Below are 115,343 nucleotides of genomic sequence, written 5' to 3'. Positions count from 1 at the left end.
CGACGTCCTCGACGAGGTGCCCGAAGAGGTGCCGCGCTTCGTGCAGATGTTCCTCGTGCTCGCCGGAACCGCGTTGGTCTCGTCGCTGTCGATGATGTTCGCGCTGCTGACGGGAGTGCGCGTGAGCCTGTGGCTCGCCGTGCCCCTCGCGATCGTGTGGGGCCTCATCATCTTCAACCTCGACCGCTTCCTCACCTCGACGATGCGTTCGACGAAGAACATCTTCCGCCTGCTCGGCCTGGCCATGCCCCGCGTGATCATGGCGGCACTGATCGGCATCGTCGTCGCCGAGCCGCTCGTGCTGCAGGTGTTCCAGAACGACATCGTGCGCGAAGTGAACTCCACCAACGTCACACAGGCCCTCACCGACCAGGATGCCGTGACCAGCGGCCCCGAGAAGCAGGCGCTCGACGCCGCGAGCGCGCAGGTGTCGGCGCTCGAGAACCAGGCGGCGACCGGCATCGTGACCGGAACTTCGTCGACCTCGGCCGAATCCGCCGCGGCTCAGCAGAGCGTCGATCAGCTGACGCAGCAGCTCGCCGCGCAGCAGACCGTCATCGACCAGGCGCGCGCGGTGTACCAGTGCGAGCTCACGGGCCAGGGCGCCGGGACGGTTCCGGGCTGTACGGGCGTCGCCGGCAACGGCGCGAGTTCCGACGCGGCGCAGGCGCAGCTCGCTCAGGCGCAGTCGGCCTACGACTCGCTGTCGACCCAGCTCGCGCAGGCGCAGTCGACCCTCGCCGCCGCGAACTCCGCCGGGGCCGAGGCCGCCGCCTCGTCGGCCGACCAGAACAAGCAGCAGGCCGAGGACCAGCTGCCCGCCGCGCGGGCGCAGTACGAGTCTGCTCTCGCCGCGTACAACGCGCGGGCGTCGTCCGTCGCCGACGGCAACGCAGGAGCGGTGGGTCTGCTCAGTCAGATCACGGCCCTCGAACGCCTGTCGGACCGCGAACCGACGCTGCGCTGGGCGCACTACCTGATCGCCGCGCTCTTCTTCATGATCGAGCTGCTGCCCGTGCTCGTGAAGGTGCTCACCGGGTTCGGTGGTCCCTCCCTGTACGAGAAGGCGGAGAAGATGCGCGGTCAGATCGCCCTCGACCGCGTCTCGGCGCGGACGTTCCGCAAGCGCGCCGACATCATCGCCGACGAGGCGAACCGCGTGCCGGCCACCGTCACCTGATGGTCGTGTGGAGCGCGGGACTGCTGCTGTACCGGCTGACGCCGGAGCCGCAGGTGTTCATCGCGCACATGGGCGGACCGTTCTGGGCGAAGAAGGACGCCGGCGCCTGGTCGATCCCGAAGGGCGAGTTCGACCCCGAGTCCGAGGGGGCTCTGGATGCCGCGCGCCGCGAGTTCCGCGAAGAGCTCGGCGTCGAGCCGCCCCAGGTCGAGTGGGCGGAGCTCGGCACCTTCGCGTCCTCGAGCGGCAAGAAGGTGGTCGTCTTCGTGGGCGACGGCGCCGGGTTCACGGCATCCGACTTCACGTTCGGCACATTCGAGATGGCGTGGCCGCCCCGCTCCGGGAAGACGGCGTCGTTCCCCGAGGTCGACCGCGCGGAGTGGATGGCTCCGGATGCCGCGCGCGAAGCGCTCGTGAAGGGCCAACGCCCCGCGATCGACGCGCTCGAAGCCGCGCTGTCGGAGCTGCCCGCGTCCTGACGCGCCCCGGGCAGAACGCAGGAGAAACGGCGACGGCCCCGACGCCGACCCGCGTGATTGCGGGGGCGCCGGGGCCGTCGGCGTGCGGATCTCCGGAGTTCTGCACGCGAAGCGCGGCGGACACCGGCCCGCGGCGCCGCGCAAGAGCGGCACCGCGGGCCCGGGACGTCACGGACGCAGCAGGATCTTGCCGACGCGGGGCGCGTCGCTCGCGGTGACGGCCTCGACGATGTCGTCGAGACCGAAGGTGGCCGCGACCGGGAGCGTCAGGGTGCCGTCGGCGAGGTAGCGCGACAGCTCGCCGAACAGGGCGCCGCGGGTCTCGGCATCCATCGTCTTGCTGACGACACTGCCCCAGAAGCCCTTCACGGTGGCCTGGCGGAAGATGAGGTCTCCGGCGCCGAGTTCGAGCTTGCCGGCGCCCATCGATCCGAAGATCACGAGCGTGCCGTTCTCGCTCAGCAGCGACAGCACCTGGCCGGCCGCGGGGCCGCCGACCGAGTCGACGCCCGCGACGACCGTGCCGTCGCCGACGAGGGCGAGAGCCTGCTCGCGCCAGTCGTCGGCGTCGGTCGACACGACGTTGTCGATGCCCTGGGCGGCGAGCTCCTCGACGGCGCTCTGGCGGCGCACGAGACCGACGACGTTGACGCCGCGGGCCTTGGCGATCTGCGCGACCATGCGGCCGACGGCACCGTTGGCGGTGTTCTGCACGATCCAGTCGCCGGCCTTCAGGTCGAGCGAGTGCAGCAGGCTGATGGCACTGAACGGCATCGAGACGAGCTGCGAGGCGACCTCGTCGCTCAGGCCCTCGGCGACGGGGATGAGGCCCGCGGCCTTGGTGACGACCTGCTCGGCCCAGACGCCGAAGGTGCCGCCGGTGGCGACGCGCTGGCCGACGGCCAGGTTCTCGACGCCCTCGCCGAGCTCTTCGATGACGCCGACGGCTTCCGTGCCGGCGCGGGCGGGCAGCTCGGGCTTGAAGCCGTAGGTGCCGCGGATGGTCCACAGGTCGTGGTTGTGGATGGGCGACAGCAGCACGCGCAGGCGCACCTCGCCGGGGCCGGGGGTCGGGGTCTCGACCTCTTCGACGCCGAGGACGTCGGCGGGCTCGCCGAACTCGTGGTGGATGACTGCGCGCATGGAATGCCTCCTGTGGTTATTTTGTAACGACTGGTCTAATATAGACCTCGGGCCTGCGAATGCAACCCGGACGACGCTGGTCAGCCGAAGGCGGAGGAAGAACATGGGCCGGATGCCGAGCTTCGATCGCTCCGCCGTCGTCGACGCCGCGCGCGACGTGTTCTGGCGGCGCGGGTACGCCGAGACGGGCATCGCCGAGCTCGAGGACGCCACGGGGCTGACCCGCTCGAGCCTGTACAACGCCTTCGGTAGCAAGCGCGGACTCTTCGACGCTGTCCTCTCGGCCTACCTCGACGATGTGGTCCGCACACGCCTGCGCCCACTGGGCGGGGGAGACCCCGGTGCCCTCGAGGCCTATGTCGACGACATGCGTTCGGCCATCGAGGCCGACGCCCCGCGCGCTCGCCTGGGGTGCCTGCTGCTCAACGCCGGCTCCTCGCCCCTCGCGAGCGAGGACGCCGAGGTGCGCACGCTCGTCTCGGACTACGCGGCCGAGATGCGCGCCGCGATCCGCTCGGCGGTCGCCGACCGTCGCCCCGACCTGACCCCGGATGCCGTGGACGCGCTCGCCGCGGTCTGCGCCTCGCTCGTGGTGGCCGGCCTCACCCTCGCCCGCGCGGATCGCGACGCGGCGCTGGGGACGTTGGCATCCATCCCCTCGACCCTGGAGTCGTGGGGGCGGAGCTGATCCCGCCGCGGCGTCCACTCGAAGGTCGGGTCAGCCCAGCTTGACGGCCGTGCCGTAGGCGACGACCTCTTGGAAGTTCTGCGCCACCTCGCTCGTGTCGAAGCGCATCGCGATCACCGCGTCGGCGCCGACGGCCTGGGCCGCCTCGACGAGACGCTGCTTCGCCTCGTCGCGGCTCTCCTGCAGCTGCTGGGTGAGACCCTGCAGCTCGCCGCCGAAGATCGATTTGAGGCCGGCGCCGAACTGCACCCCGATGTTGCGGGCGCGCACGGTGAGGCCGGTCACTTCGCCGTACACTTCGACGATCTGACGGCCGGGGACATCGTTCATGGTCGTGACGAGCATGCGCTCAGTGTGTCAGGTGATCTAGCGGTGCGCGAGGGGGTGCGCGGAACCACTTTGTGTATACCTAAGACGCGTCCATGGTAGCGTTTTCGCCTTTCGGGGCGCGGAATGCATACACTGGAGGGATGACGGCGAGGGGGCAGCATGCGAGCGAGTGAACGCGCATACGCGACGCTCCTCGACGAGATCCAGACGGGGGTGCTTTCGCCGGGCACCGTGTTGGGCGAGGTCGACCAGTCCACCCGGCTCGGCGTCAGTCGCACCCCGCTTCGCGAGGCGCTGCGCCGGTTGGCATCCGATGGTCTCGTCGCTCAAGCATCGGCCCGCGTGACCGTCGTCGCCGGCATCGACGTCGACGACATCCGCTCCCTCTTCGATCTGCGGCGCGCGCTCGAGACCGAGGCGGCACGCCTGGCGGCCCGGCGCGGTGACCGCGCCGCCTTCCTCGAACTCGCGACCGAGTTCGCCGGCGTCGACACCGCGGACGCCGACGCGTACTACGCCCTCATCGCCCGCTTCGACTCCGCGATCGACGACGCCGTCGACAACGCCTATCTCTCCGCCGCGCTGCGGAGCGTCCGTACTCATCTCGTACGGGTGCGACGCATGGCGCGAGACAACCCCCTTCGCCTCTCGGCATCGACCGGGGAGCATGAACTGATCGCGAGAGCGATCGGCGCCGGCGACCCCGAACTCGCCGCCCACGCCACCCACGTGCACCTGCACAATGCCCTCACCACCATCCTCGAAGCCCTCACGGAGGACCCCTCATGACGATCACCCACCACGTGCGCGTGCACCGCAGCGACGAGAACCTCGCCCGCGAGGGCCAGCTCGCCTGGGCGCTCGCGCGCGTCGCGGTCGACCCGGTGGCCGTCGACGACGACGTGACCGAGATGGTCGTCAACCGCCTCATCGACAACGCCGCGGTCGCCGCAGCCTCGCTCACGCGTCAGCCCGTGAGCGCGGCGCGCCAGCAGGCGCTGGATCACGCCGTGTCGATCGGCGGAGCGGGCGCGACGGTGTTCGGCTGCGCGCTCGAGCGGCACTCCAGCCCCGAGTGGGCGGCCTGGGCCAACGGCGTGGCCGTGCGCGAGCTCGACTATCACGACACCTTCCTCGCCGCGGACTACTCGCACCCCGGCGACAACATCCCGCCCGTGCTGGCCGTCGCCCAGCACACCGGTCGCGACGGCGCCGCCCTCGTGCGCGCCCTCGCCACGGCCTACGAGATCCAGATCGACCTCGTGCGCGCGATCTCGTTGCACAGGCACAAGATCGACCACGTCGCCCACCTCGGACCCGCCGCCGCAGCCGGCATCGGCACCCTGCTCGACCTGGACCAGGAGACGATCTACCAGGCGATCGGCCAGGCCCTTCACGTCACCACCGCCACGCGCCAGTCGCGCAAGGGCGAGATCTCGACGTGGAAGGCACATGCCCCCGCCTTCGCCGGCAAGATGGCGATCGAGGCCGTCGACCGCGCGATGCGCGGCGAGACGAGCCCCTCGCCCATCTACGAAGGCGAAGACGGCGTGATCGCCTGGATGCTCGACGGCCCCGACGCCTCGTACGACGTGCCCCTGCCCGCCGAGGGCGAGAGCAAGCGCGGCATCCTCGACTCGTACACGAAGGAGCACTCCGCCGAGTACCAGGCGCAGGCGTGGATCGACCTCGCCCGACGCCTCGGCACCGAGCGCCCGGAACTGCGGGACCCCGCCAACGTGGCATCCGTTGTCCTGCACACGAGCCACCACACGCACTACGTGATCGGTTCGGGGGCGAACGACCCGCAGAAGTACGATCCGACCGCCTCGCGCGAGACGCTCGACCATTCGATCCCGTACATCTTCGCCGTCGCCCTGCAGGACGGCGCGTGGCACCACGTCGACTCGTACACCCCTGAGCGCGCGGGCCGTGCCGACACCGTCGAGCTGTGGCACAAGGTCACCACGGCCGAGGACGCCGAGTGGACGCGCCGCTACCACTCCGAAGACCCCCACGAGAAGGCCTTCGGCGGCCGCGTCGTCATCACGCTGACCGACGGGTCGATCGTGGAGGACGAGATCGCCGTCGCCGACGCCCACCCGCTCGGCGCGCGGCCGTTCGCCCGCGAGGACTACGTGCGCAAGTTCCGCCTGCTCGCCGAGCCCGTGCTGCTGCCCGACGAGATCGAGCGCTTCCTCGAGCTCGTGCAGCGCCTGCCCGAGCTGACCCCGGCGGAGGTTATGCAGCTCACGATCGTCGCCAAGCCCGGCGTTCTGGCCCTGGCGCCCGCGCCGAAGGGGCTGTTCTGATGCGCGTCGGCGGGTGCGCGCCAGAGAAGCCTGAGCCGCCGGTGGAGGCGCGTTCCGCGTCGTGCGAAACTCCTGATTCTCGTGTAGTCAACGGGCCCCGACGCGCACGGTTCCGCGGAAGCCCGCCCGTTGCGGCACGGTTTTTCAGGAGTTTCGCACGGAGTACGGGAGAGAACTGATGCTGTACGCCCAGACCACCGCTCAGCAGAAGCGTCGCGCGCTGCGCGAGAAGCTGGCATCCGGAGAACTCGTCCGGATGCCGGGAGCCTTCAACCCGCTGTCGGCCCGACTCATCGAGCGCAAGGGCTTCGAGGGCGTCTACATCTCGGGCGCTGTCATCTCGGCCGACCTGGGCCTGCCCGACATCGGACTGACCACGCTCACCGAGGTCGCCGGTCGCGGACAGCAGATCGCCCGCATGACGGAGCTGCCCGCGATCATCGACGCCGACACCGGGTTCGGCGAGCCGATGAACGTCGCACGCACGATCCAGACCCTCGAAGACGCGGGACTCGCCGGCACCCACATCGAAGACCAGGTCAACCCGAAGCGCTGCGGTCACCTCGACGGCAAGAGCGTGGTCGACGCCGACACGGCGATCAAGCGCATCCGCGCGGCGGTCGATGCCCGGCGCGACCCCGACTTCCTCATCATGGCCCGCACCGACGTGCGCGCCGTCGAGGGGCTCGATGCCGCGATCGACCGCGCGAAGGCCCTGGTCGACGCCGGCGCCGACGCGATCTTCCCCGAGGCGATGCGCGACCTCGGCGAGTTCGAGGCGATGCGCTCGGCGCTCGAGGTGCCGATCCTCGCGAACATGACCGAGTTCGGCAAGAGCGAGCTGTTCTCGACGCAGCAGCTGCGCGACGCCGGCGTGAACCTCGTCATCTGGCCGGTCTCGCTGTTGCGCCTCGCGATGGGCGAAGCGGGTCGGGGCCTCGACGCCCTGGCATCCGAGGGTCATCTGCGGGAGCAGCTCGGACAGATGCAGCACCGCGCCGACCTCTACGACCTCATCGACTACGAGGGCTACACCCGCTTCGACGCCGACGTGTTCGACTTCACCGTCGAGCGCTGAGGCCCCGCAGGGCCAGTGAGGCGACAATGTCCCGAAATGCGCAAACCATGTCCCAAAAGTGGTCGTCTGGGCAGGGCTCAGACAACCGAAATCGGGACATGAGCCCCCGTACGAACACCGCACACGACTCAAGGGAGAGACGATGACCGACATCAAGAAGGGCCTCGCCGGGGTCACGGTCGACGAGACCGCCGTCAGCAAGGTGAACCCCGAAACGAACAGCCTGCTGTACCGGGGCTACCCCGTGCAGGAGCTCGCGGCCACGCAGTCGTTCGAGGCGGTGGCGTTTCTACTGTGGAACGGAGAGCTTCCGGATGCCGCGCAGCTCGCCGACCTGCGAAAGACCGAGCGAGCGCACCGGGCGTTGACCGACGACGTCCGCGCCGCGATCGACCTGCTGCCCACGAGCGCCCACCCGATGGACGAGGTGCGCACCGCCGTCAGCGTCATCGGTGCTCGCGAGACGGCCGGGATCTCGAACGTGATGGATGCCGTGGGCACCCCCGAAGAGAACCTCGAGCGCAGCATCCGCCTGTGGGCGCAGCTGCCGGCCGTGGTCGCGTACGGCCAGCGCCGCCGCCGCGGCGAAGAGCTCATCGAACCGCGGGGCGACCTGGACTACGCGGCGAACTTCCTCTGGATGACGTTCGGCGAGGAGGCCGACGAGGTCGTCGTCGACGCGTTCAACCGCTCGATGATCCTGTACGCCGAGCACTCCTTCAACGCCTCGACCTTCACGGCGCGCGTGATCGCGTCGACCCTCAGCGACCTCTACTCCGCCGTCGTCGGCGCGATCGGCGCCCTCAAGGGCTCGCTGCACGGCGGTGCGAACGAGGCCGTGCTGCACGTGTTCACCGAGATCGGCTCGGCCGAGAACGTCGGGCCGTGGCTCGACACCGCCCTCGCCGAGAAGCGCAAGATCATGGGCTTCGGCCACCGCGTCTACAAGCGGGGAGACTCGCGCGTCCCCACGATGAAGGCCGCGCTCGACACCCTGGTGGAGCACTACGACCGCCCCGACGTCGCCGCCCTCTACGACGCCCTCGAGTCGCAGTTCGTCGAGCGCAAGGGCATCTACCCGAACCTCGACTACCCCTCGGGGCCCGCCTACGACCTGATGGGCTTCGACACCCTGACCTTCACCCCGCTGTTCGTCGCGGCGCGCGTGACGGGCTGGACCGCGCACATCCGCGAGCAGCAGGCCTCGAACGCGCTGATCCGCCCGCTGTCGGAGTACGTCGGCGCCGACGAGCGGCACATCGAGGGCTACGTTCCGGATGCCGATGACCTTGAGGCCCAGGCACGCCCCGAGGAAGCCGCGGGCTGATGTCGGCGCCGAAGATCGTCCTCGTCTCGGGAGCGCGCACGCCCATCGGGTCGTTCGGCGGCGCCCTGTCGGGCGTCGACGCGTACGAGCTCGGTGCGGTCGCGGTCTCGGAGGCCCTGCGTCGCGCCGGCGTCGCGAAAGACGACGTCGACGAGGTCGTCATGGGTTGCATCGCCCAGAACGGCCCCGACGCCTACAACGCGCGTCGCGTCGCGCTCGCCGCGGGACTGCCCACGCGCGTGCCCGCTTTCACGGTGAACCGCCTCTGCGGCTCGGGCCTGCAAGCCATCTGGTCGGCGGCTCAAGAACTGCGGTGGGGCGGCATCGACGTCGCCGTGGCCGGGGGCGACGAGAGCATGTCGCGCACGCCCTTCCTCGAGTACGGCGCGCGGGGCAACTCCCGCCTCGGCGACCGGACGCTGCTCGACGGCACGCTCGCGATCCTCACCGACCCGTTCAGCGGTCGGCACATGGGAACGACGGCCGAGGTCGTGGCATCCCGATTCTCCGTCTCCCGAGAAGAACAGGACGCTTTCGCCGTCGAGAGTCAGCGGAGAGCTGCGACGGATGCCGCGCGCGCGGCCTTCTCGGAAGAGATCGTGCCCGTGACCACCGGTGGCCGGAAATCGGTCGAGGTCTCGGTCGACGAGCACCCGCGGCCGGGGACGACTCTCGAGGCGCTGGCCGGGCTGCGACCGGCGTTCGAGAAGGACGGCTCGGTCACCGCCGGCAACTCCTCGGGCATCAACGACGGTGCGGCAGCGACGGTGCTGATGCGCGAGGACGACGTGCGCGAGCGCGGATTGACCGGACTGGCGACCCTCGAGGCCGTGACCACCGCGGGCGTCGACCCCGAGATCATGGGCTACGCCCCGGTCATCGCCCTGCAGCGGCTGTGGGAGCAGACGGGGCTCACCCCCGCCGACGTCGACGTGATCGAACTGAACGAGGCCTTCGCTGCCCAGGCGGTCGCGGTCATCCGCGACGGCGGCCTCGACCCCGAGAAGGTGAACCCCTACGGCGGGGCGATCGCCCTCGGCCACCCGGTCGGAGCGACGGGCGCGATCCTCACCGTGCGCGCGGCCCTCGACCTGCAGCGCCGCGACCTCGAGTACGCGGTCGTGACGATGTGCATCGGCGGCGGTCAGGCCCTCGCGGCGCTGTTGCGGCGGTACTGACCCGGGGCGGGCGCTCGCGCGCTCGCGCGAGGGGTCAGAAAGTGTCGCCTGGCCGCGCTCCAGGCGACAGGAAACGACCCCTCACGCGGGGTGCGGGTTCGGTCCGTCCCCTCACGCGGGAGGCGTGAGGGACAGGAACACGTCGACCTCGTCTTCGGAGTCGAGGGTGAAGCCGGCGCGCTCGTAGAGGCGGCGGGCGGGGCTGCCCTGCAGCACGTTCAGGCGCGTCGGGCCGTCGTGCGGTTCGGCCAGCACCTGTGCCAGCACGGCGCCGCCGACGCCGCGACCCTGCAGCGCGGATGCCAGGTAGAAGTGCTCGATCCAGCGGCTCGCTCCGTCGGGCCGGACCGTGATGGAGCCGGCATCCGCCCCGTCGACGACGATGATGCGCGTCCGCTCCGGGTGGAAGCCGTCGCGCAGGCGCTGGCGCACGCGATGTTCGTCGAAGCGGCCGAGGCGTTCGAGGTCGGCGCGCAGCACCTCGGCGCGCAGCTCGACGAGCCACTCGATGTCACCGGCGACGGCCGGGCGCAGGCGAAACTCCACCCCTGAAGCCTAGAACCGCGTGAGTCGCCAGATTCTGTCGCCGGCGGGCCGGTTGAAGCGACACATTCTGGCGACTCACGCGCGGCGCGGCCCCGGGATACTGGTCGTATGAGCGTGTTCCTTCTGGGCGGCGGGCGCGATGTCGCGCGCTGCGGCGAGCTTCTGCGTCCTTTCGTCGCCGAGGCGCGACAGCGAGCCGCGGATCGCGCGCCCGAGATCGCGCTGCTGCTCGTGCTCGAAGCCGACGACGATTCGTCGGTCGCGCGCTTCACGGCGATGCTCGAGAGCGCGGGCGCGGCAGCGGCGGAGATCCGCGTCGAGTCGATCGTCGAGGGTGAGGTCTTCGCGGCCGCGGCGCTCGAGGCCGATGCTCTGATCGTGGGCGGCGGCCTGACTCCGGCGTACCTGGACGCATTCGAAAAGATCCGGGATGCCGTGACCGACCGCGTCCGCGAGGGAGTCCCGTACGCGGGGTTCTCGGCCGGATCGGCGATCGCCGCCGGGCCCGCGCTCGTCGGCGGATACCGCGTGCGCGGAGTCGAGGTCGGCTCGGAGGACGCGGCCGAAGAGCTCGAGGAGGTCGAGGTGCGCCCGGGCCTGGGGCTTCTGGACTTCGCCGTCGACGTGCACGCCGCCCAGTGGGGGACCGTGTCGCGCCTCGTGGCCGCGATCGACGCGGGGCTCGTCGCCGAGGGCGTGGCGATCGACGAGCACACGGCCCTGGTGATGTCGGCGCAGGCGGCCCCGGCCGTCCGGGGCAGTGGGCAGGTCTGGCGCGTCGAGTCCGCGGCATCCGGAGTGCACGTCCAGGTGCTCCGCACAGACGTCTCACCCGCGTGAGGGGTCGATAAGCGTCGCCTCCCGCGCGTCCGGGCGACACTATCTGACCCCTCACGCGAAGGGGAACGGCCCCCACCCCATCGGGTGAGGGCCGTTCCGCTGTCCAGCGTCAGACCGTGCGACGTCGGCGTAGTGCGAAGGCGAGACCGCCCGCGACCACGAGCATGCCGCCCGCGAGGGCGATGCCCCAGGGGCCCTGTGCCCCGGTCGCGGCGAGAGTGCCCGCGCGGGCGACCTGGATCGTGAGCGCGGGGAGCACGGTGCCGTCGGCGCGCGCGATGACGACCGTGTGCGCGCCGGGCTCGAGAGCCGCGGGTACGCCCACCCGGAAGGTCACCGTGCCCGAGGCATCGGCGGCCGGGATGCCGGTGATGACGATCGGCGTGCTGTTCAGCGTGGCCGTCAGCTGCTCGCCCGCGTTCAGCCCCGAGACGGTGACCGTGAACGATCCGCCCTGCTCGACGCGGGTCGCGCTCGCACTCACCGTGACCGAGGTCGACGGCGACGACGTCGGGGTGCCGCCGGGCTGACCCGTGGGGCTCGTCGTCGGGGTCGGGGTCGGGGTCGGCGTCGGCGTGGCAGTTCCCTCGTCGACGGGCTTCGTGCCGGTCAGGTAGGCCCGACCCAGCGGCGACGGGGCGATGCTCTTCTTCGCGGTGAAGAAGTCGACGGTGGCCTGCAGGTCGATCTGACCGGAGTCGGCCTTGCTCGTGCCCTGTGCGAAGGCGGTGAAGTTGTCGCCGCCGGCCGCCAGGAACGAGTTGGTCACGACGCGGTAGGACGCCTTTTCGTCGATCGCCTTTCCGTTCAGCTGGACCGACGTGATGTGTGAGCCGGCGGCGGCGTTCGGGTCGTATTCGAAGGTGAAGCCCTTCGAGACGCCGAGCGCGAGAACCGGTCGCGCGGCACCCGAGGGCTGCCACTGCTGCTCGAGCACCTGCTTCAGCTGGGCCCCCGTGAGCGAGAGCGTCACGAGGGTGTTGCCGAAGGGCTGCACGTTCGCCGCCTCGCGGTACGAGACCGAACCGTTGTCGGAACCGTAAAGCAGGTCGGCGCGCAGGCCGCCGGGGTTCATGAACGCGATCTGTGCGTCCTGTCCGTTGAATGAGGGGTTCTCGCTCGTGGCCCAGAGGTAGACGTCGGCCACGGTGTTGCCGAGGGTGGAGTACGCGCCGCGGTCTTCACCTCCGGAGCCGTTCTTCGCGCGGGTGATGTCGGCGGTGATGGTGCCGACCTCGACCTTGCCCTTCGTCTCGGCGGTGGCCTTGGCCTCGGCCACGATCTTCGCCGTCGCCGCCTGCGGATAGGCGATGTACTGCGTCACCGCGGGGTCGAGCAGCGAGCGCACACCGGGCGTGATCGAGGCGAGCGTGCCGTCGGCATTCAGATCGATGTCGAGCGTGCCGAGGTTCGTGCCGTACGAGCCGGTCTGGATGACCGAGCGACCGCCGATGGTGCACGAGTACTTCTGGTGCGTGTGCGCCGAGACGATCGCGTTCACATCGGCCGAGGCGCCGCGGACGACGGCGCCGAAGTCGGTCGTCTCGGTGGCGATCGTGGTGCAGTCCGTGCTCTCGGAGCCGTCGTGAACCAGGACGATGACGATGTCGGCACCCGCCGCGCGGGCGTTCTTCGCCTCGCGGTTGATGGCCTCGGTCTCGTCACCGAACTCGATCGTGGTGATCTTCGACGGGTCGACCATGCCCGCGGTCTGGGGCGTCACGGTGCCGACGAACGCGACCTTCGTGTTGCCGACCTGCTTGATCGTGTACGGCTTCAGAGCGGGGGTCTTCGTGCCCTTGTTGTAGACGTTGGCCCCGAGGGCGAAGTCGCTGAAGGCATCTGCGTTCGGATCGGCCTCGTACTTCTGGATGACTCGTCCGGTGAGGTCGGCGAAGCCGCGGTCGAACTCGTGGTTGCCCACCGCGCTGACATCGAGCGTCGCGGCCCGGAGGGCTTCGATCGTCGGGGTGTCCTGGTCGATGAACGACTCGAAGGCGCTCGCGCCGATGTTGTCACCCGCCGACACGAACAGCGTGTTCGGGTTCTGCTGGCGGTACTTCTCGACCGCCCCCGCGAGCACGCCTGCGCCCGCGACGCCCCCGGTCTCCTGGAGCAGGCGCCCGTGGAAGTCATTGATCGTGAGGATCTGCAGGTCGGGCGTCTTCGGCTGCGTCGGGCGGACCTCGAACACGGTGGTGGTGCCCGAGACCTCGTTGCCGGTGACCAGCAGCGGCACGCCGGTCGGCGAACGCAGGGCCGACACGAAGGCGATGCCCTCGGGGCCGAGGTCTCCGGCGGCGGCCGTCTTGACGTCGGCTGCGGCGTTGCGGTTGTTGACGTAGGTGACGTACGTCGCCGTGGTCGGGTCGGTGATGTCGTAGACCATCACGCCGCCCGCGCGCTCGAGGCCGATGAAGGCGTAGGTGCGACCGTCGACCACGCCGATCGTGACGTTCTCGGGCTCGGGGCCCTTGTCGTCGCTGCGGTCGTCGACGGTGTTGTTGTCGTTCGAGACGTTGAACAGCTGCGGGGCGACCTCTTTGAGCTTCTGCTCGAACTGGTCGCCCGAGTCGAAGACGAGCGCACCCTTGGTGTCCCAGATCGAGAACGAGCGGCCGCCGTAGGCGTAGAGCTCGCTGTAGCAGCCGTCGGCGGTCTTGCCGAGGTCGGTCACGACCTTCAGCCGACCGAGGTCGGTGTCGGCCGAGCGGCCGGCCAGCGGTGAGGTGGCGCAGACCGCGCCGAGGCCGTTCTTGCCGAGGTCCTTGATGCGGGCCTCGTCGGTGAACGTGCCCCACTCGCGGCCGTCGCCCTCGTTCGCGGTGACGAGGTACGTCGCCGCCTTGCCGTTGGTGGTCGCCGAGTACGACGCGATCCCGTCCGGCATGTACAGGCCCTTCAGGCCCGCGACGGTGCGAATGTTCGCGCCGTCCTTGTCGCTCGGGTCGAGTCCGACGGTGCCCCAGTCCTTGTAGCCGAGGGGCAGGATGCCGGTCACCTCGGCCTTCGTGAGATCCACCGTCGCGACGGCGTTGTTCTCCTGCAGGGTGACGTAGGCCACGGTGCCGTCGGTCGTGATGTACTCCGGCTCGAGGTTGCGCGAGACGCGGTTGGTCGACAGGGGCTCGGCACCCTGGTTCGGGGCGGCGACGTCGGGGCCGAACACGCGAACCTTGGAGTCGAGCGTCTTGCTCCCGCCGGGCTCGAAGGCGCGGAAGCCCGCCGTCTTGACGGCGCTCTGCGCGGGGGCAGAGAGCGCGGACGACAGCGCGATGACGCTGACCGAGCCCTCGGGGTCGACCGAGAAGTTCGCCGCCGGCTCGCCCTCGTTGGCGACGACGGCGTAGGAGCCGTCCTTCGAGAAGGTCACCATGTCGGGAAGAGCGCCGACGGTGACCTCGCCGAGCTTCGCGCTCGCGGCATCCGTCTTGTTGGCGTCGAAGAAGACGAGGTGACCGGGGTCGGTCTTCGTGGTCGCTTCGAAGGCGATGACGCCGAGGCCGTCGTCGCGGACCGCGACCGAGTTGGCGACACCGTTCGAGGAGATGTCGAACAGCTTGACCGGCTTCTTGGGGTCGCTGTTGTCGAGCACCGTCACGGTACCGGCTTGCGCGTTGACGACGAAGAGGCGGTCGCGGTAGGCCTGGACGATCTCGGCCGCGGATTCCTTGTAGACGCCGGTGTCGTAGGAGCCGACCGGAGTGACCGACAGGGCGGCACCGGCGGCGCTGTTCGAGACGGGCTGGGGGACGATCGCGGCGGAGGCCGCGGTGGCGCTCGACAGGGCGAGCGCGCACACCGCCGCGGTCGTCGCGGTGAACGCGGCGGCGCGGCGGAGGAAGGTCGAAGGCATGGCTGTGTCCTCGGGTTCGGGTGGGGGAACGACCCGCGCGGGCGGCGCGATCTTGTGGATTTTGCCTGCAGTTCGTGACGACCCGCTGAACGGGGGGGGAACGCGCCGGCGTGGGTCCCCGATGCCTCCGGGCGGTCTTACCCTCGTCGCATGAGTGAGAACGTCTCGGCGGCCGCCCCCGGCGCGCACCCCGATGAGCCCCACCGCCAGGGACTCTCCCAACGACTCAACTGGCTGCGCGCCGGCGTGCTCGGCGCCAACGACGGCATCGTCTCGACCGCCGCGGTCGTTGTCGGTGTCGCGGGCGCCACGAGCGACACCGGTCCGGTGCTCGTCGCGGGTCTCGCCGCCCTCGTCGGTGGCGCCATCTCGATGGCGCTCGGTGAGTACGTCTCCGTGTCGAGCCAGCGCGACAGCGAGCACGCCCTCATTCAGAAAGAGAAGCGCGAGCTCGCCGAAGATCCCGAGGCCGAGCTCGCCGAGCTCGTGGGCATGTACGAGGCGCAGGGTCTGTCTCGCGACACCGCGACGCGCGTGGCGAACGAGCTCACGGCATCCGACGCCCTCAAGGCCCACCTCTCGGTCGAGCTGAACATCGACGCCGAAGACGTCGTGAGCCCGTGGGCCGCGGCCTTCGCGTCGGCGGTCGCCTTCACCATCGGCGCCCTCTTGCCGCTCGCGACGATCCTGCTCGCGCCGGTCGAGATCCGCGTTCCGCTCACCTTCGTCGCCGTGCTCATCGCGCTCGCGATCACGGGCTACGTCGCCGCCGTGCTCGGTGGGGCGCGGCGCGGGCGGGCGGTGCTGCGCACGGTGATCGGCGGGGCGCTCGCGCTCGCCGCGACCTACGCGGTCGGTGCGTTGTTCGGGGTCTCCGCCTCGTAGTCGGTACCTCTATCAATTAGTAGGACGTCCAGCTAATCTGAGGGGAGCGACGACGCCGTCGCCTTCCGAAGGAGAGCCGCATGGACACCACCCCTGCTCCCGCGCTCGACGCCCCGTCGACCGGCACCCTGAGTTCCGACGAGCGCGACGCCATCCTCGACGCCGTGCGCGACTTCGCCGCGACCGAGTTCGCCCCGCACACCCTCGAATGGGATGCCGAGAAGCACTTCCCCCGCGACGTGCTGCGCCGCGCGGGGGAGCTGGGTCTCGGCGGCGTCTACGTCAACGACGACGTGGGCGGCGCCGGGCTGTCGCGTGCCGACGCGGTGGCGATCTTCGAGGAGCTCGCCTACGGCGACCCGACGGTCACGGCCTACATCACGATCCACAACATGGTGGCGTGGATGATCGACACGTACGGCACCGCCGAGCAGCGCGAGCGGTGGCTGCCGTCGCTGGTGGCCATGGAAGACCTCGGCGCCTACTGCCTCACCGAACCGGGTGCCGGGTCGGATGCCGCGGCCATCGCCACCTCGGCCATCCGGCACGGCGAGACCTACGTGCTGACGGGGGTCAAGCAGTTCATCTCGGGCGCCGGCGAGGCGTCGGTCTACGTCGTCATGGCGCGGACCGGGGAGCCCGGAGCACGCGGGATCAGCGCCTTCATCGTTCCCGCCGACGCCAAGGGGCTGTCGTTCGGACCGAACGAGAAGAAGATGGGGTGGAACGCTCAGCCCACCCGCCCCGTGATCCTCGACGAGGTGCGCGTTTCCGCCGAGAATCTGCTCGGCGGTGAGGGGCGCGGCTTCTCGATCGCGATGAACGCCCTCAACGGCGGCCGCCTCAACATCGCCACGTGCTCGATCGGCGGGGCGCGCTGGGCGCTCGACCGTGCGATCTCCTACGTGCACGAGCGCTTCACGTTCGGCGAAGCCCTCGCCGAGAAGCAATCGGTCGTGTTCGCGGTGGCCGACATGGCGACCGAGCTCGAAGCCGCGCGACTGCTCGTGCGCGATGCGGCGACCGCGCTCGATGCGAAGGCTCCGGATGCCGCGACCCGGTGCGCCATGGCGAAGAGGTTCGCGACCGACGTCGGCTTCCGCGTCGCCAACGAATCGCTGCAGCTGCACGGCGGCTACGGCTACCTGCAGGACTACGGCATCGAGAAGGTCGTGCGCGATCTGCGCGTGCACCAGATCCTCGAGGGGACCAACGAGATCATGCGGCTCATCGTCGGCCGCAGCGTCCTCGCCGCGTGAGGTGCGCCGTGTTCGGTTCGGGGCGGATTCCGTCACTCGGGGCGTGAATTCCCTGCCCCGAACGGCAGGATCCGCCCCGAACCCGGCCGACGCCACCGCGGACAGCGCCGACGCCGACGCGCCGCGGCAAGACCCTCGATCGATGTCGGTGGGGCGTGCGAGCATTCGAGGGCGGGCGAAACCGCTGCGACCATCACTCGAGACGACGGGAGTCACCATGACCGAGCCGGATGCCGGATACGAGACGATCCGCGTCGAGCAGCGGGGGCGCGTGGGGTGGATCTTCCTCGACCGGCCCGAGGCGCTGAACGCCCTCAACACGCAGTCGATGCGCGACGTGGTCGCCGCCGCCGAAGCCTTCGACGCCGATGACGGTGTCGGGGCGATCGTGGTGACCGGCAGCGAGAAGGCCTTCGCCGCGGGCGCCGACATCAAGGAGATGGAGCAGAAGTCGGGTCTCGACATGATGCTCACCGACCACTTCGGCGCGTGGTCACGGTTCGCCGCCGTGCGCACTCCGGTGATCGCCGCGGTGTCGGGGTATGCCCTCGGCGGCGGATGCGAGCTCGCCCTCATGTGCGACGTAATCCTGGCCTCGGATCGGGCGAGGTTCGGCCAGCCCGAGGTGCAGTTGGGCGTGATCCCGGGCATGGGCGGCACGCAACGACTCGTGCGCGCCCTGGGGTACTACAAGGCCGCCGAGCTCGTGCTGACCGGCCGCATGATCGACGCCGCCGAGGCCGAACGGGCGGGTCTCGTCTCGCGCATCGTGCCGTCCGCCGACCTGCTCGATGAGGCCGAGAAGGTTGCGCAGACGATCGCCGAGAAGCCGCTGCCCGCGCTGTACGCGGCGAAGGCGGCGCTCGACGTCGCCCTGGAGTCGACCCTCGCCGAGGGCGTGCGGTTCGAGCGCCAGGCCTTCGCGGCCCTGTTCGACACCGCCGATCAGAAAGAGGGGATGGCGGCGTTCCGCGAGAAGCGCGCGCCGTCGTTCACGCACCGATGAGCGGGCGCGGGTGGCGGGAGCGAGTCACGGGTGAGAACGCCCGCGGCGGTGCGCTGTCGTCCGCCCGCCCGCGCGCATCGCGGAGCGCGGCGCCAGGGATCGCGCCGGCTCAGAGCGGATCGGGCACGGGAGCCGGGTCGGCGAAGTCGCCCGCACCCTTGCGGAAGCGCGCGATGATCCGCACGAGCGCCGTCGCGTCGTCGTCGTCGAGGCCGAGGTCGGCGAACACGATGTTGAGCGCGTCCGTGGCCTCATCGACTCGCTTCCGCCCCTCGTCGGTCAGCGCGAGCAGCGCCGCGCGGCCGTCGGTCGGATGCGGCTCGCGCGTCACGTACCCGTCGCGAGCGAGCCGCTCGACCGTGTTCGTGACGCTCGTCGGATGCACCTGCAGGCGCGCGATGGCGCTGGCCATCGGCATCCGCCCCTCTCGCGTGAAGGCGAGCAGCCGCAGCATCTCGAAGCGCGAGAACGACAGGTCGAAGGGCTTGAGCGCGCGGTCGATCGCCGCCATCAACAGCTGGTGCGCGCGGATCACCGAGGTCACCACGGTCATGCCGTCGGCGGCGTCGTGCCAGCCGTGCGCGAGCCACTGGCGCTTCGCCTCGGCGATCGGGTCGACAGGCAGTCGTCGCGTCATCGGTCCTCCTCGCGATTCACGGTACCGCTCGCGCGGCTCGGGTACGCGGCATCCGGTCGCTTCGACGGGCTCGGGGACCTGGCGTTCGCGGCTGGAGCCACCGACCACCACGCGCCCTGAACTCTCCCGTTGCCGCGGGGTCGCGGCATCCGCCCCCTCACCGAAGGAGCCCCGTCGATGAAGATCGTGGTCCTGATCAAAGAAGTGCCCGACACCTGGGGTGAGCGCCGGCTCGACCTCGAGACCGGGCTGACCGACCGCGCGGGCGCTGCCGCCGTGCTTGACGAGATCGACGAGCGGGCCGTCGAGGCCGCCCTGGCCTACGCCGACGGACACACGGGCACCGAGGTCGTGGTGGTCACCATGGCGCCGGCCACCGCGACCGCGACCGTACGCAAGGCCCTCGCGATGGGGGCGACCTCGGCCGTGCACGTGGTCGACGACACTCTGCGCGGGGCGGACCTCATGCTCACCGCCGAGGTGCTCGCCGCGGCCATCCGGCGCACCGGCTTCGATCTGGTCATCGCGGGGAACCTGTCGACCGACGGCGGAGGGGGCGTGCTGCCGGCGATGGTCGCCGAGCTGCTGGGCGTTCCGCAGCTCACGGCCCTGTCGAGCCTCGACGTGTCCGACGACGCCGTCTCGGGCGACCGTGTCAGTGACGCGGGGACCATGCGGGTGTCCGCCGAGCTTCCGGCCGTCGTGTCGATCACCGAGGCGATGCCCGAGGGGCGGTTCACGACGTTCAAGGGAATCATGGCGGCCAAGAAGAAGCCGTACGAGACCCTGGATGCCGCCGAACTCGGCGTCGAGGTCGAGGATCCCGCGGTCGCGCGGTACATCATGCTCTCCGTCGCCGAGAGGCCGCCGCGCGCGTCCGGCACGAAGATCGTGGACGAGGGAGATGCGGGCGAGAGACTCGCGGCCTTCCTCGTGGCCGAGGGGGTGGCGTGATGGCCACCGCTCTCGTGCTGCTCGAGGTGCTGCCCGGCGGGGCGCTGGCCGCCTCCGCTCCGGGCCTGCTCGCCGCCGCCGCGACCGTCGGAGACCCCGTCGCTCTGGTCGCCTCGACCGCCGATTCCCTCGAGAAGGCGTCGTCCGAGGCGGCCGCGCTCGGCGCGACGCGCGTGCTCACCGCCGTCACCGACGCCGACGCCCTGACCGGTCCGGTCGTCGACGCGCTCGCCGCGGCGGTGGCGAGAGAGAATCCCGATCTGGTGCTCGCCTCGCACGCCGTCGAGTCGCGCGACGCGCTCGCGCGCCTGGTCGCGCGCCTGCGCATGCCCCTCGCCACCGACGTCGTCGGCGTCGGCCGCGATGACCTCGGTGTCGTCGCCCATCACGCGGCCTTCGGTGGGGCCTTCACCGTGGACGGGGCTCCCACCTTCGGCCCCCTCGTCGCCACGCTCCGCCCCGGCTCCGTCGAGGCACGTCTCGACGCGCGACCGCTCGTGGTCGAGAGCCTCGAGGTCGCGGCATCCGGAACTCCCCACGCCCGCATCGAAGGGTTCGCCGAGACCGCCGTCGCCTCGTCGCGTCCCGAACTGCGCGGGGCCGCGGCGGTCGTCGCCGGCGGTCGAGGCGTGGGTTCGCGCGAGGACTTCGCGCTCGTCGAGCAGCTCGCCGATGTTCTCGGTGCTGCGGTCGGCGCCTCGCGGGCCGCGGTCGACGCGGGCTACGTGCCCGCCGCCGCCCAGGTCGGGCAGACCGGGGTCACGGTGTCGCCGCGGCTGTACGTCGCGCTCGGCATCTCGGGGGCCATCCAGCACCGCGCGGGCATGCAGACAGCGCGCACGATCGTCGCGATCGACAAGAACCCGGAAGCCCCCATCTTCGAGATCGCCGACTTCGGTATCGTCGGAGATCTGTTCACCGTCGTCCCGCAGCTCATCAGCGCGCTCGACGCCCAGAAGAAGTCCTCCCGAGAGTAGATGGCGTCCACACCCCGCACCCCGCGACGCGGGCTGCCGCGCACCCCCGGCGGGGAGCCCTGGCCGCCCGCGGCCTCGGACGCGCCCGCAGTCGGCGACGGGGCGGAGGGCACGGATGCGGTCGCGAGCGCGACGGATGCGGGTCCGCGCGACGGATCCGCCCCCGAGGCGCCCGTGGGTGCACATCCGGTGCAGCCGTCCGAAGCCCCTGCCTCTGCGTCGGCCGCTCCTGCCTCGCCCGAGGTCGAGGCGTCGCCCGCTCCCGGGTCGCCGGCGGCCGGGGCGCCAACCGCGCCTGCGCCGGCCGCGGCGGATTCTCCGGCGGGGAGTGTGCGGCGCGGGCTGCCGCGCGAGCCCGGCGGGGAGCCGTGGCCCCCGGCATCCACCGTTCCGCCCATCGCGGAGCGTCCCGGTGCCGCATCAGCATCGGGGAATCGCGCCGGGACAGGATCGACCGACCCCGCGCGCCCGATCCCGGTGCGTGGATCGGATTCGAGAGCGGATGCCGGCACCCCGGCGCCCGTGAGGGCGAGCGGATCCGGCCCCGAGGCCCGGAATGCCCACGCGTCCGCTCCTGGATCGGATTCCGCGACCCCGGTGGGCGAGGAGTCGACCGGCGTGCGTCGGGGACTCCCGCGCGAGCCCGGCGGAGCGCCCTGGCCGCCGGCATCCGCCATTCCGCCCTCTGCCGCGCAGCCCGCCGCTGCCGAAGAGGAGAATCGCGCCGGAATCGGAGACGTCGAGCCCGCTCGTGCGATGTCGGTGAGCGCACCCGAGTCCGGAGCGGATGCCGAGACGCCGGCGCCCGCGACGGTGAGCGGAACCGACTCCGGCGCGGAAGCGGGGACGGCGGCGCGTTCCGGCGAGACGGTGGCGGCGTCCACCGCTTCGATCGACGACCACGAGGTGAGCCCCGCCGCGTCGGCGAACGACGCCGTGGCATCCCCGCGCCCGCCCCTCACCGTTCCGCGAACGGTCTGGCCGGGAGCCGCGGCCCGCAACCGCGTGACGCCGCCCGCCCTCGCGCAGAAGCGTCCGACCGCCCCGCCGCGTGCCGGGGCGAAGACACGGCTCGCCGACTTCTCACCCGTGCAGCTGCTCGGCTCGACCGCGGTGCTCGGTGTCTTCGCGCTGGCTCTCGTCGGCATCGCCGTGCTGATCGCGCGCTTCGTTCTCGCGATCGGGCCCGGGCGGGAGTTCCTCGCGGCGTTCCCCGGCGAGTACCACCTGCCCGCGTCGGCGCCCGTGAGTCTTCCGGCCTGGCTGAACTGGTCGCACTTCCTCAACAGCTTCTTCCTGCTGCTGATCATCCGCACCGGGTGGCAGGTGCGGCGCGAGAAGCGACCGGCGGCGTTCTGGTCGCCGCGGAACAACAAGAAGCGGCGGATCAGCCTGGCGCTATGGTTCCACCAGGCGCTCGACATCCTATGGATCGCCAACGGCGTGGTCTTCGTCGTGCTGCTGTTCGTGACGGGGCAGTGGATGCGGATCGTGCCGACGTCGTGGGAGGTCTTCCCCCACGCGCTGTCGGCCGCCCTGCAGTACGCCTCTCTCGACTGGCCGACCGAGAACGGGTGGGTGAACTACAACAGCCTGCAGCAGTTGTCGTACTTCGCGATCACCTTCGTCGCCGCGCCCCTCGCGATCATCAGCGGCGTGCGCCTGTCGGGGGTGTGGCCCAAGGACGCCGAGCGGCTCAACAAGCTGTACCCAGCCGAGTGGGCCCGCAAGGTGCACTTCCCCACGATGCTTTTCTTCGTCGCGTTCATCGTCGTGCACGTCGCGCTCGTGCTGGCCACCGGGGCGCTGCGCAACCTCAACCACATGTACGCCGCGCGCGGATCGGAAGACCCCGCCGCCTACACGAGCGACCCGACCGGATTGCTGATCTTCGCCGCCTCGCTCGTCGTGATGGCCGCGGCCTGGGTGGCGGCGCGGCCGGCGGTGCTCGTGCCGATCGCGCGCCTGTTCGGCGAGGTCAAGCAGCGCTGAGGCCGTCGCGGGTCGAGACCGCCCCGCCGGCGCGTCAGACGCGTCCGCGCGCCCGCAACCCCGCGGCGATGAGGTCCACCCCCGAGGCGAAATCGTCGTCGGCGAGTCCGCCCGCCGCGCCCGCGCGAGCCCCCGCGCTGTCGTACTGCAGGCGCTGCTGCTCGTGCCACACGAAGCCGAGCACGTAGTGCAGCACCGTGGTCGCGACGCGGCGGGCGGTCTCGTCGTCGAATCCCTCAGCGGTCACGGTCGCCGCGAGTCGATCGTGCGGCAGCGACGACCCCAGTCCCATGGCCAACGTGCTCGAGACCACTTCTGCGCCGTCGCGGTAGGCCAAGAGGGCCTCGCGCAGGGCGCGGGCCTCTGCCGCGAGGTCGACGGAGGGGCCGGATGCCATGCGCCCGACGATCCGGTCGGACAGTTCCGCGAGCAGGGACTGCTTGTTCGGAAAGTGCCAGTAGAGGGCGCTCGCCTGCACGTCGAGGGCGGTCGCGAGACGTCTCATCGTGAGGTCGGGCAGGCCGTGGTCGTCGAGGATCTGCAGAGCGGTGCGCGCGACGTCGTCAGCCGTATGCCCTCGGGGTGCCATGCGGATGAGTATAGTGAACGCCGTTCAGTGAACATCGTTCAGGAAGGCCCCCTCATGACTCGCACCCTCGACGCCACCGACCTCGCCCGCGTCGCCGTCTTCGCCGCGCTCATCGCCGTGCTGGGGCTCCCGGGCAGCTTCCCGGTGTTCGGCGGCGTGCCGATCACGGCTCAGACGCTGGGCGTGATGCTCGCGGGGGCCGTGCTCGGGCCGTGGCTCGGCGCGCTCTCGGTCACCGTGCTGCTCGCGCTCGTCGCGGTCGGGCTCCCGCTGCTCGCCGGCGGTCGTGGCGGCATCGCGGTGTTCCTCGGGCCGAGCGCGGGGTACGCACTCGGGTGGATCCTGGGCGCGGCGGTCATCGGCATGCTGGTGCACGCGGGCGGTCGGCGGCCCGTGCTGTGGCGGACGGCTCTCGCGATGGTCGCGGGCGGCGTTGTGGCGATCTACGCGGTCGGAATCCCGGTGCAGAGCCTCGTGACGCGGCTTCCCCTCGGCGAGACCGCCCTGACGAGCCTCGTATTCCTGCCCGGCGACCTGCTGAAGGCTGCGGTGGCGACCGCGATCGTCGTCGCGCTGGTCCGGGCCTATCCGCGGGGCTTCCGCCGCACGTGGAGGCTCGGCGCGCACGCACCGGAGGCCGTCTCCGCGTGATCACCGTCGTCGACGGTGACGCACCCGGGCTTCTCGATCGCATCGCCGAGGTCCGTGCGGCCGGGCGGGCCGTGCTGGTCGCCGATCCCCGATGGAGTGCCGCGCAGCGCCACGACGTCGAGGCGCTGATCCGAGAGGACGAGGTGCCCGCCGACGCGGCCTGGGCGACGCTCACCTCGGGAAGCCGCGGCGCCCCGCGCGTGGTGCTGCGCACGGCCGCATCGTGGAGCTCGTCGTTCGCGACCGTTGCGGCGCTTCTCGACGCGGGGTCGGACGATTCGATCGCGCTGCCCGCTCCGCCGGCGGCATCCCTGACGCTCTTCTCCCTCGCGCACGCGCTCGCCGGCGGTCCCCGCCCCGTTCTGGGGGCCGACGTCGACGCGACGTGCGTTCACGCGACCCCTCAGGGCCTGCGCGCGCTCCTGGATGCCGGTGGGGCTCCGCGACGCGCGCTGGTAGGCGGGTCGCACCTCGACCCGGCTCTGCGCGCGCGAGCCGCGGTCGCGGGTGTGGAGGTCGTGTCGTACTACGGTGCCGCGGAGCTGTCCTTCGTCGCGATCGACTCGGGCGAGGGGCTCCGGGCCTTTCCCGGCGTCGAGCTCGATGTGCGAGGCGGCGAGGTGTGGGTGCGTTCGCCTTTCGTGGCCCTCGGGTATCTGGGCGCGGGCGGCCCTCTCGAGCGCGCGGGCGGGTGGGCCACCGTGGGCGACCGCGCCGAGGTGAGGGACGGCGGCCTGCACCTGCGCGGGAGGCGAGACGGGGCGATCCTCAGCGCGTCGGCGACGGTCGTCCCCGACGAGGTCGAGGCGACGCTGCGCGGCATCCCCGGAGTACGGGATGCCGTCGTGTTCGGAATGCCGCGCCCCGGCGTCGGTGCGCTCATCGCCGCGTTCGTCGAGGTGGAGGGGGCCGGCCCCGACGATCTGCGGCGGGAGGCGGCCGCCCGGCTCGTCCCCGCCCACCGGCCGCGGCGGTGGTTCTTCGGCACGATCCCCCGCACGCTCTCGGGCAAGCCCGCGCGCGCCGACGTGGAGCGGATCGCGGCCGGGACGGGACGGGATCGTGGGTGACCCGGTGATCGTCGCTGCACGCCGCACGCCTCTCGCCCTGCGGGGACGTGGGCTCCGCCACCAAGACGTCACCGCACTGAGTGCCGCAGTGGTGTCGGCGGTCGCGGGCGATGCTCGGGACTTTCCGATCGCCGACGTGGTGATGGGCAATTGCGCCGGGCCAGGCGGGAACGTCGGGCGTCTCGCCGCTCTGGCGGCCGGGTTGGGTCCGCACGTGCCCGGCGGCACCGTCGACCGGCAGTGCGGTAGCGGGCTGGCGGCGATCGTGGATGCCGCGAACGCGGTGCGGGTGGACGGGATCGCGCGCCTCGCGGGTGGGGTGGAGAGCGCGTCGACCGCGCCGTTGCGCGCGCTCGCAGGCGTGCCGTACACGCGTGCTCCCTTCGCTCCGGCGGGCTTCGCCGACCCCGACATGGTGCGGGCCGCCGACGACCTGGCGCGGCACGACGGGCTCACTCGCGAGCGTCAGGACGTCTTCGCGGGCCGCAGCCACGCGCGCGCCGCGAACGCCGACAGGGAGGGGAGGTTCCGGGCCGAGATCGTCCCGGTGGGCGGACTGACCCGCGATGAGGGGGCCGGGGTGTCCCCTCGGGTGTTGCGAAGACTCGTCCCTCTCGTGGACGGAGGCACGGTGACGGCCGGATCCTCGACCCGGATCGGAGATGGGGCGGCGGCTGTGATGGTCGCCCCGGCGGGTGCCGGCCCCGGCCTCGCCCTTCGCGCTGCCGTGATGACGGGGAGCGATCCGGCTCTGCCGGGTCTCGGGGCGGCTCCCGCCATCGCCGCCGTGCTCACACGGACGGGCCACGCCGCGGGGGACCTCGCCGCGATCGAGCTCGTCGAGGCGTTCGCCGCGCAGAGCATCGCCGTGCTGTCGCGCGTCGGGCTCCGTGACGACGACCCGCGCGTCTGCGCTGACGGCGGAGCGCTTGCTCTCGGGCACCCGTGGGGCGCGAGCGGGGCCGTCGCGGTGGTGCGACTGTTCGCCCGGCTGGTGCGTGCGGGGGCCGCGGACGGGACGATCGGACTGGCCGCGGCGTCGGTCGGCGGGGGGCTCGGTGTCGCGGCGGTCTTCGAGGTCGTGCGATGACCCTTCGTTGCTCGAACCTGACCGTCAGCCTCGACGGCCGGGCCGTCCTGAACGATGTCACCCTCGATCTCGATGCGCGCACCATCGCCGTGGTGGGCGACAACGGCTCGGGAAAGTCGACCTTCGCCCGGGTCGTCGCGGGTCTCGTGCCGCGTGCCCGGGGCTCGCTCGAGGTGCTCGGCCAGGATCCGACTCGGGATGCCGCGGCCCACCGTCGTCGTGTGGCCCTCGTGCTGAGCAATCCCGACGCCCAGATCGTCATGCCGGTCGTCGCCGACGACGTCGCCTTCTCGCTCCGCCCCGAACGACTCGCGCGGGGCGAGCGAGCGGCGCGCGTGAGCGCCGCTCTGGAACGGTTCGGTCTGGCCGAGCTCGCCGACCGTCCGGCATTCGACCTGTCGGGCGGGCAGAAGCAGCTCCTCGCTCTCTGCGGTGCCTTCGTGCGAAACCCCGCACTGGTCGTCGCCGACGAGCCCACCGCCTTCCTCGACGACCGGAACGCCCGCCGGATCGCCGACCATCTGCTCGGTGACGGTTCGCACCGCGCCCTCGTGGTCACGCACGATCTCGTCCTCGCTCGACGGTGCGACGCGGCCGTGCTGTTCGCCGACGGTCGCGTGGTCGCCGCGGGCGCGGCATCCGGGGTCGTCGACCGGTACGAGGAGTCGCTGGCATGCTGAGCGGCTCCCGACCCGCGACGGGAATCGTGCATCGCCTGCCCGCGGGTCCGAAGATGCTCGCGGTGGCCGCGATCGCTCTCGCCATCGCGATGCTGCCGACCACCCTGTGGGCCGCGGGGGTCGCGGTGGCGGTCGCGCTGGCGTGCGTCGTGGCCTCGGGCGTCGGGGCGCGGGAGTTCTGGCGGCAGGCGTGGGCCCTGCGCTGGGTCGTCGTCGTCACGGCCGCGGGGCAGCTGATCTTCCTCGGCGTCGAACCCGCCGTCGCGAACACGGCGCGTGTGGCGGCGGCTCTCCTCGTTGCGGCATTGCTGCCGCTGACAACGCGGGCGGAGGCGATGCTCGACGCCCTCGAGCGTGGACTCGCTCCGCTGGGGAGGATCGGAGTGGATGCCGAGCGCACGGCGCTGCTGCTCGCGGTGACGATGACGACGATCCCCGTGCTGGCGCGACTGGCCGCAGAGGTGCGCGAGGCGCAGCGGGCGCGGGGTGTGCGACCGTCGCTCCGTGTCGCGGTCCTGCCGTTCCTCGTGCTCGCACTGCGGCATGCCGATCAGCTCGGTGAAGCCCTCGCGGCCCGCGGGGTACGCTGACGGCCCGCTCCGTCTCGCCGGGGCCGCAGGCGCCGCTCGACCGGTCGGTGCGGTGCACCCGAACCGGGGTGATCTCGCTGACGCGACCGCCCCGCGACCGCTGCCCGGCCCGCGCTCAGCCCGCGGCGGCCCGCCCCGCGGCGAAGCCCTCGGCGTACGCCTCGTCGGCGCCCTGGCGGAACATGTCGCGCGCGGGATCGCGCACGATCGAGCGGGCGCCGGGCAGGTCGAGGTCGCCCACGAGGTCGGCGCGTCCGCGCACGATCGCGACCGGTCGGCGCGCGGCCTTGCCTTTGACGAGGTCGGTGGCGGCGGCGATCTCGTCGGCGACGCAGGGCAGGGTCACCACGAGGGGGCGGCCCTCGGCATCCGTCGTCCCGCGGAGGTCTTCGAACACGTGGATGCCGCCGGCTCCGATCGCGTGATCGGTCTGGCCTTCGCGCCACGCGCGCCCGAGGGTGTCGGTGACGATCACGCCCACGTGCGCTCCGGTCGCGGCCCGTAGCCCCGTCGCGAGGGCGCGGGCCGAGGCGTCGGGGTCGACCGGCAGCAGCAGCACGGTGCCCTCGGGGGTGTTGCTCGCGTCGACCCCGGCGGCGGCCGAGACGATGCCGAGCGGGTTTTCGACGATCCGCGTGACGTGCCCGGTGGGGGAGGTGCGGGATGCCACGAGACGCACGGTCTCGCGCGTGATGGCGTCTTCGCGGTCGTCGGCGCGGATGACGCGTCCCTCGGCCTTCGAGACGACCTTGCTGGTGACCACGACGATGTCGCCGTCGCGCAGGGCGCCGTCGTCGTCCGCGCGCGCAGAGACGGCATCCACGATCACCTGGACGAGGTCATCGCCCGGAGTGATCTCGCGGATGCCGTCGAGGGCCCAGATCTGCAGCACGTCAGCGGACGAAGCGCACCTCGGTGAGCTCCTCACCGAGGAAGGGCTCGGTGTGCGAGTCACCATCGAGGGCGAAACCGTTGCGCTGGTAGAACCGGTGGGCGCGCGGGTTGTCGTCGGCGACCCACAGGTACGCGCCCTCGCCGCCGTCGATCGCGGCATCGAACAGCTGCTGGCCGATGCCGGTGCCGTGGTACGCATCGAGCAGGTAGATGAAGTACAGCTCGCGCTCGCGGGGAGCGTCGTCGTCGCGGGCCGGACCCGAGCCGACGAAGCCGACGATCTCGCCGTCGACGAGGGCCGCGTGCATGCGGTAGTCCTCGCCCTGGGCGGCCCAGTGGGTCCAGAGCTCGGCCATGCGGCGCGGCGAGACGGCCTCGAGGGCGGCCTTGCTGATCAGGTGGTCGTAGGTCTCGTGCCAGCAGGTGGCGTGCACGCGACCGAGGGCCTCGGCATCCACATCTCTTACCGGACGGACGACGATGTCGGTTCGGGCTTCCGCAGTCATGGCGCGACTCTACGCGGGGCGTCGGCGCGGGTGAAATCGGGGCGGATCGGCCATCGGATGCGCTATGCGCCGCCGCGCCGGAGTTGTCGATGACGCACAACGACATCGCCGTTCCGTGGTCGAATCGCTACGCTCGCCCCTCGTGAACGTCCTCTGGCGCACCCTGCTGGTGCTCGCTCGTGCCCGCCGTCGCCTTCGTCGTGAAGGCCCCCTCGACCCCAACACCGTCGCGCGGATGTCCATCCGGGTGCTGCCCACCGACATCGACCTGCTGCGGCACATGAACAATGGCCGCTACCTGTCGCTCTTCGACCTCGGGCGTTGGGACCTGCTGACCCGCACGGGACTCCTCGCGGCGATGACGAAGCAGGGCTGGTACGCGGTGGTCGCCGCCGAGACGATCACGTTCCGCCGCTCCCTCGAGCTGGGGCAGCGCTTCGAGCTCGAGACGCGACTGATCGGCCACGACGATCGGGCGGTGTACCTCGAGCACCGCGCGCTGGTGAAGGGCGAGATCTACGCCCGCGCGATGATCCGCGCGCGCATCCTCCGTCGCACGGGCGGCACGGTCCCGCACGACGAGCTGTTCGCCGCGGTCGGGCGTCCCGAGGGCCTGCCCGACATCGAGCCGTGGGTGCACGACTGGGCGGCGGGCTCGGCCCTCCCGTCGACGAAGCGCCCGGCGCCCAGCGTCTGGGAGTGACGCGGACTCGCCATCACATGCCGAAGCGGGCGTCGAGCCAGGCCACCTGCTTCATCCAGTGGCGGTGCCCGCCGCCCTCGTGGCCGTTGTAGGGATACTCCTCGATGGCCGCATCGTCCGACGCGAGGGCGTGGAACGCGGCGAAGACGCCCGACGGCAGCACGACGTCGTCCATGAACGCCACCGAGAAGAACGCGGGCTGGGTGATGCGTCGGGCGAGGATCGCGCCGTCGACGTACGACAGGGTGCGGAGCACGCTCGCCGTGTTGTCGCGATGCACCGCGAGATAGCGCGTGATCTCGGTGAACGGCGCCGAGGGCGTGCGCGTGATGGCGTTGGGGAAGTCGCACAGGAAGGGCACGTCGGGCAGGACCGCCGCGACCGCGTCGCCCGCGAGGGCCGCCGCGGCGATCGAGAGCCCGCCGCCCTGGCTGCCGCCGGTGACGGCGACCCGCGAGGGATCGACCCCGGGGAGCTCGCGCACCACGTCCACCAGGCGCACGGCGTCGGTGAACAGGCGGCGGTAGTAGTAGTCGTGCGGATCCCGGATGCCGCGCGTCATGACGCCGGGGAAAGCGGCCGCCGAGCCGTGGGGGTCGGGGGTGTCGCCGACGCTCCACGTCGACCCCTGGCCGCGGGTGTCCATGATGACGTGCACGTAGCCGGCGGTCGCCCAGTTCAGACGCTCTCCCGGCAGGCCGCGGCCGCCGCCGTAACCGATGTACTCGATGACGGCGGGCAGGAGCGCGTCGCCATGCGGGCGCACGACCCAGCCGCGGATCTCGTCGCCGTCGAAGCCGGTGAAGGTGAGGTCCGAGACGCTCAGGGCGCGCACGGGGGCGTCGATCGGGGTCAGGGTGGCGGGCCGAGCCGCAGCGCGCGCCTCGGCGATCGTGGTCTCCCAGAACGCCTCGAGATCGGCCGGTGCCTCGAGGGCGGGGCGATAGGCCCGCAGAAGCTCGATCGGCATGTCGGTGAAGGTGACGGCCATGGTTCCTCCTGGTGTCCGGGGCGAACCGACAGTAGCAACGGGTGGCGTCACCGGGGGCGGCGGCCCCCGCTCAGCGCGCGTGGATTCCGCGTCGTCGGCAACAAATGTGAGGCTTCACATTCTCGCCGCTTCTGCGGTCCAACGTTGCACGTCATTCTTGACAGCATTCCCAGCCGCCTCCAATATTGCGAATAGTGAGCGCTCACATTGAGATGCTCACGTCGCGCCGGCCCCCGCCGGACACCCATCGTCGAGGAGGACGAGCATGGTGCTGTCACGACCTGTTTCCGAGGACCGGAGTCGGAGGGGCATCGTGCGACGCGCGGGCTCGCTTGTCGCGGCTGCCGCCGTCGTCCTGAGCGGCCTGGTCCCCGCCGTCGCCGCCTCGGCGGCGCCGCTGCCCACGCCGCTGGCGTCGTACGACTTCGCCGCGACGACCGGAACCACGGTCCCCGACTCCTCGGGGCACGGACGCGACGCGGTCATCCGCGGCACCGGCTCGAGCGTCGACGGAGACGCCCTCTCGCTGCCGGGCGGAGCCTCGGGCTCCTCGGCCGCCTACGTCGAACTGCCCACGGGACTCTTCGACGGCAAGAGCACCGTCACCGTCTCGGCCTGGCTGCAGGACCGCACCGGAGCGGGCAACCAGGCGGCGATGTTCTTCGGCACCACCGAGAACCTCCCCCAGCAGTACTGGTTGCTGAACCCCGCCAACCCGGCCGGCCAGGTCAAGTCGGTGCTGACGGACGGACCACGGATCGCTCAGCCCTGGACCCTCGAGCGGGGGATCGCGCCGACGGACGGAGCCCGCGGCATCCCGGGTCCCTCCGCCACCTCCGAGTGGGCGCTGTACACCACCGTGATCACCCCCACCTCGATCACCGCCTACCTCGGCGGCACCAAGATCGGCACGGTCGCCACCTCGCGCTCGGTCGCCGAGTTCGGCTCGGGCCTGGTCGCCTACATCGGGCGCTCCTCGTACCCCGACCGCGTGTGGAAGGGCGGCGTCCGCGACGTCGCCGTCTTCGACAGCGCGCTCAGCGACGACGACGTCAAGGCGCTCGTCGCACAGGGCACCCCCACGAACCAGCAGGACGTGGACACCGCCGCGCAGGCCCTCTCGATCCGGGATGCCGATGACGTGCGCGGCAACGTGACGCTGCCCGCGACCGGGACCAACGGGACGACGGTGTCCTGGTCGTCGTCGAACGCGCAGGTCGTGACCGCCACGGGCGAGGTCACCCGGCCCGCCACGGGATCCGCCGCCGTGACCGTGAAACTGACCGCCACGATCGCGAAGGGCTCCAGCCAGACCACTCGCGAGATCGAGCTCATCGTGCAGCCGAAGCCGGCGGCCCAGAAGCTCGAGGGCTACTTCTTCCCCTTCTTCACGGGGGAGAGCACCACCACCGACGAGGAGATCTCGTTCGCCACGAGCCGCGGGGACGACCCGAAGAACTGGCTCACCCTCAACGACGGCACGCCCGTCCTGACCTCGGACCAGGGGGAGAAGGGCATCCGCGACCCGTTCGTCATGCGCTCGCCCGACGGGGACCGCTTCTACATGCTCTCCACCGACCTGAACATGTTCGACCTCTACAACGGCGACTTCGGCCGCGCGCAAGAGGTCGGCAGCCGCAAGCTCAACGTCTGGCAGTCCGACGACCTCACGACGTGGAGCCCCCTGCGCCAGATCACCGTCTCGAGCGAGTTCGCGGGCAACACCTGGGCGCCGGAGGCCACGTGGGACGCCGACCGCGGGGAGTACGTCGTCTACTGGGCCTCGAACCTCTACCCGAGCGCGTCCACCACGGGTCGCAAGGCGGCCGACACCTACAACCGCATGATGATGGTCACCACTCGCGACTTCGTCACCTTCAGCGAGCCGCAGCCCTGGGTCGACGTCAAGCGCGGCGCGGGCAAGGGCACTATCGACGCCACCGTCGTGCGCGACGGCGACACCTACTACCGCTTCATCAAGGACGAGGCGTCGATGACCGTGCGCCAGGAGCGCTCGACCTCGCTCACCGCCACGGTCACCGGATCGCTTCCGACCACGACGTCGAGCCCCGGCTGGCAGCTCGTGAAGGAGCAGATCGGCGTCGGACAGCCCAACCCCTGGGGCGGCACGTTCACCAATGGCGAGGGTCCCACGGTGTTCGCCGACAACGCCGAGCCCGGTCACTGGTACATGCTGATCGACCAGCCGAGCTACCACGGCGGTCAGGGCTACATGATGTTCGAGACCCGCGACATCGCGTCAGGCAACTGGACCTCTGTTCTGGATGCCACCCTCCCGGCGCGCCCGCGCCACGGAACCGTCCTGCCGATCAGCGCCGCCGAGCAGCAGCGACTGCTCGCGGCGTATCCGACCGATGAGACCTCGGACTTCTCGATCACGGCTGACCCGAGCGCGAAGGGCGCCGAGATCGACGACGCGATGTACGGCGTCTTCTTCGAGGACATCAACAACGCGGCCGACGGCGGCCTGTACGCCGAGCTCGTCCGCAACCGTTCGTTCGAATTCCTGCCCGTCGATAACCGGGGCTTCACGGGGATGACCGCGTGGACACCGGTGGCCCTCGGCGGCGGCGCGGGCTCGGCGCAGCCGGTCAACGACGACAAGCGCATGAACGAGCGCAACCGCACGTACCTGCAGCTCGACCTCCGCAACGGGGCCGGGACCTACGGCGTCGAGAACGCCGGCTTCGACACGGGTGTGGCCCTTACGAAAGACGAGACCTACGACGTGTCGTTCTGGGCGCGGACCACGGCGACCGGCGGAACCCCCGTCTCGCTCGTGCTGCGTTCGGCCGACGGCACCGCGCTGTCGAACCCGTTCACGGCGACCGTGGGCGGCGACGGCTGGGTGAAGTACCGCGGCTCCGTGACGGCGACGGCCACGACCGACGCCGCCCGCGTACTCGTCCAGGCCGCCGGCACCGGGACCCTGCGCCTCGACGAGGTCTCGGTCTTCCCGCGCGACACGTTCATGGGGCGGACCAACGGTCTGCGCAAGGACGTCGCTCAGAAGATCGCCGACCTGCACCCGAAGTTCGTCCGCTTCCCGGGCGGGTGCATCGTCAACGTCAACAGCCACGCCGACTACTCGGCCGGCTCCAACTACGAGCGTGCGCGCTCGTACCAGTGGAAGGACAGCGTCGGCCCGGTCGAGACCCGTGCCACCAACGCCAACTTCTGGGGGTACAACCAGTCCCTCGGCCTCGGGTACTACGAGTACTTCCAGTTCGCCGAGGACATCGGCGCCAAACCCGTCCCCGACGTCCCCGCGCTCCTGAACGGGTGCGGGCAGGCGCTGCAGGCGACCGATCCGGCGCAGCTGCAGCGACACATCCAGGACACGCTCGACCTCATCGAGTTCGCCAAGGGCGACGTGACCACGACCTGGGGGAAGCTTCGTGCCGACATGGGGCACCCCGCTCCCTTCGCCCTCGATCGCATCGAGATCGGCAACGAAGAGAACTACCCCGAGGCCTTCATGGCGAACTTCGTGACCTTCCGGGATGCCATCGCCGCCACGTACCCGGACATGATCCTGATCAGCAACTCGGGCCCGGACGACACCGGGGCGGTGTTCGATCAGCACTGGGCGCAGAACCGGGCCCAGAAGGTCGACATGGTCGACGAGCACTACTACAACGACCCGTCGTGGTTCCTCTCGAACAATCACCGCTACGACTCCTACGACCGTCAGGGTCCGAAGGTCTGGATCGGTGAGTACGCCTCGCTCGACAACCGCTTCGCCAACGCGCTGTCGGAGGCGGCGTACATGACCGGCCTGGAGCGCAACGCCGACGTCGTCAAGATGGCCTCGTACGCGCCACTGCTCGCCGACACCAGCAGCACGCAGTGGCGGCCCGACCTGATCTGGTTCGATCGCGACCAGGTGTGGGGCTCGGCGAACTACGAGGTGCAGAAGCTCTTCATGAGCAACGTCGGCGACCGGGTCGTTCCGACCACGGCGGGCGGGGATCTGGCATCCACCGATCTCGCCGGCGCCGTCGGCCTGTCGACGTGGAGCACTTCGGCCCGGTACGACGACGTGAAGGTGACGACGCCCGACGGGAAGACGCTCTTCTCCGACGACTTCGCCGACAAGAACGACGACGGGTGGTCGAAGCTCGCGGGCGCCGGATCGTGGTCGGCCGCCGACGGCAGCTACGTGCAGTCCTCGACGACGGCGAACAACACGCTCGTCGCCGGTCCCGCACTGACCGCCACCGACTACGACGTCTCGCTCAAGGCCACGAAGCTCGCCGGTGCCGAGGGCTTCCTCGTCGGCTTCGGCGTGAAGGGGTCGGCCGACTACCTGTGGTGGAACCTCGGCGGGTGGGGCAACACCCGCAGCGTCGTCGAGAAGGCCGTGGGTGGGGCGAAGTCGATCGTGGCGGACACGGGCACCCCCCGCGTCGAGACCGGTCGGACCTACGACCTGCGCATCCAGGTGCGCGGCGCCCGGGTGACCCTCTTCGCCGACGGCGTGCAGCAGGGGCAGTTCACCAACACGGCGGTCGAACCGTTCGCGCAGGTCATGACGACGGACGACACGAACGGAGACGTGATCCTCAAGGTCGTCAACGCCCAGGCCAAGGCCGCGGTGACCAAGGTGGATCTCGGTGGGCTCACCGTGCTCCCGACCGCGGACGTGACGACCCTGCAGGCGGCCCCGACGGCGCTGAACACGGCGACCTCGACGCCCGTGGCTCCGAAGACCTCGCAGATGCCGGTCTCGAGCACCTTCACGCACTCGTTCGAGCCGTACTCGGTGACGTTCGTGCGGATGCACACCCGTCCGGCCGACAAGACGGCGCCGACGGTGGCTGTGAAAACGGATCCGGTCTCGCCCGATGGCGCCGAGGGGTGGTACGTGTCGCAGCCGTCGATCACGGCCACGGCGACCGACGACATCGACCAGGCACCGCGCCTCGAGGTCAGCGCCGACGGGGGGAACACCTGGGCGACGTACACCGGCGCGGTGACCCCGGCGGAGGGGACGTCGAACGTGACCTTCAAGGCCACCGACGCCGCGGGGAACGTCTCGCCCTTCGTCACGGCGACGGTGAAGGTCGACCGCACGGCCCCGACGACGACCACGACGGTGGATGCCGCAGCCCGCACGGTCACGCTCGCCGCGAGCGACAGCGGGTCGGGAGTGGCGCGCCTGGAGTACCGCGTCGGCGACGCGGCGACCTGGACGACCGCGTCCGGAGCGCAGGCGGTCGTGAGCGTCGGTGCGGGGGCGACCACCGTGTCGTACCGAGCGGTCGACGTGGCCGGCAACATCAGCGGGACGGGATCGACCGCGGTCGGCGCGAACGCCGGAGACCCGACCCTGTCGGTCTCGGGCGACCTCGTCGCCGGGGGCGTCGTGACGGTGTCGGGAACGGGCTGGCCCGCGAACGCCGACGGGGAGCTCGAACTGCGCTCCACTCCGGTGCAGCTGGGCGCGGTCCGCACCGATGCCGGTGGGGCGTTCCTCGTGAACGTCACCCTCCCCGCGGACACCCCTGCGGGCGCGCACCGGGTGATCGCGCGTATCGGCGGGGTCGAGGCAGCGGTGGGAATCGAGGTCCGGGCCGCCGCGGGTGGCACCACCCCCGTCGTTCCCGCGGCTCCGAGCGGATCGGCCGGTTCGGCCCCGTCGCCGCTGGCGGTGACCGGTGGGGTGGTCTCGGGTGCGGCCCTCGCCCTCGGACTGCTCGCGGTGCTGATCGGGGCGGCTCTGAAGCGCCGCCGCCGGGCGATCGGCTGAGGCCGGGCCGCCCGCAAGAAGGAACGAACGACGCCCCGGTCGCCGAGAGGTGGCCGGGGCGTCGGCGTTCCTCCGACGAGAAGAACGTTGCCCGGCCGCCGCAAGGCGACCGGGCAACCTCGGTCTGGAACAAGCAAGAACGTTGCCCTGCCGCCGTGAGGCGACCGGGCAACCCTGCTCGGAAACAAAAAGAACGTTGCCCGGCCGCCGTGAGGCGACCGGGCAACGGGGTACACCCGGAGGGGGATCAGCTCGTGAGCAGGCGCAGGCCGTAGGTCTGCAGGATCTCGTTCACGGGCTGGAAGTACGTCGTTCCGCCGGTCGAGCAGTTGCCCGAGCCTCCGGAGGTGACGCCCTGGGCCTGGTTGCCCGCGAGGAGCGAGCCGCCCGAGTCGCCCGGCTCCGCGCAGACGTTCGTGCGGATCAGGCCTGAGACCGACCCCTCGGCGTAGCGCACCGTGGAGTTGAAGCCCTGGATCTGGCCGCAGTGCCAGCCGGTCGTGGAGCCCGAGCGGCAGACGGTCGCGCCGACCGCGGCTGCGGTCGAGCCCTTCACGGCGACGCTGCCGCCGGCGTAATTGGTCACCGATCCGACCGGGGTGTGGGTCGGCGTGCTCACCCAGGCGTAGTCGTTGCCGGGGAACGACGAGCCCTGGAAGGTGCCGTAGGTGGTGCTGTCGCCCGCGACGCCGCAGTGGCCGGCGGTGACGAACCCGCCCTGGACCGCGAAGCCCACGGAGCAGCGGCTCTGGTTGTTGATGTTGTAGGCGACACCGCCCTGGATCGTCGCGAACGTTTCAGGGGCCTCGGCCCCGGTCTCGAGTCGCACGGCACCGGCGGGGGCGTCGAGGGTGGCGACGAAGTCGGTCGCGGCCTGGTCGCCGCCGGCCACCACGTCGACGACGAGGTCGTTCTGTTCGACGTCGATCCACCACGACGGGATGACATCGGGCACGGTGCTCGATTCGATCTTCGCGGCGATCGCTTCGAGATCGTCGAGCGAATGCTCGGCGGCGACGGGCACGGCGCCCGCGTCGGCTGCGGCTTCGCGGGCCGCGTCGGTGGTGGCGGCGGCGTACACGGTGCGGGTCGACTCGTCGAGCCAGGTGCCCGCGAACGCCTCGCCCGCGACGGCGGCGACGTCGTCGGCGGTGTCGGCCGCGTCGGCCTGGAAACGCAGGACGTCCTGCGCGCCGGCGACGTCGGTGCCGAGGTCGGCGGCCATCGCCTCGAGCAGCTGCGCGTCGACTCCGTCGACGGCCGCGTCGGGCGACGACGTGGGGGTCTGCGCCAGCGCGGGGGCAGTGGCGGCGGTGGTCAGGAACAGGCCGAGGGCGGCTGCGCCCACGACGGTTTTCGATATGCGGTTCACGTTGGAGTGACCTTCCATCCAGGGGGATAAATGGCGGGGTACCCACCGCCATACAAACACGAGCCAGACGAAAAGCGAAGGATTTCCTGTGAATATCTGATCGGAGTCCAACAAGATCGCTGGCAGTCGCGGGCGGCCGATCCTCGGGTTGCGCGGCGGGCCGCCGAGGTGCCACGCGCGCGGTGTTTAGGCTGACGGGCATGAGCACGAACGACTCCGGCACCCCCGTTTCCGCGCTCTCCTCGGACCTCCCCGGCCGTGCCGCTCGTATCGCCGGGACTCTCTCGCGCCGGACGCCACCGACCGCCTCGCCCCGTCGTGGCGCGCTGCCCACGGACCCCGCCGCGGCGGACTTCCTGGCCGCCGCGATCGACGGGATCTCGCGCCCGGAGTCCCTCACCTCGGCGGCCTCCGCCCTGCACCGCCTCGTCGACGATCTGCCGACGTCGCTCAACTGGTTCGTCCGCGGCGCTCTGCAGGTGGGCGGCGCCGTCGCCCCCGTCCTGCCCAGTCCCGCCGTGCCGATCGCGCGTCGGGCTCTGCGCGATCTCGTCTCGGTCCTCGTCCTCGACGCGCGGCCCGAGCGTCTCAGGCCGTCGCTCGAGGCTCTCGAATCCCCGGTCGAGGTGCGCCTGGTCGGCCCCGCGGTGGTCGGCGATGCCGGGGCGCGACGCCGGCTCGACGGCATCCGATCGCTGCTCGTTCGAGAGGACGTGGAGCGGATTTCGCTCGCGATCTCCGACGTCGTGGTCGCGCCGTCGCCGTGGGCCTTCGACGCCGAGGTCGAGCACGCGGCCGAGCGCCTGCTGCCGGTGTTCCTCGACGCGGTCGCCGCGCGCACGCACGTGACCCTCGTCGCCGAGGGGCGCGATGACGTCGATCTCACCGTCGCCGTGCTCACCCGCGTGCTCGAGGAGCCCCGTCTGACCGGGCTGCGGGCCGGCATCCAGGTGCCGATCGCCGTCGCCGAGACGGCCGCCGCGGTCCGCGAACTGTCGGCGTGGGCGCGCGTTCGCACCTCCGCGGGCGGTGCCCGCCTGACGGTGCGGCTGAGCGACGCCGTCATCGAGACCCCGGATGCCGTTTCGGCGGCGCGCCACGGGTGGCCCGCCCCCTCGGTCACGGCGCGCGACGACGTGGACGCCGCGCTCGTGCGCGGCCTGCGCGAGGCGCTGAGCGCGCGCGGGCAGGAGGGGTTCGCGGTCGAGGTCGCCACCGCCGACCCCGAGCGCGCCGCCCTCGCGCTCGCCCTCGCGGCGGAGGTCGGGACCGAGATCGTGCTGGCGCTGCCGCACACCACCGCCTGGCTGCCGGGGGACGGGTACGTGCAGACGGCCCCCGCCGCGCATCCCGATGACCTCGACACCGTCGTCGCCCGCCTCGCCGCCGGATACGCGCGAGCCGTGTCCGGAGCGCCCGACCTTCCCCTCGCTGTGCCCGATCCGCCCGCCGGCGCAGACGAAGTGGACGCCGACCCCCCGGGTGCCGTCGAGGCACCCGAAACCGCGTCGATCGCGGCCCGGGTGCGTCGCGCTCTCGCCGCCGCCGAGCTCCCCGGGCCCGCCGCGCGCGTCGCACGGCGCGGAGTCGAGGGCGATCCGGCGATCCTGCGGGAACGCGTGGGCGACGACGCCGCCGAGCCCGGGCTCACGCAGGCGGTGCTGGGCATCGCGCGAGAGGCCGCGGCATCCGCAGACACCTCCGCCCTGGGACCGGACGTGCAGCAGATGCTCTTCGGCGGCCAGTCGTTCGTCGACACGGCCGTGTTCTCGGCCCGCGAGAGCGCCGAGCTCGCCGGAGGAGCTCCCGGGTTCCGCAACGTCGCCGACACCGATCCGACCGTGCCCGCCGACCGTGCCTGGGCGGTCGCCGTCCTGGGCCGGGTGTCCGACTCGACCGCCGGTGACGCCACCGCCGCCGCCGGGCGCGTCGACGACGAGGCGGGACTCGACGCGGTGATCGACCGCGTGCGCACCTCCGCCGAGTCGTGGGGTGCGCTCGCCGCCGCGGACCGCGCCGCCGTCCTGCAGTCGGCCGCGCGCAGACTCGAGCAGCGCCGCGCCGAGGTGATCGAAGTGCTCGCCTCGGAGGGAGGGGCGCTGCTCTCCGAAGCCGACGCCGAAGTGAGCCAGGCGGTGGATGCCGCCGCCTACTACGCGGCGACGGCGAAAGAACTCGACCGCGTCCCCGGGGCCGTGTTCGTGCCCGATCGGGTGAGCGTGGTCGCCCCCCGATGGAACGCCCCCGTCGGCCTCTGCGCCGCCGAGACCTTGGCCGCTCTCGTCGCGGGGTCCGGAGTGGTGCTCACACCCTCGCCGCGCGCTCGTCGTGCCGGAGCCGTCGTGGCCGAGGCGCTGTGGGCCGCGGGAGTACCGCGCGACCTGCTCGCCTATGTCGACCTCAACGAAGACGCGTCCGGGCGGGCCCTGATCGCGCACCCCGGCGTCGACCGTGTGCTGCTCGCCGGCGCGCGCACCACCGCCGAACGCTTCGCCGCGTGGCGCCCCGCGCTGCCCGTGCAGGCGTTCACGGCCGGACGGAACGTCGCGATCGTCGCCCCCTCGGCCGACCTCGACGCCGCCGTGACCGACATCGTGAGCGGCGCCTTCGCGCGCGCCGGTCAGGCCGCCACGGCCGTGTCGCTCGTGATCCTCGTGGGCGCCGTCGGGCGGTCCACGCGCTTCACTGAGCAGCTGAAGGATGCCGTCTCGTCGCTGCGAGTGGGACCTTCCGACGACCCGCTGTCCGACATCGGCCCGCTCGTCGAAGAACCCGCGGGAGAGGTGCGGCGCGCCCTGACCGTCCTCGGCGACGGCGAGCGGTGGCTCGTGGAGCCGCGAGAGCTCGACCTCGGGCCCGAGACGGCCGGCCGGTTCTGGTCGCCCGGCGTCCGCACGGGCGTCACCGCCGGCTCCCACCTGACCCGGGCCGCGGTCGCGGCGCCGGTGCTCGGCATCCTGCACGCTCCCACCGTCACCCGCGCGATCGAGTTGCAGAACGCGATCGGATCGGGGTTCGTGGCGGGCCTCCACACGCGCGATGAGGCAGACCTCGACCTCTGGCTCGACAGCGTCGAGGCGGCCGTCCTGCGGGTGAACCGCCCCTCGACCGGAGCGGTGATCCAACGCGAGCCGCTCGGCGGCTGGGGTGAGGCGTCCGCCGGTGACGGCGCCATGTCGGGCGGGCCGAACCGCCTCGTGACCCTCGGCTCGTGGCGCCCCTCGACGGGCGGGGCGTCGTCGTCGACCCTGCACCTGCGCGGCCTCGACTCGCGGATCACGGCGCTCATCGAGGCGGCCCAGCCCACCCTGTCGTACGAGGCGTTCGACTGGCTCCGTCGCGGAGCGCTCGCCGACGCCGTCGCGTGGGACCGCGAGTTCGGTCGCGTGCGAGACGTCTCGCGCCTGGGCGTCGAGCGCAACCTCCGTCGCTACCGGCCGGTCGACGTGGCCGTGCGTGCGACCGCCGACGCCGCGTGGCAGGCGGTCCTGCGCGTCCTCGTCGCCGCCGTCCGGTCGGGGTCGGCCTTCAGCCTCAGCACGCCGGTGGGGCTGCCCGCGGCGGTCCGGCACCTGCTGGGCGAGAGCGGTGTCGCCGTGTCGGTCGAGAGCGATGCCGAGTGGCTGCAGCGCCTGGCGGGTGGCATCCCGGATGCCGCCGCCGACGACGCCGACACACTCGTCGCGGCCCCGCGACCGGGTCGCCTGCGCCTGGTGGGACCGGCCGACACCGTCGCCGCGCTGCGCGCGGCCGTCGCCGAGACGGTCGGCGGGGACGTCTCGCTCACCGTGTACGCGAACGAGGTCACCACCGCGGGTCGCCTCGAGCTGCTGCCGTTCCTGCGGGAGCAGGCGGTGTCGATCGGGGCGTTCCGCTTCGGTGCGGTCGACGCGTGGAGTGCCGCGGTCATCTGAGCGGTGTCCCGTCCTCGGCGCCGGCTGAGCCCCGCCCGGGCGCCGAGGACGCCCTCGTTCGCCGAGGACGCACGTGATCGGCGCCCGTTTCGTGCGGCTTCGCCGAAGGGACGCGTCCTCGGCCGCCCGCACGGGGTTTCGAAAACGTTTAGCGTGACGCCCGGGCCGGGGTAGCGTTCGTCGAAACCTCGAGGAGCACCGATGACCGCTGCCCACCTGACCGTCGACCCCCGCTTCGCGATCGGCCCCGTGCGCCGACGCCTGTTCGGCGGATTCGTCGAGCACCTCGGTCGCCACGTCTACGACGGCATCTACGAGCCGGGCCACCCGGCGGCGGACGAGCAGGGGTTCCGCACCGATGTGCTCGAGCTCGTATGCGAGCTGGGCGTGTCGATGATCCGCTACCCCGGGGGCAACTTCGTGTCGGGGTTCCGCTGGGAAGACAGCGTCGGCCCGCGTGAGCAGCGCCCCCGCCGTCTCGACCTCGCGTGGCACTCGACCGAGACGAACGAGGTCGGCCTGCACGAGTTCGCCGACTGGCTCGACAAGGCCGGCTGCGAGCTCATGCTGGCCGTCAACCTCGGCACGCGCGGTGTTCTCGAGGCGCTCGACCTGCTCGAGTACAGCAACGTGCCCGGCGGCACCGCCCTGTCGCAGCGGAGGATCGACAACGGCCGCGCCGAGCCGTTCGACGTGCGCGTGTGGTGCCTCGGCAACGAGATGGACGGACCGTGGCAGCTCGGTCACCGCTCGGCCGACGACTACGGCACGCTCGCGGCGCAGACCGCCCGGGGCATGCGGCAGATGGACCCCTCGATCGAACTGGTCGTGTGCGGGTCGTCGGGGGCCGCGATGCCCACGTTCGGGGAGTGGGAGCGCGAGGTGCTCACCCACACTTACGACGACGTCGACATGGTCTCGTGCCACGCGTATTACCAGGAGCACGACGGCGACGCGGCCTCGTTCCTCGCCTCGGCCGTCGACATGGACCGCTTCATCGAGGCGGTCGTCGCCACCGCCGACCACGTCGGCGCCGCCCGCGGCAGCAGCAAGAAGATCGACATCTCGTTCGACGAGTGGAATGTCTGGTACATCGACCGCGTCGACGCCGTGAAGCCCACCGCGATCGACGACTGGCCCATCGCGCCGCGCCTGCTCGAAGACGTGTATTCGGTCCTGGATGCCGTCGTCTTCGGCAGTCTCCTGATCTCGCTGGTGAAACACGCCGATCGCGTCGCCTCGGCCTCGCTCGCACAGCTCGTGAACGTGATCGCCCCGATCATGACCGAGCCCGGCGGCCCCGCGTGGCGCCAGACGACGTTCTTCCCCTTCGCCCTCACCTCGCGCATCGCGCGGGGCGAGGCGGTGCGTCTGCGGGTCGAGGCGCCCACGATCGACACGGCGCGGTACGGCACGGTTTCCGCGGTGGATGCCGTGGCCACCGTCGACGACGCAGCGGAAGCCGTCGCGGTGTTCCTCGTCCACCGCGGCCTCGAACGACCGGTGGACCTCGAGATCGACGTGAGCGCCTTCGGCGAGGTCGAGGTGGTCGAGACGCACCTGCTGCACGACGACGACCCCGGGGCGTCCAACACTCTCGACGACCCCGAACGCGTACGGCCGCGAACGGTGCAGACGCGCCTGGGGAACGGCATCCTTTCCCTGACTCTGCCGCCGGTCGCGTGGGCTGCGGTGTCGCTGCGCCGGGTCGGCTGAGTCGCGCGTCAGCGGTCGTCGCCCTTCGCGGGCGTCTCCGTGAAGGGCGACCCTCTTCGCGGCGGGCCGCCGCGCCGCGCCACTCGCTCTCGCGTGCGGGCGCGTGCGAGAATGACACCGGCGTGCCCGGACCGACCTTTCCCCGCACGGCGCCACATCGATCCGATGAGCGCCGCACGGGTTCGAAGGGCCACCGGGCCCCAGGACAGCGTCCGCCGCACCTTTCCTCCGAGGAGCAGAGATGTCCGCTACCCCCACCGCCACCGCCGCCGAGTCCTCGACCGGCGCGCGCGTGCAGCAGCACCGCCGGTACCTCATGTGCCGCCCCGAGCACTTCACGGTGAGCTACAGCATCAACCCGTGGATGGAGCCCTCGCGGCCCACCGACACGAACCTCGCCGTGCAGCAGTGGCAGGCGCTCTATGACACCTACGTCTCGCTCGGGCATGAGATCGAGCTCATCGACCCGCTCGAGGGTCTGCCCGACATGGTCTACACGGCCAACGGCGGCTTCGTGATCGACGGCATCGCGTACGGCCCGAAGTTCCGCTTCCGCGAGCGTGCCGCCGAGGCCCCCGCGTTCATCGACTGGTTCGCGGCGAACGGCTTCGAGGTCGCCGAGCCCGTCGAGGTCAACGAGGGCGAGGGTGACTTCCTCCTCGTGGGAGACACGATCCTCGCCGGCACCGGCTTCCGCTCGACCGGTGACAGCCACCGCGAGGTCGGCGAGGTCTTCTCGCGCGAGGTCGTGTCGCTGACGCTCACCGACCCGCGCTTCTACCACCTCGACACCGCGATCTCGGTGCTCGACCCCGTCGAAGGCCCGGGCGGCGTCGAGAAGGCCAACATCGCCTACCTCCCCACCGCGTTCGACGAGAAGAGCCAGGCGATCCTCCGCGAGCGCTACCCCGACGCCATCCGGGTGGCGGATGCCGATGGCGCGGTCTTCGGCCTCAACTCGGCCAGCGACGGCAAGAACGTGATCATCTCGCCGCGTGCCGTCGGCTTCGAGGCGCAGCTGCGCGAGCGCGGCTACACCCCCGTCATGGTCGACCTCTCCGAGCTGCTGCTCGGCGGCGGCGGCATCAAGTGCTGCACCCTCGAACTGCGAGGCGGATCCCGATGAGCACCACCGTCGACGACCTCGGCGCCCGTCTCATCGCCGAAGAGGGCGCCCACCTCGCCCACAACTACCACCCGCTGCCGGTCGTCGTCTCGCGCGCCGAGGGCGTGTGGGTCACCGACGTCGAGGGCAAGCGCTACCTCGACCTGCTCTCGGCCTACTCCGCGCTGAACTTCGGCCACGGCCACCCGGCGATCCTCGCGGCCGCGCGCGAGCAGCTCGACCGCTTGACGCTCACGAGCCGCGCGTACCACAACGACCGTCTCGGGCCCTTCGCCACGGCGCTCGCGCAGCTCTGCGGCAAGGACACCGTGCTGCCGATGAACACCGGCGCCGAGGCCGTCGAGACCGGCATCAAGGTCGCGCGCGCCTGGGGTTACCGCACCAAGGGCATCGCCCCTGATGCCGCGACCATCATCGTCGCGAACGGCAACTTCCACGGCCGCACGACCACGATCGTCGGCTTCAGCGACGACCCCACGGCGCACGACGACTTCGGTCCGTACGCTCCGGGCTTCGTCCACGTGCCGTACGGAGACGCGGATGCCATCGCCGCGGCGATCGACGAGAACACCGCCGCGGTGCTGCTCGAGCCCATCCAGGGCGAGGCCGGCGTCGTCATCCCGCCCGAGGGGTTCCTGCAGCGCGTGCGCGAGATCTGCACGGCGAACAACGTGCTGTTCATCGCCGACGAGATCCAGTCGGGCCTCGGACGCGTCGGTGAGACCTTCGCGTGCGACCGCGAGGGCGTCGTGCCCGACGTGTACCTGCTCGGCAAGGCGCTGGGCGGCGGCATCCTGCCCGTGTCGGCCGTCGTCGCGGACGACGACGTGCTCGGCGTCATCCACGCCGGTGAGCACGGGTCGACCTTCGGGGGAAACCCGCTGGCTGCGGCCGTGGGTCTGCGGGTCGTCGAGATGCTGGCATCCGGAGAATTCCAGACCCGCGCGAAGGCGCTGGGGGCGCACCTCGAGGCGTCTCTGCAGACCCTCGTCGGCCAGGGCGTCACCGCCGTGCGCATCGCGGGTCTGTGGGCCGGCGTCGACATCGACCCGTCGTACGGCACGGGTCGCGAGGTCGCCGAGAAGCTGCTGACTCGCGGCGTGCTCGTGAAGGACACGCACGGCCAGACGATCCGCATCGCCCCGCCGCTGACGATCCGCGCGACCGAGCTCGACTGGGCCGTCGAGCAGATCCGGCACGTGCTCGCGGGCTGAGCGCGCTTTCCCCGCGCGAGGGGTCAATTCCTGTCGCCTCCGGACACCCCAGGCGACCGAAGATGACCCCTCACGCGAGGGGGCTCAGACCACCGACACCGTGCGCTGATCCCAGCCCGTCGCGCCGTCGGGCGCGGGAGCGGCCGTGTCGGAGGTCTGGGTCTCGCCGGTGGCCGACACCGCGCGGCAGCGGATGACGTGCGAGCCGCTCTCGGCGTTCCACGGCAGGCTCCACTGCACCCACGTGTCGGCCGAGATCGCCGTCGCGAGCGACGCCTTCTGCCAGGGCCCGTCGTCGACCTGCACCTCGACACCTGAGACGCCGACGTGGGTCTGCCACGCGACCCCGGCGATGACCGTGTCGCCCGCGGCGACCTGCGCGCCCGAGCGGGGCACGTCGATGCGCGACTGCAGCTTCACGGGTCCGCGCTCCGACCAGCCGCGCGAGGTCCAGTAGCCCTCGGCGCGGTCGAAACGGGTGACCTCGAGCTCGCTGACCCACTTGGTCGCCGAGACGTAGCCGTACAGACCGGGCACCACCATGCGCACGGGGAAGCCGTGCTCGATCGGCAGCGGTTCGCCGTTCATTCCGATCGCGAAGAGCGCGTCGCGGTCGTCGGTGAGGGCCTCGAGGGGGCTGGATGCCGTGAACCCGTCGACCGAGCGCGAGAGCACCATGTCGGCCTCGGCGGTCGGCTTCGCGGGGGCGAGGATGTCGCGGATGGGCACGCCGAGCCAGCGCGCGGTGCCGATGAGGGAGCCGCCCACCTCGTTCGAGACGCACACGAGGGTCGCGACGGTCTCCTGCTGAGGGAGGGCGACCAGGTCGTCCCACCGCAGCACGACCTCCTGCTCGACGAGACCGTGCACGCGCAGGGTCCAGGTCGAGGGGTCCACCTGGGGCACGACGAGCGCGGTGTCGATGCGGTAGAAGTCCGAGGCGGGCGTGATCACCGACGCGAGCCCGTCGATGCCGAGGTCGGCGGCGGCGGGAACCGTCGTCGTGGTGGCAGGGGTGGGCAGCCGCAGCGCCGCTCGGATCGCGCTCACCGCTCGCGCACCCCCGCTCAGCGCGAAGGACCCGGCGGTGGCCAGCACCCCGGCCAGCACGGCCACGCCCGAAAGGGCGAGCACGCTGCGGCGCGAGACGCCGTCGTCGGCGGGGGTCTGCACGGAACGCCGGCGGAGCCGGGCGACCAACAGCCCGGTCACCAGAGCGGCAGCCGCCCCCGCCACGAGCGAGGGCAGGGGCGACAACGTCCCGGCATCCGCCCGCGTCATCGAGACGATCGCGCCGATCACGCCCAGTGCGACGAGGACGACGCGTCCCCACGGGGCTTTCCGGCGCTCGAGCACGCCGGCGACCCCGGCGACGATCAGCAGCAGCACCGCGATGCCGACGAGCAGGGCGGCCTTGTCACCCGTACCGAACAGGTCGATCGCCAGGTTCTTCGCCCAGGCCGGAGCGAGGTCGATCATGCCGCCGCCGATGACTGCGAAGGGGCTCGCGGTGGGCGACACGATCGCCGCGGCGAGCTCGCCGAGGCCGGCGCCGAACACGGTGGCGGCGATGGACGCGACGATCGCTGCGAGGTCGCGGCGGCGGGAAGATGCGGGGGTCACGAAGGGAGCCTAGAGAGCGCCGGGCGCTCGGGCGCCGGGCGCGCGGTATTCACAGCCAACCGGCATCCGTCGCTCCGGCCTGTACGGGACGGACCCCCGTGTCAAGGTTCTGTCGGTTTCTTCCCGTCGTCCGCATGCTGTCGCGGTGAACCACCGCGGCCACTCGGCATTCCCCCTGCTCCTCCCCGACGACACCCCCGATCTCGATGAGGTCCGTGCGGCTGTGGGGCGGATGGATGCCGACGGTGCCTCCGCCACCGACGTCGCTGCCACACTCGCCTGGGCGACGAGCCTCGTCCCGCCGCGTTCGCTCGGTGCGACCTGGGAGCTGCTCGCGTCGGTCGCCGCGCGCGAGGTCGCGGTCGCCCGCATGCTGGAGCCGCACCTCGACGCCCTGTCGATCCTCGCCGAAGCCACCCGCGAGGGGATCGACGTCGACCTCGAACCGGGTGGGTCGTGGGGTGTCTTCGCCGCAGAGGGATCGGGCATGCGCCTCGAGGCACGGCACCACGACGGCGTCTGGACGCTGCACGGCTCCAAGCCCTGGTGCTCCCTCGCCGCCGACCTGGACCGCGCTCTCGTGACGGCGTGGGTCGATGACGAACGCCGGCAGCTCTTCGCCCTCGATCTGCGAGACCCGGCCGTGAGGGTGCGGACCGGTCCCTGGCACGCGCGCGGGCTCGAGCGGGTCGTCAGTGCCCCGATCGACGTCGATGGAGCGGTCGCCGTCCCCGTGGGCGAGCCCGGCTGGTATCTCCGTCGACCCGGCTTCGCGCACGGTGGGGTCGGGGTGGCCGCGTGCTGGTGGGGCGGTGCCCTGCCGCTCCGCGACGCGCTGCGCGAGGCCGCCGCGTCCGACCGAGCGGACCAGCTTTCGCGCGTGCACCTCGCTCGCGCCGACACCGCGCTCTGGGTCGCCCGCACCGTGCTGCGCGAGACGGCGGCGGTCTTCGGTGCGGGCGGTTCGGCATCCGAGGGTCTGCGCGCCACCCGCGCCCGCACCGTCGTCGCGGAGGCCGTCGAGACGACCCTCGCCGAAGCCGCGCACGCCCTGGGGCCGCTGCCCCTCGTCGCGGATGAGGCGCACGCGCGACGCGTCGCCGATCTGCAGATCTACCTGCGCCAGCACCACGGCGAGCGCGATGCCGCGAGAATCGGCGGCGACATCGCGACGGGAGCGGGCACGTGGTGAGCTTCGACCATCGCGAACCCGGGACCGACGAGCGCGTCTGGGCGGACGCCCTCCGCCGTGACTCGCCATCTCTCGATCTGGACGTCGACCACCTGATCGTTGTCGCCGCGCACCCCGACGACGAGAGCCTGGGAGCGGCGGGGCTGCTCGCGACCGCGGCCGCACGTGGCATCCGGATCGATCTCCTCGTCGTCACCGACGGCGAAGGCTCTCACCCCGAGTCGCCGACGCACAGCCCCGCGACTCTCGCCCTGCTTCGCCGCCGAGAACTCGTCGACGCCGCACGCATCGTGGGGCTGGTCGCCGACCCGGTCTTCCTCGGTCTGCCCGACGGCGGGACGGACGAGCATCGGGATGCCATCACCGAGGCGCTGCGCGAAGCGATCGACGCCGCGGCGGGCCGGCGCGTGCTGGTGGTGTCGCCCTGGCGAGGGGACGGGCACCGCGACCACCGGGTCGTCGGAGAGATCGTCGAGCAGGTCTGCGCCGCGCGCGGCGTGCGATCGCGCGCCTTCCCGATCTGGCTGTGGCACTGGGGCGGCCCCGACGACGTGCCGTGGGATCGCGTCGAGCACCTCGCCCTCGAGCCTCGTGCGCGCGACCTCAAGACCCGCGCTCTCGACGCGCATCGCAGTCAGCTCGAGCCGCTGTCGGCCGCTCCGGGGGACGAGCCGATGATCCACGCGCGCATGCACGCCCACTTCGTCCGCGATGCAGAGGTCTTCCTCGTTCCAGAGGCGCCCTCGACCCCGGCGGGCAGCGTCGGCCGCGAGTACTTCGACGACATGTACGCCCGGCACGAGGACCCCTGGGGCTTCGACTCGCGCTGGTACGAGGAGCGCAAGCGCGCCGTCCTCCTCGCCGCTCTCCCCAGGCGCACGTATCGCTCGACGCTCGAGGCCGGGTGCTCCACGGGTGCTCTGACCGCGCAGCTGGCCGACCGCAGCGACCGGGTGCTCGCCGTTGACCTCGCGCCCACCGCCCTCGATCGCGCGCGGGCGCGGCTCGCGGGGCGCGAGAACGTCGAGTTCCGCCTCGCGACGCTGCCCGCGGCGTGGCCCGAGGGCGAGTTCGAGCTGGTGGTGGTGTCGGAGGTGGCGTACTACTGGGCGGGGGCAGACCTGGATCGCGGGCTCACGGCGGCCGTCGCCTCGCTGAGCACCGACGGTCACCTGGTCGCGTGCCATTGGCGGCATCCCGTCGCCGAGTACCCGCACACCGGCGACGAGGTGCACGACGCGCTCGCGGCGCGACCCGACCTGGTGCGCCTCGCGCGGCACGAGGAGCAGGACTTCGTGCTCGAGGTGTACGCGCATCCGGGCGCTCTTTCGGTGGCGGCCGAATCGGGGCTCGTCGCATGAGGGCCCTGGCCGTGGTCATCCCGGCGCACGACGAGGAGGCCCTGATCGGTCGATGCCTGGCATCGGTCACCCGGGCGGTGTCGCTCGCGCGCGAGAGCCAGCCCGACCTCGACATCGCGGTCGTCGTCGTGCTCGACGCGTGCAACGACACCACCGCCACCCAGGTGCGGCGCTGGCCCGTCGAGGCGGTCGAGATCGCGGCACGTCGCGTGGGCACCGCCCGTCGGATCGGCGTCGCGCACGCTGTGACGCGGCTCACCGCCGGCGCCGACGACACGTGGATCGCGATGACGGATGCCGACACCGTCGTGCCCCCGAACTGGATCACGCACCAACTCGACCTCGCCGACGCCGGGGTCGACCTCGTCCTGGGAACGGTCCGCCCCGACTTCGCCGACCTCAGCGCCCGACACGTCGCGTACTGGCGTGCCACCCATCACCGGGGCAGACCTCCCGGAAACGTCCACGGAGCCAATCTGGGCGTGCGGGCGAGCACGTACGCCCGGGCAGGTGGCATCCCGGATCTGGCCGAGCACGAGGACGTGGCCCTCGTCCGCGCGGCACGCACCCTCGGTGCGCGGGAGCGGGCGAGCGATGTGCACGAGGTCGAGACCTCGGGCCGTTTCACCGGCCGCACGCCCGCGGGATACGCCGCGTTCCTCGCGCGCGTGCACGCCTGGGTCGACGCTCCACCGCTGGCGGCTCCCGGCGCCTGACCCACCGGGTGGGGGTTCGTCAACCACCTCCGCCGCTCCGCACCTTCGCCGCAGACTGGCCATCCCCGGAATGAGAGGCATCACCATGAAGGCACTGACCTGGCAGGGCAAGCGCAACGTGAGCGTCGAGGAGGTTCCCGACCCCGAGATCCTCGAGCCCACCGACGCGATCGTGAAGATCACCTCGACGGCGATCTGCGGCTCCGACCTGCACCTCTACGAACTGTTCGGACCGTTCATCGACAAGGGCGACGTGCTCGGCCACGAGCCGATGGGCGTGGTCGTCGAGGTCGGCTCGGCCGTGACGAACCTCGCCGTCGGCGACCGGATCGTCGTGCCCTTCAACATCTCGTGCGGCCACTGCTTCATGTGCCGCCGCGGACTGCAGTCGCAGTGCGAGACGACGCAGGTGCGCGAGTACGGCAGCGGTGCCGCGCTGTTCGGTTACACCAAGCTCTACGGCCAGGTGCCGGGCGGCCAGGCGGAGTATCTGCGCGTGCCGCTCGCCGACTACAACCACATCCGCGTCGGCGACGACCTGCCCGACGACCGTTACCTCTTCCTCAGCGACATCGTGCCGACCGCCTGGCAGGGCGTGCAATACGCGAACGTGCCCGAGGGCGGGACGCTCGCCGTCATGGGCCTCGGCCCCGTCGGCCAGTTCGCGGCCCGCATCGGCGTGCACCTCGGCTACCGGGTCCTCGCGATCGAGCCCGAGCCCGAGCGCCGCGCGATGGCCGAGCGCCACGGCGTGCTCACCTACGACCTGACCGACACGGTGGTCGACGAACTCGTCGATCTCACCGAGGGGCGCGGGGCGGATGGAGTGGTGGATGCCGTGGGCATGGAGGCCCACGGGAACGGCGGCATCAAGCTGGCCCAGAACGCCGTCGGGCTGCTCCCCGACGCCCTCGCGCAGAAGCTCATGGACAAGGCCGGACTCGACCGCCTCGCCGCGGTCTACGCCTCGATCGACCTCGTGCGCCGAGGCGGAACCGTCTCACTGAGCGGTGTCTACGCGGGTGAGGCCGACGTGCTGCCCATGAAGACGATGTTCGACAAGCAGCTGAACCTGCGCATGGGCCAGTGCAACGTCAAGCGCTGGATCGACGACCTGCTGCCGCTCGTCGAAGACTCCGCCGACCCGCTCGGCGTGATGGACCTGGTCACGCACCACGCCCCCCTCGAAGACGCCCCCGGCCTGTACGAGACCTTCCAGAAGAAAGAAGACGGCTGCATCAAGGTCGTGCTGCGCCCCGGCGCCTGAGCCGCGCCGCACCCGCGTGAGGGGTCGATTCCTGTCGCCTGGAGCAGCGCCAGGCGACAGTTTTCGACCCCTCGCGCGCGCTCGCTGCGCAAGAGCGCGGGTGGGAAACGTGTCCGCAACACGGTGCTGGGTAAAGTCGTCGCATGGGTGACCTGTTCGACGGTTACGGCTCCACGCTGGCGCCGCGCAAGACCGCATCCGGCATCCCGGCGTTCGACGAGATGTTCGGCGTTCCGGCGAGTCCCGGAGAAGCCGCCCCCTCGCGCGAGGCGTACCGGGAGCTGTACCAAACGCTCGCGCAGATGACGCAGGAAGAACTGCGCGGGCGCACCGAGTCGCTCGCGAGTTCGTACCTCGCGCAGGGCGTGACCTTCGACTTCGCGGGGGAGGAACGTCCCTTCCCCCTGGATGCCGTGCCCCGGGTCATCGCGTACGACGAGTGGTCGCGCATCGAGGCCGGCGTGAAGCAGCGGGTCAAGGCGCTCGAGGCGTTCCTCGACGACGCCTACGGCAATCAGCACTGCGTGCGCGACGGCATCCTGCCCGCGGGTCTCATCTCGTCGTCGCAGTACTTCTACCGCCAGGCGGCCGGCATCCGCAGTGCGAACGGCGTGCGCATCCAGGTGTCGGGCATCGACCTGATCCGCGACGAGCACGGCGAGATGCGCGTGCTCGAAGACAACGTGCGCGTGCCCTCGGGCGTCTCGTACGTCATCTCGAACCGCCGCGTCATGGCGCAGACGCTGCCCGAACTGTTCGTGTCGATGCGCGTGCGCCCCGTCGGGGACTACCCGAACAAGCTGCTCGCCGCGCTCAAGGCGTCGGCCCCGCCCGGGATCGACGAGCCCAACATCGTCGTGCTCACCCCCGGCGTCTACAACTCCGCGTACTTCGAGCACACGCTGCTCGCGCGTCTGATGGGCGTCGAGCTCGTCGAGGGGCGCGACCTGTTGTGCATCGGCGGCAAGGTGTTCATGCGCACGACCCGCGGCCCGCAGCGCGTCGACGTGATCTACCGCCGCGTCGACGACGACTTCCTCGACCCGCTGCAGTTCCGCGCCGACTCGATGCTCGGGGCGCCCGGGCTCATGCTCGCCGCACGCCTGGGCAACGTGACCATCGCCAACGCGGTGGGCAACGGCGTCGCCGACGACAAGCTGCTGTACACGTACGTGCCGGACCTCATCCGGTACTACCTCGCCGAAGAGCCGATCCTCAAGAACGTCGACACCTGGCGTCTCGAGGATCCCGGCGCCCTCGAAGAAGTGCTCGACCGCCTGCCCGAGCTCGTGGTGAAGCCGGTCGACGGCTCGGGCGGCAAGGGGCTCGTCGTGGGTCCCGATGCTTCGCCCGCCGAGCTCGACGCGCTGCGCAAGCGGCTCACGGCCGACCCGCGCGGCTGGATCGCCCAGCCCGTGGTCATGCTCTCGACCATCCCGACGCTCGTCGAAGACGGCATGCGTCCCCGTCACGCCGACCTCCGCCCCTTCGCGGTCAACGACGGCGACGACATCTGGGTGCTGCCCGGTGGCCTGACCCGCGTGGCGCTGCCGGAGGGCCAGCTCGTGGTCAACTCCAGTCAGGGCGGCGGCTCGAAGGACACGTGGATCGTCGGCGGCTCGGCCCCCTCGCACGTCGAGTACGGCCAGGGCAACGGCGTCTCGGGACTCGTCGCCGACCAGGCCGCGGTCACCGAGTCGATCCCGATCATCTACGACGGACAGCCCGCTCCCTCGACCTCGCCGCGCGATCCGCGCCCGGGCGGAGGGCCCTCGGGCAAGGAGCAGCAGGAGCAACAGCAGCAGGATGCCGCCGTGCAGCACGGTCCGCAGGCCGAGCAGCAGCAGCAGGCGCGGGAGGCGGGGTCATGCTGAGCCGCATCGCAGAATCGCTGTTCTGGATCGGCCGCTACATCGAGCGCAGCGACGGCACCGCCCGCATCCTCGACGTGCACCTCCAGCTGCTGCTGGAGGACCCGTGGATCGACGAGGACACCGCGTGCCGCTCCCTGCTCAGCGTCATGGGGTCGGCGTGGCCCGAGAACGTGGACACCGTCCGCCGCGACGACGTGCTCGCTCGCCTCGCGGTCGATCGGATGAACCCGTCGAGCATCGCGTACTCGATCACCGCGGCTCGCGAGAACGCCCGGCGTGCTCGCGAGATCGTGTCGACGGAACTGTGGGAGATCCTCAACACCACGAACGCGCGGATGCCGCGGCGCCTGCAGACCGACAAGGTCCACGAGTTCTTCCAGTGGACGCGCGAGCGGGCGGCGCTGGCCATCGGCATCGTCGATTCGTCGACCAACCGCGACGAGGCCTGGCAGTTCTTCACCCTCGGCCGGAGCATCGAGCGCACGGACATGACCGCGCGACTGCTGGCAACCCGCTCGCTCACCGAGGTGTCGGGCCCGTCGTGGACGACGATCCTGCGTTCGTGCGGCGCGTACGAGGCCTACCTGCGCACCTATCGCGGCATGCCGAGCGCCCGTAACGCGGCGGAGTTCCTGTTGCTCGACCGCCTCTTTCCGCGCTCGATCATCTACTCGATCCAGCGCGCCGAGGACTGCATGAGCGCGATCGACCCCCGCGCCGATCGCGTCGGGCACTCGAACACGGTGCTGCGTGCTCTCGGTCAGATCCGCAACGATCTGGAGTACCGCCCGGTCAGCGACATCCTGGCCGAGTTGCCCGAGCACATGCAGCGGGTGCAGACGGTCACGCGCGAGGCGTCGGAAGCGATCCGCTCGCGCTTCTTCCCCACTCAGGCCGAACCGTCGTGGATCGGAGAGATCTCATGACGGATGCCGCGACCGCCGTCCGTGCGAAGACCTCGGGAGGTCGGCGATGAAACGCCTGCGCATCGAGCACCAGACCGGGTTCGTCTACCCCGGCGACGTCGTCGCCTCGTACAACGAAGCCCGCATGCTGCCGCATTCGACCGACAGCCAGTTCGTGCTGAGCTCGTCGCTCGACATCGAGCCGTCGACCTCGGTCAATCAGTACGTCGACTACTTCGGCACGCGCGTGGCGGCCTTCGACGTGTTGTCGCCGCACGGCGCGCTGACCATCACCGCGCGTTCGCTGGTCGAGGTGCGCCCGCGGCCCATCGAGCACGCCGACATCACCTGGGAGCAGCTCGCGGCGGAGGCGGCGCGGTCGATCTCGACGGTCGAGCAGCTGACTCAGACGCGGCGCACGACCCCGCACGCCGAGGTCGCCGAGCTCGCGCGCTCGATCGCCGCCCAGCACGACCGGCCCGGGCCCGCGGCGCACGCGATCGCCGAGGCCATCGGGAACGCGATCGACTACATGCAGGGGGTGACCGGCGTGCACTCCACGGCGGTCGACGCCTGGGAAGCGCGAAAGGGCGTGTGTCAGGACATCGCGCACATCGCGATCGGGGCCCTGCGCGAGGTCGGCATCCCGGCCCGCTACGTGTCGGGGTACCTGCACCCGAAGCCTTCCGCCGAGGTCGGCGAAGCGGTGACCGGAGAGTCGCACGCCTGGGTGGAGTGGTTCGCCGGTGACTGGCAGGGCTTCGACCCGACGAACAACATCGAGATCGGCGACCGCCACGTGCTGGTCGGTCGCGGCCGCGACTACAACGACGTCCCGCCGCTGCGCGGCGTGTACGCCGGTCCCGGCAAGAGCAACCTCAAGGTGAAGGTCACGATCACGCGCGAGACCTGACCCCGGTCAGCCGGATGCCGCGGCGCCCAGGAGCTTCTGGACGTCGCGGTGCAGGCGCGGAAGGTGAGCGTCTTCGCTGCGGTCGGCGCGGCGTGCCCACTCGTCGAGGGCAGTGCGCATCTCGAGGGCGGCGAGGCCGATCGCGGAGCGCACGTCGAGTTCACTGAGGCCGATGCGCGTCGCGATCTCGGGGACGAACAGGTCGGATGAGGTCGTCTCACGTCGGATGGCGGCACCGAGCAGCGTGGGCTCGTGACCGATCAGCCGTCGGACGCGGAGGAATCTCGCTCTCGCCTGCGCGTCGGCGTGCAGTCGATCGAGTTCGCGGGCGAACACCGTGCGCAGGGCTCGGGTGAGAGCGGCGATGTCGTCGCCCGCCTCGCCGACCTCGGCCAACGCCGCGACGAAGCGCTCGTCGTCGATGAACACGGCGTCTTCTTTGGTGCCCGCGAGGCGGAAGAACGTCCGGGCCGAGACGCCCGCTCGCGCGGCGATCTCGTCGACCGTGGTCCGGGCGACGCCCTTCTCTTCGAACAGGTCGAGGGCGGCCGCGCAGATCTCGAGGGTCGTCTCGCGGCGTCGCCGATCGCGCAATCCCTCCCCGGAGGGGGCCGGTGCGATCTCCATGTCGGCTACAGTAGTCCATGTCTTATTGGCAGTCACTGCCAGAATGTCATTTACTGCTCATTCACCATCCAGAGAGGTTGACCATGGTCGCCACCGGAACCGTCCCCACCGCCGCACCGCCCGGAAAGGCCGCCGTTCGCCCCGGTGCCGTCATCGCGCTCCTCGTCGTCGCCGCGTTCGTCGTCATCCTGAACGAGACGATCATGGGCGTCGCCCTGCCCGAACTCATGCGCGAGCTCGACATCACCGCCGCGACCGCGCAGTGGTTGACCACCGCGTTCCTGCTCACGATGGCGGTCGTCATCCCGACCACCGGCTTCCTCATTCAGCGCTTCCCGCTGCGGGCCCTCTTCTTCACCGCGATGGGTCTGTTCACCCTGGGTACCGTCGTCGCCGCGGCCGCCCCCGGGTTCGGCGTGCTGCTCCTCGGCCGCATCGTGCAGGCCTCGGGTACCGCGATCATGATCCCGTTGCTGTTCACCACGGTGCTGAACGTCGTGCCCGCGAACCGCCGCGGACGCATGATGGGGCTCATCTCGATCGTCATCTCGGTGGCGCCCGCGGTCGGCCCCACCGTCTCGGGGCTGATCCTGTCGACGTTCCCGTGGCGCGCCATGTTCATCGTGATGATCCCGATCGCCCTCATCGCGGTCGCCCTCGGCGCGCGCTGGGTGCGGAACCTCACCGAGACCCGTCGCGTGAGCCTCGACGTCGTGTCGGTGGTGCTCTCGGCCCTCGCGTTCGGGGGCATCATCTTCGGCCTGTCCAGCATCGGCGAGGCGGCGGGCGGCCACGCGATCGTGCCGGTGTGGATCCCCCTCGTCGTGGGCGCCCTCGCCCTCGCGGCCTTCATCGTGCGGCAGGTGCGCCTCGGTTCGACCGACCGCGTGCTGCTCAATCTGGCGGTGTTCCGTCATTCGACCTTCACGCTCGCGGTCATCCTCGTGGTCATCGCCATGACCACTCTCTTCGGCGTGCTCATCCTGCTGCCGCTGTACCTGCAGAACGTCCTCGGTCTCGGAACCCTCCCGACCGGTCTCATGCTGCTGCCCGGAGGTCTGCTCATGGGCCTCATGGCGCCCATCGTCGGCAACCTCTTCGACCGTTTCGGCGCGCGCCCTCTCGTGCTGCCGGGGGCGATCGTCGCGAGCATCGCGTTGTGGGGCTTCGCGACCCTGTCGGCGAGCACTCCCATCGGTCTCGTCATCGCGGTGCACTGCGTGCTGAGCCTCGGTCTGGCCTTCATGTTCACCCCGCTGATGACCGCAGCCCTCGGGTCGCTGCCGCGCGAGCTCTACCCGCACGGCTCCGCGATCGTCTCGACGGTGCAGCAGCTCGCGGGCGCCGCCGGGACGGCCGTCTTCGTGACGCTCATGACAGTCGGCGCGGCCGCCGCGATGACGAACGGGGGAGCGTCGATGGTGGATGCCACGGCATCCGGCATCCACACGGCGTTCTTCGTGGCGGCGTGCCTGTCGTTGGCGGTCATCGTGCTCGCTGCATTCGTTCGCACGCCGAAGCAGGTCGACGGGGTCGAGGGGACGCCGGCGCACTGACGCTGGTCGTGGGGCCCTCTCGCGCGTACGATGTGGTCCGACCACATTGACGAGAGGGTCCCCATGGTTCAGCGTCAGCTGCCGAAGGTCGGCGAGCTCCTCGAGCTCATGCAGTTCAAGAAGCCCGAGCTCGACGCGCGCAAGCGCCGCCTCGACGCCGCGCTCACGATCGCGGACCTGCGCACGATCGCCAAGCGCCGCACGCCCAAGGCCGCGTTCGATTACACCGACGGCGCCGCCGAGGGCGAACTGTCGCTCGACCGCGCCCGCCGCGCGTTCGAAGACGTCGAGTTCCACCCCGACATCCTGCGCCCCGCCGCCGACGTCGACACCTCGTGCCAGATCCTCGGCGGTCCCTCGGCCCTGCCCTTCGGCATCGCGCCCACGGGCTTCACGCGTCTCATGCAGACCGAGGGTGAAACGGCCGGTGCCTCCGCGGCCGCGGCCGCCGGCATCCCGTTCACGCTCTCGACCCTCGGCACCACCTCGATCGAGGGCGTGAAGGCCGCGAACCCGGTCGGTCGCAATTGGTTCCAGCTCTACGTCATGAAGGACCGCTCGATCTCGTACGGTCTCGTCGAGCGCGCGGCGAAGGCGGGCTTCGACACCCTGCAGTTCACCGTGGACACCCCCATCGCCGGCGCGCGCCTGCGCGACAAGCGCAACGGCTTCTCGATCCCGCCGCAGCTGACGGTCGGCACGATCGTCAACGCGATCCCGCGCCCCTGGTGGTGGATCGACTTCCTCACCACCCCCAAGCTCGAGTTCGCCTCGCTCAGCACCACCGGCGGCACCGTCGGCGAGCTGCTGAACGCCGCGATGGACCCCACGATCAGCTACGACGACCTCGACGTGATCCGCGGCATGTGGCCCGGCAAGATCGTCGTCAAGGGCGTGCAGAACGTGACGGATGCCGCACGCTTGGTCGACCAGGGTGTCGACGGCATCGTGCTCTCCAACCACGGCGGGCGCCAGCTCGACCGCGCGCCCATCCCCTTCCACCTGCTGCCGAAGGTCGTGCGCGAGGTCGGCGAGGACGCCACGGTCATGGTCGACACCGGCATCATGAACGGCGCCGACATCGTGGCATCCATCGCCCTCGGCGCGAAGTTCACCCTCATCGGCCGTGCCTACCTCTACGGCCTCATGGCCGGCGGGCGGCAGGGCGTCGACCGCACGATCGCGATCCTGCGCAGCGAGATCGAGCGCACGATGACCCTGCTGGGCGTCTCGTCGCTCGACGAGCTCGAGCCCCGCCACGTCACACAGCTCACGCGGCTCGTGCCGGTGGCCGATCAGGCGGTCGACGCGCGGGTGTGACGCCCGCTGCGCACCCTCGGTGATTCGCGCATCCTCAGCCGAAGAGGGCGGGATGCCGCTGAGGTCGTGCGGATCGCTGAAGATCTGCGAGGGCGAGACCCCCCGTCACCGACAGAACGGCCGTCCGAATCCGAACAGCACGCCGCCGACGGCGACGCCCTCGTCCGACCCCGTCGACCACTGTTCGCCCACGTTCGTGCGTACGGTCACCCGATCTGTGCGGAACAGCGAATACGACCCGTCGTCGGGCACCCGCGCGGCCCGGAACCACGGGGGGATGTCGGCGATCGCGACGCGTCCGTCGACCAGCAGGTCGAAGCTGCGGGGCTCCCACCCCTCGTACGCCCAGGTCACCACCGCTCCGCCGTCGTTGTAGCAGCCGAGCGCCGACGGGCCGGTGACACGGCCGGCGGTGACGGTTCCGGATGCCGCGGACTCCTTGCTGAACGAGGCCGCGGCCGGGGTACTCACGGCCACCGCCGCCGTCGCGAGGGCGACCGCGAAACCGAGGCCGCGGGGGAACAGGCGTGCCCTCGTCGGTCGCGCGCGCACAGCCCGACGGGTCGGCGGGGCGCCCTCCGAGGGTGGCGACGGCTCGTCGGGGCCGTCGTCGACCCCGCGGCGGAGGGCGAGCGCGAGGCAGAGGGCGAATCCGGCCGCGACGACCGCGAGCGGAGCGACCTGGCCGGTGCGTACCCAGACGATCGGCAGCCCGATCACGGGCACCCGCAGCACCCCGACACCGAGGACGGCATCGGGGTGCAGCGGGGTCGAGTCGGCGGCGGGGTTGGCATCGCCCTTCGTGACGAGTTCGCCCTCGGCGCTGATCTGGGCGACGCGGTGCAGGCGCAGGCGGTCGCCCCGGTCGGGATCGGTCGCGAGCACGACCCGTCCGGGGAGGAGGGCCTCCCGCGGAACGGGTCGCGACACCACGATGTCGCCCGCCTCGATGGCCGGCGACATCGACGCCGTCATCACGGTGGTGGGCATCCACCCCAGGGCGGCCGGGGCCGCTGCCCAGAACGCCAACGTCAGAACCAGCGTCACGACCGCCCGCGCCGTCGCCACCCCCGCGACGAGGATGATGCGACGGGAACGCACGGACTCAGCTGTTCTGTGCTTCCCAGACGAACGAGGTCGAGGCGGTTCCGCCCTGGACCGCGTTCGGCGCGTCGTCGGCGAGCGTCCACGTGATGCGGAACGTCCGCGTCTCGCTCCCGCCTCCGGCCGGACTCCAGGTGGCCGCCCCCGAACCGTACGAGGAGTGGGCGCCGGTGAAGCCCGAGAGACGCCCGTCGAACACCGTGCTCTGCGGGGTGAAGCCGTCGCAGGTGCCGAAGCCTGCCCCGGTCCCCTGCTCGACGCGGAGGATCAGGTGGTCGGCCAGGCCCGCGGTGCCCGACACGTCGTCGGCGTACAGGCGCACCTGCGAGGCCAGGCTTCCGGTCGAGGTGACGGCGATGCAGTTCGTCTCGCCGTCACCGGGCTTGGCGTTGCCCGCGGTGAACAAGGCACGGCCGGCATCGTCGTCGTCGAGTTGGACCGTGCCCGCCCGCCAACTGTTCTGCTGGTTCGGCGCGGTGTCGGAGAAGGCGGCGTACGAACTCGTCGACACCAGGACCCCGGCCGCGATGAAGGCGGCGGGTACGGCGATCGCGGTGGCGATGCGAGAGGAACGGCGTGTGAATTTCGACATGATGAATCTCCCCACGAGATCAGTAAGCGAATCAGACACCCGCACGATAGGGGAGCGGCTGGGTCCTTTCGCGCAGCGGCTTTCGGCTTGACAGGCCCCCCGGGGGTATGGCATCCATTCGATTGAATGGACTAGTCGGTTCGCACCTCGCTGTCCTCGCGCCGACGCGCGGCTGCCCCGAGCGTCAGCGTCGAGGCGAGTCCCAGGGTGAGGAAGGCGGCGGCGGTGAAGGCAGCGGCTTTCGTACCGTCGCTGAACGCCGCACGGGCGTTGATCGCGAGATCCCGGGTCTCAGACGACGCATCGAGGCCCGCGATCGCCGCTCCGGCGCTGTCGACCACCTGCGAGACCACCTGATCGCGCTCGGCCGCGTCGATGCCGCGATCGTCGAGAGTGGATGCCAACACCCCCGCCGTGGTCGAGAACAGCACGGTGCCGAGGATGGCGACGCCGAGCGCTGCTCCGAGCTGTCGCGACGTCGACTGGGTGCCGGAGGCCTGGCCGCTCGCGGACGGCGGGACGTCGGCCAGGACCACGCCCGTGAGCTGCGCCGTCGCCAGGCCCACGCCGAGCCCGTACACGAAGAGGAAGGGGACGAGCGGGCCCCAGGCGGCATCCGGCCCGATGGTGAAGGCGACGCCGGCGACGCCGATGATCTCGGCGAGAAGCCCGCCGCGCACGATCCAGACCGGAGCGAACTTGCCGCTGAGGGCGCCCGCGACCCCGCTGGCCACGAACGACCCGATCGCCAGCGCGAGCAGCAGCAGGCCCGTCTGCAGGGCGTCGAAGCCCACGACGAACTGCAGCCAGAGGGGGAGGGCGAGGATGATGCCGAACTCACCCAGAGACACGACGGCCGCGGCGATGTTGCCGTTGCGGAACGAGGTGATCCGGAACAGATCGAAGGCCAGGAGCGTCGAGCGACCGTGACGCTGGCGGCGAAGGCCCCACGCGATGAACGCGACCAGGGCGACCGCGGCCACCGCGAAGGCGATCGGCACGGGCGAGATCGGAAGCGGCCAGCTCCCGTCGCCGATCGAGGGGGCGGTCGCGACCGTCCACCATCCGTAGGTGCGCCCCTCGATGAGTCCGAACACGAGCGGGGCCATGGTGAGCACCGAGAGCAGGGCTCCGACTCCGTCGATGCGCTCGGCCCGATCGCTGCGCGATTCGGCGACCGTGAGGGCGACGCCGATCACGATGATGACGCCGAGCGGGATGTTGATCCCGAAGGCCCATCGCCACGAGAAGGCTGTGGTCAGCCAGCCGCCGAGCAGGGGGCCGACGGCCGCCATGCCGCCGATCGTCGAGCCCCAGACGGCGAAGGCGATGCCGCGCTCGCGGCCACGGAAGGTGGCGTTGATGATCGACAGGGTCGTCGGCAGGATCATCGCACCGCCGACTCCCTGGACCAGGCGCGACAGGATCAGCAGCCCTCCGGTGGGGGCCGTGGCCGCGGCGATCGAGGCGCCCGCGAAGATGATCACGCCGAGCAGCATGAGCCGGCGTCGCCCGAACCGGTCGGCGAGGCTGCCGAAGACGAGCAGGAAGGATGCGAAGACGAGGGTGTAGGCCTCTTGGACCCACTGCACCTCGGTCGACGAGATCTCGAGCTCTTCGACGATCGAGGGCACGGCGACGTTGACGATCGTCGAGTCGACGATGATCAGCGACACGGCGATGCTGATGAAGACGAGCCCCGCCCAGCGGCGCCCTGCCTGTGTTCCGTTCATGTCGCTAGCTTATCTAGCTAAATGCGTCGACGCGAGGGGTTGCGCGCGCGACCATGACCGCCTCCGGCGAACGCGGGGCGCGGGCTCTCGAATCGGGTGTTCGCCCTCAGTCCCCGTGACGCGGGCGAGGCGTCGCTCGCGGCGCGCGCTCGCCCGGGGGCAACGGGATCGGCGTGGTGCCGGCGATCTCGTCGCTGAAGTCCTCGGGTTCGGGCGCGATCGTGGTGATCGGACGCGTCTCATCGAGCGTGAGGCGGAACCGCTTCGTCTCGTGCCGGTGCAGGCGGCCCGACAGTGCCGTCCAGGTCGCACCGACGCCGCACGCGATGACCGCCACGACGGCGGCGAGGGCGATCGCCACGCGCGGGCCGAACTCCGCCGCCACCGCGCCCACGATCGGCGCGCCCACGGGCGTCCCTCCGAGGAGGATCGCCATGTACAACGCCAGGACCCGACCGCGCAGGACGGGATCGGTCGTCGTCTGCACGTACCCGTTCGCCGTCGTGAGCGTCGTGACCACGCAGAACCCCGTCAAGACCAGGGTGGCCGCGTACGCCCCGTAACTGGGGGCGAACACGGAGAGAGCGGATGCCACGGCGAAGCCGCCGGACCCGACGATCACGACCCGCATCCGGGCGCGTTCCCGCCGCGCGGCGAGGAGCGCGCCCGCGAGCGAGCCGATGGCGACGAACGAGCTCAGGAGTCCGAAGCCATCCGCACCGCGGCCGAATTCGAGCGCCATCGTCGAGGCGAAGATCGGGAAGTTCATGCCGAAGGCCCCGAGCAGGAACACCATCACGAAGATGACGACGAGGTCGGGTCGCCGGGCGACGTAGCGGAAGCCGTCGGCCAGTCGCGCCGGGCCGCCGCGGCGGTGGCGCGCCACCAGTTCGTGCGGCCGCATCACGGAGAGCGCCGCCAGCATGGCGACGAAGGTGATCGCGTTGACGAGGAACACCCATCCGGTGCCCACGATCACGATCATCACGCCCGCGGCGGCCGGGCCGATCAGGCGGGCCATGTTGAAGGACGCGGCGTTGAGCGCGACGGCATTGGACGCGTTCTCTTGGGACACGAGGTCGGACACGAAGGCCTGGCGCGCCGGGTTGTCGAAGGCCGTGACCACGCCGAGGGCCAGTGCGAACCCGAACATCAGCGGCAGGGTCATCGCTCCGCTGAGCAGCAGGACGCCGAGTGTCACGGCCAACAGCAGTAGAGCACTCTGCGTGCACATGATCAGCTTGCGGCGGTCGAAGCGGTCGGCGACCCACCCGGTGACGCTCACCAGCAGGAGCGGGGGAGCGAACTGCAGGGCCATCGTGACGCCCATGGCCGCGGCGTCGTTGTCGGTCAGTTGGGTGAGGACGACCCAGTTCTGGGCCGTGGACTGCATCCAGGCGCCGACGTTGGAGACGAGGGCTCCGATGAACCAGACGCGGTAGTTGAAGATCGACAGCGACCGGAACATCGACGTGCTCATCTGTCGGCCACCTTCCTCATGATCGTCGTCGCTCGAGCGAGAACCTGTCTTTCTTCGGGGGAGAGCTCGGCGAGAGCCTCTTCGACGAAGGCGTCTCGTCGGCGCACCGTTTCGTCGACGATGCGGCGCCCGAGGTCGGTGAGGTCGATCGTCACGCGCCGGCGATCGATCTCGTCGGGGATGCGCGAGACGTATCCCGCCTCCTCGAGGAGCGACACCGTGCGGTTCATCGAGGGTGCCGTGACGCGCTCCCGGTCGGCCAACTGCCCGAGTGTGTGAGCGCCGTGAACGGTGAGGGCGGCGAGGACGGCGAACTGCCCGTCGCTCATGGTGTCGACGGCGCGCTGGGCCCGGAGGCGGCGCGCGAGCCGGAATGTCGCCATCCGCAGCTCGGACGCCGCCGCACTGTGGTCAGAACTCAGGTCGGTGAGGGGGGATTCGTCGACGCGATCATTCATGTTCCTCTGGACAGGGTAGCTCATTAGCCTTGCTAAGGGAATGGTCGGGCGCGGTCGCCGACGGGGCCGCCGCCCTAGACTCCCCCCATGCCCGAGTTCGACGACGCCTACGGCATCCGCATCGTCTACGACGTGTACGAGGCGGTCGAGCCCCGCGCCGTCGTGCAGCTGCTGCACGGGGTGGGCGAGCACGCCGGCCGCTACGGCGCCCTCATCGAGGCCCTCGTCGGCGCGGGCTACACCGTCTACGCCGACGACCATCGCGGCCACGGCCGCACGGGGCTCGGGCAATGGGGAGGCGATCACGCCAAGCTCGGGCGTCTCGGCCCCGGCGGTCTCGGCGCCGCCCGCGACGCGGTGTGGACCCTCTCGCAGCGCATCCGCGAGGAGCACCCCGACCTGCCGCTCGTGCTGCTCGGACACTCGTGGGGCTCGTTCCTGGCGCAGATGCTGCTCGATCGGCATCCGGATGCCTATGACGCGGTCGTGCTGAGCGGCTCGGCCCTGCGGTGGCCGGGCTCACTGAACGCGGGTGACCTGAACGCGCCGTGGAAGAATCTCGGCGGCTCCGGGATGCAGTGGCTCTCGAGCGACGAGCAGGTGGGACGCGACTTCGTCGCCGATCCTCTGACCACGTCGACGCCCCTCGCGCGGCTGTTCGGCCCCCTCGAGACGCTCAAGCTCCTGGGGCGACCTGGTCGCAACCTCGGCCACGACGTCTCGATGCTGCTGATGGTGGGGCGCGACGACACCGTGGGCGGTCCGCGCAGCGTGCACCGCCTCGCCGACGCGTACCGGCGGCGGTCGGGCCTGACCGACGTGACGACCCTGGTGTATCCCGGGGCGCGGCACGAGATCTTCGCCGAGCGTGAGCAGGCCGCGGTGCGCGCCGATCTGCTGGCCTGGCTCGGCGAGCGGCTGCCGTCTCGCGTCTGACCGCGTGGGGCTGTTCGTCCTCGTGCGCATTCGTTCGAACATGTGAAATAACAAGAACACTCACTAACTCACACGTCGTGATCTAAGCGTTACTCGCGCGAATTGACCTCGTCGCGCTGACCGGCGAAGCTGAAGTCGCCGAAAGCGGGATAAACCGCCTCGATCGGGCCACTTGGTCCCTCATTGCCGAGGAAAGCGCACATCGACGTGACGACTCTAGACACACCAAAAATAACACAAACAAACAAAAGCCCACGTCGGGCCAGTCGGCCCGAGCGGCTCGGAAACGGGATGTTCGCCGTGCTGCTGGTGGTGCCGGGTATGGCGCTCATGGCGGTCGTCGTCGCATACCCCCTTGTCTCGGCGCTGGTCACCGCGTTCTTCACGCAGAGCCTCGTGCTGCCCGGGCGCGAGTTCGTCGGCTTCCAGAACATCGTCGACGTGCTGGAGGACGACTTCCTTCGTCTGCTCGGACAGACGCTCGTCTTCACCCTAGGCACGACCATCGCCCCCTTCGTGATCGGCTTCGCCCTCGCGCTCGCGCTGAACACGCAGATCCGTGGATCGAAGGTGTTCCGCGGCCTGATGCTCATCCCCTGGCTCGTGCCCGGCGTCGTGGTGTCGTTCCTGTGGATGTGGATCTTCAACGCCAACTACGGCGTCATGAACGCGATCCTCGAACCGCTCGGGGTCTCACCGCAGGCCTGGCTCGCGCAGCCCGGAACCGCGATGTTCGCCGTGATCGTCGCGAAGACCTGGCAGTCCTTCCCCTGGATGATGGTCATGCTCCTCGCGGGCCTGCAGACCGTGCCGCGAGAGCTGCACGAAGCCGCCGAGATGGACGGCGCGGGAACGGTCCGCCGCTTCTTCTCGATCACCGTCCCGCAGATCGGCGGGATCATCGGCCTGGTGCTGCTGCTGGAGTTCATCTGGAACTTCCAGCACTTCGACATCATCTACGTGCTCACCGGCGGCGGCCCCGCCGGCTCCACCGAGACCTTCGCCACCTCGGTGTACGAGACCGCCTTCCATGGCTTCGACCTCGGCCGCGCCGGCGCGCTCGGCCTGCTGTGGCTCGTCCTGCTGATGGCGCTCGTCGTCGTCTACGTCCGATTCTCCGAGAGGAGTGAGAAGCGATGACCAGCACCGCCCTCCCCACCGTCGCCCCTGCCCCCGAGGCCCCGCCCGTCGTCGTCGACGCTCCCGGGCGTCGCCGCCGACGCCAGAGCTCAGGCCTGCGCTCCGATCGTCCGGGAGTGCGCCTCGCGTCATGGGCCGCGCTGATCGTGTGCGGCGGGTTCGCCCTGCTGCCGGTCTACTGGCTGCTCGCGACCTCGCTCACCCCTCGCGATCAGGTGTTCTCGTACCCGCCGAAGCTGTTCCCCACCGAGATCACCTTCGACGCCTACATCTCGCTGACCTCCAACCCGCAGCTGTTCACCTACCTGCAGAACAGCGTGATCGTCTCCGTCATCACGGCCCTGCTCTCGGTGATCGTGTCGGCCTACATGGGCTACTCGTTCTCGAAGTTCCGCTACCGCGGTCGCCGGCAGCTGATGTACTTCGTGCTGGCTTCGCAGATGTTCCCGCAGGCCCTGTTGCTGGTCACCCTCTACAGCGTGTTCAGCGCCTACGGCCTGCTCAACACCTACACCGCTCTCGTGCTGTCGTTCACGACCTTCACGCTGCCGCTGTGCGTCTGGATGCTGAAGGGCTTCTTCGACACCATCCCCGATGAGCTCATCGAGGCCGCCCGCGTCGACGGCGCCTCGCGGCTGCGCACCATCCACTCGATCGTGCTGCCGCTGGCGGCCCCGGGGCTCGTCGCCGCCGGACTCTTCGCCTTCGTCCGCGGCTGGAACGACTTCATCTTCGCCCTGACGCTCGCCGGTCCCGACAAGCAGACGCTCCCGCCCGGACTCGTCAACACCTACGTCGGCGAGGCGGCCACCGCCTGGCCTGAACTCATGGCGGCATCGCTCGTGGTGTCGCTCCCCGTGGCCGTGGCGTTCATGCTGCTGCAGCGGTACCTGGTCAGCGGTATGACGGCCGGCGCCGTCAAGGGCTGACCCCGACTTCTCTCTCTGCTCGCCCTGTCAAGGAGGACACCTATGTCTACGTCTCTGCCCAACCCGCTCATCACGCGCCGTCGCGCGCTGCAGTTCCTCGGCATCGGTGCCGCGGCCGCAGCGCTCGCCGGATGCGTCCCCACCGGAAGCAGCGGCCCCGCCGCCGGCGCGGCGGGACTGAACGGCGCCGACCCCACCGATTTCGCGTTCGCTTCCTGGTCCCTCACCGAGGAGTCCGCCAAGCCGGCGCTCGAAGGCACGCTCTCGTCGTACGAGAAGGCCAAGGGCGTCGCGGTCAAGCGCACCGCGTTCCCGTACAACGAGTACATCAACCAGCTCATGCTCCAGGTGACCGGCGGGCAGTTCACCGGCGCCGCGCACGTCGACGTCGCGTGGCTCGGCAGTCTCGCGGCCACCGGAAAGCTGCAGGACGTCTCGGCGTTGGCATCCGGCCGCGGATACACTTCGTCGGCTCTGCAGGCGGCCACGTTCGACGGCGTGCAGTACGCCCTGCCGTGGACCATCGGCGCGATCGGCCTGATCGCCAACTCCGAGACCCTCGGCAAGGCAGGCCTGTCGGCCGACGCGTTCCCGACCACGGTCGACGAGTTCGAGAAGGCCCTCGTCTCACTGAAGGGCCTCGGCGGGGGACTCATCCCCTACGCCGCGTCGACCAAGGCCGCGCAGCTGAAGGACATCCTCATCTGGATGCAGACCTTCGGCAGCCCGCTCGTCGACGGCGACACCATCACGATCGGCGACGACGCCAGCGTCGAGGCCGTCACCTGGTACAAGGGCCTCTACGACCAGGGCCTCATCGCCGCCGACGTCGACCGCTTCGACGCCCGCAGCCTGTTCGCCCAGGGACGTGCCGCGATGTACGACGACGCCCCGGTGGGCCGCGGAGCGGTCACCAAGGAGTCGCCGGATGCGAACCTCGCCACCAAACTCGCGCCGGTGTCGCGTCCCGTGCTGAAGAAGGGCGAGACCCCGCGCGCCCTCGTCTGGGGCGGCGCGATCGCGGTCGTCAACGGCACCGGTGCTGCGACCGCGGGCGACTTCGCCCAGTACGCCACGAGCGACCTCGACGCGATCCTCGCCGACTACGCGATGCGCGGTCTGCCGCCCGCGACGACCGAGGCGCTGTCGTCGTCGGAGGTCGCCTCCGACGCTTTCGGCGCCCAGTTCAGCGAGCGCATCACCGCGACAGCGAGCTCGAACCCGCTGTGGAAGTTCACCGCGTACTCGCAGATCGAGTCGGCGATCGCCGATCGCGTGCAGGCCGTCCTGATCGGGTCCGCCTCGCCGAAGGACGCCATGAAGCAGGCCGGTGAGGCCGCGCAGAAGCTGGTCGGTTGACGCGGGGGCGGCGCCTCGCAACCGGGCGCCGCCCCCCCCCGCTCGCCCCGCTCGCAAGCCGGACGCCCCCGCGTCCCCAGGAAGGACACCCGCAGTATGCGTTCACACACGGCCGACTACGACGTGGTCGTCGTCGGTGGTGGGCTCTCCGGAGTCGCCGCCGCCATCGCCGCCGCCCGGCTCGACCGACGCGTCGCCCTCATCAACAACCGACCGGTGCTGGGCGGGAACTCCTCGTCGGAGGTCCGGGTCTGGGTGTGCGGGGCGACCGCGCACGGCAATCAACGCTGGGCCCGCGAGAACGGGATCATCGGTGAGCTGTACCTCGAGAACCAGTACCGCAATCCCGACGGGAACCCCATCCACTGGGACGACGTCGTGCTGGATGCCGTGCGCGCCGAGCCGAACATCTCGCTGTACCTCAACACCGATGTCCGCGACGTGGTCGCCACCGGCCCCGAGGGGGCGCGTCGCATCGAGTCGGTGACGGGGTGGACCATGGGAGCCGAGACCGAGACGCGCTTCGTCGCCCCGGTCTTCCTCGACTGCACCGGTGATGGACTCGTCGGTCACCTCGCCGGGGCGCGGGCGCGGCTCGGCAAGGAATCGCGCGGAGAGTTCGACGAGGACTGGGCGCCGGAAGAGGCCGAGCGCACTTTTCTCGGCTCGACGCTGCTGTTCTACACGAAGGACGTGGGGCACCCGGTGCGCTTCGTCGCCCCCGCCTCGGCGAAGTCGATCCTCGAGACCCCGATCCCGTCATCGCGCATCATCCGCAGCGGTGACAGCGGTGCGCACTATTGGTGGATCGAGTGGGGCGGTGAGCTCGACATCGTCCACGACAACGAGCGCATCCGCGACGAGCTGCGCTCGGTGATTCTGGGCATCTGGGACCACATCAAGAACTCGGGCGAGTTCGACGCCGAGAACCTCGATCTCGAGTGGATCGGCAATGTGCCCGGCAAGCGCGAGTACCGCCGCCTCGTCGGCGACTACACGCTGCACCAGCGCGACGTGATCGAACAGACGCGATTCGACGACGGCGTGGCCTTCGGCGGCTGGTCGATCGACCTGCACCCGAAGGAGGGCATGTACGCGACGGGTGCGGGCGCCGTCCAACGCTTCTCGAACGGAGTCTTCGAGATTCCGTTCCGCTCGCTCTACTCCGCTGACGTCGAGAACCTCCTGATGGCCGGGCGCGACATCTCCGCCACGCACATCGCCTTCGGGGCCGCGCGCGTGATGGCCACCTGCGCGGCGATGGGCGAGGCGGCCGGGACAGCGGCATCCCTCGGCCTCGCCCGTCGAACGACCCCGCGGGGGCTCTACGAGAACCACCGCGAGGAGCTCCGTCAGCTCCTGCTGCGTCAGGACGCCCCGCTGATCGGCGTCGTCGATGCCGATCCGGCGAACCTCGCCCTCTCCGCCCGTGTCTCGGCTTCGGGCGTGCGGGCGGGACTCGGCCCGAGCGACATCGCGGTCGCCCGTCCGCATCCGCTCACCGAAGATGTCGGAGTCGTCGTTCCCGTTCACCCGTGTCTCGACGGATTCGAGGTGCGTGTCGCCGCCGAGCAGGACGTGGACCTCGCGGTCGAGGTGTGGTCGACGGGGCTCGCCCAGAACGTCGTGCCCGAACGCCTCGAGCATGCCGTCACGGTGGCCGTGGCCGCGGGGGATGCAAGGTGGGTGCACGCTCCGGTGCGCTGGGAACCCGAGACTCCGGCGAACGCCGTCATCGTCGTCCGCGCCCAGACCGGGGTCACGCTCTTCGTGACGGACGAGCTGCCCCCCGGCGTTCTCACACTCGTCCACACCTCGGACGCCGAGGATCAGAACGTGCAGGTGAGCCTCGACGAGCTGCTGGTGCAGTGGCCGACGAAGCCGCTGCGGGGGCGGTCGGTCCAGTTCCGCGTTCCCACCGCATCGGAGGCGTTGGCACCGGAACGCGCGGTCGGTGGATACCAGCGCCCCTTCGGCGGACCGAACCTGTGGGCCTCGGCACCGTTGACCGAGGCAGAGGCGTGGCTGCGGCTCGATTGGGACCGGCCCGTCGTCGCGCGCGAGATCGTGCTGGTCTTCGACGACGACCCCGACATCGAGCTGAACACCCTTCACCATCACCGCGATCCGCACCTCGTGATGCCCTCGCTCGTCGACACGTACCGGGTCGAGATCCAGGTGGCCGGGTCCGAGGAGTGGACCGAGGTCGCGACCGTGGCGGACAACCGTCGCCGCCGGCGCAGCCACCCGCTTCCTCCCGGAATGGGCGCGATCGACGCCGCCCGCGTGGTCGTGACGGCGACCCACGGCGCTCCGGAGGCCCGCATCGTGGCCTTCCGTGTCCAGGAGTGACATGCCGCGCGATACCGTAGCCCCCAGAACAGACCGCTCGGCGGTGCGCGCGAGCGCCGCCCGGTCCTCGACGAGGAGTCCCGCCATGACCGACACGCCTTCGGCCACGCGGCGGATCTCGCCGCTCTCGCGCCGACAGCGCACCGGGATCATCGCGCTCGCCGTGCCCAATCTCGAGGAGCCCTACTTCGCCGAGCTCACGACCCTGCTGGCGCGCGGGGCCGAGGCGCGCGGGTTGTCGATCCTCATCCAGCAGACCGAGGGCGACCATCAGCGGGAGATCGACGTCGCGAACGGGGTGGGGCTCCCCGAGACCGACGGCCTCATCCACATCCCGCGTTCTCTGACGGTCGGGGACCTCACCCGGCGTACGGATCCGGGACCGCTCGTGCTCCTCGGTGAGCACATCGCGGTCAGCCCTTTCACGCACGTCTCGATCGACAACCGCCGCACGGCTGACCTGGCGACCGCGCATCTCGCCGACGCCGGGTGCCGCCGGGTCGCGTTCCTCGGACCTCGCGTGTCACGCCCCTCGGATGCCGCCGACCAGCGTTTCGCCGGGTACCGCGACGCCGTGTCGCGCCTGGGCCTGGCCGACGACCCGGAGCTCATCGTCTCGGTCGATGCGTTCACCTCCGAAGAGGGCGCGGCGGCGCTGGGCCGACTTCACTCCTCGGGCGTCGCATACGACGGTGTGGTGTGCTCCAACGACTCCGTCGCTTTCGGCGTGCTCGCGGCTCTGCACGAGCGCGGGCGGGCGGTGCCGAGCGACGTCGCGGTGATCGGCATCGACAACGTGCACGCCGCGCAGTTCTCGGTCCCTGCGCTCTCGTCGGTGGCGCCCGACGATCACGGGATCGTCGAAGCGGCGTTCACCGAGCTCGAGCGTCAGATGGCGGCTCGGCCCGGCGCGGACGTTCCGGTGCGACACATCGTGGTGGATGCCACGGTGATCGCGCGAGCGAGTACCGCGCGGTGAGCCCGGCTCTCGCCGTCCGTTCCCCGCGCGGGGGCGGGCGGGTCTCAGTCGTCGCCGTGGGCGGCCACCCACAGCTCGGTGACGTGCGCGCGCAGCGTCTCTTCGGCGTCGGGCGCGAGTCCCTCGTCGGTGACCACCAGGTCGACCTCGTGCAGATCCACGATGGTGGTGAGTCCCACGGCTCCCCATTTCGTGTGGTCGGCGAGGACGACCGCTCGGCCCCCCGCCGCGACGAGGGCGCGGTTGGTCTCGGCCTCGAGCAGGTTCGAGGTCGTCAGCCCCGCTGTGAGGTCCAGGCCGCGCACACCGAGGAAGACGATGTCGCAGTGCAGATGCTCGAGGGACGCGACGGCGACCGGACCGACCAGTGCGTCGGCGGGAGTGCGGACGCCGCCGGTGAGCACCACCGTCTGCGTGTAGGGCTCGTCCGCTCTGTCGGGGCGGGCGAACACGTCGGCGACGGGCAGGGAGTTCGTCACGATCGTCAGGTCGTCGATGCCGCGGAGCTCGCGCGCGAGAGCCCACGTCGTGGAGCCTCCGCTCAGTCCCACCGACATGCCCGGCTCGACGAGCTCGGCCGCGCGGCGGGCGATGGCCCTCTTGCCGTCTCCGTTGCGGCGGGACTGCGTGGCGAAGTCACGGGATGCCGCGACTCCGGGCTGCGGCGTGCGAGCGCCCCCGCGCACCTTATCGACGCGGCCATCGGCCGCCAGCACGTCGAGATCGCGCCGAATGGTCATCTCGCTGACCCCGAGGGTCTCGGCCAGATCGGGGACCGCGGCGGCTCCCTGTCGGCGAACCTCGGCCAGGAGGCGGGATCGGCGTTCGGCGGCGAGCACGATCGCTCCTCTCGTTCGGGCCTCCAGTCTTCCACGGCGGCCCGCTCGTGAACGGCGTCATCGCCGATCCCGCGGGGGAGGGCGATTACGGCTTCGAGCTGCCGGCCCTTCGCGCGGTGCCCCCGGTCGCTCCGCCCGTCGGTTTCGCCGAGCGCTGGGAAGCCTGGGCGGCGGCGGCAGCCGAGGTCGACCCCGATCCGAGGATGACACCCCTCGGGCGCGCGGACGGGCGGTCGCTCTTCCTCGTCGACCACACCGTCGCCGACGGTCTGCGCGTTCGCGGGTGGTTCGCGACGGCGGTGGGCGGAATGCCGCCGCGGGTGGGGATCGTCCACGGTCACGGCTACGGCGGGCGCGAGGCTCCCGACTTCGATCGCGTCCCGGACGATGCAGCGGTCTTCTTCCCCGTCGCGAGAGGACAGGGGTCGCTCAACGCCGGGCTCGGCGCACCCACGCCCGCCGACGGGCACGTGCTCCACGGCATCCACTCGATCGACGAGTACGTTCTCGGCCGATGCGCCGTCGATCTCTGGCATGCCGGGTCGGCGCTGAGAGCTCTGGTGGGACCGATCCCGCTGTACTACGTGGGCGAGAGCTTCGGCGGCGGGATCGGGGCGCTCGCTCTTCCGTGGGATGACCGTTTCGCGGGGGCGACGCTCATCGTGCCGAGTTTCGGCCAGTACGACCTGCGCCTGCGCCTGCCGTGCGAAGGCAGCGGCGAGCGTGTGCGGGCTCACGTCGGAGCCCACCCTGCGGCGCGCGAGGTCCTGCGCTTCTTCGATGCGTCCACGGCGGCGACGTTCGTCCGCGTGCCGGTGCGCGTGGAATGCGCCTTACGCGACCGTCACGTTCCCCCGCCCGGGCAGTTCGCCGTCGCCAACGCGATCGACGAGGCGACGGGTGCCGAACTGGAGCTCGACGTGCAGCCCTACGGCCACCGCGAGTACCGCGGACTCGACGCCGTCCGCTCGCGGGCATTCGCCGCGACCCACGCGCACATCGACCGGGTGCTCTCGCGAGCGTCCGCGGAGAAGGAGAACCCGTGACCCAGTTCGACCTGCCGCTCGCCGACCTCGAGGCCTTCCGCCCGCCGCGAGAGGAGCCCGCCGACTTCGACGCCTTCTGGGCCGAGACGCTCGGCGAGGCAAGGGCGGCGTCGTGGACCGCGCGCTTCACCCCGCTCGACACCGACGACACCGGTGTGACCGGCGTCGAGGTCGACGATGTCGTCTTCGCGGGCTTCGGGGGGCACGAGGTGCGCGCGTGGCTCCTGCGCCCGCGCGGAGCTTCGGGGCCTCTGCCGTGCGTCGTGCAGTACATCGGCTACAACTCCGGTCGCGGCCTCGCCCACCAGCACACGCTGCTGCCCTCCGCGGGGTTCGCTGTGATGGTCATGGACACGCGGGGGCAGAGCAGCGGCGCGCTGCCCGGGGCGACCTCCGACCCCGTGGGCGGAGCGCCGCATGTCGCCGGTCGCGTGACCGAGGGGCTCGACGATCCTTCCCGCTCCTACTACCGCCGTGTCTTCTGCGATGCGGTGCTCGCGATCGATGCGGTCCGCTCGCACCCGGCGATCGACGCGACACGTGTCAGCGTGTGGGGCGGGAGCCAGGGCGGGGGCATCGCGCTCGCCGCAGCGGCGTTGAGCGAGGGACTCCGGTTCGCCGCGATCGACTTCCCGTTCCTCAGCGCGATGCGTCGGGCGGTCGCCATCACCGACGCCGCGCCCTTCAGCGAGATCATCGCGTACCTGCAGACTCGGCGCGGCGAGGAAGAGGCGGTGTTCCGCTCTCTCTCGTACCTCGACGGCGTCAACTTCGCCGCGCGAGCGAGGGTTCCCGCCCTCTTCTCGGTGGGCCTGCGCGATGCCGTGTGCCCTCCGTCGACCGTCTTTGCGGCGTACAACCATTACGTGGGCGAGAAGAGCATTCGCGTCTACCCGTGGAACGGACACGAAGGAGGCGGCCCGGTGCACCAGCTCGAGGTGCTGCGGGCTCTCGCCGCGCGCGGCTGAGCGGGGCGTCCTTCCCTCTCGTCGAGCCGTCGACGAATATTGCTCCTCATTCAGACATCTTTTGGTTGCCTTACCGCAAAAGCCGCACTACTGTCGGAAGGACCAGGACACCTCGACGACGAGTCCCCCACCACCCCGGGTCGCCCTCCATCCCCCTCGGAGCGCCCCTCTCGAACGGCTCCGCCCCCACGGAGTCGTGCCGTCGTGCGTACCCGGTATTCGACGTCCCTCAACGAAGAACGGACCCCCGCGTGAACACTTCGGACACCCGCCGCACCGCCGACGTCGGCGCCTGGTTCATCGGCGCTCGCGGCTCGCTCGCGACCACGGCCACCCTCGGCATGCACGCCCTCGCCCTGGGCGTCGCGACGCCCGTCGGCCTCACGACCGAGACCGACGCGGTGCGCGTCGACGAGTTCCCCGCGATCGCCGACATCGTCGTCGGCGGACACGACATCTCGTCGACCCCGCTCGAGGAACGCGCGCGTCAGCTCGCCGCCGGCGGGATGTTCCCCGTGGCCCTCGTCGACGCGGTGGCCGAGCGGCTGCGCGAGACCGAGCAGAACCTCCGCCCCGTCCCCACGATGACGGCGACCCAGCAGGACGAGATCGACCTGCTCGCGGCCGACATCGCCGACTTCCGCGACCGTCACGACCTGCGCGAGGTCGTCGTCATCGACGTCTCGTCCACCGAGCCCCTTCCCCCGTACCACCCCGGATTCGAAGACGACGCCCTCCTGCAGGCGGCCCTGACGACCCCGGGTGTGCGGGTCCTTCCGCCCAGCTCGCGCGCCGCCCTCGCCGCCATCGCGGCCGGAGCCGCCTACGCCGCCTTCACCCCCTCGGCATCCCTCAACCTCCCCGTCCTGCGCGAGCGCGCCGAACGCGCGGGCATCGCGTACGCGGGGCAGGACGGCAAGACCGGCGAGACGCTGCTGCGGACGGTGCTGGCGCCGATGTTCGCCGCCCGCGGGTTCCGGGTGCAGTCCTGGGCCGGCACCAACCTCCTCGGCGGCGGCGACGGCGCGACCCTGGCCGACCCCGAGGCCGTCCGCTCCAAGCTGGTGTCGAAGAACCGCGGTCTGCACGCTCTCGTCGGCGACGACGTCGTCACTCCGCTGCACATCGACAACGTGCCCGACCTCGGCGACGTGAAGACCGCGTGGGACCACGTCAGCGCGACAGGGTTCCTCGGCAGCCGCGTCACGCTGCAGACCACGTGGAGCGCCTACGACTCCGCTCTCGCGGCGCCCCTGGTCATCGACCTCGTCCGAGCGCTGTCTCTCGCGACCCGCGCGGGCCACGCGGGGGTCGTCACCGCCCTCGGCTGCTTCTTCAAGGATCCGTGGGGGAGCGACGTCCACGGCTTCGGCGAGCAGACCGCCCAGTTCGTCTCGTGGGTGCACGAGACCGCAGCCGCCGTCGCGGCAGCCCGGGTCGCCGCACCGTGACGCGGGTCGCGGACTACCTCGACCTCGTCCGCGCCCCCGCCTCGCTCACCGTCCTCGGCGACGCTCTCGTCGGGGCGTTGAGCGCGCGCGGGCCGGGCGGCGACGGTCCCCTGCGCGGGGGCGCGCTCGCGGCCGCGTCCGTCTGCCTGTACAGCGCCGGGATGGCGCTGAACGACTGGGCGGATGCCGACCTCGATGCGCTGGAGCGCCCCGAGCGCCCCATCCCCTCGGGGCGGATCAGCCGCGACCGCGCGCTCGCGGTGGGCATGGGTCTCACCGCCCTCGGGGTGGGCGCGGCGTTCGCGGCCGGTCGCCGCTCGGGTCTGGTGTCGGTCGCGCTCGCCGGAGCGCTGTGGGCCTACGACACCGTGTTCAAGCCGACGGCGGCCGGTCCGGTCGTCATGGCCGTCTGCCGCGGGCTCGACGTGATGATGGGTGCGGCCGGGCCGGGGTGGCGCTCGGCCCTGGTCCCCGCGGGTGCGGTCGCCGCCCACACGGTCGCCGTCACCGCGATCTCGCGGGGCGAGGTCGACGGGTCGACGGCGAGCACCGGTCGCGTCGCCGTGGGCACGAGCGTCGCCGTGGCGGCATCCGGTCTCCTCGGACGCTCGAACCGCTCCGCCGCCGTGCTCGGGGGAGCGCGCTACCTCGCCGCGGTCCTGCCCGGCCAGTTCGCGGTCGCTCGTGATCCCGGGGCGGCTCGGGCACGGGACGCCACCCGGGCGGGCATCCGCGCCGTCGTGCCCCTGCAGTCCGCCCTCGCCGCCCGGGCGGGCTCACCGCTGGCGACCGCGGCCCTGCTGGGCATCGAGATTCTCGGCCGCGTACTCGGCCGCCGCCGTTCGACGGGAGACATCACATGAGCTGGACCTGGGGATACGGCACCAACGGCTTCACCGACCACCCGCTGCCCTCCGCCCTCGACGTGCTGCAGCATCACGGGTACGGCGCCGTCGCCCTGACCCTCGGTCACCCCCACCTCGACCCCTTCGCCCCCGACTGGCGCGAACAGAGCGAGGCGCTCGCCGCGGACCTCCGCCGCCGGGGACTGCGGGTGGTCGTCGAGACGGGCGCACGCTACCTGCTCGACCCCCTGCGCAAGCACCGGCCGACCCTCGTCGACCGCGACGCCGCGTCGCGCATGGCCTTCCTGCGGCGGGCGGTAGAGATCGCCGCGATCCTGGATGCCGAGTGCGTCTCGCTGTGGAGCGGGGTCGTGCCCGACGACGTCTCCACCGATCAGGCGCGCGTGCTCCTCGAGGAACGTCTCGTCGAGCTCGCCGCGTTCGCCGCCGACGCCGGCGTCACCCTCGCTCTCGAGCCCGAGCCGGGGATGCTGGTCGAGACCGTGGCCGACGCCCTCGCGCTCCGCGCCCGGCTCGGCCACCCCGCGAACCTCGGCCTCACGGTCGACCTCGGTCACTGTGTGGTGGTCGAGCCCGACGGGGTGGTGGGTGCTCTGCGAGCGGCGGGCCCCCTGCTGCGCAACGTGCAGGCCGACGATATGCTCCCCACCGCGCACGAGCACCTTCCGTTCGGGGAGGGCGAGCTCGACCTGGATGCCGCCCTCTCGACGCTGCGCGAAATCGACTACCGCGGCGTGATCGCGGTGGAGTTGCCGCGGCACGCGCACGCGGCCCCCGAGCTCGCGGCGTCGAGCATGGCGGCGCTGGTCGCGGCGGGGGAGCGCTCGGTCATCGCCCCGACGCGGAGCGCGGTCGAAACCTCGTCCTCCGGGGACGGTCGGCCCCTCCACCCCTGGACCGCCCTCGCCGTCGAGCAGGTGCGCGCGGATGCCGCCCGCGCCGCGCGCCTGTTCGCCGCGGCGGGTCGCGAGGTGGGGCGGGACCCCCTCTCGGCCGCGCCGTTCGGCCCCACCGCCGACGATGTCGCCCGCGCCGCCCTCATCGCGGCCCTGGCCGACAGCGGAGCCGACCCGGCCGTGGCGGTCGCGCTGTATCGCCGCGGCGACGACGCCGAGCGCCGCGGGGTGCTGCGCGGCCTCGACGCGATCATCGCGCCCACCGCCGCCTGGCGTGAGGCCGGTCTGGAGCTCGTCGCGGACGCCCTCCGCGCCAATGACACGCGACTGGTCGCCGCCGCCCTCGGGCGCTTCGCCGCCGACCACCTCGACGACCACGCGTGGCGTCACGGCGTGCTGAAGTGCGTGTTCCTCGGCATCCCCCTTTCGGTCGTCGTCGCCCTCGACGCCCGCGCCGACGACGAGCTCGCCGCGATGGCGGAGCGCTTTGCCGCCGAGCGTCGTGCCGCCGGCCGTTCCGTGCCCGACGACCTCTCCTTCCTCCGTGCTCGCGAAAGGGCCTGACATGCGCATCTTCGACCCCCACATCCACATGTCCGCCCGCACGACCGACGACTACGAGGCGATGTACGACGCGGGCGTGCGCGCCCTGGTGGAGCCGGCGTTCTGGCTCGGCCAGCCGCGCACGAGCGTGGGGTCGTTCCTCGACTACTTCGACGCGCTGATCGGGTGGGAGAGGTTCCGTGCGGCGCAGTTCGGCATCCGCCACCACTGCACGATCGCGCTCAACCCGAAAGAGGCGAACGACGCGCGCTGCCGCGAGGTCATGGCCGAGCTGCCGACGTACCTCGCCAAGGACGGGGTCGTCGCGGTCGGTGAGACCGGCTACGACTCGATGACCCCCGAAGAAGACGAGATCCTGCGCCAGCACCTCGCGCTCGGCATCGAGTTCGACCTCCCCGTACTCGTCCACACTCCGCACCGCGACAAGACCGTGGGCACCCGGCGCACGCTCGACGTGGTGGCCGAGTCCGGCATCGCGATGGAGCGCGTGCTCGTGGACCACCTCAACGAGACCTGCGTCGACGCGGTCGCCGACAGCGGCGCCTGGATGGGCTTCTCGATCTACCCCGACACCAAGATGGACGAGCAGCGCGTCGTCGCCATCATGCAGCGCATCGGGCTCGACCGCGTCATCGTGAACTCCGCGGCCGACTGGGGCCGCTCCGACCCGCTCAAGACGGCGAAGGCGGGTCTGGCGATGCTCGACGCCGGGTTCAGCGACGACGACGTCGACCGGATCCTGTGGCGCAACCCGCGCGACTTCTACGCGCAGAGCGGGCGCGTGAACACCGACCCGATCGACGGCTTCGCTCCCGCGAGCCAGGGGCCCGAGCTGTTCGCCGGCAACTCCGTGCTGCGCGGTATGGCATCGCGCCAGGGGGCGTGAGGGTGGAGCTGTCGTACTGCACGAACGTCCACCCCGCCGAAGACCTGCCCGGCATCGTCCGCCAGCTCGACGAGCACGCGGGCCCCGTCCGGCGGGCGGCGGGCCTCGAGCGGCTCGGCGTCGGACTGTGGATGCCGGTGGGCGTGGCATCCCTCCTCTCCGACGACCCGCGGGCCCGCGGTGTCCTCGCCGACGCCCTCGCGCGAAACGGGCTGGAGCTGCGCACGGTCAACGCCTTCCCGTACCGCGGGTTCCACGACGACGTCGTGAAGCTCGCGGTGTACCGCCCCGACTGGACCACGCGCGAGCGCCTGGAGTACACGCTCGACTGCGCGCGCGCCCTCGCGGCGCTTCTTCCCGCCGGGGCCGAGGGCAGCATCTCGACGCTCCCGCTGGGATGGAGGGAGGGGTGGGATGCCGCGGCCGACCGCGCCGCGGAGGAGCACCTCGCCGGACTCGTCGAGGGCCTCGCCGCGCTCGAGCGCGAGACGGGACGCATCGTCCGCGTGGCGATCGAACCCGAGCCGGGCTGCATCCTCGACGACGTCGCCGACGTAGTGGCCTGGCTCGGCGCCCGCCCGCACCTGACCGCCGGGGGCCGACTCGGGCTGTGTCTGGACACCTGCCACCTCGCCGTATCGTTCGCCGACCCCGCCGGAGCGGTCGCCGCGGCCGCCGCCGCCGGTATCCGCATCGTGAAAGTGCAGGCCTCGGTCGCCCTCGAGGTGCCCGACCCCGCCGACCCCCGCACGGCGGACGCCCTCCGCCCCTTCGCCGAGGAACGCTACGTCCACCAGGTGCGCGAGGCCGGGGGTCGACGCTCCGCCGATGACCTCCCCGAGGTGCTCTACGCCGCCGCGCCGTGGCCGACCGACCGCGCCTGGCGCGTGCACGTCCACATCCCCCTGCACGCGCGTCCCGCAGCCCCCCTCCGCGCCACGACCGAGGTGCTGCTCGCCGCGGTCGACGCGGTTCTCGAGACCCCCGGTGGCGGTGACGCCCACCTCGACATCGAGACCTACACCTGGTCGGTGCTGCCCGACGAACTGCAGCCCGAAACGCTCGTCGGCGGGATCGCGGCCGAACTGCGCTGGGCGCACGCGCACCTGCCGCGCGCTGTCGCCGGGGTGCCGGCATCCCGAATCGACGAAAGGAGCCTGGTATGAGCAAGGTCCTGCTGCTGGACATCGTGGGGCTCACCCCGCGCGCGCTCGCCGCGATGCCCCGACTCACCGCGCTCGGCCGCGCCGGCGGGCAGCTGGGGCTCGACACGATCCTCCCGGCCGTCACGTGCAGCGTGCAGTCGACCATGCTCACCGGCACGATGCCGCGCGAGCACGGGATCGTCGGCAACGGTTGGCACTTCCACGGCCTCGGCGACCCTCTCCTGTGGCGCCAGCACAACAAGCTCGTCGCCGGAGAGAAGGTGTGGGAGACCGCGCGGCGCTCGCGCCCCGAGCTGACCACGGCCAACCTCGGCTGGTGGTTCGCGATGGGGGCGACGACCGACATCACCGTGACCCCGCGCCCGATCTACCACGCCGACGGGCGCAAGAGCCCCGACGCGTACGTCCGCCCCGCGGCCCTGCACGACCAGCTGGTCGGGGCGCTGGGCGAGTTCCCCCTGTTCCAGTACTGGGGCCCGACCGCGACGATCCAGAGCAGCGCGTGGCTCGCCGAGGCGACGCGCGGCGTCATCACCGAGCGGTGGGGTCCGGCGCCCGACCTGGCGATGGCGTACCTGCCGCACCTCGACTACGACCTTCAACGCTTCGGCCCGAACGGCCCCGAAGCCGAGCGCGCGGCGCGCGAGCTCGACGACGCGATCGCGCCCCTGCTGACCGATGCGCTCGACCGCGGGTACAGCGTCGTCGCGGTGTCGGAGTACGGCATCGAACAGGCATCGCGCCCCGTCGACGTCAACCGCGCCCTGCGCCGCGAGGGACTGCTCGAGGTGTACGTGCAGGACGGCCGCGAACAACTCGACCCGTGGACCTCGCGCGCGTTCGCCGTGGCCGACCATCAGGTCGCTCACGTGTACGTTCCGGATGCCGCCGACCTCCCCCGCGTGACGGCGCTGCTGCGCGGACTCGAGGGTGTCGACGAGGTTCTCGACCGCGACGCGCAGGCGCGGTACGGCCTGGACCACGAGCGCTCCGGCGAACTGGTGGTGGTGGCCGAGCCCGGCGCCTGGTTCACCTACTACTTCTGGCTCGACGACGAGCGCGCCCCGGAGTACGCCCGGGGCGTCGACATCCACCGCAAGCCCGGATACGACCCCGCCGAGCTGTTCTTCGACCCCGCTGACCGTTTCGCCAAGGCCAAGGCCGGCGCGAACCTCGTGAAGAAGAAGCTGGGCCTGCGCTACGCGATGAGCACGGTGCCGCTCGACCCCTCGTGCGTCCGCGGGACGCACGGCCGCCTGTCGTCGACGCGGCGCGACGGACCGATGCTCGTCTCGAGCGACGCAGGCCTGCTGCCCGACGCCGAGTCGCTGCCCGCCGCGGGCGTCCGCGACCTGGTGCTGCGCGGCCTGGGGGTCTGACCCGGCGGGACACAACGCAGGAGTCTCGGACTCGAGCCCCGTCCCGCGCCCGCCAGAGGCGGTGTCGCCGGGGCGGATCTCCTGCGTCGTGGCCGCTGGCCCGCGGTGGAGGACGCTCGGGCCGCCGTAGCTCGGAGCTCGGCCAGGGCGACCCCGCATCGCGGCTGCGGGCACAACGCAGGAGTCTCCGTCCCACATCCGCCCGCCGTGCGGCCAGAACGGTATCGCGCGACCGGATCTCCTGCGTCGTGTCGCGGGGAGCAAGGGCGCTTCGGCGCCCCCTCAGGCCCCGCCCGGGCAGACGGAAGGGCCGGATGCCTCGGCATCCGGCCCTTCTTTCGCTTCCGACCGATCCCCCCGGATCAGCGCTGGCTGAACGCCGCGTCGAACGCCGCCCCGGAGGGCTCGTACGACGACAGCTTCCGCACGAATCCGAGCGCCTCGGGCGCTCCGACCAGGCGGTCCATGCCCGCGTCCTCCCACTCGACCGACAGCGGCCCGTCGTAGCCGATGGCGTTGAGCATGCGGAAGGCGTCCTCCCACGGCACATCGCCGTGCCCGGTCGAGATGAAGTCCCACCCGCGGCGCGGGTCGGCCCACGGCAGGTGCGACGACAGGCGTCCGTTGCGGCCGTTGCCGAGACGCTTCTTCGTGTCCTTGCAGTGCACGTGGAAGATCTTGTCCTGGAAGTCCCACAGGAACGCGACCGGATCGATGTCCTGCCACACCATGTGCGAGGGATCCCAGTTCAACCCGAAGGCCTCGCGGTGCCCGATGGCCTCGAGAGCCCGCTGGGTCGTCCAGTAGTCGTAGGCGATCTCGGAGGGGTGCACCTCGTGGGCGAAACGCACGCCGACCTCGTCGAACACGTCGAGGATCGGGTTCCAGCGGTCCGCGAAGTCCTGGTATCCGGCATCCACCATCTGCTCGGTGGCGGGCGGGAACATCGCGACGTACTTCCAGATGCTCGAGCCGGTGAAGCCCGTGACCGTCTTGACGCCCAGCTTCGCGGCGAGGCGCGCGGTGTTCTTCAGCTCTTCGGCGGCGCGCTGGCGCACGCCCTCCGGGTCGCCGTCGCCCCACACCCGGTCCGACACGATGTCGCGGTGACGCTGGTCGATGGGGTCGTCGCAGACGACCTGTCCCTTGAGGTGGTTCGAGATGGTCCACACCTTCAGGCCGTTGCGCTCGAGCACGTCGAGCTTGCCCTGCACGTAGGCCTCGTCGTCCCAGCGCCAAGGGTCGAGGTGGTCCCCCCAGCAGGCGATCTCGAGGCCGTCGTAGCCCCACTCGCCGGCGAGACGGGCCACCTCCTCGAAGGGGAGGTCGGCCCACTGGCCGGTGAAGAGGGTGATCGGTCGCGTCATCGCGGCGTCCTTTCGTCGGTGCGGTTCCGGGATCGGATTCAGGATGCCGCGAACGCGCGGCCCCCGGAAGAAGCGGTGGCCAGGTCGGCATCGACGCCGGTCCAGACGCCATCGGCCTCGGAGCTGCGCGCGACGGCGTCGAGCACCTCCTGCACGTGCAGGCCGTCGGCGAACGAGGGGGTCGGGGCGGCTCCGGCGGCGACGGCCTCGACGAAGTCCTTTGCCTGGTGCGAGAAGCCGTGCTCGTAGCCGAGCATGTGACCGGTGGGCCACCACGCGGCGACGTACGGGTGCTCGGGTTCGGTGACGAGGATCCGACGGAAGCCCTGCTCGGCGGCGGGGAGCGTGGCGTCGTAGAACTGCAGTTCGTTCGGGCTCTCGAGGTCGAACGACAGCGAGCCGAGGGATCCGGCGATCTCGATCCGCAGGGCGTTCTTGCGGCCGAGGCGGAAGCGCGAGGCCTCGAACGAGGCGAGGGCGCCGCTCTCGAGGCGACCGGTGAACAGGGCGAGGTCGTCGACCGTGACGGCCCCGCGTTCGGTGCCCGCGGAACCGGAGAGCCCGGTCGAGGAGGCGAGGACGGGACGCTCGTCGACGATCGTCTCGAGGATGCCGGCGACGCGGCTCACGCGCTGCCCGGTGATGAACTCGGTGAGGTCGACGGCGTGGGCGCCGATGTCGCCGAGGGCGCCGGATCCGGCGCGGTCCTTCTGCAGGCGCCACGTGAGCGGGGCCTCGGCGTCGCTCAGCCAGTCCTGGAGGTATTCGGCGCGCACCTGGCGGATGTCGCCGAGGCGGCCCGCGACGACGAGGTCGCGGGCGAAGGTCGTGGCGGGAAGACGCCGGTACGTGAAGCCGACCATCGAGCGGATGCCGTTGTCTGCGGCGGACGAGGCGGCCTCGGCCATGCGCCGGGCCTCGTCGACGGTGTTGGCGAGGGGCTTCTCGCACAGGACGTGCTTGCCGGCGGCGAGGGCGGCGATCGCGATCTCGGCGTGCGAATCGCCGGGGGTGACGATGTCGACGACGTCGATGTCGGAGCGGTGGATGACCTCGCGCCAGTCCGTCGCGCTCTCCTGCCAGCCCCAGGTCTCGGCGGCGGCCTGCGTGCGGGCCGCGTCGCGCCCGACGAGCACGCTCATCTCGGGGGCGAGGGGGAGGTCGAAGAAACGAGGGGCGACGCGCCATCCCTGGGAATGCGCGGCGCCCATGAATCCCGCACCGATCATGGCGATGCGAAGGGGCTGGGTCACGATGACGTCTTTCTGTGGGGGGACGGGGGACGGGGCGCCCGCGACGAACGCGGACGCCCCGGACCGGGTCAGGACTGGAACGAGAGGTCGATGAAGGACGCGACGTTGTCCTTCGTCACCACGGGGGCGTCCAACACGATGCGGTTGGGGACGCTGGGCGTGATGAGGTCACCGGCGGTCTTGCCCTGCGCGATCAGGCGCGCCAGGGCGATGCCGTCGGCGGCCTGCGTCGACGGGTAGATGACCGTGGCCTTCAGGACGCTGTCGTCGGCCTGGATGGACTCCATCGCGTTCCGGCTGCCCGCGCCGCCGACCATGATGAACTCGTCGCGACCGGCTGCCGTGATGGCGGCGAGCACACCGATGCCCTGGTCGTCGTCGTGGTTCCAGATGGCGTCGATCTTGGGGTTCGCCGACAGCAGCTGCGAGGTCGAGGCCTCGCCGCCCTGGACGGTGAAGTCCGCGGCGACGCGGGGTCCGACCTTCAGGCCGCAGTCCGACAGGGCGTCGGCGAAGCCCGCCGAGCGGTCCTGCGTGAGCGGCAGGGAGTCGATGCCCGCGATCTCGCCGACGACGGCACTGCTGTTGCCCTCGAGCTGCGAGCAGATGTACGTGCCGGCGCTGACGCCCATGCCGTAGTTGTCGCCCAGGATGGTCGAGCGGGCGGCGAAGGGGCTCGAGAACTCGCGGTCGACGTTGATCACGGGGATGCCCGCGTTCATCGCCTTGATCGCGACCTCGGTGAGGGCGGCGCCGTCGCTCGGCAGGAGCACGATGGCGTCGACGCCGTCGTTGATGAAGGTCTCGACGGCCGCGATCTGCGCGTTGACGTCGTTCGTCCCCTCGGCGACCTTGAGGTCGACGTCGGGGAAGCTCTCGGCGGCGGCGAGCGCACCCGAGTTGATGGCGCCGAGCCACCCGTGGTCGGCGGCGGGGCCCGAGAACCCGATGGTGACGGTGTCACCGGCGGCGGCGTTCTCTTCGGTCGTGGTGCCCTGGTCGACGACGTTCTGGCTGTCGCCGCCCGAGCCGGTGCAGCCGGCGAGAAGGCCGACCGAGGCGACGACGGCGATACCGGTCAGGACGAGTCGCGAACGCGACTTCCACTGTGAGCGCATGTTTCCTCCTTGAAATGTGATGCAGCTGGGGTCATCGCGGCCCCGGGTCATTCCGGAAGGAAGGGTCCACTCTGACGTGGCTCACGCTAGCAGAAGTGTCGGTTGATTGAGCATCTTTTGTTTTTTAAGCCGCATAAGTCGGCGCTCACGCTGATTCCGACAGGAAAGCGCTCGCGCGCATGCGGGAGGCGGCTTCCCGGCGCGGCGCCGAATTCGGGTCGCGCGACGGTGAGGCGGCGTGTTATGTTCGCCGCGTGATCAAAGTTGACCATCAGTCGTCATTACTCACCGTCCGAGGCGTGACCAAGTCCTTCGCCGGCGTCCGCGCCCTGCGCGGTGTCGATCTCGACATCGTCGCCGGTGAGGTGCACTGCGTGCTGGGCCAGAACGGCGCGGGCAAGTCGACTCTCATCAAGACCCTCGCCGGAGTGCACCGCCCCGACGAGGGAGAGATCGTGTGGCTCGGCGAGAACGTCGAGATCGCCGACCCCGATGCGGCCATCGACCTCGGCATCGCGACGATGTACCAGGAGCTCGACGTCGTCGACGGCCTCACGATCGCCGAGAACATCTTCCTCGGGCACGAGCTCGCGCGCGGTGGCTTCACGCAGCGCGCCGAAGCCGCCCGGCAGACCCGCGAGCTGCTGCGCCGTCTCGGACACGCCAACCTCTCTCCGAACACCGAGGTCGGCTCGCTCAGCGCCGCCAACAAGCAGATCGTCAGCATGGCGCGCGCGCTGTCGCACGACATCAAGCTGATCATCATGGACGAGCCCTCGGCCGTCCTCGACACCGAAGAGGTCAAGAACCTCTTCGCCGTCGTGCGCGAGCTCACCGCCGCGGGCATCGCCGTCGTCTACATCACGCACCGCCTCGAAGAGATCCGCGAGATCGGCGACCGCATCACCGTCCTGAAGGACGGGCGGACCACCGCGGTCGGTCTCTCCGCCGCCGACACCCCGAAGGCCGAACTCATCCGGCTCATGACCGGGCGCGAGGTGGCCAACGTCTTCCCCGAGCGTGTGCCCGTGGCATCCGATGCCCCCGTCGTCCTCGACGTGCAGGGACTCGGGCTCGACGGGGTCTTCTCCGACGTGTCGTTCTCGGTGCGCGCCGGTGAGGTGGTGGGGCTCGCCGGACTCGTCGGCTCGGGTCGATCCGAGATCCTCGAGACGGTCTACGGCGCGCGACGCTCGAACGCCGGCTCCGTTCGCGTCCGTGACAAGGTCCTTCCCCGCGGATCGGTCCGCGCCGCCGTCGGCGCGGGCATCGGTCTGTCGCCCGAGGAGCGCAAGAGCCAGGGGCTCGTGCTCGACGAGCCGATCTTCGTCAACATCGCGCTGGCCTCCATGAAGCGCTTCGCCAAGGGCGGGTTCCTCGACGACCGCGCCGCGCGCAAGGTCGCCCGCGAACAGATCGACGCCTTCGAGCTGCGCCCGGCCGATCCCGATCGTCCCGCGCGCACCCTGTCCGGCGGCAACCAGCAGAAGATCCTGCTTGCCCGCTGGCTCGTGCACGGCACCGAGGTGCTGCTGCTCGACGAACCCACCCGCGGCGTCGACGTCGGCGCCCGCGCCGAGATCTACGCCCTCATCCGCGATCTCGCCGCCGCAGGCAACGCGGTCGTCGTCGTCTCGAGCGAGATCGAAGAGGTCCTCGGCCTCGCCGATGTCGTCCTCGTCGTCGCCGACGGTCGCATCCTGAGCACCCTCCCCTCCCACCAGATCGACGAGCACGGCGTGCTCGATCTCGTCATGAAAGGATCCGCCGCGTGAGCGAGCCGACCACCCCGACCCGTGCACGCACGGTCCCCACCGAGACCGGGGCCGTCGCGGCTCCCGCTCCCGAGCCCGCTTGGCGCCGCTTCCTCTCCGGATCGGCCGGCCGCAACATCGGCCTCGTCGTCGCGCTGCTGGTCATCGTCATCGTCGGCGCCATCACCGCGCCCGGGTCGTTCACGAGCGTCGACAACCTGCTCGTCATCCTCCGCCAGGCCTCGATCATCGGCGTCATCAGCATCGGCATGACCCTCGTGATCATCGCGGGCGGCATCGACCTGTCGGTCGGCTCGGTCATGGGCCTCGCCTCGGTGGTCGCGACCCTCGCCGCCGTGCAGGATCTCGCCGACAACCTGCACTGGAGCGTCATGGTCGTCATCGCCCTCGCGGTGGGCGTGGGCGCCGGCCTCATCAATGGCATCGTCATCGCGTACGGCAACGTCGTGGCCTTCATGGCGACCCTCGCCATGCTCGTCGGCGCGCGCGGCCTGGCCGAGATCCTGGCCGAGCGTCGCACGCTCGTCGTGCAGGACCGCGGCTTCATCACCTTCATGAACGCCGACATCCTCGGCGTGGACATCCTCATCTGGATCTTCGCCATCGTGGCGGCCCTCGGCTGGGTGCTGTTGAACCGCACCACCTTCGGGCGTCGCACCGTGGCCGTCGGCGGCAACCGCGAGGCCGCGCGCCTGGCCGGCATCGACGTGCGTCGGCACACGATGTGGCTGTACGCGATCACGGGTCTGTGCGCCGGTATCGCAGCTGTCATGATCCTCGGCCGCACGACGGCGGGCACCTCGACCCACGGTCAGCTGTACGAGTTGGACGCCATCGCCGCGGTCGTGGTGGGCGGCACGCTCCTCGTCGGCGGCCGGGGCACGATCACCGGTACGGTGTTCGGCGTCCTCATCTTCGCGACGTTGTCGAACGTGTTCATCCAGAACAATCTCTCGTCTTCGGTACAGGCGGTGGCGAAAGGTGTCATCATCGTGGTCGCGGTGCTCCTGCAGCAGCGCTTCTCCCGTCCTCCGGGACGGGGCTGACGACCCCTTATGCCGACGGCGGCTGCGTGATTCGCGTAGTCGCCGTCGGTATGTGGATGGAATGCATTACTACTAATGGTGTACTGAGGGCGTGAAGAGGATGACGACAGATTCCGTGCAGTCGGTCAACGGCGTGAGCCAGTTGTTCCAGCTGCTGCGAGACGGCGTACCGCGTACGCGAGCGGAGCTGGCCAAGTCGACCGGCCTCGCCCGATCGACGGTCGCCGTGCGCGTCGACGAGCTCATGCGCATGGGCCTCATCACCCCCGTCGCCGACGCGGTGTCCACCGGCGGACGGCCGCCGTCGCAGTTCGCGATCAACCCCGCGGCCAAGGTCGTCGTCGCCGTCGACCTCGGTGCCTCGCACGCGACGGTCGCGATCGCCGACCTCACCGGCAAGGTGCTCAGCGAACGCACCGGCGACATCGACATCGCCACGGGTCCCGAGCCCGTGCTCACCTGGCTCGTCGAGACGGCGACGGCGCTGCTCTCGGAGTCGGGCCGCTCCACCTCCGACGTGGCCGCGATGGGCATCGGCGTCCCCGGCCCCGTCGAGCACTCCACCGGACAGCCGGTGAACCCCCCGATCATGCCCGGCTGGGATCGCTTCGACATCCCCGGCTGGATCTACCAGCACATGCCGGTTCCCGTCCTCGTCGACAACGACGTCAACATCATGGCGCTGGGCGAGCGCAGCATCGCCTGGCCCGCCGTCGACCACTTCATGTTCGTGAAGGTCGCCACCGGCATCGGCACCGGCATCATCTCCGACGGTCACCTGCAGCGCGGAGCCCAGGGCATCGCCGGCGACATCGGTCACGTCCAGGTCGCGCGCGGCGCCGACATCCCGTGCCAGTGCGGCAATCGCGGATGCCTCGAGGCCTTGGCATCCGGTCCCGCGATCGCGCGCGCGCTGCGCGCGCAGGGCATCGACGCGCACACCGGCTCTGACGTGGTCGACCTCGTCAAGCGCGGCAACATCGACGCGATCCAGGCCGTGCGCCAGGCGGGTCGCGACATCGGCGAGGTGCTCACGACGTGCGTGAGCCTGATGAACCCGTCGGTGATCGCGATCGGCGGGTCCATGGCGCGCGTGGGCGAGCATCTCATCGCGGGCGTGCGCGAGGTCGTGTACACGCGCTCCACGCCGCTGGCCACCGAGTACCTCTCGATCGTCCAGTCGGTCGCCGCCGAGAAGGCCGCCGTAATCGGCGCGAGCATGCTTGCGGTCGAGCACGCCCTCGCCCCCGAGTCGCTGAACGCCGCGTTCCTCCGCGCCTGACCCGCGACGGGTCGCTGCCGCCGCACGACTCCTGCAGATCGGGCGGTTCCGCGCCGTCGGTGGGCCGCGGGCGCGCGATATGCAGGAGTCGTGCGCTCGTGCCGGGGTTCCCGGTTGGGCAGGCCGGCGGGGCCGCTGCGCCGTGCCGGGGCGGTGGCGCGTGCACAACTCCTGCAGATGGGCGGGTTTCGCGGCCCCGGGGGTCACGGTCGCGCGATGCGCAGGAGTTGTGCAGCCGAGCCGGGGTTGTCGGTCCGCCGGGTGGGTGGTGAGCCGGTCCGGCGCGTACGGCGGCGGACCGTTTCCCCGACAGGCCAATTCCGGATGCCGGGACTTCGGCGTGTCGCGGATTTCCCCGCGGTCGTGCCCGGTGCGGGGCCCGTCCCTCCCGTGGCATGACGCAGGACATCCGGGGGCGGCGGGCCATCGGGCCGGGGGGAGACGCCCCGACCGGGTCGGTGTTCCTGCGTTGTCGCCGCGGCGGGCCGGGCCGGGCCGGGCCAGGCCGGGCCGGGCCTGGCGTGCGCGGGCCCGGGAGGTGGGCGGGGCCAGCGCACGAAGAACGCCCGCCGGGCACGAGCACGGCGGGCGGCGTCGATCGCTCGCGGCGCGGAGTGTCCCTCTCCACGCCGCGAGCGGGTCTCAGGGCGACCGGCGCGAGGCGCGGGTCGGGGCGGGGGAGGGAGCCTCGGGGACTCCCTCCGTGTCGGCCACGCCGCCGGCGGGCACCGGCTCGCGCTCGGCGGCCGCACCCGTCGCGGCACCGGGTACAGCGGCATCCGTTCCGTCCGCATCCGCTCGCGCGGCAGCCACGGCGGCGGCGATCTCCCGGGCGTGGGCCGCTCGACGGCGCCGGGCGGCGATGACGCGCCAGGCCACGAGCAGGGCGATCACGGCGAGGATCGCGAGCGCCGTCCACGGCACGGCGGCCGTGGCGGCCGCGCCCTGCGACACGAGGGGGTCGAGGGTCGACGGCTCCGCGCCGGCCAGCGTGCGCGACACGACCTGCGAGGTGGCGGTGACGTCGGCCGAGAGCAACACGAGGGGGACGACCCCGGCGACCTCGACGGTGCGCTTCAGCGAGCTGCCGGGCAGCAGCTCGGGGGCGTCGTCGGCGGCGGTCACGCGCGCCCAGCCGAACGGCCCGCCGAGGGCGACCTCGACGTTCGGGTCGAGACGCGTGTTGCCGGTGTTGGTCAGGGTGTAGCCCACGGTCGCGGATCCCGTCTCGGCGGGGTTCGCGGTGCCGTGGTAGTCGACGACGACGTCGCCGACCGCGAGCGAGGGGACGAGGTCGCCCTGCACGCGGAGGTGTAGACGCGAGCCCAGGCGACGTTCGGTGACGGTGCCGTTGTCGGCGGTCACGAGCATGGATGCCACGATGCCGGCCGCGTAATCGCCCGGGGCGGCGTCGGCGGGCACGGTGACGGTGAAGGGGACCTCCGCACTCGCGCCGCTGTCGAGGGTGAGCTCGGGTGATGCGATCGAGACCCAGCTGCCGAGGTCAGTGGATTCCGCGTCCCCGGCGAGGATGTCGAGGGCTCCGTCGTCGGTGAGGAAGCCGTCGGCGGCGTACACGCGCAGGGTGATCGGCTGAGGGCTGCGGTTCGCGACGTACAGGGCGTCGCCGACCGTTCCACCGGGCATCAGGTCGTAGGCGTAGTTGGGCCGGTCGCGCCCTTGCGCGGTGTCGGCGGGTTTGACACTCCACGTGACCGTGGTGTCGGGGGAGGGGGCGGTCGCCGCGGAGGCGGCGAGCGGGCTGGCCAGCAGCAGCGCGAGGCCGGTGAGGAACGACAGGAGCAATCGGAGCGGACGGCAAGTGGTCTTCGCCTGGGACATGGGCGTGGCTTTCGTGTGGAAGGGATCCCGTCGGGGCCGCGCCCTCGAGGGGCGCGACCCCGACGGGGAGGGGGTCAGCTGAGGGCGGTCAGCGTCACGGTCGCGGTGTAGGTGCCGCGGGGGGTCTCGAGCGGGAGCTTGAGATCCAGGTCGGCGCCCACGAGCGAGCTGCCTCGCTCATGGCCGTCGTTCGCCTGCGCGAGGGTGCGGGCGACCGAGAGGCCCTGGCCGCTGTCGAAGCCCGAGGGCACGGGGGCCCCGGCGACGGCGCCGCCCTGCGTCTCGAGCACCTCGGGCGTCCAGCCGAGGTACTTGCTCGACACCTCCTGGCCGTCGGCGGCGAAGTTCGACACCTGCGCGGTCAGGGACCAGCCGGGGTTGCCGGCCCGGGTGTCCTGGACGCGGATCGGGACGATCTCGCCCGCCGCTGCGTAGTGGTCGAGGTTCTCGGTCGCCACTCCGAGGTCGACGAGGCGCGAGGTGCCCTCGATCGACCAGGTGAGCTCGCCCGAGCCCTGGCCGGGGACGGTCACCGCGATCGACTGGTCGCCCGCGGGAGGGGCGGTCGGAGCCTCACCCGTGTAGTCACCGGTGGTCGAGCCGGCGCGCACGCCCGCGCCGAACGCCGCCGCCGGGGTGTTCCCGTCGAGGGCGAGAGCCCCGTACACGGTGGTGTTCGCCACGCGCAGGTTCGCGGTGTTCCCGGTGAGCGAGAGGCCCCCGCCGATCGAGTTGGCGAAGGCGTCGGAGCCGCCGTCGGCCGTCGCGCCGATCAGCACGTCGCGCGAGCTGCCGCTCACGGTGACGTCGCCCTTGACGACGGCGCCGGTCATCGACACGCCCCAGTCCGAACCGTCGATCGAGACGTCCGCACCGACTGACGTGCGCACGACGTCGACGTAGGTGGCCTGCTGCGTGAGCAGCGAGCCCGAGATCGCGCTGTCGACGACCTCGACGTCGATGCCGCCGGCTTCCACCGAGCCCCCGACCTTCAGGTCGTTGACGTAGAGGAAGCCCACGGTGGTGTCGGCGGAGTAGGCGCTGACGTCGCCGGCGACACTCGTGCCGTCGAGCGAGACGCCGTACGCGTCGGTGGCGACGACGTCTCCGGTGACCGTGACCGAGGTGGCATCCAGCCATCCCCCGGCCTCGACGACGATGTCGCCCTCGACGGTCGCGCCGCCGAGGACGCAGTCCGCTCCTCCCGGGACGATGAGGTTGCCCGAGACGGTCTGGCTGCCCAGGTCGTCGGTGCAGGTGAGGTCGGCCGCGTACGCGGGGACCGCGACCACGCTGCCCCCGATGACGAGGAGTCCGACGGTGGTCAGTTTCGTGATTCTGTTCATCAGTTCTTCCTCGTCGCTCAGCCGCGCAGGGCTGCGATGTTGTCGTAGCTGCGGTCGGCGTTCGCGAGCGAGTTCCCGGGGTTCACCGGCACCGAGGAGGCGTTGTCCTGCTCGAACATGCCGAAGCGCTGACCGCGGTCGCGCAGCTGCGACAGGAACGCCGTGTAATCGATGTTCCCGGCGCCGAACTCGACGATGTCGTAGCCGTTGGCGCTGTTCGGGTTGAGCTTGCCGTCCTTGAGGTGGAGGATCGGGAACCGCCGGGGGTCGCGCTTGATGTAGTCGATCGGCTCGAACCCGGGGTAGAGGAACTTTCCGACGTGCGCCCAATAGACGTCCATCTCGAAGAACACCGTCTCGGGGTTGAGGTTCTCCCAGTACAGGTCGTACACGCGCTCGTTGGTGTCGGTGGTGAAGCCCCACTCCTGCGCGTGGTTGTGCAGGTAGAGCTTGATGCCCGCGGCGCGACCCTTCTCGCCCATCTGGTTCCACGTGCCGATGGCCTGCATCCACGGGTCCTTGGCGAGGGGACCGCCGTAGCCTCCGGCGATGGGTCCGCCCTGGCCCAGGTGCGGCATGCCGAGCACGTGGGCGATCTCGAGCTGCTGGTCGATGTTGGCCGGGGTGAGGTTGACGTGCGCACCGGTCGCGCGCAGGCCGTTGTCGTCGAGCAGCTGGCGGATCTCCTGCGGCGTGATCGCGCCGACGTTGCCCTGGGTGTAGCCCGCGAACTCGATCTCGGAGTAACCGATGCGGGCCAGCTCCTCGAATACCGCACGGAAGCCCAGCGAGCTGACCTTGTCGCGGACGGTGAAGAGCTGGATACCGATGCGGTTGACGGGGACGAGACGCTTCCCGGCGCTGACCGGGGGAGCGGCCGCCGCGGCGCGGGCGCCGACGGCGGTGGAGGCGGAGGCTGCGGCGGGCATGGCGGCGGCGCCGATGCCGACGGCGACGGATGACGCCGCCAGGGCCTTGAGCAGCGTGCGCCGGCTCATGGGCCGATCCGGCACCGTGGGGTGCGCGTGGTCGTGGTGGTGACTCATGACTCTCCTTCGAGGTGGGTCCGCCCCGGGGCCGGGGACGACCGTGAGGGTGGTGGGGGCCGCAGTACGCGACCCCCACCGGGGTGTTACTTCTTGACGGTCAGGTTCGCGCTGCCGCTGCTCTTCGCGATCCCGGTCGAACCGGTGTACGACGCCTGCACCTGGTAGGCGCCCTCCGCGCTGAGCTTGGGCAGGGTCACCTGGACGGTGCCGTCGGCGCCGAGCGTGCCGGTGAGGGTGGCGACGACCGCGTTGTTGCGACGGATGGTCACCGTGGCATCACCGGTCGGGACGATGCCCGTCGACGAGGCCACCTGGACCGTGGCGGTGGCCGCCACGGCGGGCTTGACCGGCGTCGGCGAGACGGCGACCGAGGTCGTCGACTTCGCCTGCGAGACCGTGAGACGACCGATGCCGGCCGACCCCTTGAAGGTCTCGTCGGCTCCGTAAGTGGCCCGCAGGGTGTGCGTGCCGACCGGGAGGTCCGCCGGGAGGGCGACGACGGCGTTGCCGTCGGCGTCCAGGGTCGCGCGACCGAGCTCGGTGTCGCCGACCGTGAGCACGACCTCGCCCGTGGGGGCGCCGCCCTCTCCGCGCACCGACACCGTCACGTCGCCCGGGGCGCCGAAGGTGACTCGCGGGGAGCCGAGCGAGACGAGCGTGCGGGTGTCGACCGTCGGTTCGTTGGGAGCGTCGAGGTCGATCGTGAACGACACCGAACCGAGCTCCGACACGTTGCCACCGGTGTCGGTGGCGCGGTAGCGGATGTCGTAGGCGCCGTCCTGATCGAACGTCACCCCGTACTGCTGGTTCGCCGCGAGGTTCACCCAGGTCGCGCCGTTGTCGCGCGAGTACTGGACGCTCGCGAGCGTGCCGTTGTCGGCGGCCTGCACCGAGAAGCGGACCGGCTCGTTGAACACGCCGCCGACACCCGTCGGGGTGGCGGGGGCCAGCGTGTGCGCGACGGTGGGGGGCGTGACGTCTCCGACGCCGTCGCCGACCATGGTCAGCGCGTCGACGGCCAGCTCGTCGGCCGAGGTGACGTAGAGCGCTCCGGTGCCCTCGGGGGCTTCGAAGGCGATCTCGACGTCCTGCCAGCCGGTGCCCGCGGGGACGACAGCGGTCGCGAAGGGCTCGGCGTCGGCCGCTCCCCAGCGCAGCTGGACCTCGCCCGCGCCGCTGGCACGGACCACGGCCGCGTCGATCCCGGCGAAGTTCACCGGGTCGAAGGCGAGGTAGTCGCCCGCTCCCAGGCCGCGGATGGCGTTGCCGCCCGAGGCGTCGGTGTCGGCGTAGGTGGTGACGCCCTCTCGACGGATCGCGTGCTCGGCCTGCTGCAGCTTCGGGTTCAGGCGAACGGTCGCCTCACCCGTGGCCGCCGGCAGTCCGTTGGCGCCGGCGTCGGTGTACGTGACCACGACCGCGCCGTAGAGCAGGGCACCGGGGCCGTGCTCGGGCGAGTTCGGGTCGGTGCGGAAGACGCCCGTGCAGCCCGTGCCCGAGACCTCGGGGTGGGCGTGCTCGTCGTGGCCGAGACCGTAGGTCCACGTCACGCGCGAGCATTCCGTGGCGTCGCCGTCCTCGGCATCCGTCGTCGTGACCTGGAACGGGATCGCCTGACCCCAGTCGAAGAACGCGCCGTTGCCGGGAAAGGCCACGGTCACCTCGGGCGCCTGGTTGCCGACCGAGATCGTGCGCGAGGTCAGACCGAAGCGTCCGCCCGGGTCGGACACGCGCAGTCGGGCGCTGTAGTTGCCCAGTTCGGTGTAGGTGTACGACGTGGTCGCGCCGGTCGCATCGTAGGTGCCGTCACCATCGAAGTCCCACTCGTAGGTGAGGGCGTCTCCGTCGGGGTCGGTCGAGGTCGACGCGTCGAACTCGACGGTCAGGGGAGCCTGCGACGACGAGGTGGGCGTCGCGGTGAAACGCGCCTGGGGCGACTTGTTGCCGGCGACGTAGTCGATGCGGTACAGACCGGCATCGGGGTTCGCGCGGAAGAAGCCGTCGCCGTAGTCGAGCACGTACATCGAGCCGTCGGGCCCGATCTCCATGTCCATGGGGTTGTCGTGCGGCGGCTGGCCCAGGGTGCTGAGCGCCGCGTTCGGAAGGAAGTCCTCGATGTCGCTGACCTCGAAGGTGTCCCAGTCGAGCGTGAACGCGGCGATGTAGTCCTGCGAGAACTCGCCCATGAACGCCTTGCGGTCCCAGTGCTGCGGGAGCTTCGTGGGCGAGGGGTTGGTCTCGTCGTAGTGGTAGACGGGTCCGCCCATAGGGCCCTGGCCGGTACCGGCACCGAAATTCACCAGCTCGTCCCACGGCTGGTCGCCGGGGTTGTCGCCGTACCAGAGGGTCGCGGGCTGCGCGGGGGGAAGGTCGGTGAGACCGGTGTTCCACCGCGACTCGTTCTTGAGGTTCTGCGGGTCGAAGAACGCACCCGGCGTCGCCGTGGCGAAGTCCCAGTCGTTGTAGGCCTGGTTGTCGGCGTGGACGTAGGGCCACCCGGCGTTCTGGGGCTCGTCGAGGCTGATGGCGTTCCACTCCACCAGTCCCATGGGCCCGCGGCCGGCGGTCTGGGCCACGGCCTTCGTGGCGTCGGGGCCGTAGTCGCCCCACGACAGCGAGTTGGTCTCGATGTCGACCTCGATGCGGAACGGGTTGCGCACGCCCATCACGAAGATCTCGGGGCGGGTGAGTTCGGTTCCGGGGGCGAAGAGGTTGCCCTCGGGGATCGTGTACGAGCCGTCGTCCTCGACGTGGATGCGCAGGATCTTGCCGCGCAGGTCGTTGGTGTTGCCGGCGCCGCGGCGCGAGTCGAATCCGGGGTTGTAGCCGGGGGCGTCGTTGTTGGGCGCGAAGCCGTTCGCTCCCGGAGTGGATGCCGGGGTGTTGTCGCCCGTGCTCAGGTACAGGTTGCCGTCGGCGTCGAATCCGATGTCGGCGCCGACGTGGCAGCACTGCCCGCGCTGGACCTCGACGTCGAGGACGACCTGCTCGCTCGCGAGGTCGAGGGAGTCCCCGTTCCACTGGAAGCGGGCGAGGCGGTTCACGCCGACCCACTGGTCCCAGTAGGACTCGTCGGCCCCCGCGGGGAGGGTGTTGGGGGAGTTGCCCGCCGGGGTGTCGGCGACGCCGTCACCGTCGGCGTCGCGCGGGGAGTAGACGAGGTACACCCAGTTGTTCTCTGCGAAGTCCGGGTCGAGGGCGACCGTCTGCAGGCCGTCCTCGGAGTTGGCGTAGACGTCGAGGGTGTTGGTGACGCGGGTGACGCCGGTCGCGGGATCGGTCAGGCGCACGTCGCCGTTGCGGGCGGTGTGCAGGACGCGCTTGTCGGGGAGGACGGCGAGGTCGATGGGCTCGCCCACGTCCTTGGTGAGCAGGACGCGCTCGTAGTTGCTCCAGTCGAGGGCGCCGCCGTCTTCGCCGGTGTCGCCGGGGTCGGGGGTACCGGGGTCGGTGGGGTCGCCGTGGTCGCCCCCGGGGTCTGTCGTGCCGTGGTCGTGCCCGTCGTGCGCGAAGGCCGGGACGGGTGCGGCGGCGATGGCGCCCAGGCCCAGTGCGGTGGCCGCGAGGACCGCCGTCAACCGGGACCGGACGACCGGATGCCGAGAAGTAGAGTTCATCGTGAAACAGCTCCTGTGAATGCGTTCGAGTTGTTTTCACCGGGTCGCCACACAGTCGGTCTCAACGACTGATCGTGGCGGCCCGGGCTCTTCGTGCGGTGGCGGTCGGCCACGCGCGGTGTCTGCTCCTTACTCTTCGTCGAGTGGGAGGGGTCGCCGATCACCGCCTCTCAAGGCGGTTCGTGGGGCGAGCCTCGGGGGGATGAGGTGTCCGATTGTGGGGGACGTCGCTCGTCGTCATCCTGACGGATGTTTTTCCATAGGTCAATCAAAAGTTGCGTAATGCGCACACAACAAAAGTGTGCTTGACGCGAGCCTTGTGGTTTCTGTTCGTCGCGGGCTAGCATCGCCGCACGGTGCGTCTCGCGCCGATCCCCCACCCGTCGGCGAAGGCGCCGACACGGCCGAGGAGGCCTCATGCTCCATGGACTGACCGGATGGCACCTGCTGATCGTCCTGGCGGTGATCGTCCTCCTGTTCGGGGCCGCGAAGCTGCCGGCTCTGGCGCAGAGCGTGGGCAAGTCGGCCCGCCTCTTCAAGGGCGAGCTGAAAGCGATGAAGGACGACGACGCGACGCCCCTCGCCGAATCGGCCGCGCCCGCGGCTCCCGAAGCCCGTGCCTCGGCGGTCGTCGCCGACCCGCCCCCGACCCGCTGACCCGCCGCGTTCCGATGGTCGGCCCCCGCCGCCCCCGAGCAGGGGAGTAGCCCGTGTTCTTCGGTCTCACCATCGAGAAGATGATCCTCATCGGCGTCATCGCGGCGCTCATCATCGGTCCCGAGCGGCTTCCCGCCGCGACGGAGTCCCTGCGACGCGCGCTCATCCGTGCGCGCGGCTTCGCGAAGACCGCCCAGGAGCGGGTGCGCGACGAGCTCGGCTCCGAGGTGGCCGACGTCGACTGGCAGCGACTCGACCCCCGCCAGTACGACCCGCGCCGCATCATCCGAGAAGCTCTGCTCGCCGATCCGGAGCCGACCGTCGCGCCGCGCGCCGCTTCGACGGACGCCGACGACCCGACCCCCGTCGCCGCTCGTCAGACGGAGTCGGGGCCCGGGGACGCGTCCGCTGCCCGCGCCGATACCGACCGCAACGCCGACAGCACGCGCCGCACGGCCGCGTAGGCCAGGGCGTCGGGGCGGGCGAGCGCGTCCACGTGACGCACCAGGGCGAGATCGGCGAGGGGGCGCAGCACGAGCCCGTCGACAGCGAGCGGGGTCGTCGTCGTCCGGGGCATGACGGCGACCGCCGCGCCCGCGCGGACGATCTCGGCCGTCACAGAGAACTCGTTGATGCGGTGGGCGACCTCGAGAGGGCGTCCGACGTGTGCAGACAGGTGATCGAGGACCCCGGCGAGCGGGAAGCCGGCGTGCACCGAGACCCATCGCTCGTCGACGAGGTCGGACGCACGCAGCTCGGAGCGTCGAGCGAGCGGGTGGTTCGCGGGGAGTGCGATGTCGAGGGGCTCCTCGAGCAGTGGCACCGTCACCACGCGGTCCGCGGGCCACGGCTCGTCGTGAGCGAGGCGGTGGGCGATGACGAGGTCGTGGTCGGCGGTCAGTCCGGGGAAGTCGCGGTGCGCGACGTCGGCGTCGGCGAAGTGAAGGGGCGGAGAGTTGTCGAGTTCGCGCAGGAGGGGCCCGAAGAGCGTGAGGGCGGCGCTGTGGAAGGCCGAGACGCGCACCGGGCGATCGCTCGCGTCGAGAAAGGCGCCGACGGCCTCGCGTGCACCCACGAGGGCCTCGTCGACCCGCGTTCCCGCTGCGGCGAGGGCTTCGCCGGCCGGGGTGAGCGCGAGGGCGCGCCCGACGCGCCGGGTGAGGGGAACGGGAACGTGGGCCTGCAGTACGGCCAGCTGCTGCGAGACCGCGGAGGCCGACACGTGCTGCGCCGCCGCGACGGCGGCGACGCTTCCCCGGTCACGGAGTTCGCGCAGCACGCGCAGGTGAGCCACATCCATAAGTCAGAACTTACGCCACGGTGAAGAACATGCTGCTTGATCTTCCGTGTGGTCGCGGGGGATCGTGAGGGAGTGACCCGCCGCGCTCCCGAGATCCTCGTCGACGTCCTCCTCATCGCCGTCGCCGCGGTGTGGGGGGCGAGCTTCCTCGCCGCGAAAGAACTGGTCGCCGAGACGGGGGTCGCCTCGGGCGTGGCCCTGCGCTTCGTCGTCGCGGCGAGTGCTCTCGGCATCCTGTGTCTTCTTCGTCGGGAGCGGATGCCGCGCGGGCGCGGTCTCGTGATCGCCGCGCTCCTTGGCTGCTCGCAGGCGGCGGTGATCGGGCTCGAGACCGCGGGCGTGCACCTGACCTCGGCGACCAACGCGGGCCTGCTCATCAGTCTGGCCCTCGTCTTCACCCCGGTGCTGGAAAGCATCGCGGCGCGCTCGTGGCTCCCGCGGTCGTACTTCGTCGCGGCTGTGGCCGCGGTCGCCGGGGTCGCCCTGCTCGTCTCGGGAGGGGGCCTGCGGGCCCCCAACCCGGGGGATGCGCTCGTCATCGCGGCGGCGGTCGTCCGCGCCGTGCACGTCACCGCGAGCGGGCACCTCACCCGTGGGCGAGAGGACAGCACCCTCGCTGTCGTGTTCGTGCAGCTCGTCGTGTGCGCTCTCACCTCGACGGCCGTGGCCGGGGCCGATCTTGCGCCCGCGGTGGCGGGGCTCTCGGCGGCCGGCTGGGCCGACGTGATCTTCCTCGGCCTGCTGTGCTCGGTGTTCGCCTTCGTGGTTCAGCTCTGGGCGGTGCGGCGCACCTCGGCGACCCGCGCGAGCATCCTGATGGGCACGGAGCCGGTCTGGGCGCTCGCCGTGGGCGTGGCGATCGGGGGCGAAGCCGTCGGTCTTCCCGGACTCGCCGGCGCCGCGCTCATCATCGCCGCGTCGTACGCGGGACAGGCGATCGAGCGTCGGCACCGCCGCTCGCGCGCGGAGGCGAGCGGCGGCGCCGACGGCGAAGCGGTCAGCTCCGGTCGGCGATCGGTCGCCGCCACCGGCCCCAGATCGTCGCCGTGAGCCCCGCCGCCACCAACGCGACGGCGAGGAGGACCGAGGCGATCTCGCCTCCGGTGACCGGCAGTCCGCCCCCGGGGGATCCGGGGCCGGCGCCGGGCGGCGGCGAGCAGTCGACGGTGCAGGTGGCGGTCGGGAGGGGAGTGATCTCGACGGTGACGCCCACGCCGTCGTCGGCGACGGCCGTGGGGACGAAGAGCAGGTCGCTCATGAGACCTCCACCGCCTCGCGCCGACCCTCTTCGCGAGCGCGGGCCACGAGATCGTCGAGGCGCTGGCGGGATCGACGACGACCCGACGCGACGGCCGCGACGATGAGGGCGACGCCGACCGCGGCGGCGAGGTGCACCCATGGAACCGCCCACACCGTCACGCTGCGCGTCACGGGAGCTGCGGCGAGCGTCGAGTCGGGCACCGCGGCATCCACCGTCACGACCTTCGTCAGCACGAACAGCGGCCACGCGGGCTGGGGCTCGGAGCGCACGTCCCGGGACTCGCCGGGCAGCAGCACTCCGCGCTCCGTCGTCGTCGCCTCGGCCGCGTCGCTCACGGCGAGGGCGGTGTTCCCGGTGTTCTCCGCCGTGTAGGCGTAGGTGATCGACCCCGGCGCGAAGAGGTTCCACGACGGCGTGTATTCCGCGCGGACCTCGCCGACGCCCACCGACGGGGCCAGCTGCCCGGTCACGCGGGTCGACACGCGGAAGCCGACGCGACTGTCGACACCGACCCTCGTCCCGTCCGCTCCCGCGGAGGTGGATCGGACGGATGCCGAGACCCCGGCCGCGTGGTCTCCGGGGGTGGCGTTCTGCGGCACGGCGATCTCGAACGACACGACCCGCGTCTCGTTGGGCGCGAGCGTGACCGTCGGTTCGACCGTGATCCACGTGCCGGCGTCGGTCGAGGTGCGGTCGGCGGGGAGCATCGTGAAGCGCCCCGTCTCGGTGTAGTAGCCGTCCGCGGCGCTCAGGGCGAAGGTCGCCTCGCGCTCGCTGAAGTTCTTCACGGCGAGGTGCTCGGTGACGCGTTGACCCGGGTCGAGTTCGACCTGCATCACGCGGCGGCCGTCCGGCCCCGCGGCCGAGGCCGGGGTGACCGACCAGGTGACCGCGGAGTCGGCGGCGTCGTCGGCCAGGGCGGGCGGGGCCGCCGCGAGGGCGATCGCGGCCACGAAGACACCCGCCATGCCGGCGGATGCTCCGCGCGCGAGCGCGACCCTCATCTCGGTGCTCACCCCTCGAGCAGGGTCAGGGTGATGGTGGCCGAGTACGCCCCGGGTGCCACGGTGGCCGGCGTCTTCAGCAGCAGGCCGGCGGTGGCGGAGTACGAACCGCCGGCGGCGTCCGCTGCGCTGTCGACGTTGGCGAGGAGCTCGGCGTCGACGAAGCCACCCGTGCCGGGGTCGACGTCGTCTCCGGGGGCGACCACCTGCGACCCGCCCGCGGGGTTGCCCGAGACGATGTCGGGGTACCAGCCGAAGCTGTCCGCCGACGAGATCGCGGGCTGGCCGGCGCTGCCGGTGAAGTCGCTGATCGCTCCCATGACGTACCAGAACGATTCCGGGTCGATGTTCTCGGCGAGACGGGTGTCGGTGACGGTGACCGTGGGCAGGGTGCCCGCGAAGGTGCGGTCGGTGCCGGACGCCTCGCCTTCGGTCAGCGTGGTCGCATCGTCCGCGACGGTGAGGGCGAGGACGCCGGGCTCCGCCGCGGGGGCGATCTCGACCTGCACATCGATGCTGTCCTCGTCGGCGGCGAAGGCGCTGCCACCGCCCGCGGCGGCGAGGATGCCGACCCCGAGGGCGGCGACTCCGATGCGGGCCGACAGGCCGCGACGGGAGGTGAAGGACATGAGTGCTCCGTTCTTCCACCGGGGTCGGTGGAGTCGTCGGCGGGCGCCGGCGGGTGGTCGGGACGAGCGGCGAGGCGCCGATCGGCGAACGAGGGATGCCGTCGTTTCGGGCGGGCGCGGCGGACTCGGGGGAGCCTCGTGGCGGCGCTGTCACGGGTCGGTTCTGCGGGTTCGTTGCGACAGTAGTGCGGCTTCGGTGAGTCGTCAAGCAAAAGATGACTGATCGTCGGAATGGTAAAAGTCGGTGATTTTTCCGCGCTTTACCGGGATATTCGGCCGCAGTGGCCCAGGCGAAGGTTCTCGAAGGCGCCTCTGACTCGTTCCTGTGAGCAGTTCTTAACGCAAATTAGTCAAGTTTTGTAGACGTATCGACAAAAGACTCCTACAGTGACCACGGTCGAGGGCGACCTGTGCGATCCGAGCGGTCGACGCCGCCCCCGCCGCTGATCCGAAGGAGCAATGATGCCCGTACCCGCTGTCTTGTCCGGCCCCCGCCGGCGCAGCACCCGTGTCGCGAGGACCCTCGCGGCCGGTCTCCTGGGCGGAGCACTCGTGGCCACAGGAGCGATCCTGCCCGCCGGTGCCGCCGTCGCCCCCGCCGTCAACACCCCGGCGGACCTGCCCAAGCAAGAACCGGGTGTGACGCTTCGCACCTACTCCACCCCGCCCCTCACCGAGCTCTGCACGCTGAAGTCGGGCCAGACCCCGAACGTCGACAAGCTCATGTCGACGATCGACTGGCGCACCGACGAGCAGTTCGGCGCGGGCGACAACTTCATCACGCACGCCCTGGCCAACCTCACCGTCAGCACGCCCGGACAGTACGCCTTCCGCCTGACGAGCGACGACGGCTCGCGCCTCACCCTCGACGGCACGCAGCTGATCGACAACGACGGACTGCACGGAGCGGAATCCGTCGAGGGCACCGTCACGCTCGACGTGGGAGTCCACGACCTGTTCGTCGAGATGTTCGAGGCCACCAACGGCCAGCAGCTCACCGTCGAATGGAAGGTCCCGGGCTCCTCGAGCTTCACCGTCATCCCCAACAGCGTGCTCAGCACCGAGGCGGGTGTCGTGCGCGTCACCGCCCCCGGGACGAAGTACTGCGAGGGCAGCACCGACTCCGCCGGCGACGGTCTGCGCCTGGATGCCGTGAACCCCAACTACACGCTCGTGAACCTGCGCCCCGAGGGCTTCAACCCCAAGGTGTCGGGCCTGGCCTTCCTCGGCAACGGCGATCTCGCCGTGCTGACCACCGGCTCGGTCAACTCCGGGGGATGGGACACCTCGACCCCCGGCAAGGTCTTCGTGCTGAAGGGCGCCCAGGCGGCCGACGGACCCGAGGACGTCACCGTCGTCGAGGCGGCCGGCGGTCTGCTGAACCCGATGGGCATCGACGTCATCGACGACAAGATCTACGTCTCGGAGCGCTACCAGCTCACCGAGCTCAGCGACACGAACGGCGACGGCTCGTACGAGACGAAGCGCAAGGTCGCCGAGTACCCCTCGGGCAACAACTTCCACGAGTTCGCCTTCGGCCTGATCCACGACGAGAAGAACTTCTACGTCAACCTCTCGGTCGCGATCGACAACGGCGGGGCGACCACCAACCCGCAGCCGGCGAAGAACCGCGGCACCTCGGTCAAGATCGACCGCGCCACCGGGGCGATCAGCTACGTCGCCGGCGGTCTGCGGACCCCCAACGGCGTGGCCTTCGGTCCCGAGAACGAACTCTTCGCGATGGACAACCAGGGTGCCTGGCTGCCCGCGAACAAGCTCGTCAACGTCAAGCAGGATCGCTTCTTCAACCACTACACGAACCCCGCGGGCCCGTTCGATCAGAACCCCGTCACGCCTCCCGTCGTGTGGATCCCGCAGAACGAGATCGGCAACTCCCCGAGCACGCCCATCATGCTGAAGGACGGTCCCTTCGCGGGACAGATGATGTTCGGCGACGTCACCTACGGCGGCCTGCAGCGCGCCTTCCTCGAGAAGGTGGACGGTGAGTTCCAGGGCGCGGTCTTCCGCCACTCCGCGGGCTTCGAGGTCGGCGTCAACCGCGTCATCGAGGGCCCCGACACGTCGCTGTACATCGGCGGCACCGGAGAAGGCGGCAACTGGGGTGAGGCGGGCAAGCTCACCTACGGCCTGCAGAAGCTCGTCCCGAACACCACGCAGAACGCCTTCGACATGAAATCCATGAAGGTCGTCGAGGGCGGATTCGAGATCGAGTACACCCAGCCCCTCTCCGACGAGACGCTGGCGAACCTCGCCTCGGCGTACCGGGCCGAGCAGTGGCGCTACCTGCCCACCTCCACCTACGGCGGACCGAAGGTCGACGAGGAGATCCTCTCGCTCACCGGCGCGACGGCATCCGCCGACCGCAAGACGGTCACGGTCTCATTCGACGGTCTGAAGCAAGGCCGCGTCGTGCACCTGCGCTCGCCGCAGCCCTTCGCCGCAGCCAGTGGCGACACGCTGTGGAGCACCGAGGCCTGGTACACGCTCAACTCGCTGCCGGGCTACGTCTCGCCGGCCGACCAGGGCTGGTACGAGGCCGAGGAGGCCCGCCTGATCGGCGGCGCCAAGTTCGACGCCGAGCACAGCGGTTACTCGGGAGCCGGCTTCGCCGGCGGCATGTGGCAGGCCGGATCCGCGTTCGAGTTCACGGTGAACGCGGAGACCGCGGGCACCGTCCCCGTCTCGGTGCGCTATTCCAACGGCCCGAACCCCGCGCCCGGCTCCAAGGACGTCAACCTCTACGTCAACGGTCAGAACCTCGGGAAGTGGGACTTCGCCTCCACGGGCGACTGGAAGACCTGGGCCACGATCACGCGGGACATGCCGCTGGTCGCCGGGACGAACACCATCGCGCTGAAGTACGAGACGGGCAACAAGGGCAACATCAACGTCGACGTCCTGTCGATCGGCACCGCCGACATCTGCGCCCCGTCGCAGGTCGAGGACGGCTACCGCCCGCTCTTCGACGGCACGCTCGAGAGCCTGAACGCCGGGTGGCGCATGGCCGGCCCCGGCGGCTTCGGTCGACAGAACGACTGCAGCATCCGCGGCGAAGGCGGCATGGGCCTGCTCTGGCACAAGGCGCAGGAGCTGAACGAGTACAGCCTCAAGCTGGACTGGAAGCTCATCGCCGATCACAACGGCGGCGTCTTCGTCGGGTTCCCCGACCCGAAGAACGACCCGTGGATCGCGGTCAACCAGGGCTACGAGATCCAGATCGACGCGTCCGACGCCGCCGATCGCACCACCGGTGCGATCTACACCTTCCAGGGTGCGGATGCCGACGCGGTGAAGGCCTCGCTCAAGCCCGTCGGTCAGTGGAACGCGTACGAGATCGTCGTGAAGGGGCAGACCATCAAGATCTTCCTCAACGGCACGCTGGTGAACGACTTCACCAGCACCGATCCCGCTCGCGACCTCTCGCAGGGCTTCATCGGCCTGCAGAACCACGGCGGTGGGGAGGCGGTGTCGTACCGCAACGTCCGCGTCAAGGACATCGACGAGCCGGCCCCCCTCGCGGTGACCGCCTCGGCCGAGGTCAAGTGCCTGGCCAAGAAGGCGTCGGTGACGGCCCGCGCGACCAACACCGACACGGTGCCGGTCGACGTGACGCTCACGACGGCGTGGGGCGAGCGGGTCATCCCCGCCGTGCAGCCCGGGGCGACGGTGTTCCACACCTTCACCACCCGCGCCGCGTCCGTCCCCGCGGGCGAGGCGACGGTGACCGCGACCGGCGACGGTCGCACCGGCGGGGCCACGGCCTCGTACGCAGCCAAGAGCTGCGGCTGATCCCCCCAGCGCCCCCGGCGGCGGACTCGCGTCCGTCGCCGGGGGCGCTCCCTCATGTCCCAGAGGTCCCCATGCTCTCCTCCCTCGGCCGCCGCATGAGCCGGCACCGCCTTCTCGTCCTCCTCGCCTGGTCCGTGCTCGTCGTCGTCGGCGGGGCCCTCGCCGGCGACGCCTTCGACCGCACCGTCTCGGTCGCCGACGCCCCGGCCGGCAGTGAGTCCTTACGCGCCACCGAACGCCTCGACGCCCTCGACCCCGAGGGGGAGATCATCACTGCCGTCGTCCGCGGCGAGGACTTCTTCTCCCCGACGCTGCGCGACAGCGCGACCGCCGTCATGGCCTCGGTCCGCGCCGTCCCCGGGGTCGCCGAGGTGACCGACGCCTACACCGCGGGTGGAGCCATCGGTGACGACGGCCGCTCGTCCCTGGTCGTCGTCGAACTCGCGCTCGGTCTCACCGGCGACGAGGCCGTCGCCACGGCATCCGCCGTCTCCGACCTTCTCCACGAGATCGACGCGCCCGAGGTCCTCGTCGGCGGCCCCCTCCTGGCCGAAGAGGCCTTCGTCGATCGGGCGGCCAGCGACGCGGCGATCGGCGAGGGCGTCGCGATCCTCGTCCTCGTCGTGCTGCTCACCCTCGCACTCGGCTCGCTCCGCATCGCCCTCGTTCCCGTCGTCGCCGCGCTCGCCGCGATCGCCCCGACGCTCGCGATCCTGGGTCTGCTCGCCCGCGTCGTCGACGTCAACGAGTTCGCGGTGAACGTCGTCACGATCCTGGGCCTCGGCCTCGCCGTCGACTACAGCCTTCTTGTGGTGCTGCGCCTCCGCGAGGAACGCACCGCCGATCCCACCGCGCCCCTCGACGAGCTCGTCGCCCGCGCCGTCTCGGGGGCCGGCCGCGCGGTTCTCGTGTCGGGTCTCGCCGTGGCCGTGGCCCTGCTCGGCATCCTGATCCTCGGCGACCCCCTGCTCTCGGGGATGGCGCTCGGCGGTGCGGTCGTCGTCGCGGTCGCCACCGTCGCCGGCCTGACGCTCGTGCCGGCCGCGCTGTCGTTCCTGCATCGCGCGCTCCCGTCCGCCGGGGCGCGCACGTGGGCGCGCCCGTGGGCGGGACGGGCGTCGCGCGAGGGACTGCTGGCCCGCTCGACCCGTCTGGCCCAGCGCCGACCGGGGATCGTCGCCGTCTCGACCGCGGCGGTGATGCTGCTGCTCGCCGCTCCCGTGGCATCCCTCGCGCTCGACGACTCCGACATCCGCTCCCTTCCCGCGGCGGCCGAGGAACGACGCGCGTACGAGGCGACGACGACGGGCTTCACCGGGATCGGGATCGAGCCCGTCACGGTCGTGCTCGACGGATCGATCCAGGATGCCGCCGTCACCGGCGTCCTCGACCGGATCGCGGCCCTGCCCGACGTCGCCGACGCCGACGTGGTGCAGGGGCTGCCGCCCGAGATCACCGCTGTCGCCTTCACCCCCGTCGGCGACAGCGCCACGGGAGACGCGGCGCAGCGGCTCGTGACCGCGGTGCGCGGTCTCTCGACGCCCGTCCCCGTCGAGGTCACGGGCCCCGCCGCCTCGCTCATCGACACGCGCGATCACCTGGCCGCGCGCCTGCCGTGGGCCCTGGTCATCGTCGCCGCGGCGAGCTTCGCCCTGCTCTTCGCACTCACCCGCTCGCTCGTGGTCCCGCTGAAGGCGCTCCTGCTCGCCGCCCTCACGGTGGCCTCGACCCTGGGCGTGCTCACCGCCGTCTTCGGGTGGGGCTGGGGCGCCCCTCTGCTCGGGTTCGAGCCCCGCGGCACGCTCGATGTGACCACCCCCCTGCTGATCGGGCTGCTCGCCTTCGGGCTCACGATGGACTACGAGGTGTTCCTGTTGTCGCGCATCACCGAGGGCTGGCGCGCGCGAGGGCGCTCCGCCGACCCGTGCACGGCGAACGCCGAGGCCGTGCGCCACGGCATCACCCGCACCGGCCCCGTCGTGACGCTGGCCGCGGCGGCGATCTGCGTCGTCTTCGTCGGCTTCGCGTTCGGCGAGCTGGTCGCAATGAAGGAGATCGGGGTCGGCATGGTGATCGCGGTGGTCCTCGATGTCACCGTCGTCCGCGGACTCCTCCTCCCCGCGCTCATGACGCTCCTCGGTCGCGCGAACTGGTGGCCGAACGCGCGTCGCCCGATCCCGGTGCCCGCCGAACCGACGCCCGCCGTCGATCGCCGCGTGCCCGTGCGGTCGTAGGCTGGAGACATGCACGGCGAGTACAAGGTCCCCGGCGGGAAGCTGGTCGTCGTCGACCTCGAAGAGCGCGAGGGCCGCATCCACGGCTTCCACCTCGCGGGCGACTTCTTCCTCGAGCCCGACGACGCCCTCGACGACATCGACGCGGCCGTCAACGGCCTCGCGGTGGAGTCCGACGTCCCCACGATCGCCGCGGCCATCCGCGCGGCCCTCCCCGAGGGGGCCCAGCTGCTCGGTTTCACGCCTGAATCGGTGGCGACCGCGATCCGCCGCGCCCTGGTCACCGCGCCGGGATGGGCCGACTTCGAGTGGGAGGTCGTCCACGACGGCCCCGTCTCGCCGCGCATGAATCTCGCGCTCGACGAGGTCCTCACCACCCGCGTGGGCGCGGGGCTGCGCAAACCCACGTTGCGCCTGTGGGAGTGGGACGAGAGCGCCGTCGTCATCGGCTCGTTCCAGTCGCTGCGCAACGAGGTCGACCCCGCGGGGGCGGCGAAGCACGGATTCGACGTCGTGCGCCGCATCTCGGGCGGGGGCGCCATGATGATGGCCGCGAACTCGATCGTGACGTACTCGCTGTACGTGCCGGCATCCCTCGTCGCCGGTATGACGTTCGCCGACTCGTACGCGTTCCTCGACGACTGGGTGCTGCAGGCGCTGCGCTCGCTCGGCATCGACGCGGTGTACCAGCCGCTCAACGACATCGCGGGTCCCCACGGCAAGATCGGCGGGGCCGCCCAGAAGCGCCTCGCCAACGGGGGTGTGCTGCACCACGCCACCCTCAGCTACGACATGGACGGTCAGGTGCTCACCGAGGTGCTCCGCATCGGCCGCGAGAAGCTCAGCGACAAGGGGACCGTGTCGGCCGCCAAGCGCGTCGACCCCCTGCGCAGCCAGACCGGTCTGCCTCGCGCCGAGGTCATCGAACGGTTCATCCAGACCTTCACCACGCTCTACGGGGCGACGCCCGGGCGCATCAGCGACGAGGAGTACGCCGAGGCCCAGGCCCTGGTCGACTCGAAGTTCGCCACCGACGCGTGGCTGCAGCGCGTCCCGTGAGCGCCGAGAACCTCGCCGACGCTCCCGCACCGGGTGGCGTCGAGATCCACCACGCCGACAATCTCACCGTCACGCCGCGCTACCCCGACGGCTCCTTCGCTCTCGTCTACCTCGACCCGCCCTTCAACACGGGACGCACCCGCTCGAAGGCCGTGGAGTCCGCGACGCGCAAGGCGCCGGTGGACGAGACTCCGGATGCCGCCGCGCCCGATGCCGCGGCATCCGTCGACGATCCGAACATGCTCGACTTCCCCGAAGAGGAGCCGCCCCCGCCTCCCGTGGTGCAGCGCGGCTTCCACGGCCGGGAGTACGCGCGCCTGCGCGGCGACCTGCGCACCTACGACGACCGGTTCGACGACTACTGGGGCTTCCTCGAGCCGCGGCTCGTCGAGGCCTGGCGCCTGCTCGCCGACGACGGCACGCTCTACCTGCACCTCGACTACCGCGAGGTTCACTACGCCAAGGTCATGTGCGACGCGCTCTTCGGTCGCGACCACTTCTTGAACGAGCTGATCTGGGCCTACGACTACGGCGCCAAGACCAAGCGCCGCTGGCCCACCAAGCACGAGACGATCCTCGTGTACGTCAAGAACCCGTCGGCGTACTTCTTCGACTCCGATGCCGTGGACCGCGAGCCCTACATGGCCCCGGGGCTCGTCACGGCCGAGAAGGCCGCGCGCGGCAAGATGCCCACCGACGTCTGGTGGCACACGATCGTGCCGACCACGGGCCGCGAGAAGACCGGCTATCCGACGCAGAAGCCCGAGGGGGTGCTGCGCCGCATGGTGCAGGCGTCCTCGCGCCCCGGCGATCGGGTGCTCGACATGTTCGCCGGCAGTGGCACGCTCGGCGCCGTCGCCGCCCCTCTGGGACGGAACTCGGTGCTCATCGACGACAACGCCGACGCGGTGGCCGTGATGCACAAGCGCCTCGAGCCGTACGCGGACTGAGCGCGACGCGGCTGGCGCGTTCGCGGGGGTGGGGCGGTGTTTTCCCGCCCCGAGCGCAAAATCCCGCCCCGAACCCCCGGCCCGCATCCGGCTCCGTGAGAAGCCCGCCCAGATGTCGGCGGTCGCACCTAGGGTGAAGCCATGGACTTCGGCATCTTCGTTCCGCAGGGCTGGCGCTTCGACCTCGTGGGGATCGACCCCGCGGAGCACTGGCGGGTGATGAACTCCCTCGCCCAGAGCGCCGACGACGGCCCGTGGACGTCGCTGTGGGTGTACGACCACTTCCACACCACCCCCGTCCCGAGCACCGAGGCCACGCACGAGGCGTGGACGCTCATGGCCGCCTTCGCCGCCGCGACCGACCGCGTGCGCCTCGGCCAGATGTGCACGTGCATGGGCTACCGCAACCCCGCCTACCTCGCGAAGGTCGCGGCCACGGTCGACGCGATTTCGGGCGGTCGCGCCGAGATGGGCATCGGCGGCGGCTGGTACGAGCACGAGTGGAAGGCCTACGGCTACGGCTTCCCGCCCATCGCCGAGCGCCTCGGGCGCCTGCGCGAGGGTGTCGAGATCATGCACCAGGCCTGGACCACGGGCGAGGCGACCCTGTCGGGGAAGTACTACGAGGTCGACGGCGCGATCGTGCAGCCGAAGCCCCTGCAGCCCGGCGGCATCCCGCTCTGGATCGCCGGCGGCGGCGAGAAGGTCACGCTCAAGATCGCGGCGAAGTACGCCTCGTACACGAACTTCGGCGGCTCGCTCGAGGAGTTCGACCACAAGTCCGAGGTGCTGCGCGGGCACTGCGAGTCCCTCGGCCGCGACGCGTCCGAGATCACCCGCTCGACGAACTTCAACACGATCGTCGCCGAGACCGAGGCCGAGGCCTCCGACCGCTTGGCCGCGGTGGTCGCGCGCCTGCGTCCGCACGTCGGAGATGAGCGGGCGGATGCCATCGAGGCCGACTACCGCTCGTCCGACGCCTTCGGCACCCCCGAGCAGATCGTCGAGCGCCTGCGAGAGCGCGCCGACCACGGCCTCGGCTACGCGATCCACTACTTCCCCGAGGCCGCCTACGACACCTCGGGAATCTCCCTCTTCGAGCGCGAGGTCATCCCGCACCTCTGATCATCGTCCCCTTTCGCGTGAGGGGTCGCTTTCTGTCGCCGCGCAGACGTCTGAGCGACAAGAAGTGACTCCTCACGCCGGAGGGCGCGGGTCAGACCAGAGGCGCGACGTCGGCGTAGGCGTCGGTCTCGACGGCGGGGACGGATGCCGAGGCGCCGAACACCCGCGCGCGCCGGGTCGTGGCATCCCACGTCGGCCATCCCGGGTCCCCGTCGCGCGCGAATCTCACCGCTGCGCCGTGCATCTCGGCGGCCAGAGCGGGCGGGGGAGTCTCGCCCGCGATGCGATCGACCCCCTCGGCGTCGAGGTGGTCGAACCAGAACGGCACGTCGAGGCAGTGGCAGGCGACGCCGATCGAGGGCACGGGCGATGCCCACGCGAAACGGTAGAGCCAGGTCGAGGCGTCGCCGCGCGCCCGGGCGGTCCTGCGCACCGTCGCGCGGATGACCCGATCGGTCACGTATCCGCCGAGCAGGGCTGCGGCCCCGCGCCGTCGCGTGCGCTCGAGATACGCGCGTCGCCGCGATCGCCGCAGACCGAGCACGGCGAGGGCGAGAGGGACCGGCACCACCCGGAGGGCGCCCGCGAACCGGGCGGTCAGGCCCGTGAACTCGTCGTCCGTCGACCCGATGACGAGGGGGATGTCGGCCCCGGCACCGTCGGCGAGAGCCTCGAGCGGATGCCGGGGCAGCACGTCCGTGTCGATCACCGGCCCCAGCGGCAAGCCGTCGTCGAGCAGCGTCGCGAGCGACGACAGCGCCCGGACCAGGGGCGGCGTGAGGGTGCTCTTCTGCGCCGCGAGAATCCGCTCCTCGGGCACCGAGGCGAAGCCGTTGCGGTCGGCGCGGACCCCGACGCGCGCGGCGACCCGGTCGGCGAAACGCCTGGCCGCCTCGAGTGGCACCGCGCCGATCGCGGGCGAGATCGCCATCGCGGCGTGGAAGAGTCCGGATGCGGCGGGGCTCGACAACAGCGCGAGCACCGACCCTCCGCCCGCCGACTGCCCCGCCACCGTCACTCGGGTCGGGTCGCCGCCGAACGCGCGGATCTCGTCGCGCACCCACTCCAGCGCCGCGATCTGGTCGCGCAGACCCCGGTTGGCGGGAGCTCCGTCGATGAGACCGAAGCCGTCGAAGCCGATCCGGTACGAGATCACCACGGTGATCACCCCGTCCCGCGCGAACGCATCGCCGTCGTACCAGCGGCTCGCGGGCGAGCCCGAGGTGAAACCACCCCCGTGGATCCACACGAGCACCGGCAGAGCGGCATCCGGACCGCTGTCCACCGGGGCGAACACGTTGACGTTCAGCGTGGCGTCTCCCGGCACGCTCGGCTCGGGGATGAGGGTGATCCCCGCGTCGCCCCGCTGCGCGGTCGCGCCGTACGCGGTGGCATCCCGCTCGCCTTCCCACGCCTCCACCGGCACGGGAGCGGCGAAGCGCAGCGCCCCGACCGGAGCCTGAGCGAACGGGATGCCGAGGAACACGGCGGCGGCACCCCGCCGGAATCCGCGGACGGCCCCCTTCGAGGTCACGGCGAGGGGAGTGGCATCCATCCCCTCATCCTGCCGCGCCACCCGCGCGAGGGGTCGAAAAGTGTCGCCTCGGCGTGCCCGGAGGCGACAGATCTCGACCCCTCACACGCGCACGCGTGCTCCGTCCTCACGGCGCAGCACGGGCAGCTCGGTGCAGCAGGCGTTCATCGGGGAGGGCGGGTTACGCGTCGCGGCGCGCGCCCTCCGAGGGGGTCACCGTGAAGATGTTCGGGGCGCGGAAATCGGATGCCGCGAACGCGGCGCGCACGGCCGCCGTCGCCGCCGGGACGAGTCCGGTGGGGATCAGCGCGATGGCCGCTCCGCCGAAACCGCCGCCCGTCATGCGGGCACCGAGGGCGCCGTTCGCGAGCGTCGTCTCGACGGCGAGGTCGAGCTCGGGCACCGAGATCTCGAAGTCGTCGCGCATCGACGCGTGCGAGGCGACCAGAAGGTCGCCGATCGCGGAGGGGCCGTCGGCGTCGAGGGCGGCCACGGTGTCGAGCACGCGCTGGTTCTCGGTGATGACGTGGCGGACGCGGCGGAAGGTCACGTCGTCGAGGATCTCCTCGGCGCGCGGCAGGTCGTCGACGGTCAGATCGCGCAGCGATCCGACGCCGAACGCCGCCGCTCCCCGCTCGCAGGCCTCGCGACGCTCGCGATAGCCACCGGTGGAGTGGGCGTGCTCGACGAGGGTGTCGGTCACGAGGATCGAGAGCCCCGCGTCGGCGAAGCCGAGGGCGACGGCGCGCGTCTCGAGGGTGCGGCAGTCGAGGAAGGTCGCGGCATCCGCCACGCCCAGCATCGACGCCATCTGGTCCATGATCCCGGTGGGAGCGCCCACGGCGTCGTTCTCGGCGACGCGGCCGACCCGCGCGAGGGCGACCTTGTCGAGGCCGGCGGCCCACACGTCGTTCAGGGCGGAGGCCACGGCCCCCTCGATCGCGGCGGACGACGACAGGCCGGCACCCACCGGCACGTCGGAGGCCAGGGCGATGTCGACGCCCCGGGTCACGGCATCCGGAGCCGCCCGACGCAGCGCCCACGCCACGCCCAGGGGATAGCCCGCCCAGTCGAGGCCGCCGGCGGCGATCCGCGCATCGAGCTGCGAGAGCGGGACCTCGACCGCGGCGTCGGCGAACGTCGAGCGCACGCGGATCACGTCGTCGTCGCGCAGGGCAACGGCCGCCGCGGTGCGCTGGGCGATCGCGAAGGGGAAGACGAAGCCCTCGTTGTAGTCGGTGTGCTCGCCGATGAGGTTGGCGCGGCCGGGGGCCGACCAGACTCCGACCTCGGGGGCGTCGGTGAGGGTGGCGAGAAGGGCGCGGGCGTCGTCGACGGCGGTCATGCCGTCACCTCCGGAACGGTGTCGAGGGCGGCGCGCAGGCGTTCGGCCTGCGACTCGGGGGTCACGTCGCCGATCCAGGCGCCCATGGCGGCCTCGGATCCGGCGAGGTATTTCAGTTTGTCGGCGGCGCGACGCGGAGAGGTGATCTGCAGGTTGAGGCGCACGGCATCGCGGCCTCGTCCGACCGGCGCCTGGTGCCAGGCGGCGATGTAGGGCGTGGGGGTGTCGTACAGGGCGTCGATCCCCCGCAGCAGGCGCAGGTAGAACGGGGCGAGCTCGTCGCGCTCGGCGTCGGTCGTCTCGGCGAGGTCGGCGACGTGACGGTGCGGCAGCACGTGCACCTCGACGGGCCAGCGGGCGGCGAACGGGACGAACGCCGTCCAGTGCTCGCCCCGCAGGACGACGCGCTCGCCGGCCTGTTCGAACTCGAGGATGCGCTGGAACAGGTCGTTCGAGCTGCGCGCGATCGTGTCGAGCAGGCGGTGCGTGCGCGGGGTCACGTACGGGTAGGCGTAGATCTGCCCGTGCGGGTGGGGCAGGGTGACGCCGATCTCCTGCCCCCGGTTCTCGAAGGGGAACACCTGGCGGATGCCGGGAAGAGCCGACAGCGCCGCGGTGCGATCGGCCCAGGCCTCGATGACGGTGCGGGCGCGCGTGCGCGAGAGCGAACCGAACGACCCCTCGTGCTGGGGGCTGAAGCACACGACCTCGCAGCGG

Annotated in this window: 92 protein-coding genes (1 of these 92 only partly in view); 60 read left to right on the top strand and 32 right to left on the bottom strand. The window is 71.3% G+C overall.

Going from position 1 to position 115,343, the window contains the following annotated elements:
* A protein-coding gene (locus ASE56_RS02190; protein ID WP_056224528.1) for a DUF4407 domain-containing protein crosses the window boundary here: on the top strand, positions 1–1,180 show its 3' portion. Its footprint begins 515 nt before the window's first position; the window shows 1,180 of its 1,695 coding nt (coding positions 516–1,695); its start codon lies off the left edge, out of view; its stop codon occupies positions 1,178–1,180.
* Positions 1,180–1,659, top strand: coding sequence for an NUDIX domain-containing protein (locus ASE56_RS02185; protein ID WP_056224526.1), 480 nt, complete (start codon positions 1,180–1,182; stop codon positions 1,657–1,659). Before ASE56_RS02190 ends, ASE56_RS02185 begins: the two co-directional genes overlap by 1 nt.
* Positions 1,660–1,827: 168 nt before the next feature.
* On the opposite strand, the gene ASE56_RS02180 is transcribed toward ASE56_RS02185, so the two are convergent.
* Positions 1,828–2,802: a zinc-binding dehydrogenase gene (locus ASE56_RS02180; protein ID WP_056224525.1), complete on the bottom strand. Its 975-nt coding sequence runs from the start codon at positions 2,800–2,802 to the stop codon at positions 1,828–1,830.
* Between the two features lie 112 nt (positions 2,803–2,914).
* Here ASE56_RS02180 and ASE56_RS02175 point away from each other — a divergent pair, with 112 nt between their 5' ends.
* Positions 2,915–3,490, top strand: coding sequence for a TetR/AcrR family transcriptional regulator (locus ASE56_RS02175; protein ID WP_235556908.1), 576 nt, complete (start codon positions 2,915–2,917; stop codon positions 3,488–3,490).
* 30 nt (positions 3,491–3,520) lie between these two features.
* Here ASE56_RS02175 and ASE56_RS02170 read toward each other — a convergent pair whose 3' ends face one another.
* A complete protein-coding gene (locus ASE56_RS02170) occupies positions 3,521–3,835 on the bottom strand; it encodes a YbjQ family protein (protein ID WP_056224521.1) in 315 nt (104 codons plus the stop codon).
* Positions 3,836–3,979: 144 nt separating this feature from the next.
* On the opposite strand from ASE56_RS02170, the gene ASE56_RS02165 reads away from it, so the two are divergent.
* The 5 genes from ASE56_RS02165 to ASE56_RS02145 all read left to right on the top strand — a co-directional run bounded on the left by ASE56_RS02165 (position 3,980) and on the right by ASE56_RS02145 (position 9,715).
* Positions 3,980–4,609 (top strand): GntR family transcriptional regulator, encoded by a 630-nt coding sequence (locus tag ASE56_RS02165; RefSeq protein ID WP_056224519.1) that lies wholly within the window; start codon positions 3,980–3,982, stop codon positions 4,607–4,609.
* Positions 4,606–6,132: an MmgE/PrpD family protein gene (locus tag ASE56_RS02160; RefSeq protein WP_056224517.1), complete on the top strand. Its 1,527-nt coding sequence runs from the start codon at positions 4,606–4,608 to the stop codon at positions 6,130–6,132. The genes ASE56_RS02165 and ASE56_RS02160 overlap by 4 nt, the downstream gene beginning before the upstream one ends.
* A 178-nt stretch (positions 6,133–6,310) precedes the next feature.
* Positions 6,311–7,210 carry a methylisocitrate lyase gene (gene prpB, locus ASE56_RS02155; RefSeq protein ID WP_056224515.1) on the top strand — a complete coding sequence of 300 codons (900 nt, stop codon included), beginning with the start codon at positions 6,311–6,313 and terminating at the stop codon, positions 7,208–7,210.
* A 142-nt stretch (positions 7,211–7,352) separates the two neighbouring features.
* On the top strand, positions 7,353–8,537 hold the full coding sequence (locus ASE56_RS02150; protein ID WP_056224514.1) for a bifunctional 2-methylcitrate synthase/citrate synthase: 1,185 nt from the start codon (positions 7,353–7,355) through the stop codon (positions 8,535–8,537).
* On the top strand, positions 8,537–9,715 hold the full coding sequence (locus ASE56_RS02145) for a thiolase family protein (RefSeq protein ID WP_056224511.1): 1,179 nt from the start codon (positions 8,537–8,539) through the stop codon (positions 9,713–9,715). The genes ASE56_RS02150 and ASE56_RS02145 overlap by 1 nt, the downstream gene beginning before the upstream one ends.
* Before the next feature lie 111 nt (positions 9,716–9,826).
* Here the strand turns inward: ASE56_RS02145 and ASE56_RS02140 are convergent, their stop codons facing one another.
* Entirely contained in the window at positions 9,827–10,261 is a 435-nt protein-coding gene (locus ASE56_RS02140; protein WP_056224510.1) for a GNAT family N-acetyltransferase, read from the bottom strand.
* Positions 10,262–10,369: 108 nt separating this feature from the next.
* Between ASE56_RS02140 and ASE56_RS02135 the strand changes: the two genes are divergently transcribed.
* A complete protein-coding gene (locus ASE56_RS02135) occupies positions 10,370–11,101 on the top strand; it encodes a Type 1 glutamine amidotransferase-like domain-containing protein (protein ID WP_056224509.1) in 732 nt (243 codons plus the stop codon).
* A gap of 109 nt (positions 11,102–11,210) precedes the next feature.
* Here the strand turns inward: ASE56_RS02135 and ASE56_RS02130 are convergent, their stop codons facing one another.
* Entirely contained in the window at positions 11,211–14,957 is a 3,747-nt protein-coding gene (locus tag ASE56_RS02130) for a choice-of-anchor I family protein (protein WP_056224508.1), read from the bottom strand.
* 150 nt (positions 14,958–15,107) lie between these two features.
* On the opposite strand from ASE56_RS02130, the gene ASE56_RS02125 reads away from it, so the two are divergent.
* From ASE56_RS02125 to ASE56_RS02115, 3 genes are all read left to right on the top strand, one after another.
* Entirely contained in the window at positions 15,108–15,842 is a 735-nt protein-coding gene (locus ASE56_RS02125; protein ID WP_056224507.1) for a VIT family protein, read from the top strand.
* Positions 15,843–15,922: 80 nt separating this feature from the next.
* A complete protein-coding gene (locus ASE56_RS02120; RefSeq protein ID WP_056224505.1) occupies positions 15,923–17,101 on the top strand; it encodes an acyl-CoA dehydrogenase family protein in 1,179 nt (392 codons plus the stop codon).
* 217 nt (positions 17,102–17,318) lie between these two features.
* Positions 17,319–18,107, top strand: a complete 789-nt coding sequence (locus tag ASE56_RS02115) for an enoyl-CoA hydratase-related protein (RefSeq protein ID WP_056224502.1) — start codon at positions 17,319–17,321, stop codon at positions 18,105–18,107.
* Between the two features lie 109 nt (positions 18,108–18,216).
* Here ASE56_RS02115 and ASE56_RS02110 read toward each other — a convergent pair whose 3' ends face one another.
* Positions 18,217–18,744 carry a MarR family winged helix-turn-helix transcriptional regulator gene (locus ASE56_RS02110; protein ID WP_056224499.1) on the bottom strand — a complete coding sequence of 176 codons (528 nt, stop codon included), beginning with the start codon at positions 18,742–18,744 and terminating at the stop codon, positions 18,217–18,219.
* A gap of 177 nt (positions 18,745–18,921) precedes the next feature.
* Between ASE56_RS02110 and ASE56_RS02105 the strand changes: the two genes are divergently transcribed.
* The 3 genes from ASE56_RS02105 (at position 18,922) to ASE56_RS02095 (ending at position 22,667) form a co-directional block, all read left to right on the top strand.
* Positions 18,922–19,698 carry an electron transfer flavoprotein subunit beta/FixA family protein gene (locus ASE56_RS02105; protein ID WP_056224497.1) on the top strand — a complete coding sequence of 259 codons (777 nt, stop codon included), beginning with the start codon at positions 18,922–18,924 and terminating at the stop codon, positions 19,696–19,698.
* Complete coding sequence (locus ASE56_RS02100) at positions 19,698–20,675, top strand: electron transfer flavoprotein subunit alpha/FixB family protein (RefSeq protein WP_056224496.1); 978 nt, start codon at positions 19,698–19,700, stop codon at positions 20,673–20,675. Before ASE56_RS02105 ends, ASE56_RS02100 begins: the two co-directional genes overlap by 1 nt.
* A 618-nt stretch (positions 20,676–21,293) precedes the next feature.
* Positions 21,294–22,667 (top strand): cytochrome b/b6 domain-containing protein, encoded by a 1,374-nt coding sequence (locus ASE56_RS02095; protein WP_235556907.1) that lies wholly within the window; start codon positions 21,294–21,296, stop codon positions 22,665–22,667.
* A gap of 34 nt (positions 22,668–22,701) precedes the next feature.
* Here ASE56_RS02095 and ASE56_RS02090 read toward each other — a convergent pair whose 3' ends face one another.
* Positions 22,702–23,256 carry a TetR/AcrR family transcriptional regulator gene (locus tag ASE56_RS02090; protein ID WP_056224492.1) on the bottom strand — a complete coding sequence of 185 codons (555 nt, stop codon included), beginning with the start codon at positions 23,254–23,256 and terminating at the stop codon, positions 22,702–22,704.
* A 54-nt stretch (positions 23,257–23,310) separates the two neighbouring features.
* On the opposite strand from ASE56_RS02090, the gene ASE56_RS02085 reads away from it, so the two are divergent.
* The 5 genes from ASE56_RS02085 to ASE56_RS02065 are packed head-to-tail and all read left to right on the top strand — an operon-like array spanning position 23,311 to position 27,337.
* A complete protein-coding gene (locus ASE56_RS02085) occupies positions 23,311–23,907 on the top strand; it encodes a biotin transporter BioY (protein WP_056224490.1) in 597 nt (198 codons plus the stop codon).
* Positions 23,904–24,977 carry a class I adenylate-forming enzyme family protein gene (locus ASE56_RS02080; RefSeq protein WP_056224488.1) on the top strand — a complete coding sequence of 358 codons (1,074 nt, stop codon included), beginning with the start codon at positions 23,904–23,906 and terminating at the stop codon, positions 24,975–24,977. The genes ASE56_RS02085 and ASE56_RS02080 overlap by 4 nt, the downstream gene beginning before the upstream one ends.
* 4 nt (positions 24,978–24,981) lie before the next feature.
* Positions 24,982–26,067, top strand: coding sequence for a thiolase family protein (locus ASE56_RS02075; RefSeq protein ID WP_056228044.1), 1,086 nt, complete (start codon positions 24,982–24,984; stop codon positions 26,065–26,067).
* Positions 26,064–26,747, top strand: a complete 684-nt coding sequence (locus tag ASE56_RS02070; RefSeq protein ID WP_056224485.1) for an energy-coupling factor ABC transporter ATP-binding protein — start codon at positions 26,064–26,066, stop codon at positions 26,745–26,747. The genes ASE56_RS02075 and ASE56_RS02070 overlap by 4 nt, the downstream gene beginning before the upstream one ends.
* Positions 26,741–27,337: an energy-coupling factor transporter transmembrane component T gene (locus ASE56_RS02065; RefSeq protein ID WP_056224483.1), complete on the top strand. Its 597-nt coding sequence runs from the start codon at positions 26,741–26,743 to the stop codon at positions 27,335–27,337. The genes ASE56_RS02070 and ASE56_RS02065 overlap by 7 nt, the downstream gene beginning before the upstream one ends.
* A gap of 115 nt (positions 27,338–27,452) precedes the next feature.
* On the opposite strand, the gene cofE is transcribed toward ASE56_RS02065, so the two are convergent.
* Positions 27,453–28,229: a coenzyme F420-0:L-glutamate ligase gene (gene cofE, locus ASE56_RS02060; RefSeq protein ID WP_056224481.1), complete on the bottom strand. Its 777-nt coding sequence runs from the start codon at positions 28,227–28,229 to the stop codon at positions 27,453–27,455.
* A gap of 1 nt (position 28,230) precedes the next feature.
* Entirely contained in the window at positions 28,231–28,737 is a 507-nt protein-coding gene (locus ASE56_RS02055; RefSeq protein WP_056224479.1) for a GNAT family N-acetyltransferase, read from the bottom strand.
* Between the two features lie 142 nt (positions 28,738–28,879).
* Here ASE56_RS02055 and ASE56_RS02050 point away from each other — a divergent pair, with 142 nt between their 5' ends.
* Positions 28,880–29,440, top strand: coding sequence for an acyl-CoA thioesterase (locus ASE56_RS02050; RefSeq protein WP_056228042.1), 561 nt, complete (start codon positions 28,880–28,882; stop codon positions 29,438–29,440).
* Positions 29,441–29,453: 13 nt separating this feature from the next.
* On the opposite strand, the gene ASE56_RS02045 is transcribed toward ASE56_RS02050, so the two are convergent.
* Positions 29,454–30,431, bottom strand: a complete 978-nt coding sequence (locus ASE56_RS02045) for an acetylxylan esterase (RefSeq protein ID WP_056224477.1) — start codon at positions 30,429–30,431, stop codon at positions 29,454–29,456.
* Positions 30,432–30,696: 265 nt separating this feature from the next.
* On the opposite strand from ASE56_RS02045, the gene ASE56_RS16460 reads away from it, so the two are divergent.
* Positions 30,697–36,204 carry an alpha-L-arabinofuranosidase C-terminal domain-containing protein gene (locus tag ASE56_RS16460; RefSeq protein WP_082450279.1) on the top strand — a complete coding sequence of 1,836 codons (5,508 nt, stop codon included), beginning with the start codon at positions 30,697–30,699 and terminating at the stop codon, positions 36,202–36,204.
* Between the two features lie 247 nt (positions 36,205–36,451).
* Here the strand turns inward: ASE56_RS16460 and ASE56_RS02035 are convergent, their stop codons facing one another.
* Complete coding sequence (locus ASE56_RS02035) at positions 36,452–37,552, bottom strand: S1 family peptidase (protein WP_235556906.1); 1,101 nt, start codon at positions 37,550–37,552, stop codon at positions 36,452–36,454.
* A 224-nt stretch (positions 37,553–37,776) separates the two neighbouring features.
* Between ASE56_RS02035 and ASE56_RS02030 the strand changes: the two genes are divergently transcribed.
* The 4 genes from ASE56_RS02030 to rocD all read left to right on the top strand — a co-directional run bounded on the left by ASE56_RS02030 (position 37,777) and on the right by rocD (position 45,546).
* Positions 37,777–41,490, top strand: coding sequence for a proline dehydrogenase family protein (locus ASE56_RS02030; protein WP_056224475.1), 3,714 nt, complete (start codon positions 37,777–37,779; stop codon positions 41,488–41,490).
* A gap of 201 nt (positions 41,491–41,691) precedes the next feature.
* Positions 41,692–43,206 (top strand): alpha-N-arabinofuranosidase, encoded by a 1,515-nt coding sequence (locus tag ASE56_RS02025; RefSeq protein ID WP_056224473.1) that lies wholly within the window; start codon positions 41,692–41,694, stop codon positions 43,204–43,206.
* A gap of 241 nt (positions 43,207–43,447) precedes the next feature.
* Entirely contained in the window at positions 43,448–44,332 is an 885-nt protein-coding gene (gene ddaH, locus ASE56_RS02020) for a dimethylargininase (RefSeq protein WP_056224470.1), read from the top strand.
* Complete coding sequence (gene rocD, locus ASE56_RS02015; protein ID WP_056224468.1) at positions 44,329–45,546, top strand: ornithine--oxo-acid transaminase; 1,218 nt, start codon at positions 44,329–44,331, stop codon at positions 45,544–45,546. Before ddaH ends, rocD begins: the two co-directional genes overlap by 4 nt.
* Before the next feature lie 84 nt (positions 45,547–45,630).
* Here rocD and ASE56_RS02010 read toward each other — a convergent pair whose 3' ends face one another.
* On the bottom strand, positions 45,631–47,169 hold the full coding sequence (locus ASE56_RS02010) for a molybdopterin-dependent oxidoreductase (RefSeq protein ID WP_056224466.1): 1,539 nt from the start codon (positions 47,167–47,169) through the stop codon (positions 45,631–45,633).
* Positions 47,170–47,314: 145 nt separating this feature from the next.
* Between ASE56_RS02010 and ASE56_RS02005 the strand changes: the two genes are divergently transcribed.
* The 7 genes from ASE56_RS02005 to ASE56_RS01975 all read left to right on the top strand — a co-directional run bounded on the left by ASE56_RS02005 (position 47,315) and on the right by ASE56_RS01975 (position 55,397).
* Positions 47,315–48,361 (top strand): acyl-CoA dehydrogenase, encoded by a 1,047-nt coding sequence (locus ASE56_RS02005; protein WP_235556905.1) that lies wholly within the window; start codon positions 47,315–47,317, stop codon positions 48,359–48,361.
* Positions 48,355–49,722: a bifunctional PIG-L family deacetylase/class I SAM-dependent methyltransferase gene (locus ASE56_RS02000; protein WP_082450278.1), complete on the top strand. Its 1,368-nt coding sequence runs from the start codon at positions 48,355–48,357 to the stop codon at positions 49,720–49,722. The genes ASE56_RS02005 and ASE56_RS02000 overlap by 7 nt, the downstream gene beginning before the upstream one ends.
* Positions 49,719–50,438, top strand: a complete 720-nt coding sequence (locus ASE56_RS01995) for a glycosyltransferase family 2 protein (protein WP_056224464.1) — start codon at positions 49,719–49,721, stop codon at positions 50,436–50,438. The genes ASE56_RS02000 and ASE56_RS01995 overlap by 4 nt, the downstream gene beginning before the upstream one ends.
* Before the next feature lie 85 nt (positions 50,439–50,523).
* Complete coding sequence (locus ASE56_RS01990) at positions 50,524–51,705, top strand: zinc-dependent alcohol dehydrogenase (protein ID WP_056224462.1); 1,182 nt, start codon at positions 50,524–50,526, stop codon at positions 51,703–51,705.
* Positions 51,706–51,848: 143 nt separating this feature from the next.
* Positions 51,849–53,579, top strand: a complete 1,731-nt coding sequence (locus ASE56_RS01985; RefSeq protein ID WP_056224460.1) for a circularly permuted type 2 ATP-grasp protein — start codon at positions 51,849–51,851, stop codon at positions 53,577–53,579.
* A complete protein-coding gene (locus ASE56_RS01980; protein WP_056224458.1) occupies positions 53,573–54,505 on the top strand; it encodes an alpha-E domain-containing protein in 933 nt (310 codons plus the stop codon). Before ASE56_RS01985 ends, ASE56_RS01980 begins: the two co-directional genes overlap by 7 nt.
* 46 nt (positions 54,506–54,551) lie before the next feature.
* Complete coding sequence (locus ASE56_RS01975) at positions 54,552–55,397, top strand: transglutaminase family protein (RefSeq protein ID WP_056224456.1); 846 nt, start codon at positions 54,552–54,554, stop codon at positions 55,395–55,397.
* A 6-nt stretch (positions 55,398–55,403) separates the two neighbouring features.
* Here ASE56_RS01975 and ASE56_RS01970 read toward each other — a convergent pair whose 3' ends face one another.
* Positions 55,404–56,024 carry a TetR/AcrR family transcriptional regulator gene (locus ASE56_RS01970; protein ID WP_056224455.1) on the bottom strand — a complete coding sequence of 207 codons (621 nt, stop codon included), beginning with the start codon at positions 56,022–56,024 and terminating at the stop codon, positions 55,404–55,406.
* Positions 56,025–56,107: 83 nt separating this feature from the next.
* On the opposite strand from ASE56_RS01970, the gene ASE56_RS01965 reads away from it, so the two are divergent.
* Entirely contained in the window at positions 56,108–57,580 is a 1,473-nt protein-coding gene (locus tag ASE56_RS01965; protein WP_156371576.1) for an MDR family MFS transporter, read from the top strand.
* 63 nt (positions 57,581–57,643) lie between these two features.
* The gene (locus tag ASE56_RS01960; protein WP_056224450.1) at positions 57,644–58,900 is read left to right on the top strand and encodes an alpha-hydroxy acid oxidase; all 1,257 of its coding nucleotides are present in this window, start codon (positions 57,644–57,646) and stop codon (positions 58,898–58,900) included.
* A gap of 105 nt (positions 58,901–59,005) precedes the next feature.
* On the opposite strand, the gene ASE56_RS01955 is transcribed toward ASE56_RS01960, so the two are convergent.
* The 5 genes from ASE56_RS01955 to ASE56_RS01935 form a co-directional block, all read right to left on the bottom strand.
* Positions 59,006–60,001 (bottom strand): S24/S26 family peptidase, encoded by a 996-nt coding sequence (locus ASE56_RS01955; protein WP_056224448.1) that lies wholly within the window; start codon positions 59,999–60,001, stop codon positions 59,006–59,008.
* A gap of 4 nt (positions 60,002–60,005) precedes the next feature.
* Positions 60,006–60,596 carry a hypothetical protein gene (locus ASE56_RS01950; protein ID WP_056224446.1) on the bottom strand — a complete coding sequence of 197 codons (591 nt, stop codon included), beginning with the start codon at positions 60,594–60,596 and terminating at the stop codon, positions 60,006–60,008.
* Between the two features lie 131 nt (positions 60,597–60,727).
* Positions 60,728–62,329 carry an MFS transporter gene (locus tag ASE56_RS01945; protein ID WP_056224445.1) on the bottom strand — a complete coding sequence of 534 codons (1,602 nt, stop codon included), beginning with the start codon at positions 62,327–62,329 and terminating at the stop codon, positions 60,728–60,730.
* A 106-nt stretch (positions 62,330–62,435) separates the two neighbouring features.
* Positions 62,436–63,809 (bottom strand): MFS transporter, encoded by a 1,374-nt coding sequence (locus ASE56_RS01940; protein WP_056224443.1) that lies wholly within the window; start codon positions 63,807–63,809, stop codon positions 62,436–62,438.
* Entirely contained in the window at positions 63,806–64,267 is a 462-nt protein-coding gene (locus ASE56_RS01935) for a MarR family winged helix-turn-helix transcriptional regulator (RefSeq protein ID WP_056224441.1), read from the bottom strand. The genes ASE56_RS01940 and ASE56_RS01935 overlap by 4 nt, the downstream gene beginning before the upstream one ends.
* An 87-nt stretch (positions 64,268–64,354) precedes the next feature.
* On the opposite strand from ASE56_RS01935, the gene ASE56_RS01930 reads away from it, so the two are divergent.
* The 6 genes from ASE56_RS01930 to ASE56_RS01905 all read left to right on the top strand — a co-directional run bounded on the left by ASE56_RS01930 (position 64,355) and on the right by ASE56_RS01905 (position 71,962).
* Positions 64,355–65,203, top strand: a complete 849-nt coding sequence (locus ASE56_RS01930; RefSeq protein ID WP_056224439.1) for an alpha/beta fold hydrolase — start codon at positions 64,355–64,357, stop codon at positions 65,201–65,203.
* A gap of 291 nt (positions 65,204–65,494) precedes the next feature.
* The gene (locus ASE56_RS01925) at positions 65,495–66,343 is read left to right on the top strand and encodes a carbohydrate ABC transporter permease (RefSeq protein WP_200914108.1); all 849 of its coding nucleotides are present in this window, start codon (positions 65,495–65,497) and stop codon (positions 66,341–66,343) included.
* Positions 66,340–67,272, top strand: coding sequence for a carbohydrate ABC transporter permease (locus tag ASE56_RS01920; RefSeq protein WP_056224438.1), 933 nt, complete (start codon positions 66,340–66,342; stop codon positions 67,270–67,272). Before ASE56_RS01925 ends, ASE56_RS01920 begins: the two co-directional genes overlap by 4 nt.
* Before the next feature lie 42 nt (positions 67,273–67,314).
* Entirely contained in the window at positions 67,315–68,631 is a 1,317-nt protein-coding gene (locus ASE56_RS01915; RefSeq protein WP_056224435.1) for an extracellular solute-binding protein, read from the top strand.
* Between the two features lie 96 nt (positions 68,632–68,727).
* Positions 68,728–70,983: an FAD-dependent oxidoreductase gene (locus tag ASE56_RS01910; protein WP_056224432.1), complete on the top strand. Its 2,256-nt coding sequence runs from the start codon at positions 68,728–68,730 to the stop codon at positions 70,981–70,983.
* 85 nt (positions 70,984–71,068) lie between these two features.
* Positions 71,069–71,962, top strand: coding sequence for a LacI family DNA-binding transcriptional regulator (locus ASE56_RS01905; RefSeq protein WP_056224430.1), 894 nt, complete (start codon positions 71,069–71,071; stop codon positions 71,960–71,962).
* Between the two features lie 44 nt (positions 71,963–72,006).
* Here the strand turns inward: ASE56_RS01905 and ASE56_RS01900 are convergent, their stop codons facing one another.
* Positions 72,007–72,801 (bottom strand): DeoR/GlpR family DNA-binding transcription regulator, encoded by a 795-nt coding sequence (locus tag ASE56_RS01900; protein ID WP_056224428.1) that lies wholly within the window; start codon positions 72,799–72,801, stop codon positions 72,007–72,009.
* Between the two features lie 47 nt (positions 72,802–72,848).
* On the opposite strand from ASE56_RS01900, the gene ASE56_RS01895 reads away from it, so the two are divergent.
* From ASE56_RS01895 to ASE56_RS01860, 8 genes are all read left to right on the top strand, one after another.
* Positions 72,849–73,847, top strand: coding sequence for an acetylxylan esterase (locus tag ASE56_RS01895; protein WP_056224426.1), 999 nt, complete (start codon positions 72,849–72,851; stop codon positions 73,845–73,847).
* Positions 73,844–74,815, top strand: a complete 972-nt coding sequence (locus ASE56_RS01890; protein WP_056224424.1) for an acetylxylan esterase — start codon at positions 73,844–73,846, stop codon at positions 74,813–74,815. Before ASE56_RS01895 ends, ASE56_RS01890 begins: the two co-directional genes overlap by 4 nt.
* A gap of 251 nt (positions 74,816–75,066) precedes the next feature.
* Positions 75,067–76,266, top strand: coding sequence for an inositol-3-phosphate synthase (locus ASE56_RS01885; protein WP_056224421.1), 1,200 nt, complete (start codon positions 75,067–75,069; stop codon positions 76,264–76,266).
* Positions 76,263–77,129: an SCO3242 family prenyltransferase gene (locus ASE56_RS01880; RefSeq protein WP_056228026.1), complete on the top strand. Its 867-nt coding sequence runs from the start codon at positions 76,263–76,265 to the stop codon at positions 77,127–77,129. Before ASE56_RS01885 ends, ASE56_RS01880 begins: the two co-directional genes overlap by 4 nt.
* Positions 77,126–78,592 (top strand): EboA domain-containing protein, encoded by a 1,467-nt coding sequence (locus tag ASE56_RS01875; protein ID WP_056224419.1) that lies wholly within the window; start codon positions 77,126–77,128, stop codon positions 78,590–78,592. The genes ASE56_RS01880 and ASE56_RS01875 overlap by 4 nt, the downstream gene beginning before the upstream one ends.
* A 1-nt stretch (position 78,593) precedes the next feature.
* Positions 78,594–79,478: a TatD family hydrolase gene (locus tag ASE56_RS01870; RefSeq protein ID WP_056224418.1), complete on the top strand. Its 885-nt coding sequence runs from the start codon at positions 78,594–78,596 to the stop codon at positions 79,476–79,478.
* The gene (gene eboE, locus ASE56_RS01865) at positions 79,475–80,644 is read left to right on the top strand and encodes a metabolite traffic protein EboE (protein ID WP_235556904.1); all 1,170 of its coding nucleotides are present in this window, start codon (positions 79,475–79,477) and stop codon (positions 80,642–80,644) included. Before ASE56_RS01870 ends, eboE begins: the two co-directional genes overlap by 4 nt.
* Positions 80,641–82,023: a nucleotide pyrophosphatase/phosphodiesterase family protein gene (locus ASE56_RS01860; RefSeq protein ID WP_056224416.1), complete on the top strand. Its 1,383-nt coding sequence runs from the start codon at positions 80,641–80,643 to the stop codon at positions 82,021–82,023. Before eboE ends, ASE56_RS01860 begins: the two co-directional genes overlap by 4 nt.
* Positions 82,024–82,385: 362 nt before the next feature.
* Here ASE56_RS01860 and ASE56_RS01855 read toward each other — a convergent pair whose 3' ends face one another.
* From ASE56_RS01855 to ASE56_RS01845, 3 genes are all read right to left on the bottom strand, one after another.
* Positions 82,386–83,390: a sugar phosphate isomerase/epimerase gene (locus ASE56_RS01855; protein WP_056224414.1), complete on the bottom strand. Its 1,005-nt coding sequence runs from the start codon at positions 83,388–83,390 to the stop codon at positions 82,386–82,388.
* A 38-nt stretch (positions 83,391–83,428) separates the two neighbouring features.
* Positions 83,429–84,619: a Gfo/Idh/MocA family protein gene (locus ASE56_RS01850; RefSeq protein WP_056228020.1), complete on the bottom strand. Its 1,191-nt coding sequence runs from the start codon at positions 84,617–84,619 to the stop codon at positions 83,429–83,431.
* Between the two features lie 92 nt (positions 84,620–84,711).
* Positions 84,712–85,761, bottom strand: coding sequence for a substrate-binding domain-containing protein (locus tag ASE56_RS01845; RefSeq protein WP_056224412.1), 1,050 nt, complete (start codon positions 85,759–85,761; stop codon positions 84,712–84,714).
* 299 nt (positions 85,762–86,060) lie between these two features.
* On the opposite strand from ASE56_RS01845, the gene ASE56_RS01840 reads away from it, so the two are divergent.
* The 3 genes from ASE56_RS01840 (at position 86,061) to ASE56_RS01830 (ending at position 89,864) form a co-directional block, all read left to right on the top strand.
* Positions 86,061–87,536 carry a sugar ABC transporter ATP-binding protein gene (locus ASE56_RS01840; protein ID WP_056224410.1) on the top strand — a complete coding sequence of 492 codons (1,476 nt, stop codon included), beginning with the start codon at positions 86,061–86,063 and terminating at the stop codon, positions 87,534–87,536.
* Positions 87,533–88,582, top strand: coding sequence for an ABC transporter permease (locus ASE56_RS01835; protein ID WP_056224409.1), 1,050 nt, complete (start codon positions 87,533–87,535; stop codon positions 88,580–88,582). The genes ASE56_RS01840 and ASE56_RS01835 overlap by 4 nt, the downstream gene beginning before the upstream one ends.
* A 100-nt stretch (positions 88,583–88,682) precedes the next feature.
* The gene (locus ASE56_RS01830) at positions 88,683–89,864 is read left to right on the top strand and encodes an ROK family transcriptional regulator (protein WP_056224407.1); all 1,182 of its coding nucleotides are present in this window, start codon (positions 88,683–88,685) and stop codon (positions 89,862–89,864) included.
* Positions 89,865–90,506: 642 nt separating this feature from the next.
* On the opposite strand, the gene ASE56_RS01825 is transcribed toward ASE56_RS01830, so the two are convergent.
* The 4 genes from ASE56_RS01825 to ASE56_RS01810 form a co-directional block, all read right to left on the bottom strand.
* On the bottom strand, positions 90,507–91,706 hold the full coding sequence (locus ASE56_RS01825; protein ID WP_056224404.1) for a hypothetical protein: 1,200 nt from the start codon (positions 91,704–91,706) through the stop codon (positions 90,507–90,509).
* 74 nt (positions 91,707–91,780) lie between these two features.
* A complete protein-coding gene (locus tag ASE56_RS01820; RefSeq protein WP_056224402.1) occupies positions 91,781–93,052 on the bottom strand; it encodes a hypothetical protein in 1,272 nt (423 codons plus the stop codon).
* 17 nt (positions 93,053–93,069) lie between these two features.
* Positions 93,070–94,098: a sugar phosphate isomerase/epimerase gene (locus ASE56_RS01815; RefSeq protein WP_235556903.1), complete on the bottom strand. Its 1,029-nt coding sequence runs from the start codon at positions 94,096–94,098 to the stop codon at positions 93,070–93,072.
* 86 nt (positions 94,099–94,184) lie between these two features.
* The gene (locus tag ASE56_RS01810) at positions 94,185–97,718 is read right to left on the bottom strand and encodes a PQQ-dependent sugar dehydrogenase (RefSeq protein WP_082450277.1); all 3,534 of its coding nucleotides are present in this window, start codon (positions 97,716–97,718) and stop codon (positions 94,185–94,187) included.
* Positions 97,719–98,135: 417 nt separating this feature from the next.
* On the opposite strand from ASE56_RS01810, the gene tatA reads away from it, so the two are divergent.
* The gene (gene tatA, locus ASE56_RS01805) at positions 98,136–98,375 is read left to right on the top strand and encodes a twin-arginine translocase TatA/TatE family subunit (RefSeq protein WP_056224398.1); all 240 of its coding nucleotides are present in this window, start codon (positions 98,136–98,138) and stop codon (positions 98,373–98,375) included.
* 53 nt (positions 98,376–98,428) lie between these two features.
* Positions 98,429–98,839: a twin-arginine translocase TatA/TatE family subunit gene (locus ASE56_RS01800; protein ID WP_074694750.1), complete on the top strand. Its 411-nt coding sequence runs from the start codon at positions 98,429–98,431 to the stop codon at positions 98,837–98,839.
* Here the strand turns inward: ASE56_RS01800 and ASE56_RS01795 are convergent.
* Positions 98,752–99,675: a LysR family transcriptional regulator gene (locus ASE56_RS01795; RefSeq protein ID WP_056224397.1), complete on the bottom strand. Its 924-nt coding sequence runs from the start codon at positions 99,673–99,675 to the stop codon at positions 98,752–98,754. The two genes, ASE56_RS01800 and ASE56_RS01795, sit on opposite strands and share 88 nt — an antisense overlap.
* Before the next feature lie 72 nt (positions 99,676–99,747).
* Here ASE56_RS01795 and ASE56_RS01790 point away from each other — a divergent pair, with 72 nt between their 5' ends.
* Entirely contained in the window at positions 99,748–100,725 is a 978-nt protein-coding gene (locus ASE56_RS01790; RefSeq protein ID WP_056224395.1) for a DMT family transporter, read from the top strand.
* On the opposite strand, the gene ASE56_RS01785 is transcribed toward ASE56_RS01790, so the two are convergent.
* Genes ASE56_RS01785 through ASE56_RS01775 form a run of 3 tightly spaced genes read right to left on the bottom strand, consistent with a single transcriptional unit; the run spans position 100,673 to position 102,569 of the window.
* Positions 100,673–100,933 (bottom strand): hypothetical protein, encoded by a 261-nt coding sequence (locus ASE56_RS01785; RefSeq protein WP_056224393.1) that lies wholly within the window; start codon positions 100,931–100,933, stop codon positions 100,673–100,675. The genes ASE56_RS01790 and ASE56_RS01785 overlap by 53 nt on opposite strands.
* A complete protein-coding gene (locus tag ASE56_RS01780; RefSeq protein WP_200914106.1) occupies positions 100,930–101,952 on the bottom strand; it encodes a DUF916 domain-containing protein in 1,023 nt (340 codons plus the stop codon). The genes ASE56_RS01785 and ASE56_RS01780 overlap by 4 nt, the downstream gene beginning before the upstream one ends.
* Positions 101,949–102,569, bottom strand: coding sequence for a hypothetical protein (locus ASE56_RS01775; RefSeq protein ID WP_056224391.1), 621 nt, complete (start codon positions 102,567–102,569; stop codon positions 101,949–101,951). Before ASE56_RS01775 ends, ASE56_RS01780 begins: the two co-directional genes overlap by 4 nt.
* A 462-nt stretch (positions 102,570–103,031) precedes the next feature.
* Here ASE56_RS01775 and ASE56_RS01770 point away from each other — a divergent pair, with 462 nt between their 5' ends.
* The 5 genes from ASE56_RS01770 to ASE56_RS01750 all read left to right on the top strand — a co-directional run bounded on the left by ASE56_RS01770 (position 103,032) and on the right by ASE56_RS01750 (position 111,747).
* Positions 103,032–106,379, top strand: a complete 3,348-nt coding sequence (locus tag ASE56_RS01770) for a family 16 glycoside hydrolase (RefSeq protein ID WP_143017834.1) — start codon at positions 103,032–103,034, stop codon at positions 106,377–106,379.
* 71 nt (positions 106,380–106,450) lie between these two features.
* The gene (locus ASE56_RS01765) at positions 106,451–108,613 is read left to right on the top strand and encodes an MMPL family transporter (protein ID WP_056224389.1); all 2,163 of its coding nucleotides are present in this window, start codon (positions 106,451–106,453) and stop codon (positions 108,611–108,613) included.
* Between the two features lie 9 nt (positions 108,614–108,622).
* The gene (locus ASE56_RS01760) at positions 108,623–109,672 is read left to right on the top strand and encodes a biotin/lipoate A/B protein ligase family protein (protein WP_056224387.1); all 1,050 of its coding nucleotides are present in this window, start codon (positions 108,623–108,625) and stop codon (positions 109,670–109,672) included.
* Entirely contained in the window at positions 109,651–110,622 is a 972-nt protein-coding gene (locus ASE56_RS01755; protein ID WP_235556902.1) for a site-specific DNA-methyltransferase, read from the top strand. Before ASE56_RS01760 ends, ASE56_RS01755 begins: the two co-directional genes overlap by 22 nt.
* Before the next feature lie 141 nt (positions 110,623–110,763).
* On the top strand, positions 110,764–111,747 hold the full coding sequence (locus tag ASE56_RS01750) for an LLM class F420-dependent oxidoreductase (RefSeq protein WP_056224383.1): 984 nt from the start codon (positions 110,764–110,766) through the stop codon (positions 111,745–111,747).
* A gap of 91 nt (positions 111,748–111,838) precedes the next feature.
* Here the strand turns inward: ASE56_RS01750 and ASE56_RS01745 are convergent, their stop codons facing one another.
* From ASE56_RS01745 to galT, 3 genes are all read right to left on the bottom strand, one after another.
* The gene (locus ASE56_RS01745) at positions 111,839–113,302 is read right to left on the bottom strand and encodes a carboxylesterase/lipase family protein (protein ID WP_056224381.1); all 1,464 of its coding nucleotides are present in this window, start codon (positions 113,300–113,302) and stop codon (positions 111,839–111,841) included.
* A 160-nt stretch (positions 113,303–113,462) separates the two neighbouring features.
* The gene (gene galK, locus ASE56_RS01740; RefSeq protein WP_056224379.1) at positions 113,463–114,626 is read right to left on the bottom strand and encodes a galactokinase; all 1,164 of its coding nucleotides are present in this window, start codon (positions 114,624–114,626) and stop codon (positions 113,463–113,465) included.
* A partial coding sequence (galT, locus tag ASE56_RS17655; protein WP_235556901.1) for a galactose-1-phosphate uridylyltransferase occupies positions 114,623–115,343 on the bottom strand: 721 nt, incomplete at its 5' end. The genes galK and galT, both read right to left, overlap by 4 nt.

The organism is Microbacterium sp. Leaf203 (genome assembly GCF_001421275.1).
Taxonomy (GTDB): Bacteria; Actinomycetota; Actinomycetes; order Actinomycetales; family Microbacteriaceae; genus Microbacterium; species Microbacterium testaceum_A.
This window is presented reverse-complemented; position numbering and strand designations above follow the sequence as displayed.

What these genes read in the sequence shown, in the direction of transcription:
- ASE56_RS02185 (WP_056224526.1), top strand. Translation starts at nt 1,180, where the DNA reads ATGGTCGTGTGGAGCGCGGGACTGCTGCTGTACCGGCTGACGCCGGAG.
- ASE56_RS02180 (WP_056224525.1), bottom strand. Translation starts at nt 2,802, where the DNA reads ATGCGCGCAGTCATCCACCACGAGTTCGGCGAGCCCGCCGACGTCCTC.
- ASE56_RS02175 (WP_235556908.1), top strand. Translation starts at nt 2,915, where the DNA reads ATGCCGAGCTTCGATCGCTCCGCCGTCGTCGACGCCGCGCGCGACGTG.
- ASE56_RS02170 (WP_056224521.1), bottom strand. Translation starts at nt 3,835, where the DNA reads ATGCTCGTCACGACCATGAACGATGTCCCCGGCCGTCAGATCGTCGAA.
- ASE56_RS02165 (WP_056224519.1), top strand. Translation starts at nt 3,980, where the DNA reads ATGCGAGCGAGTGAACGCGCATACGCGACGCTCCTCGACGAGATCCAG.
- ASE56_RS02160 (WP_056224517.1), top strand. Translation starts at nt 4,606, where the DNA reads ATGACGATCACCCACCACGTGCGCGTGCACCGCAGCGACGAGAACCTC.
- prpB (WP_056224515.1), top strand. Translation starts at nt 6,311, where the DNA reads ATGCTGTACGCCCAGACCACCGCTCAGCAGAAGCGTCGCGCGCTGCGC.
- ASE56_RS02150 (WP_056224514.1), top strand. Translation starts at nt 7,353, where the DNA reads ATGACCGACATCAAGAAGGGCCTCGCCGGGGTCACGGTCGACGAGACC.
- ASE56_RS02145 (WP_056224511.1), top strand. Translation starts at nt 8,537, where the DNA reads ATGTCGGCGCCGAAGATCGTCCTCGTCTCGGGAGCGCGCACGCCCATC.
- ASE56_RS02135 (WP_056224509.1), top strand. Translation starts at nt 10,370, where the DNA reads ATGAGCGTGTTCCTTCTGGGCGGCGGGCGCGATGTCGCGCGCTGCGGC.
- ASE56_RS02130 (WP_056224508.1), bottom strand. Translation starts at nt 14,957, where the DNA reads ATGCCTTCGACCTTCCTCCGCCGCGCCGCCGCGTTCACCGCGACGACC.
- ASE56_RS02125 (WP_056224507.1), top strand. Translation starts at nt 15,108, where the DNA reads ATGAGTGAGAACGTCTCGGCGGCCGCCCCCGGCGCGCACCCCGATGAG.
- ASE56_RS02120 (WP_056224505.1), top strand. Translation starts at nt 15,923, where the DNA reads ATGGACACCACCCCTGCTCCCGCGCTCGACGCCCCGTCGACCGGCACC.
- ASE56_RS02115 (WP_056224502.1), top strand. Translation starts at nt 17,319, where the DNA reads ATGACCGAGCCGGATGCCGGATACGAGACGATCCGCGTCGAGCAGCGG.
- ASE56_RS02110 (WP_056224499.1), bottom strand. Translation starts at nt 18,744, where the DNA reads ATGACGCGACGACTGCCTGTCGACCCGATCGCCGAGGCGAAGCGCCAG.
- ASE56_RS02105 (WP_056224497.1), top strand. Translation starts at nt 18,922, where the DNA reads ATGAAGATCGTGGTCCTGATCAAAGAAGTGCCCGACACCTGGGGTGAG.
- ASE56_RS02100 (WP_056224496.1), top strand. Translation starts at nt 19,698, where the DNA reads ATGGCCACCGCTCTCGTGCTGCTCGAGGTGCTGCCCGGCGGGGCGCTG.
- ASE56_RS02090 (WP_056224492.1), bottom strand. Translation starts at nt 23,256, where the DNA reads ATGGCACCCCGAGGGCATACGGCTGACGACGTCGCGCGCACCGCTCTG.
- ASE56_RS02085 (WP_056224490.1), top strand. Translation starts at nt 23,311, where the DNA reads ATGACTCGCACCCTCGACGCCACCGACCTCGCCCGCGTCGCCGTCTTC.
- ASE56_RS02070 (WP_056224485.1), top strand. Translation starts at nt 26,064, where the DNA reads ATGACCCTTCGTTGCTCGAACCTGACCGTCAGCCTCGACGGCCGGGCC.
- ASE56_RS02065 (WP_056224483.1), top strand. Translation starts at nt 26,741, where the DNA reads ATGCTGAGCGGCTCCCGACCCGCGACGGGAATCGTGCATCGCCTGCCC.
- ASE56_RS02055 (WP_056224479.1), bottom strand. Translation starts at nt 28,737, where the DNA reads ATGACTGCGGAAGCCCGAACCGACATCGTCGTCCGTCCGGTAAGAGAT.
- ASE56_RS02045 (WP_056224477.1), bottom strand. Translation starts at nt 30,431, where the DNA reads ATGGCCGTCACCTTCACCGACATGCCGATCGAGCTTCTGCGGGCCTAT.
- ASE56_RS16460 (WP_082450279.1), top strand. Translation starts at nt 30,697, where the DNA reads ATGGTGCTGTCACGACCTGTTTCCGAGGACCGGAGTCGGAGGGGCATC.
- ASE56_RS02030 (WP_056224475.1), top strand. Translation starts at nt 37,777, where the DNA reads ATGAGCACGAACGACTCCGGCACCCCCGTTTCCGCGCTCTCCTCGGAC.
- ASE56_RS02025 (WP_056224473.1), top strand. Translation starts at nt 41,692, where the DNA reads ATGACCGCTGCCCACCTGACCGTCGACCCCCGCTTCGCGATCGGCCCC.
- ddaH (WP_056224470.1), top strand. Translation starts at nt 43,448, where the DNA reads ATGTCCGCTACCCCCACCGCCACCGCCGCCGAGTCCTCGACCGGCGCG.
- rocD (WP_056224468.1), top strand. Translation starts at nt 44,329, where the DNA reads ATGAGCACCACCGTCGACGACCTCGGCGCCCGTCTCATCGCCGAAGAG.
- ASE56_RS01995 (WP_056224464.1), top strand. Translation starts at nt 49,719, where the DNA reads ATGAGGGCCCTGGCCGTGGTCATCCCGGCGCACGACGAGGAGGCCCTG.
- ASE56_RS01990 (WP_056224462.1), top strand. Translation starts at nt 50,524, where the DNA reads ATGAAGGCACTGACCTGGCAGGGCAAGCGCAACGTGAGCGTCGAGGAG.
- ASE56_RS01985 (WP_056224460.1), top strand. Translation starts at nt 51,849, where the DNA reads ATGGGTGACCTGTTCGACGGTTACGGCTCCACGCTGGCGCCGCGCAAG.
- ASE56_RS01980 (WP_056224458.1), top strand. Translation starts at nt 53,573, where the DNA reads ATGCTGAGCCGCATCGCAGAATCGCTGTTCTGGATCGGCCGCTACATC.
- ASE56_RS01975 (WP_056224456.1), top strand. Translation starts at nt 54,552, where the DNA reads ATGAAACGCCTGCGCATCGAGCACCAGACCGGGTTCGTCTACCCCGGC.
- ASE56_RS01970 (WP_056224455.1), bottom strand. Translation starts at nt 56,024, where the DNA reads ATGGAGATCGCACCGGCCCCCTCCGGGGAGGGATTGCGCGATCGGCGA.
- ASE56_RS01965 (WP_156371576.1), top strand. Translation starts at nt 56,108, where the DNA reads ATGGTCGCCACCGGAACCGTCCCCACCGCCGCACCGCCCGGAAAGGCC.
- ASE56_RS01960 (WP_056224450.1), top strand. Translation starts at nt 57,644, where the DNA reads ATGGTTCAGCGTCAGCTGCCGAAGGTCGGCGAGCTCCTCGAGCTCATG.
- ASE56_RS01950 (WP_056224446.1), bottom strand. Translation starts at nt 60,596, where the DNA reads ATGTCGAAATTCACACGCCGTTCCTCTCGCATCGCCACCGCGATCGCC.
- ASE56_RS01945 (WP_056224445.1), bottom strand. Translation starts at nt 62,329, where the DNA reads ATGAACGGAACACAGGCAGGGCGCCGCTGGGCGGGGCTCGTCTTCATC.
- ASE56_RS01940 (WP_056224443.1), bottom strand. Translation starts at nt 63,809, where the DNA reads ATGAGCACGTCGATGTTCCGGTCGCTGTCGATCTTCAACTACCGCGTC.
- ASE56_RS01935 (WP_056224441.1), bottom strand. Translation starts at nt 64,267, where the DNA reads ATGAATGATCGCGTCGACGAATCCCCCCTCACCGACCTGAGTTCTGAC.
- ASE56_RS01930 (WP_056224439.1), top strand. Translation starts at nt 64,355, where the DNA reads ATGCCCGAGTTCGACGACGCCTACGGCATCCGCATCGTCTACGACGTG.
- ASE56_RS01925 (WP_200914108.1), top strand. Translation starts at nt 65,495, where the DNA reads ATGTTCGCCGTGCTGCTGGTGGTGCCGGGTATGGCGCTCATGGCGGTC.
- ASE56_RS01920 (WP_056224438.1), top strand. Translation starts at nt 66,340, where the DNA reads ATGACCAGCACCGCCCTCCCCACCGTCGCCCCTGCCCCCGAGGCCCCG.
- ASE56_RS01915 (WP_056224435.1), top strand. Translation starts at nt 67,315, where the DNA reads ATGTCTACGTCTCTGCCCAACCCGCTCATCACGCGCCGTCGCGCGCTG.
- ASE56_RS01910 (WP_056224432.1), top strand. Translation starts at nt 68,728, where the DNA reads ATGCGTTCACACACGGCCGACTACGACGTGGTCGTCGTCGGTGGTGGG.
- ASE56_RS01905 (WP_056224430.1), top strand. Translation starts at nt 71,069, where the DNA reads ATGACCGACACGCCTTCGGCCACGCGGCGGATCTCGCCGCTCTCGCGC.
- ASE56_RS01875 (WP_056224419.1), top strand. Translation starts at nt 77,126, where the DNA reads ATGAGCTGGACCTGGGGATACGGCACCAACGGCTTCACCGACCACCCG.
- ASE56_RS01870 (WP_056224418.1), top strand. Translation starts at nt 78,594, where the DNA reads ATGCGCATCTTCGACCCCCACATCCACATGTCCGCCCGCACGACCGAC.
- ASE56_RS01860 (WP_056224416.1), top strand. Translation starts at nt 80,641, where the DNA reads ATGAGCAAGGTCCTGCTGCTGGACATCGTGGGGCTCACCCCGCGCGCG.
- ASE56_RS01855 (WP_056224414.1), bottom strand. Translation starts at nt 83,390, where the DNA reads ATGACGCGACCGATCACCCTCTTCACCGGCCAGTGGGCCGACCTCCCC.
- ASE56_RS01850 (WP_056228020.1), bottom strand. Translation starts at nt 84,619, where the DNA reads ATGATCGGTGCGGGATTCATGGGCGCCGCGCATTCCCAGGGATGGCGC.
- ASE56_RS01845 (WP_056224412.1), bottom strand. Translation starts at nt 85,761, where the DNA reads ATGCGCTCACAGTGGAAGTCGCGTTCGCGACTCGTCCTGACCGGTATC.
- ASE56_RS01830 (WP_056224407.1), top strand. Translation starts at nt 88,683, where the DNA reads ATGACGACAGATTCCGTGCAGTCGGTCAACGGCGTGAGCCAGTTGTTC.
- ASE56_RS01825 (WP_056224404.1), bottom strand. Translation starts at nt 91,706, where the DNA reads ATGTCCCAGGCGAAGACCACTTGCCGTCCGCTCCGATTGCTCCTGTCG.
- ASE56_RS01820 (WP_056224402.1), bottom strand. Translation starts at nt 93,052, where the DNA reads ATGAACAGAATCACGAAACTGACCACCGTCGGACTCCTCGTCATCGGG.
- ASE56_RS01815 (WP_235556903.1), bottom strand. Translation starts at nt 94,098, where the DNA reads ATGAGTCACCACCACGACCACGCGCACCCCACGGTGCCGGATCGGCCC.
- ASE56_RS01810 (WP_082450277.1), bottom strand. Translation starts at nt 97,718, where the DNA reads ATGAACTCTACTTCTCGGCATCCGGTCGTCCGGTCCCGGTTGACGGCG.
- tatA (WP_056224398.1), top strand. Translation starts at nt 98,136, where the DNA reads ATGCTCCATGGACTGACCGGATGGCACCTGCTGATCGTCCTGGCGGTG.
- ASE56_RS01795 (WP_056224397.1), bottom strand. Translation starts at nt 99,675, where the DNA reads ATGGATGTGGCTCACCTGCGCGTGCTGCGCGAACTCCGTGACCGGGGA.
- ASE56_RS01785 (WP_056224393.1), bottom strand. Translation starts at nt 100,933, where the DNA reads ATGAGCGACCTGCTCTTCGTCCCCACGGCCGTCGCCGACGACGGCGTG.
- ASE56_RS01775 (WP_056224391.1), bottom strand. Translation starts at nt 102,569, where the DNA reads ATGTCCTTCACCTCCCGTCGCGGCCTGTCGGCCCGCATCGGAGTCGCC.
- ASE56_RS01770 (WP_143017834.1), top strand. Translation starts at nt 103,032, where the DNA reads ATGCCCGTACCCGCTGTCTTGTCCGGCCCCCGCCGGCGCAGCACCCGT.
- ASE56_RS01765 (WP_056224389.1), top strand. Translation starts at nt 106,451, where the DNA reads ATGCTCTCCTCCCTCGGCCGCCGCATGAGCCGGCACCGCCTTCTCGTC.
- ASE56_RS01760 (WP_056224387.1), top strand. Translation starts at nt 108,623, where the DNA reads ATGCACGGCGAGTACAAGGTCCCCGGCGGGAAGCTGGTCGTCGTCGAC.
- ASE56_RS01750 (WP_056224383.1), top strand. Translation starts at nt 110,764, where the DNA reads ATGGACTTCGGCATCTTCGTTCCGCAGGGCTGGCGCTTCGACCTCGTG.
- ASE56_RS01745 (WP_056224381.1), bottom strand. Translation starts at nt 113,302, where the DNA reads ATGGATGCCACTCCCCTCGCCGTGACCTCGAAGGGGGCCGTCCGCGGA.
- galK (WP_056224379.1), bottom strand. Translation starts at nt 114,626, where the DNA reads ATGACCGCCGTCGACGACGCCCGCGCCCTTCTCGCCACCCTCACCGAC.